The following is a 114,445-nucleotide window of genomic DNA, read 5'->3' on the forward strand; positions in this document are numbered from 1 at the left end:
CCCCTCCGCGGGGCCCGGCCCCCCTCCCTCCGCCGCACCAGGAGAAAGAGAGCACGCCCGCCATGTTCGAGACCGTCCGCCAGGACCTGCGCAACACCCTCGACGAGATCCGCTCCGCCGGCCTGCACAAGCCCGAGCGCGTCATCGGCACCCCGCAGAACGCGTCCGTCGGCGTCACCTCCGGCGGCTCCGCGGGCGAGGTCCTGAACTTCTGCGCCAACAACTACCTCGGCCTCGCCGACCACCCCGAGGTCGTCGCCGCGGCCAAGGACGCCCTGGACCGCTGGGGCTACGGCATGGCCTCCGTCCGCTTCATCTGCGGCACCCAGGAGGTCCACAAGGAGCTGGAGGCGCGCCTGTCCTCCTTCCTGGGCCAGGAGGACACGATCCTCTACTCCTCGTGCTTCGACGCCAACGGCGGCGTCTTCGAGACCCTCCTCGGCGCCGAGGACGCGGTGATCTCCGACGCCCTCAACCACGCCTCGATCATCGACGGCATCCGCCTCTCCAAGGCCCGCCGCTACCGCTACGCGAACCGCGACCTCGCGGAACTGGAGACCCGGCTCAAGGACGCGCAGGACGCCCGCCGCCGTCTGATCGTCACCGACGGCGTGTTCTCCATGGACGGCTACGTCGCCCCGCTCGCGGAGATCTGCGACCTCGCCGAGCGCTACGACGCCATGGTCATGGTCGACGACTCCCACGCCGTCGGCTTCGTCGGCCCCGGCGGCCGCGGCACCCCCGAGCTGCACGGGGTCATGGACCGGGTCGACATCATCACCGGCACCCTGGGCAAGGCCCTCGGCGGCGCCTCCGGCGGCTACGTCGCGGCGCGCGCCGAGATCGTCGAACTGCTGCGCCAGCGCTCGCGTCCGTACCTCTTCTCCAACTCCCTCGCCCCCGTCATCGCGGCGGCCTCGCTCAAGGTCCTCGACCTGCTGGAGTCGGCCGGTGACCTGCGCGAGCAGCTCGCCGCCAACACCGCGCTGTTCCGCGCGAAGATGACCGACGCCGGCTTCGAGGTCCTCCCCGGAGACCACGCCATCGCCCCCGTCATGATCGGGGACGCCGCCGAGGCGGCCCGGATGGCGGAGCTGCTGCTGGAGCGCGGCGTGTACGTGATCGGCTTCTCGTACCCCGTGGTGCCCATGGGCGCGGCGCGGATCCGCGTGCAGCTGTCGGCCGCCCACTCCACGGCCGACGTGGAGCGCGCGGTGGCGGCGTTCATCGAGGCCCGTGCGGCGCTCGGGGCGTCTGTGGCCTGAGACAATGGCGGGGTGATCGACCCCCGCCGGCTGCGCATCCTGCGGGCCGTGGCGGACCACCGTACGGTGACCGCCGCGGCCGCAGCCCTGTACCTCACCCCCTCCGCCGTCTCCCAGCAGCTCGCCGCGCTGGAGCAGGAGACCGGACACGCCCTGCTCACCCGCAGCGGCCGGGGCGTACGGCTCACCGCGGCCGGGGAGATCCTCGTCGGGCACGCCCACGAGGTGCTGGCCCAACTGGAGCGCGCCGAAGCCGAACTCGCGGCGTACGCGGGCGGCTCGGCGGGCGAGGTCACGGTCGCCGCCTTCGCCACCGGCATCGCGGAGGTGCTCGCTCCGGCGCTCGCCCGCCTCGCGGTGGACCATCCCGGCATCCGGCTCCGCGTCCGCGACGCGGAGGGCGACCAGAGCCTGCCGCTGCTGCTGGCCGGGGAGGCGGACCTGGCGCTCGCGGTGGAGTACCGCGGCGCCCCCGGCGCGGACGACGGCCGACTGTCGATCGTCCCCCTCTACGCGGAACCCTTCGACGCGGTCCTCCCGGCCGGCCACCCCCTCGCCGACCTGCCCACCGTGTCGCTCGCCGACCTCTCCGACTCCGACTGGGTGGGCCAGTACCCCGGCAACCCGTGCCACGACGTGACCCTGCTCGCCTGCGAACTGGCGGGCTTCCAACCGCGGTTCGCGCACTCCTCCGACGACTTCCGTGCCGTGACCGCCCTCGTCGGCGCGGGCGGCGGCGTCGCCCTGGTGCCGCGTTCGGCCCTGCGCGGCATGGACCTCAAGGAGGTCCAGGTCCGCCCGGTCGCCGGCCCCGCAGCAACCCGCCGGGTCTTCGCCGCCACCCGCCGGGGCGCCGAGTCCCACCCGCTGATCGCCCCCGTGCTGGCGGCCCTGTCGCGCGAGGCGGAACGCGTCCCGACGCACTGACCCGGCCGGCGCCCTTGGTTCTGCTCGTGTGCTCCGAGGGGCCTCGGCCCGACCCCCGCGTCGAGGTCGACCCGGGCAGATCGCCGCCGTGGATGCTTGAAGTTGCGTGAAACTCCCCGCTACCTTGCGAGAAAACGCACACTCGAAGTCGTCGCGTACCAGGGAGCCCGCATGAGTCACGTCGCGCAGGAGTTGGCCACACAACCCGAATGCTGGGAACGGGCCGCCGAACTGGCCACGACACACCGGACCTTGCTGCCGCGAAGCGGGGAGCGCACCGCGATCGTCGGCTGTGGGACCTCCTTCTACATGGCCCAGGCGGCCGCCGCCCTGCGCGAGGAGTCCGGCCAGGGCGAGACGGACGCCTTTCCCGCCTCCGAGTTCCCGCGCCACCGCCGCTACGACCGCGTCGTGGCGCTGACCCGCTCCGGAACCACCACCGAGGTGCTGGACCTGCTGGCCGGGCTCCGGGACGCCGGAGTGCCGACCACCGCCGTCATCGGGGACCCGGCCACGCCCGTGACGACCCTCGCGGACGACCTCGTCGTCCTGGACTTCGCGGACGAACGATCCGTCGTACAGACCCGCTTCGCCACGACGGCCCTGACCCTGCTGCGGGCCCACGTCGGCGCCCACACCCCGGCCGTCGTCGCCGACGCGCGCACCGCGCTCGCCGAACCGCTGCCCGCCGCACTGGAGACCCTCGACCAGTACACCTTCCTCGGTCGCGGCTGGAGCGTGGGACTGGCCCACGAGGCGGCCCTGAAGATGCGCGAGGCCTCGCTGTCCTGGGCCGAGTCCTACCCGGCCATGGAGTACCGGCACGGCCCCGTCAGCGTCACCGGCCCCGGCACCGCCACCTGGTCCCTGGGCGAGGCCCCCGACGGCATCGCCGACCAGGTCCTCGCCGCCGGCGCCGCATGGGTGGAGGGTCGGCTCGACCCCCTCGCCGAACTGGTCCGTGTCCACCGGCTGGCCCTCGCCGTCGCCGCGCGCCGACGGCTCGACCCGGACGCGCCCCGCAACCTGACCCGCTCCGTCGTCCTCACCACGGGCGAGGAGGCGGTCCGATGACCCTCGTCCCCGCCGGCCACCTGGTGGCGGACGCGGCCAAGGCCGGCCGCGCCGTCGCCGCCTTCAACATCATCACGCTGGAACACGCCGAAGCCGTGATCGCGGGCGCCGAACAGTTGGGCCTGCCGGTGATCCTGCAACTCAGCGAGAACGCGGTGAAGTTCCGGGGCGGACAACTGCTCCCCATCGCCCGCGCCGCCGTCGCCTGCGCGGAGGAGGCCGCCGTCCCCGTCGGGCTGCACCTCGACCACGTCAAGAGCGCCGAACTGCTGCGCCGGGCCGCGGACGCCGGCTTCGGGTCGGTGATGTACGACGCCGCACGGCTGCCGTACGCCGAGAACCTGGAGGCCACCCGCTCCGCCGCCGACTGGGCCCACGCCAACGGGCTCTGGATCGAAGCCGAACTGGGCGAGGTCGGCGGCAAGAACGGGGCCGCGCCGCTGGACCCGCACGCGCCGGGCGCCCGTACCGACCCGGACGAGGCGCGACGGTTCGTCGCCGACTCCGGGGTGGACGCGCTCGCCGTGGCCGTCGGCAGCACCCACGCCATGACCAGCCGGACCGCCGCGCTGGACCACGCGCTGCTCGCCCGCCTGACCAAGGCGGTGGACGTCCCCCTCGTGCTGCACGGTTCCTCCGGACTCCCGGACTCCGAACTCGCGGCGGCCGTCGCGGGGGGCATCCGCAAGGTCAACATCGGCACCGCCCTCAACGTGGCCATGACGGAGGCCATCCGTACCCACCTCACCCCGGCGGACCCGCGTCCCTACCTCACGGCGGCCCGAACGGCGATGGCGGCGACCACCGTCGCCATGCTCACCGCCCTGAACTGAGCGCGGCCGCCGCCCCGCGAGTGCGGCGGTCCGGGAGCGACCCGCCGGGCGGGGTTCGCCGCCGACCGTCCGGCGCGGCCGTCGCGAACCCCGCCACGGGGCCCTTCCGGATTCTTGAAACAGGTTCTAGTGTGCCCTCCGCCAGTGACGACGGACCGCGAGACCTCCGGAGGGCCCGTGCACCTCGAATACACGCCTGAGCAGCAGCGGTTGCGCACCGAACTGCGCGCCTACTTCGCCGAGCTGGTGCCCCGGGACGTCCACGCCCGCTACGAGGACCCCGCCGCGCAGAAGCGCTTCTACCGCGAGACCATCCGCCGGCTCGGAGACGACGGATGGCTCGGGGTCGGCTGGCCCGAGGAGTACGGCGGACGTGGCATGTCCCCCGTGGACCAGTTCATCTTCTTCGACGAGGCCGCACAGGCCGTCGTGCCCCTGCCGCTCATGGCACTGAACACCGTCGGGCCGACCATCATGCAGTTCGGCACCGACGAGCAGAAGGCGTACTTCCTCCCGAAGATCCTCGCCGGCGAGATCGACTTCGCCATCGGCTACAGCGAACCCGACGCCGGCACCGACCTCGCCGCGCTCAAGTGCAAAGCCGTCCGCGAGGGCGACGAGGACACCGGCACCTACGTGGTCAACGGCCAGAAGATCTGGACCACCAACGGCGACACCGCCGACTGGGTCTGGCTCGCCGTCCGCACCGACCCCGACGCCCCCGCGCACAAGGGCATCACCATGCTCCTCGTACCGACCTCCGACCCCGGGTACTCGTGCACCCTCATCAACACCCTCGCCTCGCACGACACCACCGCGAGTCACTACGAGAACATCCGCGTCCCCGCGAGCCGCCGGGTCGGCCGGGAGAACAAGGGCTGGCGCCTGATCACCAACCAGCTCAACCACGAGCGCGTCACCCTCGCCGCCCACGGCACCATGGCCATCCGTGCCCTGCACGACGTCCAGCGCTGGGCCGCGGAGACCAGACTCGCCGACGGCCGCCGCGTGATCGACCTGTCCTGGGTCCGCGGCAGGCTCGCCCGCACGCACACCCGGCTCGACGCGATGAAACTGCTCAACTGGCAGATGGTGAACGCGGTCCAGGCCGGCACCCTCACCCCGCAGGACGCCTCCGCCGTCAAGGTCTACGGCTCCGAGGCACGCCGCGACGCGTACGCCTGGCTCATGGAGGTCGTCGGCGCGGCCGGCTCCCTCAAGGACGGTTCCGTCGGAGCGGTCCTGCACGGTGAGTTGGAGCGCGGCTACCGCAGCGCGGTCATCTTCACCTTCGGCGGCGGCAACAACGAGATCCAGCGCGAGATCATCTCGTGGATCGGCCTCGGCATGCCCCGCGTCCGCCGCTGATCGCGTGTGGACCGCGTGTGTGACGATCCGTTGCTGAACACCCCGATGTGAGTTCTTACTCCGACATGGCCGGGGGCAGTGGTTCACGGGCTGCGTGCCAGGCAAGCGGAAGGGTGGTGACGCCCGTGCGGGCTGCGATGACCGCGCCCGCGATGGCGCAGGTGGTGTCGATGTCGCCGCGGCCGGCCACGGTGGTCCACAGGCCCTCGTGCAGGTCGTCGAGGTGGCCCGCCGCGCACCAGAGGGCGTAGGGGACGGTGTCGGGCCCGGACATGCGGTAGCCGGAGCCCAGGACCTCCGCCGCGTGCCGGACGGAGGTGTGTTCCGGCATTCGGGCCGCGATCCGTACCCCGGAGCGGACGTCGCCGACGGGGAGCCGTTCGGCGACGGACCGGAGGAAGTCCGGCCGCGCCGGGGCGGGGCCGCCGCGGCTGCGGGCGGCCAGCGCCGCGGCCAGGGCGACCGCCACCGCCCCGGAGACGGCCTCCGGGTGGTGGTGCGAGACCGCGCTCTGCCGGGCGGCCTGCTCGGCGACGGCATCGAGGTCGGCGGCGTGCCAGGCGCCGAGCGGGGCGACGCGCATGGCCGCGCCGTTGCCCCAGGAGCCCTGGCCGCCGAACTGTCCGGCGACCACTTCCCGCCAGGGTTCGCCCGCGCCGATCCGGCGGAGCACGTCGTGCATCGAGGCTCCGTAGCCGCGGTGCGTGTCCTCGGCGTAGGCCTCGGCGAGACGCAGGGCGAGGCGGTCTTGGTCGACGGTGCCGCCGCCCTCGGCGAGTTCCCGGACGAGAACGAGCGCCTGAGCGGTGTCGTCGCTCCACCGCCACAGCGGCTCCGGGGGCAGGATCCGTGCCTCCAAGGCTGCGGGGCCTTCGCGGCGCAGGATGCCGAACCAGCGGTCACCGAAGGCATCACCGAAGGCGAGCCCGGACAACGAGTCCAGCGCAGCGGTAGGCAGGGTGATCATCGGAGCAGTATGGCAAGGCGACTGTGCACCCAGCACTCCGATTTCGGTGCGGCCACGCTGCTGACGCCGCCCGACCCCCGCTCTGTCCTGAATGGCTGCGAGCCCCTGCCCGGCAAGCGCAACGATCCCTGGAAACCGCCCTGCGGCGGGGGCCGTTACCCGGCTTGGACGAGGTTGTGGAGGTGGGCGATGCCGGGCATGGCGTCGTGGACGCCGCGCGCATTCGGGGCGCCGTTTCGGGCGCGGGACGCGGGTCAGGGAGCGACGGGCTATTCCGCGCGTGGTTCACGCGGAGCGTTCGGCCGGGTCCGGTCGCGCCGAGGGGGCCGCGGTCGTCGCCTTCGCACCCAGGCCGAGGCCCAGTGCCACCAGGACCGCCGCCGCGATGACGATCGCCGCGTCGACCGCGAGCACCAGACGGACCCCGTCGAAGAGCGAGGAACCCGTGGTGGCGAGGACGCCGAGCAGCGGGATCCCGATGGTGATGCCGACCTGCTGAGTGGTGGTGACCAGGCCGGTGGCCAGGCCCTGTTCCGCGTCGCGCACACCGCTCGTCACGGTCACCCCGTACGAGATGATCGCGCCGAGGTGGCACATGCTGGCCAGCGATACGGCGACGGTCGCCAACAGCGCGCCCGACCCCGTGCCCACGGCGAGCAGTGCCGCGGTGAACAGGCCCTGACCGAAGAGGGAGGCGACCAGCGTGCGGCGGGAGCCGAACCGGCCGATGACCCGGGGCGCGTACGAGCCGGCGACCACCGACGCGATGCCCTGGACCCCGAAGACCAGACCCGTCAGGAACGCCGACAGGCGCAGCGTCTCCTGCAAGTACAGGGTCAGCACGAAGACGACCGTGGACATCATCGAGAAGGTCACCAGGCCGCCGAGGTTGCCCCAGGCCACCGTGCGCCGCTTGAGCATCGGCAGGGAGACGAGCGGGGCGGCGGCCCTGGACTCCACCACGACGAAGGCGACGAGCAGGACCGGGCCGGCGATCAGCGTCACCCAGACGTCGGCGCCGTGGAAACCGCGCTGGGCGGCCGTGGAGAGGGAGTAGATCAACGCGAGCAGCCCGCCGGTGACCGTGACCGCGCCCGGCACGTCCAGGCGCGGCCGCTCGGGGGTGCGGGACTCGGGCAGCAGGCGCGGGGCGACGGCGAGCACGACCACCGACGCGGCGGCGAGGAGCCCCATCGTGGACCGCCAGCCCAGCGTGTCGGTCATGACGCCGCCGAGGACCATGCCGATGGTGAAGCCGAGCGACAGCAGGGTGCCGGAGATGCCGAGCGCCTTGTCGCGCAGCGGGCCCTCGGGGAACGTCGTGGTCAGCAGGGACATGCCCGTCGGCACGATGACCGCCGCGCCGAGGCCCTGGAGCACCCGGCCGGTCAGGAAGGACGCCGGGTCCCAGGCGAGCGTGGTGAGCAGCGAGGCGGCGCCGAAGAGCGCGAGCCCGGTGAGGAAGAGCCTCTTGCGCCCGTGGAGGTCGGCGATCCGGCCGAAGAGCAGCAGGAACCCGCCGGAGGGGAGCGCGAACGCGGTGACCGCCCACTGGAGGGCCGACTGGCTCAGGCCCAGGTCCTTGCCGAGCACCGGCAGCGCGACGTTCAGCACGGAGAAGTCGAGCGCCACCATGAACTGGGCGGCGCACAGGACGAAGAGGACGAGCTTGGCCCGGCCGGTGAGTCGGTCACCCCCCTCGGCCGCCGACCGCGGCCCGGTGAGTGTGGTGTGTGTGTCGATTGCCATGACCACACCCTCGCCGCCCGGGAATGCCCGTGGAGAGTGGGAACTTATCCTGTTGGTGGCACCACCAGGGTGCCGACAGGGGGAGTCCGTGGCCACACCGTTCGACAAGCACCGCCGTTCCGAGCTGCGCGAGTTCCTGATGAGCCGGCGGGCCCGGATCACCCCGGCGGTGGCCGGACTGCCGGACGGCGGGGCCCGCCGCCGCACCCCCGGACTGCGCAGGGAGGAGGTCGCCGTCCTCGCCGGGGTCGGGGTCTCCTGGTACCAGTGGCTGGAGCAGGGCCGTGACATCACGGTCTCGCCCCAGGTCCTCGACGCGGTGGCCCGGGTCCTCAGACTGACCAGCGCCGAACGCCGTCACCTGTACGTGCTGGCCGGGCTGAATCCGCCCGTACTCGAAGTGGCCGCGGCGGACCGCGACATGTGCCACGGGTTGAAGCGGTTGATCGACGCGTGGATGCCGTTCCCCGCGCACATCATGGACGTGTACTGGAACACCGTGATGTACAACGACGCGGCCGCCCTGGTGCTCGGCATGCGTCCGGAGATCGTGCAGAACTGCCTGATCGCCTTCTTCACCGACCCCCTCTACCGGGCCCGTTCCAAGCACTGGGAGGAAGTCGCCTGCCACGTCGTCGCCCAGTTCCGGGCGGCGTGCTCGGAGTGCCCCGACGACGAGGGGTTCCGCTCGGTCGTCGAGGAGGCCAAGGAGGCCAGCCCGGAGTTCACCGCGCTGTGGGAGCGGCGGGACATCCGGCCCGGAGGCCTGCTCCGCAAGGAGATCGAGCACCCCGTCGTGGGCGCCCTCTTCTTCGAGTCGACCCAACTGCGCGTCCCGGCCCGCCCCGACCTGGGCATCGTCCTGCACACCCCGCTGCCGGAGGCGGCGACGGCGGAGAAACTGGACTGGCTGACCTCGCCGGAGGGGCGGCGGGGGGTCCTGTACCCGCTCGCGGGCTGAACCCCGCCGCGGCCCGTGCCCTCCACCGGCCCGCGACCGCGACCGGGCCCGGGCCCGGGCACGCGTCCTATGATGCGGACGGACGTTCCACGAGGAGACTCTCGCGCACGACGAGCGGCGGAGGTGTCGAGATGGCGACGAGCGGCGCACCCGACCCCGGGCTGTACGGCCCCGGGTCCGTCACCTGGCAGTGCCACGGGGACCCGATGATGTGGATCGCCGGGGTCCGCGCGCTGTACCTCCAGGCCCTGCACCCGCTCGCGGTCCGCGGGGTCATGGAGAACAGCGACTTCCGGCGGCACGCGTGGGGTCGGCTGTTGCGCACCGCGGACTTCGTCGGCACCCTCACCTACGGCACCACCGAGGCCGCCGAACTGGCCGGCGCCCGGGTACGCGGGATCCACCGGAAACTGTCCGCCACGGACCCCGCCACCGGCGAGCGGGTCCCCGTGGACGACCCGGGCCTGCTGCTCTGGGTGCACTGCGCGCAGATCGACAGCTTCCTGCACGTCCTGCGCCGCTCGGGCTTCCCCCTCACGGCCGCACAGGCCGACCGGTACGTCGACGAGAACCGCGTCAACGCCCGCCTCGTCGGGTTGGACCCCGCCGAGGTCCCCGCCGACACCAACGCCCTCGCGGCCTACTTCGAGCGGATCCGGCCGGAACTCGCGGCCGGCCCCGACGCACGCGCCGTGGACGACTTCCTGCGGGGCCCGCCCGTCCATCCCCTCCTCGTGCCTGGCCGAAACCTGCTGTGGCGCCCCCTGGCCGGGCTCGCCTACGGATCGCTCCCCGGATACGCGCACCGGCTGTACGGCAGACCCGCCCCGGCCCCACGGGTCGTCACCCGTCACCTGCGTCTCACCGGACGCGTCCTGCGCGGCATTCCCGCAGGTCTGCGTTGGCAACTCCCACCAGGTCACATCTTGAAAGCGATGCGTCGCATGGGCCCCGATAGCCGCCCCTCGGCGTACACACTGCGTACGTCAGCGGCCATACTGGACCGGCCGGGGAGGGCGTAGCACGACACACGGGGGCGGCTTCAAGACATGGCGGAGTCCAGACTGATCCAGGGCCGGTACCGGTCGCTCGACCTGATCGGTCGCGGCGGCATGGGCGAGGTCTGGCGGGCCCGGGACGAGTCGCTGGGGCGGCAGGTCGCGGTCAAGTGCCTCAAGCCCCCGGGGCCCGAGCAGGACGGCCACTTCACCCAGGTGCTGCGCGAGCGCTTCCGCCGCGAGGCACGGGTGGCGGCCTCCCTCCAGCACCGCGGCGTCACGGTCGTCCACGACTTCGGCGACGACAGCGCCGCCGGCGGGCCCCTCTACCTCGTCATGGAACTCCTGGAAGGGCGCAACCTCAGCCAACTGCTGGAGGACAACGAGGCGCGTCCGCTGCCCGTCGACGTGGTCCTCGACGTCGCGGAGCAGGTGGCCGCGGCCCTCGGCTACACCCACGACCAGGGAGTGGTCCACCGCGACCTGAAGCCCGCCAACATCATGCGCCTCACCGACGGCACGGTGAAGATCTGCGACTTCGGCATCGCCCGCCTCGCCCACGACATCGGCTTCACGGCCAAGCTCACCGGCGGCGGCATGGCGATGGGAACCCCCCACTACATGTCCCCCGAGCAGATCGCGGGCGGCGAGGTCGACCACCGCAGCGACCTCTACTCCCTCGGCTGCGTCCTGTACGAGATCGCCACCGGCGCCCCGCCCTTCGACCTCGGCGACTCCTGGTCCGTGCTGGTCGGACACCGCGACACCATCCCCGTCCCGCTGCGCGAGCACCGCCCCGAGCTTCCCGAACACTTCGAGCGGCTGGTCCTCGACCTGCTGGCCAAGCGTCCCGAGGACCGGCCCGGCGACGCCCGCCACCTGCACCGCCGGCTCGTCGAGGCTCGGCTGGGCCCCGGTGGGACGGTGGGCGCCCCCGCCCCGCTGCCCGCGTGGGCGGCGGGCATGACGGCCGGGCGCAAAGCCGGCCTCGACGCCCGCCCCGCCAGCGGGGAGTGGGCCGTGCTCACCGGCTCCTGGACGGCGACCCGCGCCGACGGGGCCCGGCCGATCGTGCGACCCGACGCCGCCGCGGACCCGAGGCTCACCGCCGCCTACGGGCTCCCGCGCGCCCCGTCACCCGGGCCGGGCGACCCCGACCACCCCGACGCGCTGGCCGCCGGGCACACCCGCGCGTTCACCCTCAGCCGCGCCGGCCGGCCCGAGGAGGCGTTGGCCGCGTACGCGGCCGTCGCCCGCGGCCGGGCACGGGCGCTCGGCCCCGACCACCCCGACACCCTCGCCGTCCGCCAGGAGGAGGCGTACGAACTGGGCCGGCTCGGACGCCACCGCGAGGCGTACGAGGTCTACGGCGCGGTGCTCGCCGCCCGCGCCCGCACCATGGGCCCGCGCCACCCCGACACCCTGCGCTGCCGCCACAACCTGGCCTGCGCCATGGGCGCCCTCGGCCGGTACGCGGACGCCCACCGGATCGCCGCCGAGGTCGCCGCCGACCGGGCGGAGGTCCTGGGCGCCGAGCACGCCGACACGCTCCTCACCCGCTACGAGGTCGCCTACGCCCTGGGCCGCCTCGACCGCTGGGAGGACGCGCTGGCCGCGTTCCGGCAGGTCGCCGCGGTACGCGAACGCGTCCTCGGCCGCGACCACCCCGACGCCCTCGCCGCCCGCTACGAGGTCGCCATCGCACTGGGCCGCACCGGACGCCCCGCGGACGCCGTCGAACTGCTGCGGACCCTGGTCCGCGACCGCACCCGCGCCTACGGGGCGGTCGACCCCGAGACCCTGCGCGCCCGGCACGTCCTCGGCGTCAACCTGGGCCGGCTGGAACGCTGGGACGAGGCGGTGGCCGAGGCCCGCGAGGTGGGCACGGCGCGCGCGGAGACCCTCGGCGCCGAGCATCCGGACACCCTGGTCAGCCGGCGCGAACTCGCCGTCGGGCTGGGCCGGCTGGGTCGATGGGACGAGGCGCTGCCCATCTACCGGGAACTCTCCGGCATCCGCGAACGGTCCCTGGGCGACGAACACCCCGACACCGCGCTCGCCCACGCCGACGAGGCACACTGTCTGGAGCGGCTCGGCCAGGTGTGCTACCAAGAACCATGACCACCTCCGCGGGCTTCCGACAGGGCGACGGACCGGGTGACGGACAGGGCATCGGGCAGCGCCCACGACGGGCCCTGTACGACGCGGTGATCGTGGGCGGCGGGCACAACGGCCTGGTGGCCGCGGCCTACCTGGCCCGCGCGGGCAAGTCCGTACTGGTCCTGGAACGCCTCGGACACATCGGCGGGGCCGCCGTCTCCACGCGCCCCTTCGCGGGCGTGGACGCCAGACTCTCGCGCTACTCCTACCTCGTCTCCCTGCTCCCGGCGAAGATCGTGCGCGAGCTGGGGCTGCGCTTCGAGGTCCGACGCCGCACGATCTCCTCGTACACGCCGGTCGAGCGTGCCGGCCGGCCGGGCGGACTGCTCGTCGGCGGCGGCGAGGCCCGTACCCGGGAGTCCTTCGCCCGGTTGACCGGCTCGGACCGGGAGTACGACAACTGGCGCGCCTTCTACGGGACCACGGCGGAGGTCGCCCGCACGGTGTTCCCGACGCTGACCGAGCCGCTGCCCACCCGGGAGGAACTGCGCGCCCGGGTCGGTGACGACGCCGCGTGGCGGACGCTGTTCGAGGAGCCGTTGGGCGTCGCGGTCGAGCGGAACTTCGCCGACGACCTGGTGCGGGGCGTGGTCCTGACCGACGGACTGATCGGTACCTTCGCGGACGCCCACGATCCCTCGCTCGCGCAGAACCGCTGCTTCCTCTACCACGTCATCGGCGGGGGGACCGGCGACTGGGACGTGCCCGTCGGCGGCATGGGCGCGCTCACCGACGCCCTCGCCGAGGCCGCGCTGGCGGCCGGCGCCGAGATCGCCACCGGTCACGAGGCCCTGCGGATCGACACCGACGGCGCCGGGCCGGCCGAGGTGACCTACCGGACCGCGACGGCGGAGGGCGCCGTCGCCGCAGGGACCGTGCTCGTCAACGCCTCACCGCGGGCACTCGCGGAACTGCTCGGGCAGCCACCGGTCGAGCCGCCGGCGGAAGGCGCCCAGCTCAAGGTCAACATGCTGCTGCGCCGACTGCCCCGGCTGCGCGACGCCTCGGTGGACCCGCGCGAGGCCTTCGGGGGAACCTTCCACATCGCCGAGGGGTACGAGCAGCTCGGCCGGGCCCACGCCGAGGCCGCCGGCGGCGAACTGCCCTCCGTGCCGCCCTCGGAGATCTACTGCCACTCGCTGACCGATCCCACGATCCTGGGGCGGGACCTCGTGGAGCAGGGCTACCAGACCCTCACCCTCTTCGGCCTGCACACCCCGGCCCGGCTGTTCGAGAAGGACAACCGGGGCACGCGCGAGGTGCTGCTGGCCGGCACCCTCGCGCAACTCGACGCGCACCTGGCCGAGCCCCTCACCGAATGCCTGGCCCTCGACGAGGACGGCCGGCCCTGCATCGAGGCCAAGACCCCGCTCGACCTGGAACGCGAACTGCGCCTGCCCGGCGGTCACATCTTCCACCGCGACCTGTCCTGGCCGTACGCGGACGGCCGCGAGGCGGGGCGGTGGGGCGTGGAGACCGAGTACGCCAACGTGTTGCTGTGCGGGGCGGGCGCCGTGCGCGGCGGCGGGGTCAGCGGGGTCCCCGGCCACAACGCGGCCATGGCGGTACTGGGACGCTGACCCCCGCTAGGGGGCGACGGGCTCGATGACCACGATCGGGATCTCCCGGTCCGTCTTGGCCTGGTACTCGTCGTACGCGGGCCAGTGCCCGACCATCAGCGGCCAGAACCCGGCGCGTTCCTCGGACGTCGCGGTCCGCGCGACACCCTGGACGATCTTCGGGCCGACCTGGATCCGCACCTCGGGGTGGGCGGTCAGGTTCCGGTACCAGAGCGGGTGCGCGGTGTCGCCGCCTTTGGACGCGACGATGAGGTAACGCCCCGCGTCCTCGCCGTAGATGAGCGGGGTGCGCACCGGATTGCCGGAGACCCGGCCGACGGTGGTGAGCAGGAGGGTCTGGGTGCCGTTCCAGTACTGGCCCTCGGCGCCGCGGGACGCGACGTACTGCTTGACGTGGTCCAGCTGCCAGCCGGGCTTGGGGTCGTGGGGGTGGTCCCAGTCGATGTCGCTCATGTGGCTGCCCTGCCTTCGGTGTCGAACGGTGATCGAACCTCAACAACGACTGCCAACGGCCCGGGGCACGCTTTTATGCCGCGAACGGGGCACGCGCAGGGGCCGGCGGCTCCGGCAGGGTGAACCCGTCGAACAGGTCGTCCAGCGCCCGCCGGGCCACGCGGGCCGGAGTGACGCGCACGGCCAGGTCACGCGCCGCCACCGCGAGGGGGTGGGTGAGCGCCGCGATCCGTCCGGCGCGACGGGCCCGGACCCGAAGGGCGTCGGTACGGGCGCCGCGGGCCGCGTCGTAGGCGGCCAGGGCGGTGGTGACGTCGGGCCCGTCCACCAGGTGGGCGAGCACCACCGCGTCCTCGATCGCCTGGCAGCCGCCCTGGCCGAGGTTGGGCGTCATGGCGTGCGCGGCGTCGCCGATCCAGACCAGGCGGCCCAGGTGGTGGCGGGGGAGCGGGGCGGCCAGGTCGTACAGGTCGTGCCGGAGCACGGTCGCCGGGTCGATCCGCTCCAGCAGCGTCGGGATCGGGTCGTGCCAGGTGCGGAAGCGGCGCAGGAGTTCCGCGCGGACGTCCGCCGGCCGCCGGCCCTCGGGGACCACGGCGGTGGCGTAGACGTAGACCCGCCCGTCGGCGAGCGGGACCGTGCCGAAGCGCTCGCCGCGCCCCCAGGTCTCGGCCGCCACGGCTTCCGCGACGGGTCGCGCGCCGTCCGGCGCCGCCGGCAACACGGTGCGCCACGCGGTCTCACCGCTGTACCGCAGCCCGGGATGGTGCGGGAAGTACCGGCGGCGCAGCGGGCTGTGGATGCCGTCGGCGGCGACGACGAGGTCGGCGGGCAGCTGCGCCCCCTCGGCGGTGCGGACCACCGGGAGGCCGTACCCGCCCCGCGCCGCGTTCCCGTCGGGCTGTTCCACGGAGGTGACGGCGGTCCCGTACCGGATCGTGCCGGCGGGGAGGGCCGCGGCCAGGGCCGCCGTGAGGGACTGGCGGTGCACGGCGAGCGGGGGTCGCCCGTACCGGGCCGCCATCTCGGCGGTGTCGGCGCGACTCAGCCAACTTCCGTCGGGCCGGCGCACGCCCATCGCCGCGGCGACGGTCCGGCCCGCGGCCCGACCCGCGTCGAAGCCGATGACGTCGAGGGCGCGCAGGGCGTTGGGTGCCAGGACGATCCCGGCGCCGACGACGGACGGCTCCAGGACCCGCTCGCAGACCGTCACCCGCCATCCCTTGCGGTGCAGGGCCACCGCCGCGGTCAATCCGCCGATTCCGGCACCCACCACGACCACGTGACGCCCGCTGTCCGTCATGGCACACCTCTTCCACCATCGAGCCCTCTACGCCTGTAGAGGCATGGCCTCACTCTACAGCTGTAGAGTGAGGCCATGTCCACCCCCGAACGCGCGGCCGACCGCAGGACCCTCATCGCCGACACCGCGATCGGCCTCGTGGCCGACGGTGGGCTGCGCGGCCTGACCCACCGCGCCGTCGACGGCGCGGCCGGGCTGCCGGCGGGCAGCACCTCGTACTACTTCCGCACACGGACCGCGCTGATCGGCGCCTGCTACGCGCGCCTCGCCGAGCTGGACCTGGCCGACTTCGACGGCGGGGCCGCCCCCGCCCTCCCCGGCCGCCCGGACCGGGACACCGCGGCTGCGGCGCTCGCCGCACTGCTGCACCGCTGGCTCACCACGGGCCGTGCCCGCCAGCTCGCCCGCTTCGAACTCAGCCTGGAAGCGGCCCGCAACCCCGAGCTGGAGCGCGAGTTCCACAGCGCCGGACTCGGCGCCCGGGCCCGCGCGGCGGGCATCCTCGCCGCGCTCGGGGCGCGCCGGCCCGAGGAGTCCGCGGAACTTCTCGTCGCCTGGACCGACGGTCTGTTGTACGACCGGCTGGTCGGGGCGATGGCCCGCTCCCGACCGGCCCCCGAGCCGGCCGAACTGACCGCGGTGGCACGCCGGATGATCGACGCGGTACTCGCCTGATCCGATCGCTCACGCGTGTGCTCCGGTGCTCCCCGCGTGACGGGCGGACCGCCCGGGCGCGGCGGCGGACCAACCCGGCCCGGCGCCGGCCCGCGCCGGCTCGACCCCGTCAGTCGGTCGAACGCGTCCACCCCGCGGCCTCGATGTGGCCGGCGTCCTCGGGGCGGTCCTCGGCGAAGAGCAGGCGGGACGGTTCGGCGACCCGGACGGCGTCCACGTACACCCCCCGGCCGACGTAGCGGCCGGTCGCCTCATGGCGCACGCGCAGCCGGACCTCGCGGCCGGCCCAGGCGGTCAACGGGGCTTCGAGGCGGTGCCAGACCCGGCCCGACCACCCGCCGGCGGCGCCCCGCGGCCACTGCTCGGGGGCGCCGCCGGTGGACCGTACGGTGCTGAACGCCACCGGCTCCCAGGCCTGCCCGTCGGCCGAGGCCTCCAGATGGAAGGCACCCTCGCCGGGGACGGTGTCCCACCACACCGCGCAGCGCAGCCGGGCGGAGGCCGTGGTCGGGGTGAGCGGGGGCAGGGTGAGCGTGCCCGAGGCACCCGGGGTGTTCCCCGAGAACCAGGCCGCGCCGCCGTTCCGGGTACGGACGGGGACGGCGCGGGCGAACCGGTTGCCGACCGCGACCCGGGGCGCGCTGCCGGCCCGCCAGGTCCGCACCGGGTGGACGGAGTTCCCGAGCAGGATCAGGAAGGAGTCGGTGGACGGGTCCAGCACCAGGGAGGTGCCGGTGAACCCGGTGTGGCCGGCGGAGTGCGGGGTGGCCATGGCCCCCATGTACCAGTGCTGGTAGAGCTCGAAGCCCAAGCCGTGGTCGTGGCCGGGGAACGCGGTGTTGTAGTCGGTGAACAGCAGTTCCACGGAAGCGGGGCGCAGGATGCGCCGACCCGCGTAGGCCCCGCCGTCGAGCAGGGTACGGGCCAGGACGGCCAGGTCCCAGGCGGTCCCGAAGACGCCCGCGTGGCCGGCGACCCCGCCGAGGGCGTACGCGTTCTCGTCGTGGACCTCGCCCCACACCAGACCCCGGTCCAACCCCGACCAGGGCGGCCGCTGGACCTCGGTGGCGGCGGTGACCCGGCGCCACGAGAGCGGTGGGTTGTAACGAGTGCGGTGCATCCCGAGCGGAGCGGTGATCTCGTCGTGGAGCAGGACATCCAGAGTGCGACCGGTGATCCGTTCCAGGAGCAGTTGCAGCGCGATGAGGTTCAGATCGGAGTAGCGGTACACCGTCCCGGGCGTGTCCTGCGGCCGCACCGACCACAGCAGTCGCAGCCGGCCCTCACGCGTGGACTCCTGGTAGAAGGGCGCCCAGGACCGCAGCCCCGAGGTGTGGGTCAGCAACTGACGGACCGTGACCAGTTCCTTGCCGCCGCCGGTGAACTCCGGCAGGTACCGGTCCACCGGGGCCTCCAGCTCCAACCGGCCGCGCTCCATCTGCTGCACGGCCAGCAGCGAGGTGAACAGCTTCGTCAGCGAGGCCAGGTCGAAGACCGTGTCCTCCGCCATCGGGATCCGCTCGGCCGCCGGGTACTCCCTGACCCGGTCGAGACGCCCGTCGTAGTCCGCGTACCGGACCGCGTCGCCCATGGCCCGGTGCAGCGCCACGGTCCGGCCGCGGCCGGCGAGGACCACCGCCCCCGCGTAGTACGGATGTTCGGGTGAGGGGCCCAGGAACCTGCGCGCCTCGTCCGCCACTCCTTCGAGGTGCCTCTCCAACAGTCCGGCCTGACGGGCGGACCCGTAGCGCAGCCGCAGTCCCTGGAGGGCGCGCCGCTCGACCGGGTTCCCGTGGGCCCCCGCGGCCCCGGGCAGCGCCGCCTGGAGGACGAGCACCCCACCGAGGGCGAGGAGCCGGGCCCCGAGGCGCCGCCGACTCAACCCGCCGGTCGCGGCGCCGGAGGTACCGGTCGCGGCGTCGGGGGCACCGGCCGTGGCACGCCCGCCGACCGCGCCGCCGTACTGCGCGTCCGGGGCGTCCGGGGCGTCGTGGGGACCTTCGGCGGGCGGAGTGCCCCCGGCGTGGTGCCGCGCGCCCGGGGCGCCGCGCCGCCCGCCGTCGTCCCCGCCGTCGCGCCGCGCCCCGCCCGCCTCACGCCGCGCCGCGCATCCGTCCCCGTGCCGCGCCGCGTCCCCGTCCCCGTGCCGCGCCACCTCCCCGTCGTCCTCCGCGACGCTCGCGCCGTCACCGCCGACCGCCCCCGTGAGCTGGTTCATGACCGGTCCTCCTGTCCGCCGTCGCACCCTCACGAAGTATCTGCCCGCCCGCCGCGTACCCTCCGCACGGACCGCCCCGCAAAGAATCTGACACAGCATCAGAAAATCTCTTCCCTCGTCCGCCACGCTGCGGCATCCTCACGCCCATGGAGACGGAGCTGAGCAGGAAACTGGGAGCCGAGCACGCCATCTTCGGCTTCACGCCCTTCCCGGCGGTGGCCGCGGCCATCACCCGGGCGGGCGGCTTCGGGGTACTCGGCGCGGTCCGCTACACCGCTCCCGACGACCTCAAGCGCGACCTCGACTGGATGCAGGACCACACCGACGGAAAGCCATACGGCCTCGACGTGGTCATGCCGGCCAGGAAGGCCGTCGACGGCATCAGCGAGGCCGACATCGAGGCGATGATCCCGGCAGGACACCGGGCCTTCGTCCGCGACACCCTCGCCAAGCACCACGTACCCGAACTGGCCGACGGCGAGGCCTCCGGCTGGCGCATCACCGGCTGGATGGAACAGGTCGCCCGCAACCAGCTCGACGTCGCCTTCGACTACCCGATCAAACTCCTCGCGAACGCGCTCGGTTCCCCGCCGGCCGACGTGATCGAGCGCGCCCACGACCACGGCGTCCTCGTCGCCGCCCTCGCCGGCAGCGCCAAACACGCCCGCCGGCACGCCGAGGCGGGCATCGACGTCGTCGTCGCCCAGGGCCACGAGGCCGGCGGCCACACCGGCGACATCGCCACCATGGTCCTGGTGCCCGACATCGTCGACGCCGTCGCGCCGCTCCCCGTCCTCGCCGCCGGAGGCATCGGCAGCGGCGAACAGATCGCCGCCGGCCTCGCCCTCGGCGCCCAGGGCGCCTGGCTGGGCTCCCTCTGGCTCACCACCACCGAGGCCGATCTGCACTCCCGCGCCCTCACCGAGAAGTTGCTGGCCGCCGGCTCCGGCGACACCGTCCGCTCCCGCGCCCTCACGGGCAAGCCCGCCCGCCAACTGCGCACCGAGTGGACCGACGCCTGGGACGACCCGGACGGCCCCGGAGCACTCCCCATGCCCCTCCAGGGACTCCTCGTCGCCGAGGCCGTGTCCCGCATCCAGAAGTACGAGGTCCAGCCGCTGCTCGGCACGCCCGTCGGCCAGATCGTCGGCCGGATGAACTCGGAACGCAGTGTCCAGGCCGTCTTCGACGACCTCACCAGCGGTTTCGAACGCGCCATCGACCGCATCAACCGCATCGCCGGCCGGGCCTGAGGCGCGCGGCACCGAGAGGAGCGAGCAGCAGCATGAGCGACGGACAACCCCCCAACGGCTTCTGGGCCCAGGCGGCCGCCGACCCCGACCGCACCGTCCTGATCACCCCCGAGGGCGAGACGTGGACGGCGGCCCGTCTGCACGCCGACGTCAACCGACTCGTCCACGGCCTGCGCGCGGCCGGCCTGGAGAAGGGCGACGTCTTCGCCGTCGTCCTCCCCAACGGCGTCGAGTTCTTCACCGCCTACCTCGCGGCCTCCCAGGCCGGCTTCTACCTCGTCCCGGTCAACCACCACCTCGTCGGCCCCGAGATCGCCTGGATCGTCTCCGACTCCGGCGCCAAGGTCCTGATCGCCCACGAGCGCTTCGCCGACGCCGCCACCGCCGCGGCCGACGAGGCGGGCCTGCCCGCGAGCGGGCGTTACGCCGTCGGGACCGTCAATGGCTTCCGCCCCTACGCGCACCTCCTCGACGGACAGCCCGGAACACCCCCGTCGGACCGCACCCTCGGCTGGGTGATGAACTACACCTCCGGCACCACCGGTCGCCCGCGCGGCATCCGCCGGCCGCTGCCCGGAAAGCTCCCGGAGGAGACGTACCTCGGCGGCTTCCTCGGCATCTTCGGCATCCGCCCCTTCGACGACAACGTCCACCTCGTCTGCTCGCCGCTCTACCACACGGCGGTCCTGCAGTTCGCCGGAGCCTCCCTGCACATCGGGCACCCGCTCGTCCTCATGGACAAGTGGACCCCGCGGGAGATGCTGCGGCTCATCGACCACCACGCCTGCACCCACACGCACATGGTCCCCACCCAGTTCCACCGGCTCCTCGCGCTGCCCCAGGAAGTCAAGGACGCGTACGACGTGTCCTCCATGCGGCACGCCATCCACGGCGCCGCCCCCTGCCCCGACCACGTCAAACGGGCGATGATCGACTGGTGGGGCCGGTGCGTGGAGGAGTACTACGCGGCCAGCGAGGGCGGCGGCGCCTTCGCGACGGCCGAGGACTGGCTCAAGAGGCCGGGAACGGTCGGCAAGGCCTGGCCGATCAGCGAACTCGCCATCTTCGACGACGACGCGCGGCGGCTGGCACCCGGCGAACTCGGGACCGTCTACATCAAGATGAACACCGGCGGCTTCAGCTACCACAAGGACGAGGGCAAGACGCGCAAGAACCGCATCGGCGACTTCTTCACGGTCGGAGACCTCGGCCTGATGGACGAGGAGGGCTACCTCTTCCTCCGCGACCGCAAGATCGACATGATCATCTCGGGTGGCGTCAACATCTACCCGGCCGAGATCGAGTCCGCCCTGCTCACCCACCCCGCCGTCGCGGACGCCGCAGCCTTCGGCATCCCGCACGCGGACTGGGGCGAGGAGGTCAAGGCCGTCATCGAACCCGCCGAGGGCTTCGAGGCGGGTGACGCGCTGGCCGCCGAGATCCTCCACCACTGCGAGCGGCAACTGGCCGGCTACAAGCGCCCCAAGAGCGTCGACTTCATCGAGACCATGCCGCGCGACCCCAACGGCAAGCTGTACAAGCGCCGGCTGCGCGACCCGTACTGGGAGGGCCACGCGCGCGCGATGTGACGCGAAGCGAACCGGCCCGGACGTCCGCCGGGGCCCCCGGGTCCCGGCGGACCCGCCCCGAGGTGCAGGATGCAGGCGCCCCGGGGCGGGCTCACGGCTGCTCGCCACGCCCGGGGATTTCGTGAGAAATGCCACGTCAAGGCCCTGAGGACGGGGGTTGGGCCGCACCGGGCGGACAGTTCTGGCAACTTGGCTGATATGAGTACGGCAACGCACAGATCGCCCCTGACCGACTGGACCGTCGTGGTCCCCGTGGTGGCCCTGATCGCCCTCGTCTTCAGTTGGGGACGCGATCTGCCCGCACTCGCGGTGGGGCTCGTCTCCCTCTGCCTCGGCGGCGCCGTGCTCGCGGCGGTCCACCACGCCGAGGTCGTGGCCCACCGGGTGGGCGAACCGTTCGGCTCCCTGGTCCTCGCCGTCGCCGTCACCGTCATCGAAGTGGCGCTGATCGTCACGCTGATGGCCGACGGCGGCCCCAAGACCGCCTCCCTGGCCCGGGACACCGTCTTCGCGGCCGTCATGATCACCTGTAACGGCATCGTCGGCCTGTCCCTCCTCGTCGGAGCACTGCGCAACCGCGTCGCCGTCTTCAACGCCGAGGGATCCGGTGCGGCCCTCGCCACCGTCGCCACCCTCGCCACCCTCAGCCTCGTGCTGCCGACCTTCACCACCTCCAAGCCCGGACCGGAGTTCTCCACCGCCCAACTGACCTTCGCGGCCTGCGCCTCACTCGCCCTCTACGGCCTGTTCGTCGCCGTCCAGACGGTCCGTCACCGCGACTACTTCCTGCCCGTGGACACCAAGCGCCGCCGAGCCGAGGCCGCCGAGGCCGCGGCGGCGGCCGCCGCCGGCGAGGAGGACGAGCACGCCGCCCCGCCCACCTCCCGCGCCGCCCTCATCAGCCTCGGTCTGCTCCTCGTCGCCCTCGTCGCCGTGGTCGGCGACGCCAAGGCCGTCTCCCCGACCATCGAGCGCGGGGTCGCCAACGCCGGACTGCCCAACGCCGTCGTCGGTGTGATCATCGCGCTGCTGGTGCTGGCCCCCGAGACCCTGGCCGCCGTCCGTGCCGCCCGCCGCGACCGCGTACAGACCAGCCTCAACCTCGCCTACGGCTCCGCCATCGCCAGCATCGGCCTGACCATCCCGGCCATCGCACTGGCCTCGATCTGGCTCTCCGGTCCGCTGCTGCTCGGCCTCGGCCCGATCCACATGGTGCTGCTCGCCCTCACCGTGGTGGTGAGCGCCCTCACCATCGTGCCCGGCCGGGCCACCCTGCTCCAGGGCGGCGTCCACATCGTGCTGCTCGCCGCGTACCTCTTCCTCGCGGTCAGCCCCTGACCCGTCCGCACGTGCCGCGGCCCCCGGGACGGACGCACCGTCCCGGGGGCCGCGCGGATCTCCGGGTGTCAGCGCCGCTCGCGCGGCCACACCACCCTCAGCCCCGGCGAGGTGAGGATGTCCCGCTCGCAGTACCGCGCCTTCACCCACCGCTCCCGCGAGAACAGCGCGGTCTGATCCGCGTGGTAGGGGGAGTTCGGGTTCGACGACTGGCCGTACGTCAGCAGCGTGCGCGCCACCGGGCAACCACTGCCGTCCCAACCGACCGCTTGCGCCATCGACTCCCAGTCCGCCAAAGCGCCGACACCGCCACCCTGCGCGACGACCCGGGTCGGTCGCCCAGCGCGGCAGCGCGGTCCAAGCCACTGGTCGACCGGGCCAAGGCCGACGAGGTCAAGTTGACGGGCCAGGGCGGTCTGCTGCAGCAGTTGACGAAGACGATTCTCGAGGCGGCTCTGGAAGGCGAGATCATCGACCACCTCGGGCACGAGAAGCATGAGACGCCCGGCTCGGGCAACACCGGGAACGGGACCCGGCGAAGACAGTCGTGACCGACGTCGGCCCGGTCGTGCGCGAGGTCCCGCGAGATCGGGAGGGCTCGTTCGAGCCGCAGATGGTCAAGAAGCAGCAGCGCCGGCCGACCGGGGTCGATGAGATGGTGCTCTCGCTGTCGCCGGCCTTGGCCGGCGACGTCCCGGGCCTCCGTAGGGTTGAAGGAGGGGGAGCCAGAGATGCGTGCCCGCAGCCAGTGTCGGGTCTTCAGCCGCGCTTGGAGTCGAGCCATTCGTCGCTGTTCCACATGACCGGCGTAGCCCCAACGGGTTCGAACCGGATGTCGGGGTCATTGCTGTGGACCAAGGCGAAGAAACGACGTTGGACTACCGCCGCGCGGCGGGCCTGGTCGGCGATGATGTCCAGCACGATCTGGGCTGCTCTGGGAGATGTGGCAGCGAAGTGGTCGTAGTCGGTGAAGGACAGCACGAGACCGGTGCACTCGGCCGCATCGTCGTAGGGGCCATAACAGGCAACGTCGCCGAGGCAGTCGTTGAGCGCGTCCAGGTTGTGGCCGTAGTAGTCGGGGAACTGCAGAGCTGCGGCGATGGTTCGGTGCATGTCCCTTTCCGTTGTCCACCCGTTTGCGGCCAAGTGGACGATGCGGAAGCCGCGGTCCGCAAGTTGTTCCAGGGCATTGGTGAGCAGGCGGCGTCGCCAGAAGAGGGTCACGAAGGTGTTGCTCATGAACTCGATGCCGGGGAGCCGATCCGTCGTCTCCCGTGGCGCAGGCTCCTGGATGGTGTCGCGCCTGAAGTTGTCCAGGAGCCGGAAGAACTCCTTGACCGGAGTGGAATCGGCCGGTGTGTGGCGCTCGATCTCGGCGGCCCAGGTGAGGGAGCTGGATATCCCGTAGTACTCGTGGAGCCAATCGATGAAGTCTTGTTCGGGCCACAAGACGAAGGGCTCGTGGCTGGAGTGTACGGCGAGTGCCACGCGGTAGCCGGTGAGGATGGCGTGCAAGTGCTGAAGTGAGTCGCCCGGCAGCCACATGTCGGGCCGTAGGCGGATCTGCTCCAGGAAGTCATAGACATCAGAGCACTCCTGCCAGTGCTTGACGGTGTTGACGGGGTTGTTCTCGGTCGGCATGCGGGCAGCCTACGGCGGATGTCACACGGGGTTGGGCCCGGATGGCGGTCCGACCCCGAGGTGGGGGCCGAGGATCGCAACGTTGGCCACGGTCGTTCTCGGTGCTCCGCCGGACCTGGAGAACCGCGTCGACCTTGCATCCGACTCCCGGGCCGACGCAGGCTTCGAACTCGCGACAGCGGAACTGCGGCGCGCGCCGGAGGCGGTCGACCACGCTGAGGTGGAGGGGTGCGTGCGCCGGGCTCAGCTGCGGTTCACCAGGGCCGGCGGCGGCCACCCAGCGGAGCAGACCTCAGTGGCCATTCAGGGCTACTGGTTGCCGTATCTGCTTTCCTCGATCGTTTTCGCGCGGGGAACTTCCGGGTTCAGGCCCTTCGCCCATTCGCTCTCGCCGAGCTGTGCGCGCAGGTGCTCGACGGTCTTTTCGACGTGGCTGCGTACCGCCCGCAAGTCGATGCCCTGGAGGCGGTGGCGGTACTTGGCGACGTGGCCGTCGACCAGGACGGTGTGGACGTCGGATCGCTGCGCCTGGAGCACGACGTGCCCGTGCGGGTTCAGGAGCGGGAAGGAGACCGGGGATTCGTCGTTCTTGAGGAGGACCAGGTCGGCCTTCTTTCCGACCTCGATGGTGCCGAGGTCGTGGGAGCGGCCGAGGGCGGCCGCGCCGCCGCGGGTTGCCCAGCTCAGGACGTCGTGGGCGCGCAGTGTCGTGTGGGTGACGGTCTCGCCCCGGGCGTGACTGTCGGCGTGTTCGCGGGAGCGGTCGGCGGCGAGGGTGGCGCGCATCGCGGAGAAGAGGTCCGCGCTCCACCACACGCTGGTGTCCATGGAGAGGGACACGGGGATGCCGTGGGTGCGGGCGGCGTGGGTGGGCGGGTATCCCTGGCCGGCGTGCTGCTCGCTCTCGGCGGAAATCGACAGGTATCCGCCGGTGTCCGCGATGCGACGGTAGGAGTCGGCGCTCAGGGAGGAGCCGTGGACGTAGACGGTGCCGGGGCGCATGAAGCCGTGGTCGTGGAGGGTGGCCAGGTTTCGGTCCCTGCCGGTGCCCCAGACACCGGCATGGGTGGTCACTGCGGCGCCGAGGTCGTGGGCGGCTTCGAAGGCCGGCTTCTCGGGGAAGGTGGGGTCGCCGCCGAGGTCGATGGCCAGTTGCAGGTCCAGCATGCCGTTGCGGGGGACGCGTTGGTCGAGGAAAGCGCGGAAGGCGGGGTCGGTGGCCCACTCGGCGGCGGGCCGGTGGAGGTTGCCGTAGGCGAGGACGAAGCGGCCCGGCACGGCCTGCAGCGCGTCGACCGCGGCGTGGGCGTGGTCGGTGGTGGCCAGCCCGTGGGACCAGTCGACGGTCGTGGTCACGCCGGCGTCGAGGGCTTCGGCGGCGGCGAGCAGGTTGCCGGCGTGGATGTCCTGGGGCCGGAAGTGCTTGCCGTGGTCGATGAAGAACCACACGAAGTACTGGCTCAGGGTCCAGTCCGCGCCGTAGCCGCGCAGCGCGGTCTGCCACATGTGGCGGTGTGTGTCGATCATGCCGGGGATGACGATTCCGCCGGTGGCGTCGATGACGGTGGTGCCCGGCGGGACGTCGAGTCCCGGTCCGATCGCGGTGATCCGGTCGCCGTGGACCAGGACGTCCGTGGTGGGGAGCACCCGCCGGGGGTTGTCCATCGGCAGTACCGTGCCGCCTTGCAGGAGTACCGGGCGTCCCTTGGCGAATGTGTCCGTGGTGGACATGCCGTCACCTCATTCTCGAAGTTGTCGAAGCTGTGCCGGCCCTACGGACGCTGGACGGGATCGGTTCACGCGCCCGGCAGTCCTCCCTGCGCAGGTGGCCGTGATCCGCTTCACAGAACCGGCGGTGCCCTGCCCCCGTAGGGCGTTGAGGGCACCGCCGGAGGTGCCCTGCTTTCCCTGCGAGTTCCGGGGACTCAGGACACGGACGAGGAGATACGGGCATGGCGAGCATCGTGATCATCGGCGGGACCAGCGGCATCGGAAGGGAGCTGGCCGAGCACCTGGCCCGGCAGGGCGACAGCGTGGTGCTGACCGGCCGGGATGCGGAGCGCGCGCGAAGGGTCGCGCGGGAGGTAGGCAAGGGGCGCCACGACGTGCGGGGCATCGCCCTCGACCTCTCTGAGCCGCACGAGATCGCCGGGGCACTGTCGGGGATCGGCCCGATCGACCACCTGGTGATCACGGCCGTGGAACGCGACGTGAACAGTGTGCGGGACTACTCGGTGGACCGGGCGGTGCGCCTGGCCACGCTCAAGGTGGTCGGCTACACCGCCGCGGTCGCAGCCCTGCGGGAGGTGATGGCGCCGACCGGCTCGGTCGTCCTGTTCGGGGGCGTCGCGAAGGACGCGCCCTACCCCGGCTCCACGACCGTCACGGCCGTCAACGGCGCCGTGGTTTCCATGGTGCGGACCCTGTCGGCGGAGCTCGCACCGGTGAGGGTCAATGCCGTGCACCCCGGGATCGTCAGCGACACCCCGTCGTGGAGCGGGCAGGCCGACGTGTTGGAGTCGGTCCGCTCCCGTACGCCCACCGGCCGGCTCGCCACCATGGCCGACATCGTCGGCGCCACGGTCTTCCTGATGTACAACCCGGCCGTGAATCGCGTGAACCTGACCGTGGATGGCGGCATGGTGTAGCCCGCCGGCTCCGGCGGAACCCGTCTGTCCGCAGGCCACGACAGTCTCCGGACAGGCAGGGAAAGCGTGGGGCAAGCGGCCGGCAAGCGATGCCACGAACGCTGGTCGGGTGATGACCACTTCGCCGGCACCGGCCGCCCCACCCGCAGCAGTTCGACGAACCGAAGCCGACGACGAGCGCTTCGCCCGCGCCGTGTATGACAAGCACGCCGCCATGCTCCGGCACCTCGCCGCCCGCTCACTGGGCGGCGACGTGCACCGCGCCGAGGACATCGTCCAGGAGGCCATCCTCCGCGCCTGGCAGCACGCCCCGCTCCTGGATCCGGCCGGCGAGGGCATCCGCGGCTGGCTCGTCACCGTCGTCCGCAACCTCGTCATCGACAGCCACCGGGCCCGCCGGGCCCGCCCGTACGAGAGTGGCGACCTCGACGTGGTGGAACCCGCCTCACCGAGCCACGCGGAGAGCGCGACCGACCGCCACCTGGTCCGCGAGGCCCTGCGCGACCTCAGCGAACCGCACCGCGAGATCCTCCTGCACACCCGCTACCTCGACAAGTCGGTCGCCGAGACCGCCCAGACCCTGGGCATAGCCGCCGGCACCGTGAAATCCCGCACCCACGCCGCGCTGCGCGCCCTCGAAGGCGCCCTGCTCAGACGCGGACACGGTCCGGCCGGTCGGACGCCTGCCGGGCGCCGGAGCCCGTCAGCAGAAGGCCGCACGCACCGACGGCGAGCGGGCGAGACGCTCGTGGAGTGCGTAGCGCCGTCCCGGTTCGGGGCTGCCCCACTCGGTGGCTTCGGCCAACAGCAGGCCGACCGCGTCCCGGGCCAGTGGCTCGATGATCGCGGCGGCCTCGCGGCGCCCATCGGCGAGCCGCTCACCATCGGCCGGGCCGCCCTCGCCGCAGATCGTGAGGGCCAGGGATGCCACGGCCCGGCGGTGGCGCGGGGCGACTTCCGCGCTCGCCACCTCCCTGAGGGCCGCTGCGGCCTCGGTGAACCGGGAGCGGGCGGCCAGGATCACCGCGCGCAGGTTCGCCCCCGCGTAGGCGAGGTCGTAGGAGATGACCTCGGCGGCGATCCGCTCCACCTCGGCGATGCGGCGGTCGGCGCGGTCGAAGTCCCCCTCGCCGATGTCCAGGTAGGCCAGCCGCAGCGCGCGGTAGGCCCAGCGCGAGCGGGCGTCCATGGTCCGCAGGATCTCGCTCGCCTCGCTCCACAGGCTGCGGGCCTCCTGCCGTCGGCCGGCGCTCTCCATCGCGTCGCCGCGGGCGGTGAGACAGATCGCGAGAGCGAAGGGGTCGTCGGCGGCGCGGGCAGCCTCGATGCCGCGCAGCGCGTGTTCGCCCGCCGCGTCCGGGTCTCCGTCGTGCAGGCAGTACGTCGACCAGTTGTACTGCAGCACGGCCCGGTCCCACTGGAACGCGGTGCCGGCGATGCCTGCCTCGGCCCGCGCGAACAGGTCGCCGCGGTCCTCGTCGGCAGTGAGCCGCGCGTACAACGCCTCGTAGACCGGGCCGATCACGGCCACGTCCGGGTTGCGGGCTCGGCGCCACGCGGCCCGGTAGCGCTCCTCGTATCCGAGCGCGCTCTCGTGCCGCCCGGCTACGTGGTTGAGCCAGGCGAGCCAGGCGAACGTGTAGGTGAGCGCCCACTCCTCCCGCGGGCCGGGCCGGCGCGCGGGATCCGAGGCATCCGGTTCGCTGTCGTAGGCGTCCAGGGTCCGGGCGAGCCGGTCGATGCCCTCCTCCTCACGGCCCGAGACATACCAGAAGTAGCCGAGGGAGGATTCGAGGAACAGAGCCTCGGATGCCCGGCCCTGTCGGACCAGCAGTTCGGAGCCGGCCCTGAGGTTGGCCGTCTCCTCGGTGATGTGCAGGCAGTGGGCGGCCTGATCACGTGAATGGAGGGCGGCGGAGTGCTTGGCGGCGAAGTCGAGAGCCCAGGAGGCGAAGCGCTCCTCGGCCTGCTGTAGGCGACCTTCGGTCCGCAGGCGGGCAAGTGCGTACTCGCGCACCGTTTCCAGCATCTGGAAACGGGTGCCGTATCCGCCGGGAACGGTGAACAGCATGGATTTGTCGACCAGTTGCGTCAGAATCGGCAGCAGACCGCCACCGTGGCCGGCGTCGGGTGCACCGGTCATCTCCGGGGCGAGCGTGCCGGTCTGCTCGGCGTCGTCGAGTGCGGTGCCGCCCACCCGCAGGGCGAGTTCGCTCAGGACCTCCTGTTCTGCGCCGCCGAGCAGCGCGTAGCTCCAGTCGAGGACCGCCCGCAGCGTGCGGTGCCGGGCGGGTGCCGTGCGATCTCCCTTCACCAAGAGGGCGAAACGGTCATCGAGCCTGCGGTCGATCTCCGCCACGGAGAGCATCCGGACGTGTGCGGCTGCGAGCTCGACGGCGAGCGGGAGACCGTCGAGACGACGGCACAGGATCAGCACGTCCTGGCGCGTGCCCGGCTCCGCCGCGAACGAAGGGTTGATCTTGGCGGCGCGCAGGGTGAACAGTTCCCCGGCCTCCTCGGCGGTCATCGGCTCCACCGTGAAGTGGGCCTCGTACGCGATACCCAGCGGCTCTCTGCTGGTGGCCACGACGGTGAGTTGCGGGCAGGCGTCGAGAAGAGTGTTGACCAGGGGCGCGACCGCGTCCAGGACGTGCTCGCAGTTGTCGAACGCCACGATCGCCGTGCGGCTCTCCAAGGAGGAGATGACGCGCCGCAGGGAGTCCAGGGGGCGCTGGTCGGTGACCACCGACGCGTCCGACAGGCCGAGCGTGGTGGCCAGGACTGCGAGGACGCCGTCCTCACCGGTGGCTGCCAGGTCGATCCACCACAGGGCCCCGAGGGGGGAGTCGGGCAAGGAGAGTGCCTCCAGTGCGAGCCGGGTCTTGCCGACCCCGCCGGGACCCAGGAGCGTCACCAGGCGCTCGCGGGTGATCGTCTCCCGTAGGGCCCGGAGGGCGCCGCGTCGGCCGACGTATGGGCCCAGGGAACGGCTCAGATTGCCCTCCGTGTGCCCGGAGCCGGAGAGCCCGGAGGACGGGAGGCGCTCCGCTGCGCTTCGGGCGATCGTGGAAGCCATCAGGGCCGGGTCGTGTTCGAGGATCGCGCTCTGCAGGGCGCGCAGCTCGGGTGAGGGCGCCAGGCCGAGCTCGGCGTCCAAGAGGATGCGGCCGCGGTGGAAGAGGTCGAGTGCTTCGGGATGCCGGCCGCTGCGGTAGAGGGCGAGCATCAGCTGGCCGCGCAGCTTCTCCCGGAAGGGATGATCCGCCAGCAGGGCGGTGAGTTCGGCTATCAGCTCCTGGGCCCGGCCCCGTTGGAGTCCCACATGGGCTGCGTCCTCCAGGGCGGTGAGCCGCAGTTCCTCCAGCCGGCGGCGCTCGCCCTCGAACACCCCGTCGGCCAGGTCCTCCAGGGCCCGGCCCCGCCACAGGCCCAGGCCGGTTCGGAGGATCTCCTCGGCGTCTTCGTAGGCTCCGGTCCGCAGACGTTCGCGGCCCTGGCGGACGCTGGTTTCGAAGGCGGTGACATCGACGTGGTCCCTGTCGTCCAGGGCGAGCTGGTAGCCGCCGGCCAGCATCGCCAGACGGCCCGCCTCGCCCCGTTCGGTGAACGCGGTGCGCAGCTTGGTCATTTGTACCTGGAGCGCGTTGACGGGGTTCCTGGCTTCGCGCTCGCTCCACAGCTCGTCGATGAGGACATCGCGTTGGACGGGCCGTCCGCCGGCCAGGGCGAGGCGGGCGACGATTGCCCTGGCGAGGGCACCGGGGAGGGCGATCGAGGATCCGTCGGAGGCAGTCACGTCGAGGCGTCCGAGCAGGCGAAAGTGCATACGTGAGTATCCCGTGACAGGAGGGGTGAGCCGGCCATGCCCGCACCGGCCCCTTGCGTGAGCGGGCGGGGCCGGCGCGCGGAGCACCGGCCCCGCGGAGTCCGCCGGCCGGTGCGGACGGGCGAGTTTGCCGCCCGCCCGCCCGGGAAGTCGAGTCAGCCGAGGAAGCGGATGGACCTCACGGCCGGGAACCCGACGGCGACCAAGTCCCGCACATCACCTTGGACGAGGAGGGACTTGCCGGTGCAGTTCGGACCGTCCCAGATCTTGGCGGTGCCGGTCATCTGGAGCGAGCCGGAGAAGCGGACCGGCTTGCAGTCCGGTCCGGTGATCCCCTCGGCCGGGTCGGCGAAGTTCGCCGAGTCGAAGAAAGTGGCGTTCGTCGCGGGCGCCGCCGACGCAGTCGTGGAGGTGACAGGAGGGGTGCCGGTGGCGCCGGGCCGTCCGGACTTCCTTCCGTCCGGCGTCACTCCGAACCACGTGCCGCCCACGCCCTGCCCGTTGGTGTCGCCGGGCTTGGTGTCCTTGCTGAACAGGTAGACGGGCCGGCCGCCGATCGTCACCTGCAAGGCGCCGTCGCGCGGGATGAAACCGATGGCCGACGGCTGGATCCCGTCGATGAAGACCTTGCCGCCCTTGGCGACCAGGTACGGCGGCCACGTATCGGCGCAGGCACCGGAGCAGTTGAACTTCGACGGGTTCGTGGTGTCCTTGTCGAATCGGTACAGCGTGAACCCGGCCCCGTTGAGTACCACGGGGTCGAGCGCACCGGCCTTGCCGGAGGACAGCTGTACCCACGCGCGGGCCACCGGCTTCTTCGCCGCTGAGGCCACGGCGGGAGCCGCAGCCGGTTCGAGGTCGCCGGCACTCGGGTCGGCGCCGTTCTGGCGGGCGGTGCCGCTCAGGAGGGACAGCCCCGCGGCGCCGGCCGCTGCGGCGCTCGGAGAGGCCGCCGCCCCGGCGTCCTCTCTCGCACTGGCGGCGACCCCACTGGTGCTGCCGGTCCCGTCGCAGGCGGAGACAAGAAGGATTCCGGCGGCCGAGAGGGCGGCGAGTGAAGTGGCACGAAAAGTACGGAACATCAGAACTCCTGCTGAATGCGGTGCGGTTGGCCGCTCCGGCTCGTCCGGGGCGGCAGCACCCTTGCTACGGATCCCACCCCGGAAAGGTTCTGACGCTCTGCCGCCGGGGGCCACAGGCCAGACCCCCGGTGACCGGACAGGGATGGTGGAGAAGCAGACCGCGGGTCCGCCCAGGGAAGCGGGCGACCACGGGTGTTCGTCAGCGTGCGGACAGTGCCGGGAAAGCCCCAGGACAGCAACCGGCCTTTCGATGGTCCAAGGGCCGCACCGCGACGACACCGTCATCGCGGACCGCCCACCCTCACCAGGCACCTCGCCACCGAAGGACGGCACAGCACATGAGCCAGGAATCCAGGCACGCCCTGATCGAGCAAGCCATCGAAGAGCTGGAGCAGTTGAAGGCGAACATCTCGGGGAGGGTCTGCACGCCCGGCGACCCCCACTACGCACGGGAAGTCTCCGCGTTCAACATGCGCTCGCGGATCCGCCCCGCGTTCGTGGTCGCTGCCCAGACGCCCCAGGACGTGCAGATCGCGGTCCGGTTCGCCGCCGCTCACGGGCTCGCGGTGGGCGTTCTGTCGACCGGACATCACGCCTTTCCCCCGCAGACGAGCCACGGAGCCGTCCTGGTCACCACCCGCACCATGCGGACCGTGCGGGTCGACGCGGCAACGGCGAGCGCCCACATCGAGGCCGGCGCGCTGTGGAGTGACGTTGTCGAGCCGGCGCAGCGCTACGGTCTGGCGCCGCTGAACGGCTCCAGCGCCGGTGTGGGTGTCGTCGGATACACACTCGGCGGCGGCCTCAGCCCGGTCCTGGGCCGCACCTACGGCTGGGCCGCCGACCACGTCCGTGCCATCGACGTCGTCACGGCCGACGGCGAACTGCGGCACGTGACCGCGCAGTCGGACCCCGCCCTGTTCTGGGGGTTGCGCGGAGGCGGCAGCAACCTCGGCATCGTGACGTCCCTGGAGCTCGACCTGTTCCCGGTAACCACCTTCTACGGCGGCGGGATCTTCCACCCGGCGGAGCACGCCGAGGCCGTGCTGCATGCCTACCGGCAGGTCGTGGAGAACGCTCCGGACGAGCTGACGGTGTCGGTCGCCCTGCTGAACTTCCCGCCGATCCCAGAGGTCCCGGAGCTGCTGCGCGGCCGGTTCACCGTTCACGTCCGGGTGGCCTACCTCGGCTCGGACACCGAGGCGGAGGAGCTCATCGCACCACTGCGCGCGGTCGGCGCCCCGCTGGCGGACACGGTCGGCCGGCGCGGCTACGACACGTTCGCCGAGGTACACCAGGACCCCACGGACCCAGCTCCGTACGAGGACCGCAGCATGCTGCTGACCAAGCTGACCCCCGAGGTGGCCGCGTCCGTGCTCAAGCAAGTCGGCCCCGCCTCCGGCAGTGTGGTCACCGTGCTGGAGATCCGGCACCTGGCCGGTGCCCTGAGCCGGGAGCCACGCCTGCCCAGCGCCGCAGGCGCCCGGGACGCCGCCTTCCTCGTGTGGGGAGCAACGGTAGGGCCGCCGGAAGTGGTCGACGCCGGAACCGAAGACATGAACGCACTACTCAAGGACCTCACGCCCTGGTCAACAGGCCGCCTCTACCAGAACTTCACGTCCCGGCAGGCCGTCGCGTCCGATGTGTTCGCCCCGGACGTCCTGGCCCGCCTGCAGCGCATCAAACAGCAATACGACCCGCAGAACGTCTTCCGCGCCCACAACCACAACATCGCACCCACACCGGTCCCCGACGCCAAGGCCACGGTCGGCCAAGAATGTGATCGAACGCCGTAACGGCGCCTCGTAACGGGTGCCGTCAGCCACATCATGGTGGCCGGTCGAGGCAAGCGTCTTCGAGAACGTACTCAAGCCGGAGACCGTCCCGAGCTACCCATGGGGACTCAAGAGGTCCAGTCCGCGGCGCGAATGGCTCCACCTTGAGGTGGACAGCTACACCACTGGGGCCTGGATGCTGCGCAGCCTGCTGTCACGCTGGTCGGACGAGTATCTCCACGGCGGGCCCGGCTACTCTTCGTCGCTCCTCGCGCTGCTGCTCCAGCCGGAAGAGGAACGTGCGGATCCGTGGCTCGCGGCGGCCCGGCACCAGTTTCCGTACATCACGAGGGTGGAGAGTTGGGTGTGCACAGAGGCGCCGTTCCCTCGCCAACGCGAACCAGAGGTCAGGGAGGCGGTCTACGAAGCCCCGCGCCCGTTTCCTCGTACTGTGATCACCACGCACGGTAGTGCGCACCTGCTTCAGCAGCAGCCCAGCGTGAGTTCCGTCCTGCCTTGTACACGGCGTTCGGCCGTGATGCTTTGTCGACGTCACGCCGACGCACCTCGCCGCGGCACGAGCCATCTCTTGGCACTCGAACGCCCGGCGCGGGGTGTACAGCTCCAGGCCGGGCGTTGCCTAGCCTGGTCTCGCTGCTCGATACCCGGGCGGCAGTCGACCAAGGCTTGCCCTCGAGATACCGGTGGTGTCCTGTGCCGACGGAAGACCGCGACCACCCAGATGACAGCTCTGAAGGTCAGCCGCCGGGCAACGTACCAGAGCAACACAGGGGGTGGCGGGGCCTCTTCTCCACCCTCCCTGGGAAAATTCTCACCACCTTTGTTGCCGGGTTGGCCACGTGGGCCGTTACCCACTTCACCGGCGTGTTGGATTCCTGGTTCAGGGACGATGGCCCGTGGGTCAAGGTCGCGGTGCAGACGAACCCGTACCGAGTGGGCAGTTTCAACAACGACGCGATCCATGGGGCGATGCCCATCGGTGAGCGCCCCACTACAGGCCCGGGGAAAGGGTGTGACGGCTTCCATGACTGGCTGATCAAGCACGGTGGAACCGACGCCCCGCAGAGCAAGTTTCAGGTCGTGGTCCAGGGCAACGTCGACGGGGACGTGCAGATCTCCAACCTCAGAGTGCTCATTGCGGACAGGCAAGAGCCGTCGCGCGCCGTCGGAGTGGTCTGCCCCTCCGCCGGTGAGACAAATGCCCACCCCATCAGCGTTGACCTCGACAAGGCGTCACCCCGCGCCGTCTACACATCGCCGAGTGGCCGACCCTTTGGCTTCACCGTCAAGAAGGGTGAGTCGGAGACTTTCCCCATCACCGCCACGGCACATCATGGCCGCTACTCCTGGCGGCTGGAGTTCGACATGACCTTGGGTACTGAGGCGTCGACTCAGTTGGTCGACGACAGTGGGAAACCCTTTCGAACGGTTCCTCGGCCTGCGGGGCCTTCGTGGGAGTGGGACTTCCAGGGTGCGTGGGCCGTCCACGACGCTGGTGCCACCTCCACACCGCAGCGGCTCTCTGTCGGCGAAGCGTTCCAGATTCCGCAGACCTCGGGTCAGCGAACCCGATGAGGCACACAGCAGGCCGGGCTCCCCGCACGCGCGGGCACCGGGGCATGGTCGTCGCTTTGCTCGTGGCCGTAGCGATCGGTGTGGGTGTCAGTTGGTGGATGCGGCGAGCTGAACCGCCGCAATCCCCGTCGACTTCAGCCGCCTTCACCCTGACCGAGGTGCCAAGCGTGACTGGGGCAGGGCGTGTGACCGCCGTTGCCGCAGTAGACGAAAAACGGTTCCTCATGGGTACGTCACAAGGAAAAGTGATCACCATCGAAATGAGGCCCGGCCAGTCCCCGGCCTCTACCGTATTGACGTCAGTACCGGCCCAGGTGCGCGACTTGACGCTCTCCGGCGACGGCCGCACAGTCGCCGTCTTTGATGCAACCGGCCTGGTCCGCGTCCAGGGTCTTCGGGGCGGCACGCCGAACGACTTCCGCATCGACCTCACCGAGGGCCCCGTCACCCTGAATCGGTCCGGTACCGAGCTTGCTTACGGCCAATTCACCATCACCCTCATCGACACCCGCACCAGGCAGGCCCGAACCCTGCCACCGAAGGCAGTACCTGACGGTGGGCGATCCGCCTACGACGACCGGGCCATCACCGACGATGGCCGCGTCCTGGCCGCCGGCGCGGAAGGCATCGACATTTGGTACCTCAACGCGCCGGCGAAAGCCTCCAAGCCGATCACCTGCGCGTGCCCGGCCGCCAGCGTGGCGCTCAGCCCCGACGGGCGTTACGCCACCTACGGAACTGTGGACGGGCATGCCGTGGTCGTCGACATTGACAAACGGGCCGTCCTGGAGGACAAGACACTCTCACCGCGGCCCGACGACTTCGTCGGTACCGTGACCGCGTTCGGCTCGGGAAGCTACTTCGCAGCTGGAACCTCGACCCCCGACCGAGTCGTCATCTGGGACGCCGCCAAGCACCGCATCGTCTGGGACCACATGTTCTCTCAACACAAGATCGCTGAAGTATCCGCCGTGCCCGGCAGCGGAGCCCTCCTCGTCCAGACCAACCGCTACCAAGACTTAGGGCACGAACCGTTCAACACGGTGCGCCCTTGGCTCGTCCGGCCTCGAGAATGACGGGTGGTGGACCCAGATCCGGTCGCCCGATGGCTCGGCCACTCCAGCGCCCCATCACTCTCGACCACTACGCCCTCTTCATGCCCGAGCCCGGGCGAGGACGGCGATGGCCTGGACGAGCTCGGAGTCCGCGGGCAGCGGTCGCCGGGCGGCCATGTCGGTTCGGTCTTCCGCGCGCGAAGCGGGCGAACGGTGGGAGTGAAGCCCCGGTGGAGCACGCCGGCCGGCGGTCGGCGTGCTGAGGATCGGAAGGTCTGCACCGCTTCCGTGTCACGCGTGTGCGGTGAACAGGCACCAATGGCTGAGCAGTTCGTTGCCTCCGCTGCGCCTCAACACCTCGGGAAGAACGGTGGCAAGCCAGTCCAGCGCGTCCGATTCGGCCCCCGACGCGCGGAGCCTGGCGGCGAGTTCGCGGATGAGGGCGACCATGTCGTCAATGGGTGTGGTGGCGATCCACCGCTGGGTCCGGGCCAGTGCCTGATGCGGTGGGTGTCCCTCGGCCAGTTCGGCGTAGAGCCGCGCCGCGAGCAGGACGGCGGCGGGCCGGCTGACGGCGTAGGCCGGGGCGATCACGGTTCCGGCGCCGGAGTGCAGGAAGGCCGCCGGGATGCCGAACGTCTGGTCGGGGACGACCCGGTCGGGCGCCGCGATGTCACAACTGGCGAGGACGATCAGCGGGGAGTTGCGAAACCGGCTGCGGGTGATGTCGGCCAGGGTCAGGGCGGCAGTTCCGCCGAGCAGGACCGCGGAGCGCGAGGGGTCGTTCCAGTCGGCCAGGCCGTGGCAGGAGAAGTGGACGATGATGTCGTCCAGTACGGCCGCCATCACCTCCGCCGGGGTGGACGAGGGGCCGTCGATGCGCCGGGGGGTGGTGTGCAGGCCGAGCGCCTGGGCCTCGGCCCGCGCGCTCCGGGCGTTCAGCCCCTCCTCTCCGTCCACGGCGGTGACGGTCCCGGCGCCGCGCGGAACCGGCGGATGGGCCCGGAGGGTACGGGCGTCGGCCGAGAAGAGGAGGGGGCGACCGAGCAACGGGTACACCCGGTCCGAGGCGCCATTGACGCCCTTGACGCCGGGCAACGACGCGGCCAGCAAAGGCAGTTCGGCCAGAGGGCCACAGGGTACGAGGGCGAGCGGCGCACTGTCGGGCACCATGCGGAGCAGCGGGCGGACCAGGGCCGGGCCGGCCCACGCGCCGAGCGTGCGCAGCGCTCGCTCGAATCCGGCCGGGTCCGCCGCACGGGCACGGTACGCCCGGCGGAGGGCTGACAGCCGACGCCGTACGGCTGCCTCGGTCAGCCTCGGCAGGAGACGGGTGACGGCGGTGCGATCCGGGCGGACGAGGACGATGACCCCGCCCAGGTCGCTGCTGACCAGGTACGCGAGGTAGTGCCCCGTCTCCGCCGCGCGGTCGGCGGCGCCCGTGGACGTCGTCAGGGCGCGGAAGTCGGCGGCGGCGAGCGGACCCAGCTCGGCGGCGATCCGGCGTTCGACGGAGTCGTCGCCGGAGGGGCCGCCGTCCTCCCGGAGCCAGGTGTGGAACACCTGGCGGATATCGTCCAGCCGCCGGTCCGCCGCCGGATCGGGGGACGGGGTACCGGGGGCGACACGCGCCAACGTGGCGACCATCGCGGACTCGCGTGACCGGTAGGAGTCGAGCACGTTCGCGGCCTCGTGCGGCCGGCCGGTACGGGCGAACGCCACGGCCGCGCACGCTACCAGCGGGTCGGCGTGCCGCTGCCAGTTCCGCTGGTCGCGGCGCATCGCCTGCCGCCGCAGCAGGCCGTCGAGTCCGGCCAGACCACGGGTGAAGAACCGCAGCGCCTCCTCGTGCCCGCTGTCCGGGAGGGCGCGCCAGGCGAGAGTGCCGCCCGCACGGGCGGTCTCCAGCGGGGTGAGGGCGTTGTCAGAGACCGCCACCTCAAGCGCCTTGTCGTACCCGGCGAGGGCCGCTCGCAGGTCGGACTCGTCGCCGTGCAGTTGCCAGCGCAGTTCGTGCGCCTCGGCCCATCCCCGCAGATGCCCCACGGCCGGCCTCGGGGCCTCACCGGTGCCGCCCAGTGCCCGGTCGAGGCACTCCAGCGCGCGGGCCAGCGCTTCGTCGGCACCGTCGCCGTCACGGCGGCGGCGCACCCGCGCCAGTTCCAGCCAGGTCAGGCCGAGCGACCCCACCCGGCCACCCCACTCGACTTCCTGGCCGCTCAGCAGGTCGACGCCCCGTTGCTGCCAGGCGACCGCCCGCTCGATGCCCTTGGCGGACCTGTGCAACTCGCGCTGCGTCTTGCCGAGGGCGTCCAGCACACGGGGCAGGTCGGCGCCGGGTTCGTCCTCGGACAGCCGCAGCGCCATCCGGTGGACCTTCATCGCGCGGCGAAGACGGCTGACGTCGGCGGTGATGTCGTAGAGCTCCCGGAGGGCCTGGCCGGCGTTGCTCGCGTAGACGACGCGCTGGACAGCGGGTGCCTCAGGGCGGGCGGCGAGCAGTTCGACCGCCGCGACCGCTTCCTCCAGATCGGCGACGGTGCCGGTCTCCTGGTATCGGTCGCGCAGTGCGCTTCCGTGGTTGTTGACCCTGCTGGCCCACAGGCCGTCGGCGGGATCCGTCTCGGCCACGGACGCTGCCGACAGCTCCACGGCCCGGTCGAGGTCGTCGAACCGCGCCGACCCGGTCCGCCAGCGGTCCTTCAGTGCCACGCTGAGGTTGGTGAGGGTGTGCGGCCGGACCGGGTGGCCCGGCTTCAGGGAGTCCACCAGCGATTCCAACTCGGCTATCGAACGGATCAGTTGATCCGTTCGGTCTCTGTCTCCCTGGTACACCCGGAGCCGGTCGGTGCCCCGGTGAAGCCTCACCTGAGCCGCCAGCAGGTCGATGTCCTCCTCCATCGCCGTGTCCCCGACCGCCGCCGGTACGAGCGGCGCGGCGCCGATCGCGTCGGCCGCCTGCTCGGACATCCGGAGCAGAGCGGTCGCGCAGCCCGGTTCCCGCTGGTGGGGAAGGAGCGACTCACGCAGCGCCTCCCAGCGGCGCGCGGCTTGGACGCCCGTCGCGTGCCCGACGAGTTCGCCCAGATCGGGGGCAAGATCTCCGTGGCCGTCGTCGAAAGGAGCCGCGCCGTCCCCGGTACGTTCCCGCGCGCCCATCGCCGCGATGAGCCGGCGAGCAGCCTCGGAGTCCAGTGGCCGACCAGACGCTGAGTTCATGGGGCTCCTTCCTTGTGTACGCTGCTGCGCCACCGCCCGGACCTCACTGCGCGAAGGACCAGTAGACGCCGACAGCGTGCGTTTCGCCCCGCAGCCGGAACCGCTCCTGCGGCGAGTGGGCGTGGTGCACGAGGGCGTGCAGGTCACCGAGGAGCGCGTCCTTGTCGCCGAAGTAGGAGTGGCTCATCAGACCGGTGTCGAGCCTGGACGCGTCCACGGTGTCGACGCCGCTCACGACGACCAGGCCCTGGCCGGACTGGCCGGCTCGGTGATACCCGTGCACCTTCCTTGACGCGATCAGCGCTTTGTCCTTGGAGGAGGCGTAGAGGGTGAACCGGTCCGCCCGCCCGGCGAAGTCCTCAGCCGCCTGTGTGAAGACCCCGGCATCCACGTCCGGCGCGGCGAACACAACCTGCCCCAGCCTCCCCGACCCCACCGGAAGCGCAGTGGTGTCGAGGCGGGTGAGGGTGTCGACGAGGAGACGGTTCCCCATGCTGTGCGCGACCACGTGCACCTGGTCGACACCGGACCGGGTGAGGAGGAGTTCCAGGAAGTCGCGGAAGTGCCGGGCGGACCAGTGAACGTGGCCCTCGTCGGCCACGTAGGCGCTCCTCTTCCCAGCCGAGGGCCAGCTGTAGGCGACACACGCACCGTGGAAGTCAAGGTCGTAGACGAGTTGGGCGGCACGCCGCAGCGCATCGTCGAAGTCGACGTTGTACCCGTGGACGAAGACGAGCGCGCTCCGGCTCCCGTCCACGTCGGACTCCTGGGCCACCTGTCCGAGAAACTGTGTCTCGTACCGGACGGCCGGCGCGCCCGCAGCCCCGGTGGCCGGACCCTTCCCCAGCCGCAACCGCCACTGGCCGGGCTTGGGTAGTTCGCCCATCCGACGGTCGTCACCGATGGACAGGACCGCACGGCCGTATGCGAGATCACCAGTGCCACGCGACCCGCCGAAGGTCAGGCGCTTGGCGTCCCAGGCGCGGTCCGTGACGAAGTTCACCGGGATGTCCAGACGACGCAACGCCGATACGTGGTCATGCGTCCCGGTCAGGGCGTCGGTGCGCTCACCGAGCAGCGCGAGCACGTCCAACTCGGCGTCAACCAGCCGACGGAGGTCCGGGTACGGCGCGAACAGCGCGTCCAGCGACCCCCGGAGGCCATCGCCACGCGCCTCGACGGCGGCTCGCGCGTCCGCCGCGCGCAGTTCCAGAAGCACCGCCGACTCGAACGCTTCGAAACCTTTTCGGTCGAGCCGCCGCTCGACCTCCGGCCACACGGCCGCCAGCGCGGCGTGCAGCAGAGCAGCATCCTCCATACGAGCCGGCCCCCTCCCTCTTCGGCACCCTTGGTGATGGCAGCGTAACGCGCTGGACGCGGCTATTCCGGGAAACGGAGGCCTGCTCCGACCTGGGCTACAACAATGCCTTGTTCATGGCGGCGGAGCTTCTGCTGCTTGGGCAGGGCGACACCACCGCGCCGCTGCTACTGATCGAGGAGTCCGTAAAGCCCTTGTGCATGGGGGCGAGAGCGGAGGAACCGATCAGGGCGATGGTCAGGGGCTCGTCATGCAGAAAGTAGGTGGCTGGCAGCACCGGATGCCCTCCTCGTTTCACGAGTGGACACTCATGAAACGACCTCTGAAGGATGCTGTGTCGGAGCGCCGGACCATCGCTTCGTCCAGGACGACGGGCATCCAGCGGCCCCTCTTCGTCGGGCTGAAGTAGCCGGCTCTCGTCGAAGGCCGTGTAACGAAGGCAATAGGGGCACTGGGCTCCGTATTCAGGGGACGACCGCGGCGGAGGGGAAACCGCCCGAACGCCCTGCTGATTGCGCCGAGCGGCCAGGCGCTCGTATTCGGCGTGGAGAGTATCGAGTTGAACAGGCTCACCCGCATAGGCACGGTTGCGAGCGATCGAGATACGGTGGCCGGCTTCGAGCGTGCTCATGCGCGGCCGCGGCACCTTCTGACCAGCGACCTCACATCATGCCAGGCGAGCGCACAAGGCGTCGTCGATGTGATCCATCGCCAGCATGGGCAAATGCTCTGCCAGGGCCCAAGCTCCTGGTGGGGTGGGATGTTTCTCGGCAGGTCAGCGACGCGCGGTAGTCACGCCTTGATCATGGTCTTGGAGTTCGCGGGCGCGGGCGTGCTCGGAGCGGGGGCAGGCGGGGGTACGGCGCAGCTTCTCCCTGGCCGCGGTGAGCGCGCTCCCCGCCGGCTGGGTCCTTGCGGCGGACGGCAGCGTGCAGGGAGGCGTACGCGAACGACCAGGAGCAGCCTCGTCGTGCAATTCCGCCCGGTCGCCTACATCCTGAGCGTGCGGTCGAGGGTCCCGCAGAGAACGCCTGAGCCGGTCAAAGGTGCCCCGGGCGTCGAGTGGTGCGGCGTGCCTGTTTGCTGACCGCCTTCCACTGGCGGCGTACGTCGGCCATCTCGGCCGGATCCTCACGACGGCGGTGATAGGCGATCTCTGCCCGGAGCTTGCGCCAGGTGGCGAGGCGGTCGACGTCCAAGGCGCCGGTACGGGAGGCCTCCTCGACGGCGCAGCCGCCGTCGCCGTCGTGGCCGCAGTCGCCGTACCGGCAGTGGACGGCCAATGAGGCGATGTCGGTGAAGACATCGTCGACCGATGTCTGCGCCGCCGCTACTTCCAGGGAACGGATGCCCGGGATGTCCAGAAGCCCCCCGCCGCTGGACAACAGGTGGAGGCGACGTGTGGTCGTGGTGTGGCGGCCACCGGCGCGGCCGGGGGCGGCGACCGCCTCGGAGGTTCCTTCAAGGGCGTTGAGCAGGGAGGTCTTGCCCGCGCCGGAAGGGCCGAGCATGACCGCGGTGGTGCCGTGGGTGAGATGGGTGCGTAGGGAGTCGAGTCCGTCGCCGGTGAAGACACTGACGGGGACGACGGGGACACCAGGACTGAGGTGTTCGGCTGTGGCGGTGTTCTCGGCACCGCCGTCCTCGGTGATGTCGCTCTTGGTCAGGACGAGAACGGGCTGGGCGCCGCTGTCCCAGGCCATCACGCTCAGGCGCTCGACCATGGTGGTGTTCAGCCCGCCGTCCAGCGGGACGACGACCAGGACGGTGTCGATGTTGGCCGCGAGGACCTGACGCCCGTGTCCGGAGCCTTGGCCCCGACCGAGCGCGGTGCTGCGGGGGGCGACGGCGTGGATACGTCCGTCGTGGCCGAGTCTGACCCAGTCGCCGGCAACGGGGGTGACCTGCAAAGAGGTTGCCGAGCCGGCGGTGTGCGCGATGAGGGTGCCGTCCTCGGAGGGCCGCAGAACCTCGCATACGGTGCCGTGGTTGACGACCGCTCGTGCCCATCCGTGGCCGCTGGGTGCCCGGCCGAGCCGGGTGACGGTCGGAGTGTCGGTCATGGAGCGTCCTTGGTGGTGATGAATCCGGTCCAGGTGCGGCGCATGCGGTCGCCCGCGGTGGCGTCGACGCGCTGGACGGCGTGCATGGTGTGGGCGCGGAAGACGACCAGGCGGTTGGGGCGCGGCAGGATGAGAGCGGGGTGCTTCGCGCAGTGCAGAAGGGCGGTGCCGTCGGGGGCGTCGACGCGGGAAGCCTCGTCGAACAAGGCGAGGCCGCCGCCCCAGTCGGCGTTCCAGGTGCGGTGGACGAAGTAGACGTAGGCCCCAATACGGTCGGCGCCGGCGTCGTTGTGCCAGCTCAGTCGGGAGCCGGCGGGGTAGCCCCAGGCGCTGAACGTAAGGGAGACGTGGTTGCCTTTGCCGGCGGCGTCGAGCAGGTCCAGATGATCGGCCACCCGCTCCTTGACGGCATGCTGCCAGCGGGGCGCGTCGGGTGCGGTGTCGCCGAGGGGCTGCTTCTCCTCGCCGCCGCGGTAGGCGAAGCCGTCGTACACCGGGTCGATGGTGCTGAGCACGGGTTTGAGGCGAATGCGCTCGATGTCGTCGGCGGCTGCTTCGAAGTCGGCTCGGGGCAGCAGGTCGTCGATGACCACGTATCGGTCGCCGCGGGAGTGGACGCGGATGCCGTGGTCGGGCGTGGCGGGTGTGATGGGTGGGCCGAGATTCATGCGTTGGCCTTCCTCGTCTGTCCGGCGAGGCGCGCGGCGGGGATGCTCAACAGGACGAGGAGAACGCCGACAACGGCGAAGACAGTGTCGTAGTGGGCGGCGAACAGGCCGCCGAGGAGCATGCCGACCGGGACGCCGGCGGAGTTGACGAAGTTGTCCACGGAGCCGAACCGGGAGAGGAACCGTTCGGGTATCTCGCTCTGGTAAGTGGTGTCCCAGACGATGCCGCAGGCGGCGATGGTCAAGGAGGCCAGGGCGAAGGCGGCGCCGATGACAGCGGTGGGCAACTCATCGCGCAGGGTGAGGGCGGCCATCTGCAGGACGACACCGATGGTGACGACGACGGACGCCGCTTTCCACGGATGCCGGTTCATCGCCATGACGGCCAGGGAGCCGACGAGGGAGCCGGCGGCGAGGCAGGTGGCGAGTACGGACCATGCGCCGTTGCCGCCGAGGGACTCCACGGCGATGACCGGACCGGCGACGGCGGCCAGACCGATGCTGAGGGAGATCACGAACCACAGGGCCATGCCGAACGAGAACCACGGATAGCGAGCCATGATGGTGAACGCGGCGCGGAAGCGGGCGTCGCCATTCGCATGCGCCATGTCTGCGGTGGACTCTGCGGGGACGGTGCCGGGCTCGGCCTCCACGTGCGGCGCCGTCCTGTGGCGGGCGGGGGTGTGCAGGCGTGTGAGCCGGATCAGACAGCCGAGGTTGACGGCGAATGAGGCCACGTCGAGCCAGAGCACCCAGGAGAACCCCACCGTGCTCATGAGGACACCGGCCAGTACGGGTCCGAGCAGGAAGCTCACGTCGGCGAGGAGGGACAGCAGGCTGTTGGCCCAATGGAGCTTGTCCTCGGGGACCAGCTCGGGGGTCAGACCTATCTGGGCGGGGTTGTAGAGCGCGGTGCCCGCGCCGTACACGGCGGCGGAAAGGCACAAGTGCCAGGTCTGCAGGGGCAGTGGACTGATCACGACGACGGCGAGCGTGCCCTGGGCCAGGAACCGCAGCAGGTCGGCGCCGATCATCACCTTCACGCGGTCGTACTGGTCGGCGAGCCGGCCACCGGTGGCGACGAGGAGGAAGCGGATCGCCCACAGGGAAAGGAGTACCGCCGTGAGTCCGCCGGCCGATCCCGAGACCTGGTAGGCGGCGAGGGCGAACGCGACGGGGACGGCCGCGTCGCCGAGGCTGGAGATGGCGTGACCCGCGAAGAACGTCGCGAAGCGGCGCTCCCGGAATATCGCGGCCCGGTCCTTGAAGGGGGCGGTGAGCACAGGCGGGTCATCCTTCACAGATCAGGAAGTCGTTGCGGGCGCCGAAGGCGACCAGGGCACGGAGGTCGGCGGCGGGTAGGCCGGCTGCGGCGAGAAGGGTGTCGAAGGTGAAGGCGCCGCCGCTGCCGAGGATTACGACGGGTCGTTCGAGGCGGCGGTCGAGGCGGATGCGCCGGCCCATGGTGGTGACCGTCACGTGCCCGTCGTCCGTGGCGATGTGCGGGGGCCATCGGCTGGCCCAGCGGATCCGTGTGGTGGGGCCGACCTCCCCGGTCAAGGCACTGCGAAGCGAGGCCCCGACGCGGCGGTCGGGGCGTAGGGCCAGGCGGGAGGCGCCTGACTCCTCGCAGAGCTCGGCGAGCGGCTCGTATCCAACGGTCAGGTGGATGGTGAGTTCGCCGGTGCCGCAGACGCGGTGCGCGGTGTGGCGCGGTACGGACAGGCACATGCCGGGGGTCAGGACACGGTCGAGGCTGTCGTCCGCCAGGTCGGGGGAGCGTGCGCCGGTGCGGGAGTCGACCTGCCAGCGCTTTCGCCCCAGGAGTTGCAGGATGAGGGTGTCGTGGCCGTCGCTGTGCAGATCGAAGGCGGAAGACTCACCCGCGGTGATGTAGCAGTTGACCCATGCACGGGCGTACAGGAGGTATTCGAGAGCCTCGCACAGCAGCATGACCCGATCGTCGAGCGCTTCGAGATGGCTGATGACGAGGGTCGCCCCGCGTTCGACGGCGCTGTGCAGATAGGCGGGCACGAGAGTGGTGTGCAGGATCTCCCCGTCGCCGACACGGGAACGCACCCACCGGCTCCGGTCGACATGGCGGCCGGATTCGACGAGGCGGAAGTTGGTCGCGAGTGCGCCCGGTCGGGCCAGCGCGGACCAGACACCGACCAGCAGGGCTTCGTGTGCGGCTTGGTCTTGGCCGGGGTCGGAGGGGGCGTGGAGGCGGACCCCGCCGGACGGCGGCCGCTGGTCTCCCAGGCCCGCGAGCAGTGTGTCGGCATATCGGAGGGCGTCGAACGCGGTCATGCGGCGATCACTGCTCCCAAGGCGTAAAGGGTGCGGGCCAGTTCGCCTCGGCTGTCCGGGGTGAGCCGGGCGGGCAGGAGCGCCGTCAGCTCACGGAAGGAGAAGGGAGCGGTGGACGCAGTCGCCCGCACCAGGGAGTCGAAGTCGGCCCGCTCCCCGACGGGAACCGTGAGGGTGCGGCCACGGACGACAAGGGTGGTGCGACCGGCGTGCGCGGCCACTGCTACGGCACCGGGCCGGGCCCAACGCAACGGGCCGTCGATGACGGGGGCGCCCGAGCGGGGCAGGGCGGCGCGGTGGGGTCGGCTGAGGTGGCCGTTGGTGCGCAGACGGAGCTGGGTGAGTGTCAGCTCGTGGGCGACGCGCTCGGCGAGAGAGAGGTCGGCGGTGTCCTCGGCCAGCAGGGTGCGGGCACGGTCCGCGACGGCACCGGCGGGCGGGTAGTCGGGGAGGGGGTCGACCGGGCCCGCGGCGCGCCACAGTGCCTCGGTGATCAGGGAGTGGGTCCTGACCGGGTACAGGGTGAGCCCGAGAAAAGCGGCGGGGCCGAGGTTTCGGAAAACGTGATAAGTGTCCTGCGGAATCAGCAGGAAATCACCGGGGCGCAGTAGCCGACGTTCGGCGGAGCCGAGATGCTCCTCGATGTCGAAGGTAATTTGTCCGAACGATGGGCTCGGGGTTATACCGGAGGTATCGAACGGGTTCTCATGCCAGATCCAGACTTCTTTGGGGGACGGTCCGAGGTGGAAGATGAGGGAGGGTTCGTCATCCTTGTGGATGCCGAAGGGTGTCCATCCGGAATGGGCGATGAAGGTGTACACATCAGTGCCGGAAGGCAGTTCGTGGAACCCGTCGGTCACAAGTTCCTCGACCATTGCGGAGACTTCGGCGCACAGCCGGAGGTCCCAGGTGGAGATGTCGTTGACGGCCACGCACGCCTCGTCGCCGCCGGCGGTACGGGCCAGCCACTCCACCGCGCTCTCGTCATCCGCGAGGGGTGAATCCACGAAACGCTTGGTGAGCGGATAGTCGAAGGCGCCGGGGCGGAAGGCGCGCAGACGCAGGTCGCCGGGCGCCTGGCGGGTCGCCGTCCGCAGGCTGCAGTCGATCAGCCGACCGAGACGCTGTGGGTCGGTGACCAGGCCGGGGAGGAAGACGGGGCTGGAGAAGCCCGGAGCGTGGGCTGCCGCGAACGCCTTCCAGGTCTTCATGTCGATGCTCATTCAGCTCACCACTCGTTCGGGAGGTACGGCCGGCGCGGCCGGCCGTCCGCGAGGACGACCGGCCGCGCGACGGTGTGGACTCAGTGGCCGACGTCCCGACGCGGGCTGAACTCGGTCTCGAAGTCGTAGTTGTCGTCCTCGAGGATCTCCATGACGAGGTTCTGCTCGTTCTCCATGATGCGGAATTCCCTTCTCAGTGATTCTGTTCCACAATTTTCCGGCAAGAGTGCCGAAAATTCACCGGCCGGGGTGGGGTCGGGCCGCCGGGCGGGCGTTCCGTTCGTTTCCCCGGTCCGTTCTGGAAGCAACTCTGACATTCGTTCGAGGGCGTTGTCATCCATTTGGATTGACACGAAGTTCCCCTGGCACGGTTGTGTCAGATCAGGCCTTGCTGTGCGGCTTGGAGTCCGAGCTGGAATCGGCTGCTGACCTTGAACCGTTCCGTGAGGGCGGTGATCATCCGTCGTTCGCTGCGCAGGGAGATACCGAGCCTGCGGGCCGCCGCCTCGTCGGTCAGCCCTTCGGCCAGGAAGCGCAACAGAGCCCGCTCCTGAGGCGAGCAGGTGGCGGGGGCTTCGCCCTCCGACTCCTCCTCGGCCGCCGTGTCCCACAGGTACGTGAAGAGGGCACGCAGGCCCATGAGGGCGCCGGACTCGGTCAGCAAAACGGCTCCGGTGTCGGGATCCTCCGGGTCCAAGGGCAAGACGGCACGCGCATCGTCGACGATCCGCAGTTGCAGGGGCAGGGAGGGCAGGGTGCGCATCTCGGCGCCGGCCTGCGCCAGGCGCCGCACCGAGCTACGGCGCTGGACGCCGGGCAGGTGAAGGACGCGTACGCGCACGCCCCGCGCGAGCAGGTCGAGGAGGACGGCCACATCGAGGTCCCACGGGCCGCCGCCGGCCGCGGCGGCGGTGGGGGCGAGGGCGAGAAGCTCGCCGCGGGCCTGCGCCGACAGGTCTGACTGGACGCGTTGTACGGCTTCGTTGCCGGTGAAGCGTTCCACACTCGCCGTGCCCGTGCGGCCGTGCGCGACGTAGTCGGCGAGGAGGGCGTCCACGGCGGACCGGCTCGCCTCGATCTCCAACTGGGTGCGGGCCAGTTCGTCCTGACGGCGCTCCAAGAGCGCCCCGAGCCCCGCCCGGGGCGGTACGAGCAGCGGGGTACCCGGGCCCGAGCCGTCTGTGTCCGCCGTGCGCAGCAGGGCGAGGTCGGCGAGCGAGTCCAGCGCCCGCGCGACGGCTGACCGGCCCTGGCCCAGCCCGTGAGCCAGCTGGTCCACATCCCAGGAGGGGTGCTCCAGCATGAGTCGGTAGACCGTCTCGGTGCCGGAGTCGAGTCCGAGCGCGCCCAGTAGCAGGGTCTCTTCGCCGTCATGCGATGCCGGGCACAGATGTGCCACGGCGTTTTCATGGCTCCGCCAGGCTTGGGATGCGTGCATGGTCAAGGCTCAGACTCCGTTGTGGTTCCGGCAGGTTGGCGCAGCATGAGGAGGCCCCGCTAGCGGATCGCTAGGGACGGCTGACATAGGCTCCCGCCATGCATGGTCAGCGAGGCGCGTTGTTCCAGTTCCGGATACTGGGGCCGCTTGAGGTGCGGTACGTCGGGGAGACGGTGGCCGTCACCGCCCCCAAGGAACGTGATCTGCTCGTCCTGCTGCTGCTGAAGGCCGGGCACATCGTCCCGGCGGAGGAGCTGATCGACGGACTCTGGGGGACCACACCGCCGACGACCGCGCGCACGACGCTGCAGAACTACGTCAAGCGGCTGCGTCGAGTCCTCCGGGAACCCGGAGACGGACAACGCGAATTGCTGGCGACCCGGCCGGGAGGCTATCTGCTGGGGCTGGAGGGCGAGTTCTTGGACGTCGGGGAGTTCGAGCGGCTTGTCGGCAGCGCGGCCGCGGCCGCCGCGCGCGGTGACGACGTCACCGTCTCCGCACGGCTCGGCGCCGCGCTGTCCCAATGGCGCGGCCAAGCGCTGGCCGGCAGTCGCTCCGAGTACCTCCGGCAGGTGGAGGGGCCCCGTCTAGAGGAAGCTCGGATGGTCGCCTTCGAGCAGCGGGTCGACGCCGACCTGAGGCTGGGCCGGCACGCCGCCGTGATCGCCGAGCTGCACACCGAGGCCGCCCGGCAACCACTGCGGGAACGGCTCCAGGGGCAACTGGTGCTCGCTCTCTACCGTTCGGGACGGCGCGGCGACGCGCTCGCGGCCTCCCGGCAGGCCCGCTCACACCTCGTTCGGGAACTGGGCCTGGAACCCGGTCCCGAACTCGCCGCGCTCCACACCCGCATCCTCGCCGACGATCCGACCCTGATGGAGATCCGGCCCGCAGCGACGCCCCCACGCAGCGCTCCGTCCACCCGCTCGGATCCGCTCGGCCACACCGAGACCGGCCCTGCCGCCCCCGCCCCATCCGTCCTCCCCTCCCAACTCCCTCCCACCACAATGGTGTTCACCGGCCGCGCGGAGGCCCTGCGACGGCTCGACGAGCTGATGCCCGCCGCAGGGCCACAACCGCCGGGAGCGGCCCGCATCGTCCAGATCACCGGCCAGGGCGGGGTCGGCAAGACGGCCCTCGCGGTCCACTGGGGCCACAGCCGGCGCAACCGGTTTCCCGACGGGCAGCTCTACGTCAACCTGCGTGGTCACGGCGGCGGTCGGCCCCTGCGATCGATCGACGCGCTCAGCGAGTTCCTGGAGGCGCTCGGCGTGCCCCCGCGCGACGTCCCCGTGACGGAGGAACGCGGCGCCGCCCGGTTCCGCTCACTGTGCGCCGACCGGCGGCTGCTGGTGATCCTGGACGACGCGCGGTCGGAGGAGCAGGTCAGGCCACTGCTACCCGGCAGCGCGGACTGCATGGTGATCGTGACCAGTCGCCTCTCCCTGGCCGGCCTCGTGGCCCGCGACGGGGCGCTGCCCGTGCCGCTGCCGGTCTTGGAGCTGCCCGAGGCCGAGCAGATGCTCGTCAACATCCTTGGTCCCGCACGGGTTTCGCGCGAGACCGCGGCGGCCGCCGCGCTGACCGCCGCCTGCGCCCGACTCCCCCTAGCCGTCGGCATCAGCGCGGCCGACCTCGCGCTCCACCCGGACCGGACCCTGGCACAGCAGGTCGAGCTGCTGACCGGGGCCGACACCCTGTCCGCCCTGGAACTGCCCGGGGACGGCCAAAGCGCGGTGCGCACGGTCTTCGCGAGGTCGTACGCCACCCTGGAGCCGGACACCGCCCGCATGTTCCGACTCCTTGGACTCCTGCCGGGTGAGGACATCACGGCCGGGGCCGCGGCGGCGCTGGCCGGCACGCGCCCCGCCCGCGCCAGTGCGCTCCTGGGCAGCCTCACCCGCTCCCACCTCCTGGAGGAAGGGACCGTCGGCCGGTACGCTCTGCACGACCTCTTGCGCGCCTACGCCCGCGAACGGGCCCACGCCGAGGAACCCGACAGCGAGCGCGACGCCACCCTGAGGCGTCTGTATGACTGGTACCTGACGAACGTCGACAAGGCGGCCAGGCTGATCCAGCCCGAAATGGTGCGCCTGCGGATGTACGCGGACGGCGCCGACCTTGCCTTCGACACGCTGGACGACGCCGCCGACTGGCTCGACGCCGAACGGGCCAACGTCGTGGCGATGGTCCAGCGGGCTGCGGATGAGGGCCCTCTGGAAGCCGCGTGGGGTCTGGCCGACGCGTTCCGGCCCTACCTGATGCACTCCTCACACACCGCCGACTGGCTGGCAGTGGGAGAGGCGGGACTGGCGGCGGCGGAGGCGGACGGGCACGTCTTCGGTCAGGCGGCGACGCACCGGATCCTGTCGAGCGCCTATCTCGTCCTGGGCAGGTACGAGGAGAGCACACGGCACGACCTGGCCGCGGCGGAGCTGTACCGGAGCGTGGGAGCCGCGGCCGCCGAGGCGGCGGCGTGCAACAGCCTCGCCCTCGCGGCCTGGTACGCGGGTAGGCTGGATGACGCGGTGGCCCACGGAAGCCGCGGTCTCGCCCAGGCGAAGAGCGCCGGCGAGCTGGTTCCCGAACTCATCATCAGCTCCAACCTGGGCGCCATCCTGCACGAGGCCGGCATGCTCCGCGAGGCCGAGGAACTCTACGAGAGCATGATGGGCGGCAGGGCCGTGGCCCACGCACCGACCACTGAGGGCCACATCCTTCGCAACTTCGCCGCCGTCCTGCACGACCAGGGGCAACCGGTGCGGGCCGCCGAACTCCTCGCGCGGGCCGAGGACGTCCAGCGTAGGGCGGGCCAGGGACCCAGCAACCTGACCTACACCCTCTTTTGGAAGGCGGTCATGGCACTTCAGCGCGGCGACCGGGCCGGCGCCCTCGCACACCTCGACGAGGGATTCTCCCTCGCGGGTGGCGACATCAGGGCCGAGGCGCACCTGCACACCGCACGCGGCATGCTCTCCGAGCGCACGGGGGGCCACGAGGCCGCCCTGCAAAGCTTCGAGCGGGCCAGGGACCTGGCCAGGCAGTGCGCCTCACGCAAACCCGAGCTGGACGCCCTGACCGGGATGGCACGCTGCTCCCTCGAGCTGGGGCGGATCGAACAGGCCCGCTCGCTCGCCGAGGAGCTGCTGGAGGAAGCCACGGTCAACGGATACCGGCTCTTTCGGGGCTACGCATTGACGCTCCTGGCCGAGATCGCCTGCCAGGAGAAGAATTACACCGAGGCAGAGAGTCGGGCCAGGGAAGCGGTGGCGGTCCAGCTGGCGAACGCCCATCCCAGGGGCCGGGCGGATGCCCTCGTCGCCCTCGCGCACGCGCTGCGTGGCGCGGGCGACACCGAGGCCGCGCGTCTTCGGGTGGAAGAGGCGTCGGAGCTCTGGTCCCACTTTGCCCCGCAGCGCGTGGAGGAGCTCCTGCGACGAGCCCACTGACCCGTTCCCGGCGCGGACATCGGCAGCCGGCGCCGAGGCGGAGGCCGGGACGCGGATCGCCGCCGCCTGCCCCGGCCGGCGTCCAGACGCACCGTCCACCAACGTCCCGGCACCCGTTCGTCCAGCTCACCCACTGTGACCTGCGTCATCCCGGTCGCCCTCCCGTCATGCGTCGGCGCTGCTCGCGCCTACCCCTGGCTCTCTTCGGCGGGGATCTGGCGCAGGTGCTACAGGGCGCGGTGCCGGGACTTGACCAGGGCCCGGTAGGCCCCGAAGCGGGAGAGGCTCTCGTCCACGGCGTGGGGAGTCGAGCCAGGCCATGGTGCGTTCGATGGTCCAGTGGTGTCGTCCCAACCGCTGCGAGGACTCGATGCCGCGGCGGGCGATGCGGTGGGTGATACCGCGCCCGCGTAACCATCGGCGCAGGTGGGCGTAGTCGTAGCCTTTGTCCGCGTGGACAGAGCGCCGCCGGACGGGCCGCGCTCGGCGTCGGCCGAGGCCGTGGTCTGGGGCAGCGCGGCCGCGGCGGCGGGCAGGGCGGCGCCGACGAGGGCGACGCGACGACGCAAGGGACGGGTGCGGATGTGCAACGTACCTCCCAAGTGACCTGTGCATGGGCGGGATTGCCCCGCGAAACAGGTGGTGCCTGCGTGCCCCCACACTCATGCAGGCCGCCCGACGCTCTGTCACGTCCCGTTCGGTATCCCGGTTGTTGACCTCGGACGGGGGAGGGGGAAGGATCACGCCATGACGCCACAGGGAGCGCTGACGCCCGATGGAGCCGTGCCGCCCGACGGGCCCGTGACGCCGGGGGACGCCTCGACCGCCGGGCATGACGTGACGGCCGGGGGGTCGGGGCGAGCGGTCCGGGCGAACACGGTCGACGGGCTGCTCCGCGACAGCGCCCTGCGGGTCCCCGACCGGGTGGCGCTGCGCTACCGCGAGCGGACCTGGACGTACGCGGAACTCGACGCGGCCGTCACCACCGGCGCCGCCGTGCTGCGCGACCGGTACGCGCCGGCCGCCGGCGACAGGGTCGCGACCTACGCCCACAACTCCGACGCCTACCTCATCGCCTTCCTCGCCTGCGCCCGCGCCGGGCTCACGCACGTCCCCGTCAACCAGAACCTCACCGGCGAGGACCTCGCGTACATCCTGGGGAACTGCGCGAGCACGCTCGTGCTCGCCGACCCGGACCTGGCCGAACGGATCCCCGCCGGACACACCGTGCGCGCCCTGCGCGACGCCCCGGACTCCTTCCTCTCGGAGCTGGCCGAGCCGCTGCCCTTCACCCCGGACCGGACCGCGGACGCCGTGGTGCAACTGCTCTACACCTCCGGGACCACGGCCCTGCCCAAGGGCGCGATCATGACCCACCGCGCGCTGGCGCACGAGTACGAGAGCGCCATCGCCGCCCTGGACCTGGTCGAGACGGACCGGCCCGCGCACGCGCTGCCGCTCTACCACTCGGCGCAGACGCACGTCTTCCTGCTGCCCTACCTGGCGGTGGGCGCGGAGAACACCGTGCTCGACGCACCGGTGGCGCAAGAGATCCTCGACCTGGTGGAAGCGGGCCGGGTGGACAGCCTCTTCGCCCCGCCGACGGTGTGGATCGCGCTGGCCAACCACCCCGGCTTCGACCGGCGGGAACTCGGCGCGCTGCGCAAGGCCTACTACGGGGCCTCGATCATGCCGGTGCCCGTGCTGGAACGGCTGCGGGCGCGACTGCCCGGGCTCGCGTTCTACAACTGCTTTGGGCAGAGCGAGATCGGCCCGCTGGCCACGGTGCTGGGACCGGCCGAACACGAGGGTCGGATGGACTCGTGCGGTCGACCGGTGCGCCACGTCGAGGCGAAGGTCGTCGACGAGGACGGTGCCGACGTCGCGGACGGGATCGCGGGCGAGGTGGTCTACCGCTCGCCGCAGTTGTGCCTCGGCTACTGGAACGACCCCGAGGCGACCGAGAAGGCCTTCCGGGACGGCTGGTTCCGCTCCGGGGACCTCGCCGTACGCGACGCGGAGGGCTACTTCACCGTCGTCGACCGGCTGAAGGACGTCATCAACTCGGGCGGGGTGCTGGTCGCCTCACGACAGGTGGAGGACGTCCTGTACACCCACCCCGGGGTGATGGAGGCGGCCGTCGTCGGCCTGCCCGACGAGCGGTGGATCGAGGCGGTCACGGCGGTGGTGGTGCCGCGTGGGGAGGTAACGGAGGCGGAGCTGATGGCGTACGCCCGCGACAGGCTCGCCCACTTCAAGGCCCCCAAGCGGGTGCTCTTCGTGGACACGCTGCCCCGCAACGCCGGCGGCAAGATCCTCAAGCGGGAACTCCGGGACCGCTTCGGGGGTCAGGGCGTCTGACGGGTGGCGTGCGGCGGGCCGGGGCGGCGGACGGGGATCCCGGCGCGGCGCGTCGCACGCGATAGGCGGGTGCCGCCCGGGACCCCGCGGCGGCAGGTTCGCGCCGGCAGGCGACGGGGGACGGGGCCCCGCGGGGCGGGCGACACCGGGGGGCGACGCCGATGACGTTCGGTTGCTCGGACGAGTCAGCCGCCGGCGCACTGGGACGACTTCCTCGGCTACCTGCTCGTGTACATCGGGGGCATCACCGTCCTGCCCTGGCTGCTCGGCTACGGCGTCACGCGCCTGCTGTGCTTCGCGCGGGCCCGCCGGGCACGCCCCGGGGAGGGCGCGGGGGAGGGCGCGGAGGGGGGCGCGGCGCGGACGCCGGCTACTCCGGCGGAAGGCCCGAGCGGTGGAGCCGGCGCAGGGTGAGGCGTTCGTGGAGCAGGCGGCCGACGAGGGCGCCGCCGTAGACCACGAAGCCGACCCCGACCAGCCAGGACTGGACGACCAGCAGCGTGCCGAAGGGGCCGTACGTCACCGCGTTCGAGGCGATCAGCGGGGAGAACACCAGCTGCGAGAACACCCGGAGCCCGAGCAGGCCGATGCTGGTCGCCACCGCCCCCGGGAGCAGGGCGCGCCAGCGGACGCGCCCGCCCAGCAGGAGTCGCTGGGATGACCAGAAGAACAGCACGGTGCCCAGCAGGTCGGTGATCGTGCCGACCACGCTGCCGATCACGTCGTGCGGCGGGGAGGGGATTCCGACGAGCATCGCGAGGTAGCAGACCAGCAGGGCGAGCCACACCACGTGCCGCCACATGGTGTGCCAGCGGGCCGTGGGCAGGTCCCACACCTTCTCGTAGCCGGTCTGCACGGCCGAGCCGAAGGTCAGGCCGAACACGGCGAGCGCGGCGAGCCCGAAGGCCGTCGTCCGCTCCAGCGCCAGATCCGCGGATCCGAACAGCACCTCCACCCGGGCCCGCGAGGAAGCCGTCACGCCGAGGGCCTGGCCCAGCCAGCGGCCGAAGCCGTAACCACTGCCGGGGGCGGCGGCCGCGACGACCACCAGCAGCGGCACCAGGGTGAGGAACCCGAGGGCGGCGAAGCCCATCGCCCGGTGCATCAGCTCCATCTGACGACCCCGGCTCCAGGCCAGCCCGGCGAGGGAGGCCTGGAGGCGGTCGTGCAGCAGCCGGGGCTTCAGGGTCACGCCCACTGGCCTACCCGGGAGCACCCGAGGCCCTCCCGCGCGCACCCGCAAGTGGGCCCGAAGGGGTGGTTTCCGGCATCCACGCGGCTGACGGGACCGGGTGGCCGCGTGCGGAGCCGTCCCGGCGGTCCCGTGCGGAGCCGTCCGGGCGGTCCCGTGCGGAGCCGTCCCGGGCGTCACGTCCCGTGTGGAGCCGTCCCGGCGTCTACGGTCTGGCGCGGAGGTCCCGGACCCGCTTGATCTTGCCCACCGAGCGTTCCAGGGTCTCCGGGTCCACCACCTCGACACGGACGGACACCCCGACGCCCTCCTTGACGGCGCGGACCACCTCGGCGGCCGCGGCCTCGCGGCGGTCGTGATCGGTGCCCCGCCGGGCCTCCACCCGCACGGTCAGGGTGTCCAGGCGGCCCTCGTTGGTCAGTCGCAGTTGGAAGTGCGGGGCCAGGCCCGGGACGCGCAGCAGGATCTCCTCCACCGCGGTGGGGTAGAGGTTCACCCCCCGCAGGATGATCATGTCGTCGCTGCGGCCGGTGATCTTCTCCATCCGGCGGAACGCGGGCCGGGCCGTTCCGGGCAACAGCCGCGTCAGGTCCCGGGTCCGGTACCGGATGATCGGCATGGCCTCCTTGGTGAGCGAGGTGAACACCAACTCGCCCGGCTCCCCGTCCGGCAGTACCGCCCCGGTCAAGGGGTCGACCACCTCCGGGTAGAAGTGGTCCTCCCAGATGTGCAGGCCGTCCTTGGTCGAGGCGAACTCCTGGGCCACGCCCGGTCCCATCACCTCGGACAGGCCGTAGATGTCCACGGCGTCCATGTCCAGCCGCTCCTCGATCTCCCGCCGCATCCCCTCCGTCCACGGCTCCGCACCGAAGATCCCCGTGCGGAGCGAGGTGGAGCGGGGGTCGATGCCCTGGCGTTCCATCTCGTCCAGCAGGGTGAGCATGTAGGACGGGGTCACCATGATGACCTCCGGCCGGAAGTCCTGGATCAGGCGGACCTGGCGGTCGGTCATGCCCCCCGAGGCGGGCACGACCGTACAGCCGAGCCGCTCCGCGCCGTAGTGCGCGCCGAGGCCGCCGGTGAAGAGGCCGTAACCGTAGGCGACGTGCACGATCTGACCGGGGCGACCGCCCGCCGCCCGGATGGACCGGGCCACCACGTCGGCCCAGGTGGACAGGTCCCCCTCGGTGTAGCCGACGACCGTGGGCCGTCCGGTGGTCCCGCTGGAGGCGTGGATGCGCCGCACCTCGGAACGCGGCACGGCGAACATCCCGAAGGGGTACTGGTCGCGCAGATCGGACTTGGTGGTGAAGGGGAAGTGGGCGAGGTCGGCCAGGGATCGACAGTCGTCCGGATGCAGGCCGGCCTTGTCGAACGCCTGCCGGTAATGGGGCACGTTGTCGTAGGCGCGATGCAGGGTCGCGCGCAGCCGCCTCAGCTGGAGAGCGGCCAGCTCGTCGCCGCTCAACCGCTCGCTCTCGTCATGGATGTCCGCGTGCGCCCTCATGCCGTCACCTCATCGCCTGCCAACCGACCGATCATTCGGTAGAGTGCCAGGCCCTCGGCGGTTAAATCAATGACTCGAACGAGTGATCGCCTGATTTCCCGCCGCGTGCGACCCCCGCCCCTTGAGCGCCCACGCCGCGCACCCGCCGCACCGACGCGGGCCGGAGTGCCGACGGGGAGCCGCCGTGCCACGCTGAAACAGGGGCTCTCGCCGGTCCTGGCATCCCAGGCCCGACGCTGCGACCTAGGGAGATCGAGATGGCCAGTGACCCCGTCGGACACCGGGCGGGCCACGTGCACACGAGCCCCACGCACGCGCCCGCCTCCGGTACCACCCTTCTGGCAGCAGCCCTGATGCTCGTCGGCGGGGTGATGGCGGTCCTCGAAGGGATCGCCACCGTCGTCAACGACGACCTGTTCGTCGTCACCCGCCACTACGTCTACGAATTCAGCCGGACCGGCTGGGGCTGGGTCCACATCATCCTGGGCGTGGCCCTCGTGATCGCCGGCTGCGCCGTGATCGGCGGAGCCCTGTGGGCACGCTACTTCGGCGTCGCCATCGCCAGTCTCGGGGTGGTGGCCAACTTCCTGTGGCTGCCGTACTACCCCTTGTGGGCCCTCGTGCTGATCGCCGTCAACCTCCTTGTCATCTGGGCCCTGTGCACCGGCATGCACCGCGAAGCGGATGCGGGCCGGGCCGCGGCCGTTTGAGCCGGCCGTCGACGCGCCGCCCGGGATCCGGGCCTGCCCGCCCTCCGCGCGGGCACCCGGCCGGGGGGCGTGAGCGCGCGCGGCGCGCCGGCCCGCGGCGTACGGTCGAATGAGGAGCCCCGGCCGAGGAGGCACGCACCCCGGCCGAGGGAGCACGAAGGGAGGCGACGGCATGTCCGTCATCGACCCCGCGGTATCGGTACGGCTCGGCGCCCCCGGCGCCCGCCGCCTGGTCGGGCTGCTGGCCGAGGTCGCCCACCTGCTGGAGAACCCGGACCGGCTCCGGCTCACCGACGAACAGGCCGCCGTGATCGGACAGGGCACGAACCGCGCCGAGCCGGCGGTCTGGGCCCGCGAACTCGCCGCGGAACTGCGCGCCCAGTTGTAGCCGCCCGAACGGCCTACGGGGCCGACGGCGCGGCGGACCGGGTGGGTGGTTGACTGGCGGCATGCCGCTCGAAGACTACGGAGTGTTGTCCGGAACCCTCCATCGCCATTTCCGCGACCAGCCCGACACCCAGGGACGTTGGTTCCACGTCAATCTGGAGGTCGACACCCCCGAGGGCCGCCACCGGTGCGCGATCGACGTGGACAGCAAGGAATCCGCCACCGGCGTGCGATGGAAGGTCGTCACCCTCGCCGCCTCGGTGGTCGATCCCGCGTCCGGACTGCCGCCCGGCTTCCACCACCTCGCCCGGACCTCGGGCTCGGGCGCCGTCGACTACCTGCGCCACCCCGCCCTGCGCCCCCGGACCGGATGCGGGATCGCCTGGCTCCGGGCGGCCCTGGACCGGCTGAGCCCGCCGCGCCCGTGGGTCGCCGGCGACCATCTGGCGGCCTCGCGGGCGCTGGAGCCGATCCTCGTGCCGGGCAGGTCGATCCTCGTCTTCGGGGAGCCCTTCTCCCACGGCGGCCTCGGCGTGCACAACGTCCACCAGAACCAGGGCGACCCGTACGGCAGCCAGTGGTGGGCGGACAACGGGACCTGGCAGGACGGCGCGACGATGACCCGCCGCGAGGACGGGCAGTACGACGTGTTCCTGTCGAAGTTCTCCACCCAGGCCGACCGGACCGACGGCGACGGCCACCCGGTCGTGTGACCGTGGGCCCGCGACCCGCCGGTCGGGGCGATCCGTCCGGGCCGGCGGGGAACCGCCCGGCCGGCGCGTATCAGGGGGTCGCGTCCGCGCCGTCCGCCTCGGTCGCCACCGTCTTCGCCCAGCGGTAGTCCGCCTTGCCGCTGGGTGAGCGCTGGATCGCGGAGGCGATGACCAGTTGGCGCGGGATCTTGTACCCCGCCAGCCTGGTGCGGCAGTGGTTCTGTATCTCGTCCAGCGTCGGCTCGCCCGCACCCTCGCGGATCTGGATCACCGCCGCCACGTGGCTGCCCCACCTCGGGTCCGCCACGCCGGCGACCAGGGCGTCGTACACGTCCGGGTGCGACTTCAGCGCCTGCTCGACCTCCTCCGGATACACCTTCTCCCCACCGGTGTTGATGCACTGCGAGCCGCGGCCCAGCACCGTGACGATGCCCCGTTCGTCCACGGTGGCCATGTCACCGAGCAGCACCCACCGCTCCTCGCCCTTGCGGAAGAAGGTCTCCGCGGTCTTGGCGGGGTCGTTGTAGTACCCGAGCGGAACGTGCCCCCGCTGTGCCAGTCGCCCCGGCTCGCCCACCGGCACCGGCTCGTGCGTCACCGGATCCACCACCTGCGTACGGTCGTTGACCTCCAGGCGGAAGCCGTTCTCCGGACCGGAGTCGTTCGTGGCCTTCCCGTTCGACCCGGACTCGGACGAGCCGAAGTTGTTCAGCAGCATCACGTGCGGCACGAGCCGCTGGAACTCGGCCCGCACGGTCTCCGACATGATCGCGCCCGACGAGGAGACGCTGAAGAGGGACGACAGGTCGGTGCCCCGCAGCGGGCCGTTCAGGGCGTCGATGAGGGGCCGCAGCATCGCGTCACCCACCAGGGACACACTGGAGACCTTCTCCTTCTCGATGGTCCGCAGCACCTCCTCGGGCGCGTACTTGCGGTGGATCACCACCCGCTGCCCGTAGTTGAAGGCGATGAACGAGGTCAGCGTGGACGTGCCGTGCATCAGCGGGGGAGCGGGGAAGAAGGTGAGCCCGGCGCCGCGCGCGGCCACCCGCTCGGCGAGTTCCTCCGGCCGCTTCACCGGCTCGCCGGAGGGTTCCCCGCCGAACAGCCCGGCGAAGAAGAGGTCTTCGGCCCGCCACATGACGCCCTTGGGCATCCCGGTCGTGCCGCCGGTGTAGATGATGAACAGGTCGTCGGGAGAGCGTGGCGGGAAGCCGCGTTCGCGGGAGCCGGATGCCGCCGCGTCGGCGAACGGGACCGGTGTGAGCGAGGGTTCGGGCGCCCCCTCGGGGGCCGCGCCGACCCGGATCAGGTGCCGGAGCCTCGTCGTCTGCGGCAGCGCGGCCGCCACGCGCCCGGTGAACTCGCCCTCGAAGACGAGCGCGGCGAGGTCGGCGTCGTTGTAGAGGTAGACCAGTTCCTCCTCCACGTAACGGTAGTTGACGTTCACCGGGACCAGTCGGGCCTTGAGGCACGCCAGTACGGTCTGGAGGTACTCGACCCCGTTGTAGAGGTGCAGCCCCAGGTGCTCGCCGGCCCGCAGCCCGCTGTCGAGCAGGTGGTGCGCGATGCGGTTGGCCGCCGCGTCCAACTCCGCGTACGTCAGGCGGTGCTCGGCGCCGGTCCCGGGGTGGTCCACGTACACCAGTGCCTCGCGGTCCGGGACCACGTCCACGACCGACTCGAACAGGTCGGCAAGGTTGTACTCCACCGTTCCTCCTGACCCGAAAGATCCCATGCGTGGGCTGCTCGGCGGTCATTAGAGCGCCGCCCATGCCAACTGGGAAGGGCGCGGGACAAGAAAACTGACTGTGTGTCAGAAAACTATTGAACTGCACTCGCCCCTCCTGCAACCTGTTCTAGGTCTTGAGACGGGAGGACGGCAATGGGTGGGACCGAACACCTGATCGTGGAACGCCGCGGAGCCACGCTGGTGCTCACCATGAACAGACCGGAAGCGAAGAACGCGCTCTCGCTGCCGCTGTTGGTGGGCCTGTACGACGGCTGGCTGGAGGCGGACGCCGACGACGCGATCCGCTCCGTGGTCCTGACGGGCGCGGGCGGCGACTTCTGCGCGGGCATGGACCTGAAGGCGCTGGCCGGGAAGGGCATGGCGGGCGACCAGTACCGGGACCGCCTCAAGGCCGACCCCGACCTGCACTGGAAGGCCATGCTCCGCCACCACCGACCGCGCAAACCGGTGATCGCGGCGGTCGAGGGGTACTGCGTGGCCGGCGGTACCGAGATCCTCCAGGGCACCGACATCCGGGTCGCCGGCGCCGGGGCCACCTTCGGGCTGTTCGAGGTCAAACGCGGTCTCTTCCCGATCGGCGGCTCGACCGTGCGGCTGCCCCGGCAGATCCCCCGCACCCACGCGCTGGAGATGCTGCTCACCGGACGGCCGTACCCGGCCGAGGAGGCCGCGCGGATCGGGCTCATCGGGCGGGTGGTGCCGGACGGCACTGCGTTGGACGCGGCCCTGGAGATCGCCGAGCGGATCAACGCCTGCGGGCCGCTGGCCGTCGAGGCCGTCAAGGCCTCCGTCCACGAGAGCGCCGAACTCACCGAGACGGAGGGACTGGCCGCCGAACTCGCCCGCGGTTGGCCCATCTTCGACACGGCCGACGCGAAGGAAGGGGCCCGGGCCTTCGCCGAGAAGCGGCCTCCGGTCTACAAGCGCGGCTGACCCTCACGCGCCGGACGCCCGACACGTCCACCGTCCCCCACCGCCCCGGAGAAACCGGAGACCCCTCCATGACAGCAGCCGCGTCCCCGCCCGAGGTGCTGCGCGCACCCCTGGTCGTCGAGTTCCCCTTCACCCGCTCCCTCGGGCCCGTTCAGAGCGCCTTCCTCACCGGTCTGCGCGAACGGGTCGTCCTCGGCGTCACGACGTCCGACGGCAGGGTGATGGTCCCGCCCGTCGAATACGACCCCGTCACCGCCGACGAGATCCGCGACCTGGTCGAGGTGTCGGCGACCGGGACCGTCACCACCTGGGCGTGGAACGGCGATCCGCGCCCGCAGCAGCCCCTCGCCACCCCCTTCGCCTGGGTCCTCGTCCGCCTCGACGGCGCCGACACCGCGATCCTGCACGCCCTCGACGCACCCGACCCCGAGTCGGTGAGCACCGGCATGCGGGTCCGGATCCGCTGGGCGGCGGATCGCGTCGGGGCCATCACCGACATCGCCTGCTTCGAACCGGCCGACACCCCCGCCGCACCGCAAGCCCCTCCGCGAGTTTCCCCGCAGGCCGTCCCGCACGACGGGGTCTTCGCGGACGCGGTCACCGGCATCGTCGCCGAGGCCCGCCTGGACTACACGTACAGTCCCGGCCGCGCCCAGACCGCCTACATCAACGCCCTCTCCGAGCGGCGGACCGTCGGCGAGCGCTGCCCCTCCTGCCACAAGGTGTACGTGCCCCCGCGCGGAGCCTGCCCGACCTGCGGGGTGGCCACCACCGACCGGGTCGAGGTCGGCCCCGCCGGAACGGTCACCACGTACTGCATCGTCAACATCAAGGCGCGCAACCTCGACATCGAAGTCCCCTACGTCTACGCCCACATCGCGCTCGACGGCGCGGACCTGGCCCTCCACGGCCGGATCGGCGGCATCCCCTACGACCAGGTCCGCATGGGCCTGCGCGTCGAACCCGTGTGGACCGAGGGCGGTCGCCACCCCGACCACTACCGCCCCACCGGCGAACCGGACGCGGACTACGACGTGTACAAGGAGCTCATCTGATGGCCAGGACGAGCAGGCACGCGCGCGACGTGGCCGTCGTCGCCTTCGCCCAGAGCGACCACCGGCGCGACACCGACGAGCTCAGCGAAGTCGAGATGGTCATGCCGGTCCTGCACCGGGTACTGGCCCGGACCGGACTGAAGGCCGGCGAGATCGGCTTCACCTGCTCCGGCTCCAGCGACTACCTGGCGGGCAGGGCCTTCTCCTTCACCATGACCCTCGACGGGGTCGGCGCCTGGCCGCCGATCTCCGAGTCGCACGTGGAGATGGACGGGGCCTGGGCCCTCTACGAGGCCTGGGTCAAGATCCAGACGGGCGAGGCCGACACCGCGCTCGTCTACGCGTACGGGAAGTCCTCGCCGGGATCGGTGCGCGACGTCATGACCCGACAGCTCGACCCGTACTACCTCGCCCCGCTCTGGCCCGACTCGGTGGCCCTGGCCGCCCTCCAGGCCCGGGCGCTGATCGACGCGGGCGAGACCGACGAGCGCGCCCTGGCCGCCATCGGAGCCCGCAGCCGGGCCTCCGCCGAGACCAACCCGCACGCCCAACTCAGGGGCCCCGTACCCCAGGGCGAGTACCAGGTCGCCCCGCTGCGCACCGGGGACTGCCCCCCTGTCAGCGACGGCGCGGCCGCCGTCATCCTCGCCGCCGGGGACGTGGCCCGGGGGCTGTGCGAGCGGCCCGCCTGGATCACGGGCATCGACCACCGCATCGAGGCACACGGCCTCGGGCTCCGCGACCTCACCGACTCCGTGTCCACCCGGCTCGCCGCCGAGCAGGCCGGCGTCTTCGAGGGGGCCGTGGACACGGCCGAACTGCACGCGCCGTTCTCCTCCCAGGAGGTGGTGCTCCGCAAGGCGCTCCGGCTCGGCGACGAGGTGGACGTCAACCCGTCCGGCGGAGCGCTCGCCGCCCACCCGGTCATGGCCGCCGGCCTGATCCGCATCGGCGAGGCCGCCGCCCGCATCCACCGCGGCGAGTCCGACCGGGCCGTCGCCCACGCCACCTCCGGTCCCTGCCTCCAGCAGAACCTGGTCGCCGTCCTGGAAGGGGACCGAACATGAGCAAGGAGCCCGTGGCCGTCGTCGGCATCGGCCAGACCAAGCACGTCGCCGCCCGACACGACGTGTCCATCGCCGGACTCGTCCGGGAGGCGGCGGTACGCGCCCTGGAGGACGCCGAGTTGACCTGGGCGGACATCGACGCCGTGGTCATCGGCAAGGCCCCCGACTTCTTCGAGGGCGTGATGATGCCGGAGTTGTACCTGGCGGACGCCCTCGGCGCGGTCGGCAAACCCATGCTCCGCGTCCACACGGCCGGCTCGGTGGGCGGCTCCACCGCCCTGGTCGCCATGAACCTGGTGGCGGCCCGCGTCCACCGGACTGTCCTGACCCTGGCGTTCGAGAAGCAGTCCGAGTCCAACGCCATGTGGGGACTCTCCCTTCCGGTGCCCTTCCAGCAGCCGCTGCTGGCCGGAGCCGGCGGGTTCTTCGCGCCGCACGTGCGCGCGTACATGCGGCGCACCGGAGCCCCCGACACGGTGGGCTCGCTCGTCGCCTACAAGGACCGGCGCAACGCACTGAAGAACCCGTACGCACACCTGCACGAGAGCGACATCACCCTGGAGAAGGTCCAGGCCTCGCCCATGCTGTGGGACCCGATCCGCTACTCCGAGACCTGCCCCTCCTCGGACGGGGCCTGCGCGATGATCCTCACCGACCGCGAGGGAGCCGCGCGGTCGCCGAGGCCGCCGGCCTGGGTGCACGGCGGCGCGATGCGCAGCGAGCCGACGCTGTTCGCCGGCAAGGACTTCGTGTCCCCGCAGGCCGGCAAGGACTGCGCGGCCGACGTCTACCGGCAGGCGGGCATCTCCGATCCCCGCCGGGAGATCGACGCGGTGGAGATGTACGTGCCGTTCTCCTGGTACGAGCCGATGTGGTTGGAGAACCTGGGCTTCGCGGCCGAGGGCGAGGGCTGGAAACTCACCGAGGCGGGGGTGACCGAACTCGACGGGGACCTGCCCGTCAACCCGTCGGGCGGTGTCCTGTCCACCAACCCGATCGGCGCCTCCGGAATGATCCGCTTCGCGGAGGCGGCGCTCCAAGTCCGCGGCCAGGCCGGCGAACACCAGATCGCGGACGCCCGGCGGGCCATGGGGCACGCCTACGGCGGCGGGGCACAGTTCTTCGCGATGTGGCTGGTCGGGGCCGAACAGCCCACCGGCTGAACGGAATCCGATGTCCGGGCGGGGCGCCGGGCCGGCCGGCGGTGACCCGTCGCGGCCTGTGCGGCACCCGCCGGCGTGGTTAATCTTGCCCTCGGACGACGTACCGGGAGGTGCACGCACGTGGCCGAGAGCATGACTTCGCAGCCCCTCGCAGGCTGGGGCAAGCCCGACCTCGATCTCAGCGGGGCGGACTGGCGGTCGAGCAGCCGGGGAGCGGGTGACGTTCAGATCGCCTTCGTGGAGGGGTTCATCGCGATGCGCAACAGCGGCCGGCCCGACAGCCCTTCGCTGATCTTCGCGCCGGACGAGTGGCGCAGGTTCGTCCTGGACGCGCGGGGCGGCGAGTTCGATCTGACGTAGGCGGGACCTGACGTTTCGCGGCCGTCGGGGGCGCAGCCGCCGCCCCCGACGGCCCTACGGGGAGCCCGGGGCCGCCGGGGCCCCGGACGGTCGACGCAGCCGCCACACCAGGGGCCACCACAGCGCGAGCACCAGCAGCCACACCAGATGTCCGGCCCTGGCGTCCCGGGCCGTCAGGCCCACCGCCAGGACCAGGGCCAGCGGCGGACCCGTCAACAGCAGCGCCCACGGCACGCTCCGCCCCGAGCGGGCCACCGCCGCGCCCGCGATGACGAGGTACACCGCGAGGCTCCCGCACATCAACCACCGCACCCGCTCCGGCACGGCCGCGTCGGTGTACGCGACCGAGTCGCCGAGGGCCGCCGCCAGCGCCGCCACCGACCCCGCCACGAAACAGTGCAGAGGCAGCGTGAGCCGGACGGGCACGGCGCCCGGGGACAGCAGCGGCACCCCGTCCGAGCCGTGGCGCAGCGACAGCGACCACAGCAGGATCAGCAGCAGGAAAGCGCCGGTCCCCACCGCGTACAGCGCGGAGTCCCACGCCACCTCCGAGGCCTCGGAGACCGTCTGGGCGATCCCCTCGCCCAGGACGATCAACACGAACAGGCCCAGCCGTTCCCCGAGATGGGGAGCGTCGGTGTACGCGGCCCGCAGCTTCCGGGGCGGCCGGTGTCCCGTCCACACCGCCGCGTCCTCGGACGCGTCCCCCTCCCGGCCCTCCGGGGACTTCGTGGACACCGCGAACATCACCACCAGGTCGATGGCCAACCCGAGCGCCCACAGCGCGTACCGGGCCGTGCCGTCGAACCACATCGACACCACCCACGGCGTCAGCCCCAACCCCAGGCGGGTGATCGGCAGGTCCGCCACGTACTCACGGCGTCGCTCCCAGGCCTTCCCGGCCAGCGACCGCACGAGGATGTAGGCGAGCGCGAACGCGGCGGCCTGTTCCCCCTCCCGCACCCCGTGCACCGCGGCCGCCATCACGGCCAGCCCGAACATGCCGGCCAGCACCCTCCACACCCGGACCTGGTCGCGGGTGACGTTGCCGTAGACCGTGAACAGCATCCAGCCCGTCCAGAACGCCAGGAACATCACCGCGTACAGCCCCAGATCGGCCCACGCGGGACCGCCGTGCAGCAAATGCGCCAGCTGCGCGACACCGGCCACCGCCGTGAGGTCGAAGAACAACTCCAGCCATGAGGCGTGACGCTCGCTCTGCTCGTTCTCCGCCGGGGGCGCCGAATCGGTCATATGGGGATGATAGGTAGGGTGGGTCCATGAGTGGAGAGAGCGACCTGCGGAAACTGCTGAGCGGCATGCGACCTGAGCTCAACGAGGGGACCTACGTCTTCTGTACGGTCCCCGGCCCCACCGCACCCGACGGGATCACACCCGTCGCGACCGTCCTGGAACCCGAGGGACTCACCCTCGTCCTGCGCCGCGAGGACGCCGACGCGGCCGGACTCGCCTACGACTACACCGCCGGATGGATCACCCTGCGCGTGCACTCCGCCCTCGACGCGGTCGGCCTCACCGGCGCCTTCGCCGCCGAACTCGCCGCACACGGCCTCAGCTGCAACGTCATCGCCGGATACCACCACGACCACCTGTTCGTGGCCGCCGAGCGGGCGGCCGAGGCCGTCGCCGTACTGGAAGGGCTGGCGGTCCGTTCGGCACACTGAACGGGCGCCTCCCGGAGGGTCGGAAAAGTTTCCGATCTTTCCCGACCATCGACCTGTCACCGCGTGCGCGCGGGCGTACTCTGATGCCCCGAACAGGCCTGGGGGGTACCAGTCATGACGGACCGCCGGACCCGTACACGGCGCACGATGTTCGAACGCGAGGCGGAACTCGCCACCGTGGAAGAGGCGCTGGAGCAGCTCATCGCACGGGGCACGGACGGCCGCGGGGCGACCGGCGCCCTGCTCGCCTTCTCCGGCCCGGCCGGCCTCGGCAAGACCACCCTGCTCACCGAGGTACGCCGCCGCGCCCACGCCCGCTCCTGCACCCTGCTGGCCGCCCGCGGCGGCGAGCAGGAGCAGAGCCAGCCCTTCCACGTCGCCCGCCAGCTCATACAGCCCCGGCTGGCCGCCCACACCGAAGCCGAACTGCGCGAGACCCTCGGCAGTTGGTACGCCATCGTCGGGCCGGCCCTCGGCCTGTGCGCCCCCGAACAGGGCGCCCCGCCCGACCCCCAGGGACTGCGCGACGGCCTCGACTGGGTCCTCACCCACCTCACCGTCCAGCGCGCCCCCGTCGTCCTCGTCCTCGACGACGCGCACTGGGCCGACCCCGAGTCCCTCGGCTGGCTCGCCGCCTTCGCCCCGCGCGCCGAACACCTTCCCCTGCTGCTCGTCGTCGCCTACCGCCCCGACGAACTCCCCTCCCACGCCGAAGCCTTCCGTACGCTGCCCGGCCGGGCCGGACAGCGCCCGCTCTCCCTCGCCCCGCTCAGCGCCGCCGCCGTCTCCACCCTGATCCGCGAGACCGTCGGCGACCACGCCGACGACGCCTTCTGCCACGAGGCCTGGGCCGTCACCACCGGCAACCCCTTCGAGGCCGTCGAGCTCACCGCCAGGGTCCGGGACAAGGGCCTCGCCCCCGTCGAGGCCAGCGCCCCGCTGCTGGCCGACCTGGCCGCCGCGCAGCGCGGCAGCGGGCTCGTCGCCCGCCTGCAGAACCTGGGCCCCTCCACCGTCCGCTTCGCCTGGGCCTGCGCCGTCCTCGGCACCGCGATCCCCCAGGACATCGCCGCCCGCGTCGCCGGCCTCGGCACCGAGGAGGCCGGCGACGCCACCGGACGACTGCGGGACGCCCGCATCCTCTCCGGCGCCGCCGATCCCGTCGGCGGTGAAGCGCCCTTCACCGGGCTGGAGTTCGTCCATCCGTTGATCGCGACCGGCATCTACCGCGCGATCCCGGACGCCCTGCGGGTCGCCCTGCACGGCAAGGCCGCGGCGGCCGTCGTGGACGCCGGCCTCGGCCCCTCCGCCGCCGCCCGCCATCTCCTGGAGACCCACCCCGAAGGCGACCCCTGGGTGGTGCGCACCCTGCGCGAGGCCGCCGGCGAGAACCTCCGCGCCGGCGCCCCCGAGGCCGCGCGCCGCCAACTCGCCCGCGCCCTGCGCGAACCCCCGGACTTCGACGAGCGCGCCGCCGTCCTCTACGAACTCGGCTGCGCCTCCCTGCTCACCGAGCCCGCCAACACCGTCAACCACCTGAGAGCGGCCCTCGCCGAGCCCTTCGACGACCCGGCCCTGCGCCAGGGCATCGTCATCCGGCTCGCCCAGGTGCTCTCGCACAGCGATCGGCTCGCCGAGGCCTCGGACTCCCTCGCCCGGGAGATCCCGCACACCCACGAGGTCCGGGCCCGACTGCGCCTGCAGTCCGAGCAGTTCATGTGGGACGCGTTCAACGCCGCCGAACCCGACTCGCCGGCCCGCTCCCGCCGACTGACCAAGCTCGCCGACCGGCTCACCGGCCGCGACCTCACCGAGCGGTACGTCATCGGCCTGCGCGCCTGGGACGCCTGCCTGCGCGGAGAACCCGTGGACGTGGTCCTGCACCACGCCGGCCGGGCCCTGACCACCCACTTCAGCTGGGCCCACGAGGACCGGGGCTTCGAGGTACCCGTGCTCACCGCCATGGTCCACATGTACGCCGACCGGCCGTGGCGCGCGGAGGAGCTGTTCGAGGCCGGCACCGCCGAGTTCGAGCGCCAGGGCTGGCGCGGCGCCCACCTGTCCTTCGCGTACAGCCTGCGCGCGTACATCCGATACCGGCGCGGACGGCTGGTGGAGGCGGAGGAACTGGCCCGCGCCGGACTGCGGCTCGCCGAACGCGTCGGGCGGCGCACCCCCGTGCACTGGTACGCCATCGCCATCCTCGTCACGACACTGCTCGCCCGCGGGCGGGCCGACGAGGCCTGGAAGCTGGCACGGGAACACGAGTACGCCGAGCCCTTCCCGGCGGCCGTCGTCTTCCCGGACTCCCAGACCGTGTACGCCGAACTCCTGCTGGCCCGCGGCGACACCCGGGAGGCCGTCGCCGAACTGGAGTCCGTCGAACAACGGTTGACTCCGCGCGGCATCCAGAACCCGTCCTGGTGCCCGTGGCAGCTCCTCCTCGCCAGGGCGGTCGCGGCCGAGGACCCGACCAGGGCGCGCACCCTCGCCTCCGACGCGGTCGGGCGCGCCCGCGCCTTCGGCGCCCCCTCCGGCATCGGCCAGGCCCTGCGGGTGGCGGCCGAGGTCGCGGAGCCCGCCGACCGCACCGGGCCGCTCACCGAGGCGGTGTCCGTCCTGTCCGCCTCCCCGGCCGGATACGAGCTGGCCTGCGCGCTGGCCGCCCTGGGCACCCACACCGGGGACGTGGAGACGCTCGGGCGAGCGGTGGTCACGGCCCGGGAGTGCGGGGCCGACGGCCTGGAACGGACCGCGACACGGACCCTGCTCGAACGGGGCGGCCCCGTGCCGCGGGACACGGCCTGGCAGGCCGCGCCGACCGAGGAGGAGCTGAAGGCGGCGCGGGCCGTGGTCGCCGGACACCCGGCCCCGTCGCCCCGGGAGTTGTCCGCCGCGTACCGCAAACTCGGCACCGACCTTCCCGGACTGCCGCAGGCCCTGGAGGCGTACGACCGCGCCACCCGCTGAGCGGGCGGCGGGCCGGACGCGGACGCCCGCGTCGGGCCCCGGCGCTACGTGAGGCCGGCGCCGCCGGCCCGACCGACGCTCGCCGGCTCCGCGTACGACACCTCGCGGGCGCGGAAGGCCGCGACGGCGGGGGAGCGGCGCAGCGCCCGGGAGACCGCCACCAGGTTGGGGACCTCGGTCGCGTCGCCCCCGGGTGCGGCCGGCGCGGGCGACCCGGCGGACCGCCCCGCACCCGCCTTCGAGAAGCTGCGGATCGCGGCGACCACGGCCACGGCCTCGGCGGTCGCGGCGGCCCGCGCCGGACTCTCACTCCGGGCGACGGCCTCCTGGAAGGCGGTGCGCCGCACCTCGGGATCCAGGTACGGCTGGAGCTTGAGCAGTCCGTCGTTGATCCGGGTCCGGCGCTGGACGAGCCGCCGGCTCAGCGAGGAGCGCCGGGGAAGCCTGAGGGCGCTGCCGTCGACGACGGCCAGTTCGTCCGCGAAGGCGCCCAGGGACCGGTACTGCCGGAAGTCCTGCCAGAGCCGCTGGAGCGCCTCGCCGGCGTGCGGCAGGACGAAGCCCGCCGCGACGAACACCGCGCACACCGACGCGACGGGCGGCGCCACGTAGGTACTGAGCCAGTCCAGGTCGTGGCCCGTCCAGCGGGCGATCACCGCCGTCAGCTTCACGGTGTCGTAGCCGATGTTCAGCAGGAACCCGACGACCAGGAGCGTCAGCCCCGCGCGCAGCCACCCCGCCACCTGCCGCAGCCAGGTCCAGGTCACCGAGGCCGTGATCACGCAGGCGACGGTGTGGGCGAGCAGGTAGAGGAGGATGTGCTCACGCATCCAGGGTGTGGTGGCGTAGTAGGTGTCCAGGTCCCGCAACCGCTCGACCGGCACGTCGGCGAGCGCGAAGGTGCCCCACAGCCCGGCGACGGCCGCGCAGTAGACGAGGCCGATGACGTACGTGGTCCGCCGGACCCGGAGCGGATCGCCGCCCCGCCAGTGGATCACCATGACCAGGCACGAGGCGCAGAACAGCGTGAGCACCGTGTAGACGACCGGCGCCGCGAAGTTGCTGATCCCCGAGACACGGTTGATCGTCGCCAGGGTCTCCGGCCGGCCGAAGTAGAACACCCCGGAACCCAGCACGAGCAGGCCGCCGACGTTGCGCACGTTGGGATCGATCCGCCAGAAGCGGATCATGACCGGGAGTCGGATCGCGAAGGCGAGGGTGAGGATCGCCGCCGGGATCAGGTAGGGGATGTAGAAGGCGTCGGACGTCACCGGAACCCGATCGGTCCGCGGCCGCCGAGGGTGTTGCCGATGCGGCCGGCGACGTCGTCGCGCCAGGCGGCGCCGGGAGTCGTGCCCGAGGAGGCCAGCCAACCCCGGCAGCGGTCGCCGAGCAGCAGCCCGAACGTCTCGGCCTCCATCTCGTCCGCGTCCTCGTAGTGGGAACGCGCCGCGACGGTCGCGTACGTCAGGTCGGGGCTGCCCGGCAGCGACCTGGCGGCCGCGGTGGGACCGAGACCGGGCACACTGCCGTGCCCGGCCCGCATGTGCCACAGCTCGTGCCCCAGGATGACGAGCTGGTGGTCGGGCGTCGTGTGCTTCTCCACCACGACGATGTCGTAGTCCTCCATGTTCAGCCACAGCCCCGACGTGGTGAGCTCCGGCGGGAACCGTTCGAAGCGCAGCAGGATCGGACGCCCGCCGCGCGACGCGCTCATCGCGTCGCACAGCGCACGGAAGAGGGCGTGCGGTTCAGCGGTCGACTCCACGTCGAGTGACGTGGTCAGCGCGTTGCACAGCTTGCGCATGGACCGGGCCACGCTCATGCTTCCCCCTCCCCTGCGGACTCCTCGAACACCGCGGACGACGAAGCGCCGGCGGTTCCGGGAAGCAGTGTCCCCCGGGCCGGGGCGAGGGGCTCCCCCCGAGGACGGATGGATACCGGTCCGTGACGCCGCCCCGCCGGCCGGCATCCGGTGCGGGCACGAGCCTGAGCGGGCGTCACGGCGGGAGACGGAACGGACTCGGCCATCTGCCTGCCCTTCCTCGGACCAGCGGCCGATCGTCGATGTGCACGTCGCGGACAAGGGTAAGTCGTTGAAATCGCAAGATCCATACCGGTCAACCCACGAAGTCGCGTCGCACGCCACCGGCGGATGCACGACGGACACCGCGCGCCGGTGCCGTCGACCAAGGGACCGACCGGTCCCACACGGGCGAACCGGAAGGAGCGGGGGAAGCCGGCGGACGGGGCGACGGCTCCGGACGCTCCGGGCGGCGGGCGCGGGGCCGGGTCGGATGAGGGGGCCCGGGGCCGGAAAAGGGTCCCGGCCACGTACCATGGCGGCATGTCCTTCCTCCGCCGCCACCGCGCCGCCACACCCGCCGGCCCGGACTTCGACGTCCTGGCCATGGACCCGGGGGACTGGCCGGGCAACCTCGGGGCCGGGCTGCTCCCCGCCCCCGACGGCAGCTGCCAGGGCGTCTTCCTGCGCTACGACCTGTTCGGCGGTCGCGGCCCCGCGATGATCATCGGCAATCTCCCCGAGGGCTCGCCCGCCCGGGACCTCGCCGACAAGCAGGTCCCCTTCGAGGTGGCCCAGCTCCTCGACGCCCTGGAGAACGACGAGGACGTCGAGGTCACCGGAGTCGAGGACTGCCCCGTCATGCAGGGCGACAACCTCCTCATCGTCCGCAAGGTCAAGCTGTCGGAGTCCCGCATCTCCTGCGTGCAGTTCGACCGCAGCGACAACGTGCTGGTCACCATCGCCAGCTGGGACCGCCCGATCACCGACGACCTCTACGCCCTCCTGAAGCCGCTCCCGGCCGAGCTCTTCCAGCAGGGCTGACCTCCGGCCCCGCCGCGCGACCGGCCGGCAGCGGGCGGGCGGCGCCGGGCCTGCCTCAGGCGTCCGCGATGTCGTTCGCCGCCACGTACCCGAACGTCATCGCGGGGCCGATCGTCGATCCGGCCCCCGCGTAGCTGTGACCCATCACCGCCGCGCTCGCGTTGCCCGCCGCCCACAGGCCGCGGATCACCGAACCGTCGGCCCGCAGGGCCCGCGCCCTCGCGTCGGTGACGATGCCGCCCTTCGTCCCCAGGTCGCCCGGCACGATCTTGAAGGCGTGGAAGGGCGGCGCCCAGATCGGCGCGAGACACGAGTTCGGCTGGACGTTCGGGTCCGTGTAGTAGTGGTCGTACGCCGTGTCGCCCCGGTGGAAGTCGGCGTCGTTCCCGCTCCACGCCTGCGCGTTGAACCGGTTGAGGGTCGAGCGCAGTGCACCGGACGGCACCCCGATCTGGTGGGCGAGCGCGTCCCAGGTCCACGCCTTCTTCGCCGCGCCCGACTGGTACCAGGAGTCGGGGAAGACGAAGGTCGGCAGGATGTCCTTGAACAGGTACTTGTTCCGGTAGTTCTGATCCACGATCAGCCAGGCCGGTATGTGCGAGCCGACCGCTCCCCGATCCTTCTCGTACATCACGTGCACCACGTCGCTGTAGGGCGCCGCCTCGTTGACGAACCGCGTGCCGTTCCCGTTGACGATCAGCCCGCCCGGCAGGGTCCGTTCGGCCAGACAGAAGTACGGCTCACCGGGCAGCGGGATCGACGGCCCCCACCAGGCGTCCTCCATCAGCCCCAGCGCCGCGCCGGCGCGCTGCCCCGCGCGGATCCCGTCACCGGTGTTCTCCTTCGCACCGACCGACCACTCGGTGCCGATGGGCTGTTGCTGGTACTGGGCCCGCATCTGCGCGTTGTGCTCGAAGCCGCCCGAGCCGATGATCACGCCCTTGCGTGCCCGCACGGTCCCCCGTACGCCGTCCTTCTCCACCACCACACCGGTGACGGCCCCGCCGTCCTGGACCAGGTCCACCAGGGGGCTGTTCAACCACACCGGGACCCCCGCCCGCTGGAGGCCGGCCCGCAGTCCGGCGGCGAGGGCCTGGCCCATGGTCAGCGGCTTCTCCCCGCGCAGCGCGGCCTTGGTGCCGCGCGCCAGGCACTCCGCGGACACCGCCAGGCCCTTGGCACTGACGGCCGCGAGGTTGAGCCACCTGTAGTCCTGGCTGAAGACGACCATCCCGGCCGGCACCGGCATGTACGCCGGGTTCAGGCGGGCCAGTTCGGCGCCGAGGACGTTGCCGTCGATCTGATCGGGCTCGATGGAGCGGCCGTTCGGCAGGCCGCCGGGCAGGTCGGGGTAGTAGTCGCTGTAGCCGTCCATGAAGCGGAACCGCAGAGGGCTGTTCGCCATGACGAAGTCCAGCATCCGGGGGCCGTTGGCGAGGAAGGCCTGTTGCCGGTCCACCGGCACCTCGGGCCCCACCACCGCCGAGAGGTACGTGGCGGCCTTCGCCGGCGTGTCGGGCACACCGGCGCCCAGGATCACCGAGTTGTTCGGCAACCAGATGCCGGCCCCCGACCGGGCGGCCGATCCGCCGAAGGTGGGGGCCTTCTCGACCACCAGCACGCTCAGACCCCGCTTGGCGGCGGTGAGCGCGGCGGTCATTCCGGAAGCGCCGGAGCCGACCACGACGACGTCGTACTCGCCGAGCGGGTCGCCGTCGGCGGCCCGGGCGACGGCCCCCGGCAGCACGGTGGCGGCGAGTACGCCGGCTCCGGTCCCGGCGAGGACGGTCCGGCGGGAGGGCAGGGCGGGGCGTGCGCGATCGGGGCTCGCGGACATGGCAGGCTCCAGCGGGTCGGGGAAGCGGGCGTGTCCGGCACTTCTGATGCCGAGTCAGAAAAGGTCTTCGGGGGATCATGTGAAGTCAAGGCATCCGGCGCCGCCGCTTCCCGCAGGACCCGCCACCACCCCGGGTACGACCCGTCACCGCCCTCGGCGCGTCCCGCCGCCGACCCCGGACGCGCGGAGGTCCCACGACGATGACCGCCGTGGGACCTCTTCGCGCAACCGTCCGCTTCAGCGCGTGCCGACCGCCGCGCGCACCGCCCTGCGAGCCATCCCGCAGTCGTCGTGCAACCGGCGCAGCAGCAGCCGCTGCTCCTCGCCCGAGGACAGGGAGCCCGCCGGCGTCGACTGGGCGGGGGCGGGCGCCGCCATCGAGCGCTGAACCGCCGTCTCGGACATCCTGATCTCCCGCGTCAACACGAGCATCAGGTTCACCAGGAAGGCGTCCCGCGCCGCCGGTCCCTGCTGCTGCGCCAGCCTGCTGATCTGACCGCGGGCGGCCGGGGCGTCGCCCAGCACGGTCCACAGGGTCGCCAGGTCGTAGCCCGGCAGGTACCAGCCCGCGTGTTCCCAGTCGAGGAGCACCGGGCCGGCAGGGGACAGCAGCAGGTTGGACAGCAGGGCGTCACCGTGGTTGAACTGCCACGGGGTGCCGGCGAGCTTCAGGCCGTGCAGCAGCTTCTGAAGGTCCCCGAAGTCCCGGTCGGTCAGCAGCCCCAGCTCGTGATCACGGGTGATCCGCCGGGCGTAGTCCATCGGGTGTCCGAACAGTTCGGGCGCCGGACGCCACTGGTTCACCCGACACACCGCCCCGAGGGCCGCCCGGACGTCGGCCCGCGGCGGGGCCTCCACCGGGTGCCGCTGGAGCGCGGCGACCCGGCCCGCCATCCGCTCCACGACCAGTACGCAGTTTTCCGGGTCGGCGGCGATCAGGCGGGGCACCCGGACCGGCGGACGGTTGCGGACGAACGTCCGGTACGCAGCTATTTCGTGCCGGTACCGCTCGCGCCATTCGGGCGAATGGTCCAGTAACACCTTCGCGACGGCCGTCATCCGCCCGGTGGTGCCCACGAGGAGGACCGAACGACCGCTGCGTCGCAGCACCTGCACGGGTGCGAACTCCGGACAGATCCGTTGCACCGAGGCGAGCGCGGTGCGCAACTGCGCTCCCTGCGGCCCCGAGAGGTCGATTCTTCCGCTCGGCGTCTGGGTTCCGGTGCCCGGCATCCGCCGGGTCCGCAGTGCGCCCTGGGGCAGGTTGGCCGGGCGGCCGGGTTCGAGGTAGGGGCCGCCACCGGCCGGGAGCGTACGGTGCGGCCGGACCGGTGCGGACACGGAGGTCGTTGCTGCGTACATGGCGTTTACAGTTCCCTTCGTGCGCCGACGAGTTGCGTACGCCGCCCCGCCGGATCCCGTGCTTCACCCTGGGGAGTTCCGTCGGTGACCGGGTCGGGGAGGCGCATTCCTACCTGACACCCGACCGTGGGTGGCGGACCATCTTGCGTGCCCTGGCGAAGCCTGGCGAATAGTCGCTGGGCATCTGACGGGGGGCTACTGTCAACTCAGCCGAGAACCTGGGGGCTTGACGTGAGCAAAGGTCCAAACACCCGTCTGAACGACCTGTTCGGCCTGGCCGGCTGGTCGAAGGGCGAACTGGCGAGGATGGTCAACCGGCAGGCGGCGGCCATGGGTCACCACCAACTGGCCACCGACACCTCGCGGGTGCGGCGCTGGATCGACATGGGGGAGACCCCGCGCGAACCGGTGCCCACGGTACTGGCAGCACTGTTCACCGAGCGGCTCGGTCGTGTCGTGACCATTGAGGACCTCGGGTTCGTACGGCAGCGGCGCACCTCCAAACGGCAGCCGGACGGGGCGCAGGAGAACCCCGACGGAGTGCCATGGGCGCCCGAACGCACAGCCGCGGTCCTCACCGAATTCACGGGAATGGACCTCATGCTCAACCGTCGCGGCCTGATGGGCGCGGGAGTCGCGCTCACCGCAGGAACAGCCCTCAGCAACGCCATGTACGAATGGCTGCACACCGATCCCGCCGCCGCCAAGGACGCGCAGCGTTTCGGAGACAACGCCTACCAGGCGGATCAGGCGGGTTACGACCGCTACGAGGCCGCCCCCATCGGCTCCCAGGAGATCGAGGCACTGGAGCGTTCCGTCGAGGTCTTCCGCGCCTGGGACGCCTCCAGAGGTGGCGGACTCCAGCGCAAGGCCGTCGTGGGCCAGCTCAACGAGGTGGGCGGCATGCTCGCGTACCGCCACCCCGACCACCTCCAGCGCAGGCTGTGGGGGGTGGCGGCCAACCTGGCGGTCCTGGCGGGCTGGATGTCACACGACGTCGGTCTCGAACCCACCGCGCAGAAGTACTTCGTGATCGCCGCCCACGCGGCGCGCGAGGGTGGCGACCGGCCGCGCGCCGGCGAGGCCCTGTCCCGGGCCGCCCGACAGATGGTCCACCTCGGGCGGCCGAACGAGGCCCTCGACCTGATGAAGCTGGCGCAGTCCGGCTCCGGGGAGCAGACCCTGCCGCGCACGCGCGCCATGCTCCACACCATCGAGGCCTGGGCCCAGGCCGCCATGGGCAAGGGGCAGGCCATGCGGCGGACCCTGGGCGAGGCCGAGGACCTGTTCGTCTCCGACAAGGGCGACGTGCCGCCTCCGTCGTGGATGCAGCACTTCGACGAGGCCGATCTGCACGGCATGCAGGCCCTGGCCTTCCGCACCCTCGCCGATCACGACCCCTCGGTCGCGCCGATCGCCCAGCGGCACGCCCACGAGGCGCTGCGGCTGCGTGCGCAGGGGCACCAGCGGTCCCAGATCTTCGACTACATCTCCATGGCCTCGGCCTGCTTCATCGCCGACGACCCCGAACAGGCCGACCGCTACGCCCGGCTGGCCCTGGTGTCGATGAACGAGACCTCCTCGCACCGGACATGGGACCGACTGCGCGAGATGTACCGCCTCACCGGCCAGTACGCCGGGTACGCGCGCATCGAGGACCTGCGCCAGGAGATCGAGTCGGCCCTGCCGAACAGCCCTGTGGCGCCCAGGCCGGTGTGAGGTCCGCGCCGCCGGCGTCGGGCCCGGCGCACGAGGCCTCACCCACTTCCGCGGGCACGTGGGAAGGGCCGCGCCCGGGGCGCGGCCCTGAAGGAAACGAGGGAGAACCTGTCCGGACGCCCCTACGCTCCGACCCGGGCGACCAGCACGCCGGCGTCGCCGTCGCGCTCGTGCTCGCCGAACTCCTCGGTGACCATCCGCAGGCAGTCCTGCGCCGACCGGGCCGTGGCGAACCCCGGCGCGAGCGCCAACAACCTCTCGGTGCCGTCCGTTTCGGTGAGTCCGAAGCCGCTCGGGGTCAGCCCGTCCGTGCGCAGGAGCAGTACATCGCCGCTCTCCAGCTGCTCCTCGGCCTGCCCGTACACGGCACCGGGGGTCGCCCCCAGCAGCGCGCCCTCCGGCGGTCGCAGGGAGCGGCCGCGACCGCGACGGAACAGCAGGGGGGCCGGGTGTCCGGCCTGGGCCCAGGACAGCAGCCGGCGGGCGGGATCGTAGCGGCAGCAGACGGCCGAGCCGAGCACCGGTTGCACGGAGGTGTCCAGGAGCTGGTTGAGCCAGCCCATCAGGGGGCCCGGCTCGATCCCGGCCATGGCCATCCCCCGCAGGGCACCGAGGAGCATCGCCATTCCGGAGGTGGCGGTCACCCCGTGTCCCGTGAGGTCGCCGACCGTCAACAGTGAACGGCCGTCGGGCAGTTCCAGCGCGTCGTACCAGTCCCCGCCGATCGGCGCGCCCGTCGTGGCGGGCAGGTGGCGTGCGGCGACGTCCAGCGCGCCGGTGCTGTCGTGCGGGAACCGCAGGGAGCCGCGCCACGGGGGGAGCACGGCTTCCTGCAGCTCGACCGCCAGCCGGTGCTCGGTCTGCGCGATGTCCCGGCGGCGTTGCAACGAGTCCTGTGACTCGCGCACCGCGCGCTGGCTTCGGCGCAGCTCACTCACGTCCCGCAGCACGGCCCACATGGAGGCCGTGCAACCGTCGGAGTCGAGTACCGGCTCGCCCCTCATGTGCAACGTCCGGACGCGGCCGTCGGCCCGGACGATGCGGAACTCGCCGTCGATCGGTTTGCCGTCCACCAGGCAGTCGGTGACCATCGCGGTCAGCGCCGGCTGGTCCTCGGAGAACAGGGTCGAGCCCAGTTCGTCGAGGGGCAGCGGGCCCGCCTCGGGGGACCGGCCGAAGATCTGGAAGAGTTCCTCGGACCAGGTCACCGCGTCGGTGAGCAGGTTCCACTCGGCGCTCCCGACCCGGGTCGGTGGTTCTTCGGGCAGGTCGTCGGACGCCCCTCGCGGGAGCTCGACGAGCTCCTCGGGGGCGGGCGGCAGCCCTTCCTTGAGTTGGCCGAGGTGCCGGCCGAGGTCGTCGAGGTGGTGCACGGCGAGGTCGCACAGCGCCCGTTGCCACCGGCCCTGCGCGTCGTCGTCCGCGACCGCGTCGCGGCGCACCGCGTTCACCTCGCCCCGCAGCCGTCGGGTCTGTGAGATCAGGGCGTCCACCGGTCCCGGCTCGGGAGGCTGCGCGGGACGGTCCGCGTAGAGATGGGACGGCATGAGGACTCCGATACAGGCGCGGCACGGCCAGGTCTGAAAGAAGGACCGGCATCGACTGTGGCACAGCCCGCGGAGGGTCGTAAGCGGTTTGGCAACATCTGTTAGAGCCTTGCCCGGGGCATATGCTCGCGGCCTCCCGGATGCTGCGCGGCTGTACGAACGAATCCGGTCACCCCGTCCGGCGCCCCTGAGGTGGAGCCGCACCGGAGGAGCCGTGCCTCCGTGGCGGGACCCGGCCGGAAACCGGCCCCCGGGGCGGCCCCGGTCGAGCGTGCGGCCGAAGTGTGCGAGTGGACAAGGCCGTTGTGTCCCCGCCGGCCTCCCGCCGCCGTGACGCGCGAGGTACCCCCGAACGAAGGACCCCTCGCCGCCGGCGGGCGGCGCGTCCGCTCGCCCCGGAGCGGGTTCCCCCCGCACTCGGTGATCGCTACGCTACGTGTCGGTAATGAGTCGGGGAGGTCCGTTCAGCGGGCCGCGCGGGACAGGGGCCACGGGGACATGAGCGGTCAGGGCGGCGACACCGGGCAACGCCGCGACACGGGGCAACGCCGCGACGCGGGACGGAGCCGGCGCTCGTTCCTCACCCACCTCGTGGCCGCGCCGACCCTCGCCCTCGTCACCCGCGTCGGCGCCGACTCCCTCGCCCCGCAGCCCGCCCACGCGGTGATCCCGAGCCTGCCCGCCATCGCCGACCTGGTGGACCTCGGCGACCTGTTCATCCTGGCCGGGGCGCCCACGTCCGCCCTGCTGGCCCTCGCCGTCGAATCGGACGGCACCATCCGCTTCCGACTGCCCCGGGAGGAGGTCGGCCAAGGCCTCACCACCGCCGTGGCCATGCTCGTAGCCGAGGAACTCGACGCCCCGCTGGCCCACGTCCGGGTGGAACTGGACGACGCCCGGCCCGAGTTGCTGTTCAACCAGCTCACCGGGTCCTCCAATGCGATCCGCTCCCTCTACGGGCCCGTCCGGCAGACCGCCGCCACCGCCCGGGCCCGCCTCGTCGCCGCTGCCGCCGCCCGCTGGAACCTCTCCGCCGCCGCCCTGACCACGGCGAACGGCGTCGTCCGGGCCCCCGACGGGCGCACCGCCGACTACGGCGGCCTCGCCTCGGCCGCCGCCGCGCCCGGCCTGATCGTCATCGGAGCCACCCCGAAACCACCGGCCCGACACACCCTCGTCGGGCAGCCGACCAGCCGCGTCGACGCCCGCGCCATGGTCACCGGAGCCCTGCGCTACACCCTCGACCTCGACGTGCCCGGCGCCAAACCCTGTGTGCTGCGCCGACCGCCCACCCTCGGCGGCAGCGTCCGGAGCGTCGCCAACCTCGCCGCCGTCCAGGCCATGCCCGGAGTCCTGCACGTGGTCACGATCCCCACCGGGGTCGCCGTCGTCGCCGAGACCTTCGGGCAGGCACTCGACGCCAAGGCCGCCCTCCGGGTCGAATGGGGCCCCGGCCCCGCCGACCGGCTCTCCGACGCGCAGGTACGGACGAAGCTGCGCGCCGCCACCCCGCCGCCGCTGGTGCCGCCGCTGCTCACCCCGTACGTGGACGCCGAATTCGACTTCGCGTTCGTCAGCCACGCCCCGATGGAGACCAACTCCGCGGTGGCCGACGTACGGGACGGGCGGGCCGAGATCTGGTCCGGGCTCAAGTCCCCGATCGTGGCCCGCCAGACCATCGCCGCCGATCTCGGACTGCCGCTCGACAAAGTCACCGTGCACGTGGTCCAAGCCGGCGGCTCCTTCGGGCGGCGCCTCTTCTTCGACGCCGCCCTGGAGGCCGCCCGGGTGTCCAAGGCCTGCCGCCGCCCCGTGCGCCTGATGTGGACGCGCGTCGACGACACCCGCCACGGTCGGATGCGGCCGGCCACCCACCACAGGATCCGCGCCACCCACGCCCTGGGCGAAGTGCTCACCTTCGAACACCGGGTGGCCGCCGCCGAGACGGACTTCCGGCACGGCCTCGGCGAGATCATCACCGCCACCGCGGCGAACCTGCCGCTCGGCCTCGGCAACGCCACCCTCGCCCAGACCCTGTTCCACACCACGATCAAGTCCCCGTACCACTTCGGGCTCACCACCCAGGCGCTCACCGAGGTGCCGACGGGAGTCCCCACCGGCTCGTGGCGCTCGGTGTACTCCGCCAACACCCGGGGCGCCGAGGAGATCGTCGTCGACGAACTGGCCGCGCGGATGGGGAAGGACCCGTACGACTTCCGCCGCGCCTTCCTGAAGACCGACGCCCAGCGGGCGGTCCTCGACAAGGCCGCGCGGGAGGGGGAATGGGGGCGGGCGATGCCGGCCGGGTGCGCGCAGGGCATCGCCTTCCACGAGGAGTACAAGTCGCGCACCGCCTGCCTGGTCGAGATCGACACCCGCGACCCGGAGCACGTCCGCGTCACCAAGGCCGTCATCGCGGTGGACGTGGGCCTGCCCGTCAACCCGCGCGGGCTGGAGGCCCAGATGATCGGCGGTCTCACCGACGCCCTCTCCACCACCCTGCGCGCCGGACTGCACCTCGACAACGGGCTTCCTCTGGAGGGCAGTTACAGCCAGTTCCACTGGGCGAGGCAGCGCGACACCCCCAAGGACGTAAGGGTCTTCGTACTTCCGGCGACCGGCACCGAACCGGGCGGCGCCGGCGAACTCGGGGTGCCCGCCGCCGTCGGGGCCATCGCCAACGCCTGGGCCCGGGCCACCGGCAAGAAGCCGCGGGTTTTCCCGCTCGACTTCGACGTGGACTTCACCCCCTACCCCCGCTAGGCCCCCCGTTCCGTTTCCATCTCCCGCCATCGTTCTCGCCACCACCCCAGGAGCGCCGCGCCGTGCCCTCGCACACCTTCACCGTCAACGGGCGGAGCGTCACCGTCGACGCGCCCGACGATCTGCCCCTGCTGTGGGTGCTCCGCGACATGCTGGGTGTACGCGGCCCCAAGTACGGCTGCGGCGTGGACGTCTGCAAAGCGTGCACCAGCCACCTCGACGGCACGGACATCCGCCCCTGCGTGGTGCCCGTGTCCGCCTGCGCCGGCAAGGCGGTGACCACCATCGAGGGCCTGGCCGACGGGGACGACCTGCACCCGGTGCAGGAGGCCTGGATCGAACAGGATGTCGCCCAATGCGGGTTCTGTCAGCCCGGCCAGATCATGGCCGCGGTGGCGCTCCTGCGGCGGACGGCCGACCCCACCGACGAGGACATCGACGCCATCGCCAACATCTGCCGCTGCGGAACCTACTTCCGCATCCGCGAGGCCATTCGCAGTGCGGCCGCGAAGATGTGAGCACGGCAGGCGACACAGCCCACAGAGCGGGTGAACCGGACAAAGGTTGACCGATCATGCCTGAATGAGGCGTATCAATGCGAAACGCGTGCTGGTCGGTGAGCCGCTCGACACCGCGCGCCTGGGCGAGACCCTGCTTCCCAAGCGGCTCGCGCTGCCCATCTTCTGCAGCGACCCGCTCTCCTCGGTGGCGTACGCCACCGAGGAGATCCTGCTCATCCTCGCCCTCGGCGGCGTGACGCTGCTCCACCTCACCTGGTACGCGGCAGCCGCCATCGTCTTCCTGATGATCGTGGTCGTCGCCTCCTACCGGCAGACCTGCCACGCCTACCCCGGCGGCGGAGGCGCCTACATCGTCAGCTCCGAGAACCTCGGCCCGACGGCGGCGCTGACCGCCGCCAGCGCGCTCCTCGTCGACTACGTGCTGACCGTCGCCGTCTCGGTGGTCTCCGGCGTCGCCGCCATCACCTCCGCCATCCCCTCGCTCAGTGACCACGAAGTCGTGCTGTCGGTCGGCTTCGTGGTGCTGCTGACCCTGATGAACCTGCGTGGCGTGCGGGAATCGGGCCGGATCTTCGCCATCCCCACCTATGGCTTCGTGCTCGTCATCTACGTCATGTTCGCGGTCGCCGCCGTACGGATCGCGACCGGCGCGACCATCCGCGCCGAGTCCGCCTCCCTGCCCATCATCGAGACCGAGACGTTCACGGGCCTGGCGCTGGTGTTGCTCGTGATGCGCGCCTTCGCCTCGGGCTGCACCGCGCTGACCGGCGTCGAGGCCATCAGCAACGGGGTCCCCGCCTTCCGCAAGCCCAAGAGCCGCAATGCCGCGAACACGCTGGCGATCATGGGCGTCCTGTCCGTGACCATGTTCCTCGGGATCACCATCCTCGCCATGGCGTACCAGGTGCACGTCGCGGCCGACCCGACGGAACTGGGCCTCGCCCCCGGGACGCCGACCTCGACCGCGCTCGCGCAGATCGGCCGGGCCACCTTCGGCAGCTGGCACTTCCTCTTCTACCTGCTCCAGGCCGTCACCGCCGGGGTGCTGATCCTCGCCGCGAACACCGCCTTCAACGGATTCCCGATGCTCGCATCGATCCTCGCCAAGGACCGCTACGCGCCGCGCCAGCTCTTCAACCGCGGCGACCGGCTCGTGTACTCCAACGGCGTCGTGCTGCTCGCGCTGGCCGCCATCGCCCTGATCGTCGCCTTCGACGCCGAGCTGACGCGCCTCATCCAGCTCTACATCATCGGAGTGTTCGTCTCCTTCACCCTGTCCCAGTCGGGCATGGTCCGGCACTGGAGGCGCGTACTGGCCTTGCCCGACACGGCGAAGGGGGAGCGGGTGCACATCCACCGCCGACTCGCCATCAACGCGGTCGGCGCGGCCATGACCGCCCTGGTGCTGGTCATCGTCCTCATCACCAAGTTCACCCACGGCGCCTGGTTGGTCGTCATCGCCATGCCGCTGCTGTTCGTCGGCATGAAGGGGGTCCGGCGTCACTACGACACCGTCGCCGACCAGGTGGCCGTCGCACCCGGGGTCAGGCCGCGCAAACCCTCCCGCCACCACGTCGTGGTGCTGGTCTCCTCCGTGCACGCCCCGACCCTGAAGGCGCTCGGCTACGCGCAGGCCCTTCGGCCCGACAGTCTCACGGCGGTGAGCGTCGCGGCCGACGCCGAGGACGCGCACCGGCTGCGCGAGGCCTGGGCCGGGCACGACCCGGGGGTCGCGCTCAAGGTGCTGCACTCGCCGTACCGCGATGTGGTCGGGCCGGTCCTGGAGTACGTGCAGGAGCTGGCGGCCGCGGAGGGGACGGACATGCTCTCGGTGGTCATTCCCGAGTACGTGGTGGGGCACTGGTGGGAGCAGCCCCTGCACAACCAGAACGCGCTCCGGCTGAAGGCCCGGTTGCTGTTCACGCCGGGTGTCGCGGTGATCGACGTCCCGTACCTGCTGGAGTCGGCGAAGCCGGCCGAGACGGCCGACCCCACCGAGGCGAGGCGTTAGCTCAGGCCCGCGGCCCGGCGCCGCGCAGCAGCTCCAGTTCGCCGCGGAGCGCGAGCACCCGGTCGTGCTCCAGTTCCGCCGCGTAGAACTCGTGGGCCGCCCGGAGCCGTGTCTCGCGGTCCTGGGCGGCGGTCAGCTCGGCGGCCGCCCGGGCGGCTTCGGGGGTGTGGGACGCGGGGTCGGCGGGGGTGTGCGCCATGGTCTCTCCCGGTGGTGCGTGGGGGGTCGGAACACGACCGAGCCTTGTACACGGCCGGTGGCCGCCGGGCATCCCGTGAGGTCGAGCCGGCTGAAAATCGCCCCCTGGTTACCGGCTGGTAAGTCGCTGTTGGTCAGCCAGTTGGCCCTTTCGGGCCGAAAGGGCGCTCCTGCGGCTTTGGCCGGGATGCGACCTGTTCCGTCGAGGCGTGCCGGACCACCGCCGCGTGCGCCAGGGCCAGCTCCACCACATGGGCGGGATCGGAGAGCGAGCGGCCGGTCAGCTGCTCCAGACGGCGCAGCCGGTTGGAGACCGTGTTGCGGTGGCAGTACAGCCGCTGGGCGGCGTACGAGGTCGAGCCCTGGCAGGTCAACCACGTGCCCAGGGTGGTCAACAGCACCCGGCGGTCCTCCGGGGGCAGGGCCAGGACCGGCCCCAGCACCACCTGCCGCAGCCGGCCCGCGAGTTCGGGCTGCCCCGCCACCAGCGCCGCCGGGAGTCGTTCGTCCAGCAGCACGGTGAGCGGACCGGTGGAGGCGGGGGAGGCGCGCAGCGCGAGGGCCGCCAGCCGGCGGGCGCGGGCCAGGTCGGCGGCCTCCGCCACGACGGGGCTGACCCCGGCCCGTACGCCCGACGGGGCGAGCAACTCCCGTACGGACTCCAGCGGGTGGTGGCCCAGTTCCACGAGGCCCGTCTCCCCGTCGGCGCGGTTGCGCCACAGCACGCGCGGAGCGACGGGATCCGGGCCGGCCTCCGGGAGGCCGGGCGGTGCCAGCACGATCACCGCGAACCTGCCCCGCGCGGGCAGCCCCAACCGGGCCGCCGCCTCGGCGGCCTCCCCGGTGCCGTCGAGCAGCGCGTCCAGCAGGGACGCCCTGAGTTCCCGGTCGCGCTCGGCTCGGGGGGACTCGGCCAGGCGGTAGGCGTCGGACGCGGCGTCCGTCATCTGCTCCAGTACGTCCCACAGCGCGGCCGCGCCCGGCAACAGTCGGGGCAGCGCTGCCCGGTCGTGCGCGGCCACCGCCTCGGTGAGGGTCTGCCACAGCAATCGGCCGCCGTGCCGTCGGACGCGGAGCAGGGAGGCGAGCGGCAGTCCCTGTTCGGCCCGCAGGGTGCCGGTGGCCCGGGCCTCGGAGAGGTCCACCGGGAGACCTCGGGACTCGCGGACCATGCCGTCGACGGCCTGACGGAGGTGACGGTGGATCCGTTCGCGCAATTCGGTCCGCCCCAGCAGGGCGGCGTACGCGGGGTCCTCGGCCAGTGTGCGGTCGGCGAGCCGGTCCGCCGCCACGGCGATCCGGCGGTCCAGGTCCTCGCGTATCTCCTCGATGATCCGCTCCATGACCGGCAGGGTGACACGGGGGAGGGGCCGGTGGGGAGGGCCCGGAGCCCGCCGTGTCCGCTAGCGTGTCCTGAGCACTGCGCCTGAAGTACTCAGGGAGCCCGTTCCCGTACCCACCCCAGGAATCCGACCATGCGCCAGAATCCGGAACGTCGCGTCGCGCTGCTCGACGCCGCCATCGAAGTCCTGGCGCACGAGGGCTCGCGTGGGTTGACCCTGCGGGCCGTGGACGCCGAGGCGGGCGTCCCCACCGGTACCGCATCGAACTACTTCGCCAACCGGGGTCAGCTCCTGGTCCAGATCCTGCACCGGTCCCGCGAGCGGCTCGCCCCCGACCCGGCGGACCTGGTCGGCCCGCTCGACACCAAGGTGCTGCTCGGCCGGCTCCTCGATCGGATGAGGCACGAGCGGAGCGTGCACATCGCGGCGCTGGAGCTGCGCCTGGAGGCCACCCGGCGTCCGGAGCTCCAGGCGGAACTCGCCGGCTTCCAGGGCGCGGAACTGGAGGCGAACGTCGCCTGGCACCTGGAGTCGGGGCTCCCCGGGGACCGGCAGGGCGTGGTGCTGCTGTACTTCGCGATGCTGGGCCTGATCGTGGACGACCTGACGGTTCCGAGCCTGTTGGACCCGTACCCGGTCGACGAGCTCCTGGAGGCGATGGTGGAGCGTCTGCTCCCGGAGCGGCCGACGGACTGACCGAGGCGTGCGGGCGGTGCGAGGATGGCGTCGTGCGACGTATTGACGTTCTCTTGTTCGCTTCTTGATCAGAATGCGACGCGTTCCGGCCAGGCTGTCACGAGCTATCGCGCATGTTCCAGCGGAAAATGCCAGAACCCCCTTTCGTCGTGTGGAACTTGAGTAAGTTCCCTCCTGTCGCGCCGTACGACCGTGCACCCAGCACGTCTGGCCGGGAGGGGAGCCCGCGTGCCCGGGATCGACGAATGTCTGCTCGAAGCCATGGCCCTGCCTGGTGCACGGGGGGCCTCCCTCGTGGACTGGAGCAGTGGACTGGCCCTCGGCACCGCAGGGGATTCGCCGGTCGGAGACCACGAGACCACCGCCGCCGAGACCGCCGAACTGGCCCGGGCGGCAGCCGAGTACGAATCCTTCGCCCCCGAGACCGGGGGAGCCGGCCAGTCGGACCTCGCCGGCCCGCCGGTCGAGGACCTGATCGTCACCACCCGCAGCGGCTACCACGTGCTGCGCTTCGTCGAGACGAGCTTCGACAGCAGCGTGTTCCTGCACCTCTGGCTCGACCGCGCCGACGGCAACCTCGCCCTCGCCCGACACAGACTCCGCGCACTGGCCGAAGGGCTGGTGCTCAGATGAACACCCCGACCCTCCCCGCCAACCCCGTGGAAGTGTCCCCCCTGTTGACCCGCCTCGCCGCCGAACGCGCCACCGGCGCCCTGCTCCGCGACCGGGGCACCCTGTTCCTGGAGGACGGCCGCGTCGTGCACGCCGAGAGCCCCTCCACCCCCGGACTCGACGTACTGCTCACCACCGGTGGCGGCCTCGCCCCCGAGCGCTGGAACGACGCCGTGAACCAGGCCGGAGCCCGCCGCCAGGTCGCCCGCTACCTCGTGGACAGCGGCGGCCTGGCGGGCGGCGAGCTGGAGATATGCCACCTCGCCGCGATCTTCGACGCCGCGTTCTTCGCACTGTCGCCGGGCAGCGGCCCGTCCCGGTTCCGCCGCGGCGCCACCCACTGGATCGGTTCCGTGCGCTCGGTACCCGCGGCCGCCGTCGAGCGGGAGACCCGCCGCCGCCGGGAACTGCTGGACGCCGTCTGGCCCTACCCGCTCCTGGACACCGCCCCCGTGATACCCCGTCAAGCCGCACCCGGGCAGACGATCACCGCCAGGCAACGCCTCCTGCTCCATCAGGCGGACGGCAGACGGACCCCCGCCGACCTCGCGTGGGTGCTCGGCCGACCGGCCTTCCACACCCTGCTCGACGTTCGCAGACTCGCGGCGGCCGGTCTCGTCGAGACCCCGCACGCACCGGCCCCGATACCCATGGCCGAGACACCCCTGCCCGACTGGATGACCCAGGCCCAATCCCCGGACGTGGCCCTGCTCCGCCGGTTACGCGACGCACTGGAGGCAAGCCTGTGAGGCTCCCGCTGCGACCGGTTCTGCGCACCGACCGCTCCGAGCGGAGACAGCCCGAAAGGAGGAAGGCCGACATGAGCACGGCGATGGTGAACGCCGAGGCCGAGGCCGAGATACTCGCCGAACTCCGGCGGCTGAGGGCCCGCCTCCCCCAACTCACCGGTGCCCTCGCGGCGAGCGTGGACGGTCTGGTGCTCGCCCACGACAGCGCCGCCACCGAGGCCGAGTCCGTCGCGGCCCTGACCGCCGCCGCACTCGGTGTCGCCCGGCGACTGAGCGACAGCACCGGCCAAGGCGGATTCCGCGAACTGCTGGTGCGCGGCGAATCCGGCTACATCGCCACCTACGCCGCGGGCGAGGCGGCCGTCCTCACGCTGATCGCCGAACCGCGCGTCAATGTCGGCCGACTCCACCTGGAGGCCCGCCGATCCAGCCTGCGCATCACCGAGCTCATCGAGCACAGCCTCGGCCGACGAGGCCCGGTGGCACCGCCGATGCCCACGCAGGCTCCGTCGACCTGAGCCGCACACCCCCACCGACCACTGACACGAACAGCAGAACCCCGGACAGTCACCGAAGAAAGAGGAACCTCTCATGGCCACTGTGGAAACCGCCCTCAAGGAAGCCACCACCGTCATCGACGGCGCGCTCGGAGCGGCGCTGGTCGACTACGGAAGCGGCATGGCGCTCGGCACCATCGGCGGGGGCAAGGACCTCGACCTGGCCGTCGCCGCGGCGGGCAACACCGACGTGGTGCGCGCCAAGGTGCGCACGATGGAGATGCTCGGACTCCAGGACGAGATCGAGGACATCCTCATCACCCTCGGCGGGCAGTACCACCTGATCCGACTCATGAAGGCGAGGGGTTCCAGCGGATTCTTCCTCTATCTCGCGCTCGACCGGGGTCGGGCGAACCTCGCCATGGCCCGGCACCAACTGAAGAAGATCGAAGCCGATCTGGAGATCTGACGGTCCCCGGGCAGGCCGCGACGGCGCGGTGGCGGACGGCGCGATGTGCTGCCGTCCGCCCCGGCGGCGCCTGGCCCACAGGGGTGAGATCCGGAGCGACGTGAACCCGTCCTGCGCCCACCGATGAGTTTCGGGCGCGGGGTCGGTCTGTATGTGCGGGACCGTGTCCCTCACCGCACGACTCTGGAGGCAGTCATGACCAGCAACCCGTTCACCACGTGCCTGTGGTTCGACGGCCGGGCCGAAGAGGCCGCCGACTTCTACCTGTCCGTCTTCAAGGACGGCCGGATCGGCCGGATCGGCCGCTACACCGAGGCCGGCCCCGGGCCGGTCGGCGAGGTGATGGTGGTCGAGTTCGAGATCAACGGCCAGAGGTTCATCGGCCTCAACGGCGGCCCCCAGTTCCCCTTCACCGAGGCCGTCTCCTTCCAGATCCCCTGCGCCGACGACGCGGAGGCGGACTACTACTACGAGGCCCTGACCAGGGACGGCGGCCAGGAGTCGGCCTGCGGGTGGGTCAAGGACAAGTTCGGCCTGTCCTGGCAGGTCACCCCCACCGAGGCCATCGACCTGATCAGCGACCCGGACCCGGGCCGAGCCGCCCGGGCCAGTGCCGCCATGCTCCGGATGAAGAAGCTCGACGTCGCGGAGATGCGGCGGGCGGCCGACGCCGGGTAGCGGAAGTGGGCTACCGGGCGGCGATCCGCGCCAAGAGTTCCGGGAGGGCGGTCCCGATCGGTTCGCGGATCACCTCGTCGGCGAGGGAGTCGTACGGCGTCTCCTGCGCGTTCACGATGATCAGGCGGGCCCCCGCCTCCGCGGCCATCGCGGCCAGCGAGGCGGCGGGCTGCACCTGGAGCGTCGAGCCGACCGCGATGAACACGTCACACCCCTTCGCCACGGCCATCGCCTGCCCCAGCACCTCGGGGTCCAGCCGCTGGCCGAACATCACCGTGGCGGGCTTCTGGATCCCACCGCAGAGCGGACAGGCGGGATCCGGGTCCCCTCCGGCGACCCGGGCCAGCGCCTCCTCCATGGTGGAACGGGCCCGGCACCCGGTGCAGAGCACCGATCGGGCCGTTCCGTGCAGCTCGAACACCTTGCGTTCCGGCAGTCCGGCGAGCTGGTGCAGTCCGTCCACGTTCTGGGTGAGGACGCGCACCGGTGTACCACCGCGCTCCAAGGCGGCCACGGCCAGGTGCGCGGCGTTGGGGCGCGCGTCGAGCGCCCCCATCTCGGCGCGCATCAGCCAGGAGCGACGTCGGATCTCCGGATCGGCCATGTAGTGCGAGTAGGTCACGAGTTTCTCGGCGTCGGGTTCCCGCCGCCACAGGCCCTGCGGTCCCCGGTAGTCCGGAATCCCGGAGTCGGTGGACATTCCTGCCCCGCTGAACACGGCGACGAGTGATTTCCCCATGCCGCGACCCTACGTACGGTCCACCGCCCGACGCGACCGGATTCCGCGCCGTCGCCCACCACCCCGTGACGGGGGCGGTGGTACGGCCTGCGGCCGAAAGGGGCGGTTCTCGGCCGAATCCGGCCCCCACTGGGGTGAGGCCCGGCCGCGTCCCTCCGCTTGGGCACGGGCGGGCGGCTACAAACCGGACATGACGCTCACCCCCCGCCTCACCGGCGCCCTCCTGCTCTCCCTGCTCGCGCTGCCGGCCCCGGCCCTCGCGGCCCCCGCGCCGGCTCCGGCCCCCGGCCCCGCCGTCGCCGCCGGGCCGCACCGGCACTCGGCCGCGGAGATCAGCCGCTTCCTCACCGTCTTCTACGGCAAGCACGGTCCCTCCCGGTACGGCCGGGAGCATCGCGTCTCGCAGGTGCTGAAGGACAAGCAGCGGGACAACCCAGAGAGCGACGTGCTGCTCTGCGCACAGGGGCAGCCCCGCACCATCGGCGTCGGCGCGGTCACGGTCGCCGCGTCCGCGGGCGTCGGCTGGGCGACCGTCACCACCGGCTGGGACTCCGAGCACACCGACACCTTCACCGCGTACGTACGGCTCGACTCCCAGCCGATCCGGCTCGACGACGTGATCTGCGCGGGCTGACCCCCGCGCGCGTCTGGTACAACACCGGGCATGACGGGATTCGAGATCGGCGGCGCGAGCGCCGCCGACATGGAAATGATCCGCGCCTGGGCCGACGAGGAGGGCTGGAATCCGGGTGACACCGACCGCTTCGCCTTCGCGGTCGCCGATCCCGACGGCTTCCTCGTCGGCCGGCTCGACGGTGAACCGGTGGCCTGCGTCTCCGCCGTGCGTTACGGCACGGGCTTCGGCTTCATCGGCTTCTACATCGCCCGTCCACGGGTCCGCGGCCAGGGCTACGGCATCCGACTGTGGAAGGCCGCCATGAGTCGACTCGACGGCCGCCTCGTGGGGCTGGACGGAGTGGTCGAGCAGCAGGACAACTACCGCAGGTCCGGGTTCCGTCCGGCCTGGAACAACGTCCGCCACGAGGGCGTGCCGCAGGCCGGGGACGACGGCGGGGTGCGCGTCGTGGACGCCGCCACCCTCCCCTTCTCCCGACTCGCCGCCTACGACCGGAAGTTCTTCCCCGAACCGCGCGACGCCTTCCTGTCCGCGTGGACGGGGCTGCCGGGCCGCACGGCCCTCGCCGCCGTCCGGGACGGGCAGGTCGAGGGACTCGGCGTGGTCCGGCCGTGCAGCGGGGCCTCCCGCGTCGGACCCCTGTACGCGGCCACGCCGGAGGTGGCCGCCGCCCTGCTGCGGCGGCTCGCCGAGCACGCCCCCGGCGGGGAGATCGCCGTGGACGTGCCCGACGCGAACCCGACGGCCACCGCCCTGCTGGCCGCGCTGGGACTGGTCCCGACCTTCGAGGCCGCACGGATGTACACGGGGCCGGCGCCCACGGTCGACCTGCCGGGACTGTACGGTGTCGCGAGTCTCGAACTGGGCTGACAGCGAAGGGGAGTTCGCCTAGTCTGCGCGGGTCCGCAGAGATCGGTCCGAGGGAGACACCGTGTCGTTCCTGCTCCTGCTCGTTGCCGCCGTACTGAGCATCCTCGGATGGATCAACGACAACGACGGCCTGAGCGAAGCCGGTTGGGTGGTCTGGGCGATCGGCATCCTCCTGCTCATCCTGCGATGGCGTCGCAACCGCCGGAAGTTCGCGTCCGTGGAACATGCGCGGGCCGCCGCCGAGGCGGGAGACCCCCGGGCGATGCGGGCCCTCGCCTCGATCCACAAACTGGGCGAGGACTACACCGAGGCGGAGCGGCTGCTCCGCTCGGCGATCACGCTGGGCGACGTGGAGGCCATGTGGGACATGGGGCGGCTCGTCGACCTCCGGGACGGACTCCCGGAGGCCGAACCGTGGTTCAGGATGGCCGCCGAGCACGGCCACTTCTTCGCGAAGCGGATGTTCCGTCCTGGACACGCCTTCAACATGGACGGCCAGAGCCCCTTGTGAACCGGGCGGCGGTCGCACGACGCCGCCCGGACCGGGCGTCGGACTCAGATGCCGAACAGGACGCCCGTGCTGTTGCGCAGGCCGCACGGGTTGCCGAACGTGTACGTGTAACTGAGCCGGCGCCCCTCCCAGACCCCGTCGGCGGTGACCGTCATCGGGTTCCACTCCCTGGTACACGCGGCGTCCGCGCGCGGTTCGGCGAGTGCGTCCAGCGCACGCCCGTTCGCCCGTAACTCGGCGCAGGCGGCGACCGGGTCCGGGTGCGTGCCGCTCGGCCGCGGCGCGCACACCAGCGTCACCGCGCGCAGCACCGTACCCCGGTCGGCGTCCGCGCCGGCCGTGACGCTGACCACGAGCGCGGAGGGCGCGTACATGCTCTCCGTGCCGGCGGGTGCGGCGTCGGCGGCTCCTGAGCCGACCAGCGCGGTGAGGGCGGTGAGCGCCATGGCGCCGGTGGCCAGTCCCAGATTCCTGGTGATGGACCGCATTTCGAACACTCCTCGGGTGGTTGCTTCGGATAGCGGACGTGAGTCTTGCCCATGTGAGACGGGCACGCCCGTTCGTACCGCAGTTTCGCGTCACTGATCGTGATCGCATGAGTGCAGTCCGCAGCGATGCCGAGGTGTTGACCTGTGGGGGAGCGAACCGCCGAATCGGCCGAAGACGCCCCTGAAACAACCCTGAAACACGCGGAACGAGGCCTCAAGGAGGGCTGGCGCCACCCTCGGACCCGCCTCTGCCCCGCTGTTCAGTGCCGGAACCGACGCCCGCGCCGAAGGGCGCCCGCGCGCGACCGGAGTCGCGGGCGGGCGCCCCTGGGGCGGGCCGGTTCAGCAGGCGTCGACCCAGTCGTGCGAGGCCACGTTGTCGTTGACCGGGAGGCCCTGCCCCTTGCCGGGGGCGGTGAACACGGTCCCGGCGGCGTTCAGGTCCGGGATCGACTGGCCCTGCTGGAGACACACCCAGGACCCGTGCATGTCGAGGTTGAAGAACAGCCGGACATCCTCCTGGCGGCCGGGGTAGCCGTTGTTCCACACGTCGGACACCTCGTTCCGGCAACCTGCCCAGTTGGCGTTCTTCTTGTCCCAGCGGCAGTGCCGGCCACCCGCGTGGTGGTGCTGCCAGGCGTACAGGAAACCGGTGGGCTCGGCCGCCCGGGCGGCGCTCGCGGTGGAGGCGGGTGCGACCGGCTCGGCCGCCCCCGACCCCGCCGACACCAGGGTCATCGTGGCCGCGAAGATCAGGCCGACGGGCAGGACGCGCAACGTTCGCATGAGGGTTCACACTTTCTGTCGGTTCACGCCGCCTCGTGCGGCGTGGGGTCGGTCACGGCGCCGGCGGCGCCGGTCAGTGCTCCGTCCGGCCGCCGAGGACGGCCCGGGCCCGCGGCAGCGCCGCCGCCTCCAGCCGGTCCTTCTCGGCGACGGCACGGTGGTGTTCCGCCCGCAGCGCCGCCGCGTGCAACTCGTCCAGCCGCCCGGCCGTGGCGGACAACCCGGACCGCTCCGCGCACCGCACCTCGGCACGTGCCAGGGCCCGTTCGCGGCCCGGTGACATCGCCGTGGCGGGCGACAGGGCCGCCGCCCGGGTACGGGCGGGGTCCGGGTACCGGTACCCCGACTCCCGCATGCACCGGGCCCACGCCCGGACGCCGTCGGCGTACCGGGGATCGGCCAGGACCCGCCCCCTGCGGATCGCGTCGAGGGCGTGGACGGTCGTCGAGGCCTGGAACCAGGCCCGGAGATCGCCGTAGAGCTCCCGCTGCGCCCCGGACACGCACCCCCGGTCACTGCGCCGGACCACCCCGCCCGTCGGGAGGGCGGCCCGGACCCCGTCGGGGCCGGGACCGTTCGCGGCGAGGAGGGCGAGCGCCTTGCGCCCCGCGGGCAGGGACGCGAAGTAGCCCCGATTGGGATCCCGCACCGCCAGATCGCGCCGGCGACGCTCCAGGTCGCTCCCGTAGCCGTGGGCGCCGGCCCAGGCCGGCTCGGTCAGGACGTAGGGGAACGCCCGCTCGACGGACGGCGGATCGTCGTCGGGGACCGGGTGGTAGTCGAACCCCGCCCGGCGCATGCACGCGCGCAGCAGCCACTGCTCCGCGTCGTGCAACAGGCGGGCGGTCTCGGTGGTGGTCCGGGCGGGTCCGATGCCGTGAGGAACACGCGGGCCGTTCTCGGCGGCCGGGGAACAGCCGGTGAGCGCGGCGGACGCCACCACCACGACGAGCGCGCCGGCCGTCAGGGCGGCCCGGGTGCGGGCACGCGAGGGCACGAAGGGCATGTCGGCTCCGGAACTGCGTGATCGGACCGGTGGGAGGCAGGTCGGGACGGGCCCCGGCGCCGGTCGCCGGGGCCCGTGCGGCGGATCAGCCGGTGATGTTGACGGGCCGGTGCGCGTGGTAGCCGTCGCGCCCGTTCACCCCGTACGAGTGCTGCTTGAACCGGGTTCCGACGCCGCCCGCCTGCTCGTAGGACTTGTAGGCGGTGTGCCCGCTGTTGCTCCAGCCGGCGAAGATGACCACGTGCCGAAGGTCGGCACTGTTGCTGTTCGCCTTCAGGACCAGGTCACCGGGGGCCAGGTCCTTCATGGCGATCCGCCGGGTGAAGCCGTTGTTCTTGAGTCCCACCGTGTTGGGACCCGGCGCCGGCAGCCGCAGGGTCATGGAGACGTATCCCGAGCAGTCTTGGCGGAAGCCGTCCTTCCAACGCTTGACCTGGCTGTACGGGACCGGTCGGCCGTTGTTCGCCGTCAGCCAGGTCTTCGCCCGGGCCAGTACCTGCGCCCGGCTCACGCCGGGCGCACGGACCGCCGCGCTCCCGGCCTGTTCGACCTGCCCGGCGGCGGACCGCGCCGTGACCGCGGCCGAGGCGGGCGGCTGGGCCGCCGGCGCGGCCGGGGCGGTCAAGGCGACCGATCCGGCACAGACCAGCGCGGTCAGCGCAGCCATGCCCCAACGGCCGGTCATGTTCTTGGACATCGTTACTCCCAGTTCGTACAAGGGGTGATGGGCCGGTCCGCGTGGCGGGGCACTGTGCCCCGCTCGTCCGGGTGGCTTGGAGCCGCCCGTCGAGGGCGCCACACATCGGTGCCGGGGAAGCGCGAACGCTTCCACCCGGACCGCGGAGCCGATGCGTCAGAGTCTGTGGCGGCCCGTCAGGCCTCCGCAAGGTTGTCCCGTTTGCTTCGGGGATGTCGGGATCTCTAAGGTTCTGACCTGCTGGGACATGAATGTCCCGGGACAGGGGGACGGCCTCTTGGGGAAGCGTGTGCCGTCCGTGCGGAGAAGGGGGCCTTCATGGCCGACGACGGCCGTCCTGGAGCCGGCCCGGCGCAGCGGCTGGGCGACGCCTTACGCGCGTTGCAGCAGCGTTCGGGACGCACGTTGCGCTCGTTGGAGACCGAGGTGTCGATCAGTGACTCGTCACTGTCGCGGTACTTCCGCGGGAGCACCGTCCCGCCCTGGACCACGGTGCGTGACCTGTGTGTGGTGCTGAAAGCCGACCCGACGGAGTACCGGCTCCTGTGGGAGGAGGCCGAACGCGCCCAACCCAGGCCGCCCGTGCCGACGGAGGCCGCGCCGGTCACCGGCGACCCTCCGGACGAGAACGGGGAGAGCGGCGAGGGCGCCGCCGCGTCGCCGCGTACCCGCCGCGCGGCCTGGACCCGTGCCGTACGCACCCGGATGGGCAGCCGACGGGTCTGCGCCACCACGGGCGCGTTGGCCGGGGCGCTGGTCGGCGCCCTCCTCGCGGTGCTCGTGCTGCGTACCGTCGTCGACGCCGGGCACACCTCCGGTGACACCCGGGCGGCCGCGGCCCCGAACGGCGGCCCGACCGGGGCCGGTTCCACGAGCAAGGGCCCGGGATCAGGGCCGGGCACCGCCGAGAACGACCGGATCTTCGTCAACCGGAACACGGGCGACTGCCTGGACGACAGCCTGGAGAAGGGCCTGCGTTCCTTCGACTGCAACGGGATGAGCTACCAGCGGTGGACCGTGGAGAGCGCGCCCGACGGCACCCGGCAGCTGCGCAACCACGCCACCGGGGCCTGTCTCGACGCCGGCGGCGCGGGGCTGCGCACCTCCGGCTGCGCCGCGGCCGCGTCCCAGAAATGGGTGCTCACGGCCTGGGGCGACGCGTCCGTCGAGGTCCGCAGCAAGGCCACCGGGGCCTGCCTGGACGACGGCCCGGCCGGGTTGCGTGACCTCGACTGTGACCGGACGAACCATCAGAGGTGGGGCTGACACCCGCGCGAGGGGGTCGGGCCGCCCGTCACCGGACCGGGTTGCCGCGCACGACCGGGCGGCCGTCCTCGAACACGAGGTCGGCCAGGTACATCACCCGCCCCCGACCGTCGGGGCTCCAGCCGTGGAAGAGGATCCGGTCCCGGCCGCCCGGGCCCGTCACCACGTCCTGGCCGCCGGGGCCGTGCACGGCGCCGGCGAGCGACTCGGTGGTCACCAGCGGACCGGGTGCCTTCGTGTAGGGGCCGGTGAGGGCGTCCGCCACCGCGTAGCCGATCTTGTACCCGTCGCCCCCGTAGGCGTCGGCCGAGTAGAAGAGCACGTACCGGTCGCCGCGTTTGACGAGCGTGGGCGCCTCGACCAGCGCGCCCTCCCAGTCGCGGTCCTGGCGGATCAGCCGGACGGGGTCGCCGGTGGTGCGGGTCCCGTCCCATGTCGTGGGCTGGAGGTGGATCCACGTGTCCGCCCGGCAGCAGTTGCCGTCGCCCTTCCACAGCAGGTAGCGGCGGCCGTTCTCCGTGTGACTGGCCGCGTCGATGGCGCCTCCCGCCGCGACCGGGCAGACCAGCGGGGCGTCACCGGCCGGCCGGAACGGCCCGGCGGGGGACGAGGCGAGGGCGGCTCCGACGCACTGCCGGCCGCTCGCCCGGTCGCGCGCGGTGTACTGCATCGTGAACCCGCGCCCGTTGGCGTACACCTCGGGAGCCCACACCTGGCCGGGCAGTTCCTCGGCCCAGGCGCCGAGGACGGGCAGCACGCTGCCGGGGTCCACCGACCAGTGGGTCAGGTCGCGCGAGGTGGCGTGCTGGATGTTCTTGCCGCCGGTGTTGGTGGCGTACGCGTGATACGTGCCGCCGACCTTGACGACGTCCGGGTCGGGGAAGTCCTGGTTCAGGACGGGTTCGCCCACGGAGGCACGGGCGGGGGCCGCCACGGGCGTCGCCGCGGGGGCCGCCCGGCGGTGGCCGGCGTCGGCCCGGGCCCCGACGGGGGCCGCGGCGAGCCACAGCGACCCGAGGACGGCGGCGAGCGCGGCACCGACCACCGCGCGCAGGCGCCGTGAGGGCCGCGAGGGGGCGCGTCGCGGGTTTCGTCGGGGGTCCCGGTGGGGGCTTCGGCGCGGGATGCGTCGGGGATGTCGCGCGGCAGGGGGTGGGGGCACGTGTTCCGCTCCTCGGGTGTCCGGTACCGACACCCTCGTCGAGCGGTGTCGGTGTCTCCTTCGACCCTGTGGAACGAGGCACCGGATCCCGGGTTGCGCGGACCCCGGGGCGCGGGGATCCCGGCCGGCGCGAGGGGGCCCCGCCTCCTCAGCGCGTGGCGCCCGTGCGCGGGGCGTACAGGTCGATGAGCCGGGTGCGGGTCTGTTGCAACCGGACGGCGAGGACCCGCCCGACCCAGTGCCCGACCGCGGACCCGAACGCGGGATCGGCGTCCATCAGCATGCGGATGGTCGTCCCGTCGAACTCGTACGCCCGTACCGGGGTCATCGCCTCGGCGCTGAGCTGCCAGGTGTACGGGGGGAACAGCCAGGACCAGCCGACCAACTCACCGGGACCGAGGCTCTGGACTGGTGTGGGCCTGCGGCCGGGTACGGGGATCTCCAGCGTCACCGTGCCGGAGCGCACGATCCAGAAGGAGTCCGCCCGGGTGCCCTCGTCGAAGATCGGCGCGTTCTCGGGGAAATTGACCTCGCGGGCGTGCGACATCAGTCGTCCACGCTGCTCGGTGGACAGGACGGCGGCGATCCGGATGGGGGAAGGTGTGCTCACGACGGCCTCCGATCACGACCCCCCACTGCGCTCTGCTCCCCCCAGTGTCGCCGACTTCCGCCGATCCAGGGTGTGACCGTCGCGCGCGGCGGATCCGGGGCCCGGTGAGCCCGCCCAGGGGCCGCCGGAGCGATCCGTCGCACGGCGATCACCGAGGGTGACCGCGCTCTCCTCTCGTCGCGCGGCGCCGGGATCGGCGTGCTGTTGGCAGCCTCGGCCGATCCGTGGCGGAAGAAACCATTCCGGTGGCTCCGATCCTCATGCCCCGTCGCGCGACTCACTCCTCGGCATTGGCCTCCAGGCAGGCCAGCTCCATCGCGTCCAGCACCGCCTCGTGGCTGCGCTCGCTCAGCTCCGCGACGTTCTCGATCTGCGCCGTGGCCCAGGCGGCGAGGGTCATCACCAGCACCCGTAAGCCGTCCGTGCCGTGCTCGGCGAGGATCGCGTCCGCGACGAGCATGGCGTCCTCCGGAACCTGTTCCGGTGGCTCCAGCCCGGCGAGCCCGCGCAGCATCGCGAGGGTGCGGCGGGAGATCTCCGGGGTCATCCTCGCCAGCCGCATGTCTTCTTCGTCGTCCATCCGCGCCCCACCCTCCGGTGTCGTGCCCAACCCCTCAGGGCACGGTAGAGGCGCGAGACCCTACGCGGGGCGGTTTCGCGGGGGTGGGGGTGCGTAAACGAGTGGCGCCGGGCGCCGTCGGTTGACAGGAACCGGACATGACCGAACGAAACGAACCGGCGACCGTGCGTACCGAGCCCGCCCGGCCTCCCCGGGAGCCCGCCGCCACCGCCCGTGCGTCCCGACCACTCCCGCCGAACGGCTTCCCCCCACCGCGACCCACGGGTAACTTGACCGCGTCAACCGCCCGGCCCCGGGCGGCCGATCCGGCGGGAGCGACATGAACAGCCTTCTACGGGTGGCCCGTCACCTGCTCCCCGGCCTCCTCCTGCTCGCGGTCGCCGCTCCGCCGGCGCACGCCGCCCGGCCCGCACCGGTACCGGGGGTCGCCGCGGCGGCGCCGGAGGCCGGTGCGTGGACCGCACCGCTCTCCACCCGGGGCCGGTACATCGTCGACGCCGAAGGCAACCGCTTCCGCCTGCGCTCCGGGAACTGGGACGGCGCCCAGGGTTCCTGGACCGGCTCCGGGGATCGCGGCGATCCCGCCACCCACCACAGCCGCCAGGACTCCCACGGCATACCGCTGGGGCTCGACCGGGTGCCCCTGACCACCCTCACCGCCGATTTCCGGGCCCTCGGCCTCAACAGCATCCGGCTCCCCTTCTCCAACGAGATGCTCCACGAGACCGCCCCCGTCCCGGACGCGGCCGTCGCCGCCAATCCGGCCCTTCGCGGCCGCACGCCGCTCCAGGTGTACGACGCCGTGGTGGCCGCGCTCACCGACGCGGGATTCGCCGTCATCCTCAACAACCACACCGGCACCACGCGTTGGTGCTGCGGTCTCGACGGCAACGAGCGCTGGAACAGCGGTCGCTCCACCGCCCGGTGGGCGGACGACTGGGTGTTCATCGCCCGCCGCTACCGCGACAACCCGCGCGTGGTGGGCGCCGACCTCTACAACGAGGTGCGCCGCGACGTCTTCGACGACCCCAACTGGGGCCTGGGGGACGGCCACGACTGGCACGCCGCCGCCCAGGAGGCCGCCGACCGCATCCTCACCGAGGCGAACCCGAACCTGCTCATCGTCATCGAGGGCATCAACTGGACCGGCATCCCCCTCGACGGCCTCGCACACGGACGCCCTGCCCTGACACCCGTCCGCACCCTCTCGCACACCCTCGCCGTGTCCGGGAAGCTGGTCTACTCCGCCCACTTCTACGGATACACCGGCCCGCACCACAGCGGCGCCACCGGAATGGGGGAGACCCACGACCCCCGCTACCAGGACATGACCCGCGCCGAGCTGGAACGGACCCTGTACGACCAGGCGTTCTTCGTCTCCGCCGAAACGGGGAAGCACTTCACCGCCCCCGTCTGGATCAGCGAGTTCGGCATCGGCGCCGACGAGAGCGGCGCCGCCCCGCGCACCTGGTTCGAGAACCTCACCTCCCACCTGACCGCCACCGACGCCGACTTCGCGTACTGGCCGTTGGTCGGCTGGAGCACCACGGCCCAGGGCGCCCCGGGCGGCGACAGCTGGGCGATGCTCCGCTACGACCACACGGGCCGACGCGGCGGAGTGCTCGACGCGGGCGACTGGCGCACCGGCCCCTGGTCCGCACTCCTCGGCGCCCCGGGGCGCACGGGACCGGTTCCCGCCACACCCGCCTGGTACCAACTCACCACCGACCACGGGGACCACAACGCCTCGCTGCTCACCAGGGCCGCCGGCGACTGGGACGTCGGGGCCCGCAAGGCCGTGTGCCCCGACGGCTCCCGGCTCACCGGCCTGAGCCACACCGGGGGCCGGGGCCTGTGCGCCACCTCCGACCTGCGCGCCGAGACGGGCGGCCACACCGTCGTCCGGGACGAACGACACGTCCCGCCCGGCGGTGACTGGGCCTCCGGGTACACGAAGTTCCAGTGCCCGGGCGGACAGTTCCTCATCGGGTACGCGCTGCGCGGGGCCCGGGTCTCGGCCGGCCTGTGCGCGCCCGCCCGTACGGCCCTCCCCGCCGGGGCCGGCCGTACGGTCTGGTTCGACCGGGGCGACGCCCGGCCTTCGGGCGACCCGGGCGGCGACTACGCCCTCGGTCACCTCAAGGGCCAGTGCCTGTCGACCGAGTACGCGGCGGGCATCGCCTTCACCACCCGCGCCGCGGCCCGCCAGGGCCCGGCGGCCCTGCTCTGCCGCCCCCTGGCCGGATAGGTCCGGCGCGGCCGGCGCTCGGCCGCGCCAGCGCCCCGGGCGCCCGATCGCCGTGCGCGTTCGGGACCGTACCGTCGAGTCCTGTCCGGCGGCCTCGACCGGCTGCCGGGGAAGGCGTCTGCCCGTACGTCTGTTCATGCGCCCCATCGCCCTACGGGCCTCGGCTTCGAGCCGGGCGCGCGTCCCGCTCCGGGGCGCGGCTGCGAAGAGCGGTGAGCTCGCCGAAGGCAGGCCTGCGACCTGCGGGGACGGTCGTACGGCGGGCCGGCGGCCCGCACCCCGGACTCCTCCGGGGCGTCGAATCCGGCCGGCCGCGATCCGCGGGCTCCTCCGGCCAATGTGGCATCAAATAAGTCAAGTGTGATGACCGGCCCGGTGAATCGCCCTAGGGTGCGCCCATACGCCCGGCCGAGGACGGCTCGACGGCTGTTTTCGGCCACATCGCACACCGCACACCGAACTGGGGGGTTCATGCGTAGATCCAGAGGGACGGCGATCGCTCTCGCCCTGTCCCTGGCCGGCACCGGCGCCGCCATCGGCCTCGGCCTCGTCCCACAGGCAGCGGCCGTCACCCCGCCCGTGGCCTTCACCGCCGACGCGCTGTCGACCTGGCAGCCCAACGGCGTCGTCTGGGCCCTCGCCGAGACCGGCGGTCAGGTCTTCGTCGGCGGCACCTTCTCGACCGTACGTCCCCCCTCGGGCGGCGGCGGCAGCGAGCAGTCGGCGGTGAACTTCGTGGCGCTCGACGCCGCGACCGGCGCCCCGACCTCCTGTGAGCTGGACTTCACCGTCGGCGGCGGCACCGCGACCGTCCGCGCGCTCACCCTCTCCCCGGACAAGAAGACCCTGTACGCGGGCGGCTACTTCGGAGCCGTCAACGGCACACCGGTCTCCAGCGTCGCCGCCATCGACGTGGCCACCTGCACGGTCAAGACCTCCTTCCGTCCGGCCTTCGCCGCCACCGTGCGCGCCCTCGCCGTCACCGGCGACACCGTCTACGCGGGCGGCGACTTCCTCACCGTCGCGGGACAGCCGCGCCAACGGTTCGCCGCCGTGGCCACGGCCGACGGCGCACTGCGCCCCTTCACCGCGAACGCGGACGATCCGGGCCGCGCCGTCGAGGTGACCCCCGACGGGGAGAACGTGCTCCTCGGCGGGGACTTCTTCACCGTCAACGGCACGAACAGCCACGCCCTCGCGGTCGTCGACGCCACGAGCGGCGCGCTCACCAGGTCCTACCCGGGTTTCATCGAGAACAACTCGGTCGTCAAGGACATCGCGACCGACGCCACCGGCTTCTACACCGCCAACGAGGGCACGGGCGGCGGCGTCTTCGACGGCCGCATCGCCCTCGATCTGAGCGATCTGAACCAGCGGTGGCGCGACACCTGCCTCGGTGCCACGCAGGCCGTGCTGCCCTACCAGAGCGTCCTGTACAGCGCCTCGCACGCGCACGACTGCTCCAGCGTCGGGGAGTTCCCCGACGGCCGGCGCCACCACCTCCTCGCCCAGCCGACGGCGAGCGTGGGCAAGCTGGGCTGGGCCCCCGACACCAACGACGGCATCGGCGAGGGCATCGGCCCGCGGGTGATGACGATCGGCTCGAAGGGCGGTACCCCGTACCTGTGGGTCGGCGGTGAGTTCACCACCGTCAACGAGGCCGCGCAGCAGAGCCTGACGCGGTTCTCCTCCACCGGGGACACCGGGGCGCCCACCGTCCCCGTCGCGAGCGCCGTCAGTTTCAAGCCGGGCGAGGTCCAGGTGCGCTGGCGCACCAGCCTCGACCTCGACGACAGCGCCCTGACCTACAAGATCTACCGAAACGGCGCCGCCGGCCCGATCGGCACCGTCACCGCGGACTCGCTGTTCTTCAGGCGCCCGCAGGCCTCCTGGACGGACACCACGGCCTCGCCCGGCCAGTCGTACACCTACCGGGTGACGGCGACGGACGCCGCCGGCAACACCAGCGCCCTGTCGGGGACCTCGACCGTGACGGTGCCGACGTCCGTCGACGCGTACCCGAACGCGGTCCGTACCGACGGCGCCCAGCAGTACTGGCGCTACGACGAATCGGCCGCGCCGTTCGTCGCGGACTCCTCCGACGGGGGGAACCAGAGCGGCATCCACCTGAACGGCCCCGCCCTGCGCCAGACGCCCGGCGCGGTCACCGGCGCGAGTACGGCCATCGGATTCAACGGAACCGACCAGCAGGTCTACGGCGACAAGCGGCAGAGCATCGGCGGCAGCTACTCGATCGAGACCTGGTTCAAGACGAACACCACCCGCGGCGGCAAGCTCCTCGGCTTCGGGAACAACCAGGACCGCAACAGCAGTCAGTACGACAAGCACATCTACATGACCAATGACGGCCGGCTCGTCTACGGCGTCTACACCGGGGCCACCCGCACCATCACGACCCCGGGCAGCTACAACGACAACCAGTGGCACCACGTCGTCGGCACCCAGGGCCCCGGCGGCATGACCCTGTACGTGGACGGCGTCCAGAGGGGAACCCTCAACGTCACCACCCACGAGAACTACACCGGTTTCTGGCACGTCGGAGCGGACAACCTGGGCGGCTGGCCCGACCGTCCCACGAGCGACTTCTGGGCCGGTCAACTCGACGAGAGCGCCGTCTACCCGACCGTGCTCAGCGCGGCGCAGGTACAGAACCACCACACCCTCGCCTCCGCGCCCGCCGACTCCGTCGTCGAGGTCACGGCAGCCGAGGACACCTACGCCAACGCGGGCGCCCCGGGCACCAACTACGGCACCTCGGGCTCCCTCGCCGTGCGCGGCACCGCCCTGTACGCGAGTTACCTGCGCTTCAACCTGCCCGCCGCTCCCGCGGGCACGGTGCTCAAGTCGGCCACGCTCGGCATCAAGACCAGCACGATGAGCGGAGCCGGCACCACCGACACCGTCTCGGTGGTCCCGATCACCGGCGCGTGGACCGAGGGCGGGACCACGTACACCAACCGCCCCGCCCTCGGCACCCCGGCGCTCGGCAGCTTCGGCGGCATCCCGGACGGCTCGGCGGCGCACAGCACCGGGTTGGACACGGCCGGCGTCGCGGGAGCCCTCGGCGGCTCCTACGGCCTGGCCCTGACGAGCGCGGGCACGGACGCGTTGTGGCTGTGGTCCTCGGAGGCCGCCGCGGGCGAGGGGACACCGCGCCTGACGCTGACCTTCGGCGCCCCGTGATCCGGTAGCGGACCCGAGGAGGGGCGCGGACCGATCGGTCCGCGCCCCTTCGCGTGGCGGCCCCGAGCCGCCGGGAGCGTCCCTAGCCCAGGTCGTACGTGAACGCGTACGCGACGGAGGGCTCGCCGTGGCGGGCGGTGAAGGACCCGGAGCCCGAGAGGCCCGCCAACTCCCCCGTGGCGCTGCCCGGGACCACCGAGAACGTACAGCGCGTGGTGCCGTCGGCCTCGAAGGTGCCACGCTCCTCCCACACGAACGTGCCCGCGCGCCCGTCCACCCGGCCCGCCACCAGCTCCATGCCGGCGAAGCCCCCCGTGGTCGGCGACGCGTACGCCACCGTGTAGTCGCAGGTCGTCGCGGCGGCCTCGACCCCACCCGAGAAGGCGTTGGTGACGGTGGCGTGGGCCAGGCGCGGCGTCGCGTCGGCCGGGCCGATCGGGAGTTCCTTCCAGTCGCAGAAGGTGAAGGTGCCGGTCGTGGACGTGGGCATGCGGGTGCTCCCTGCTCTCTGCGGTCGGGCAGGACCTCCGCCCGACGTCTGAGCAGCATCGACGGCATACCTGACACCCTCTGTCAGGTATGCCGCGACAATGGGGCCATGCGCGCCGATCGCCTGCTGTCACTCCTGCTCCTGCTCCAGAACCGCGGCCGGATGACCGCGCCCGAACTCGCCGCGGAACTGGAGGTCTCGGTCCGCACCGTCTACCGGGACGTCGAGGCCCTCGGCGCCTCCGGAGTGCCCGTGCACGCCGACCGGGGGCCCGCCGGGGGATATCGGCTGATGGACGGCTACCGCACCCGGCTGACCGGACTCACCGACGCCCAGGCCGGCTCGCTCTTCCTCGCCGGCGCCCCGGGACCCGCCGAGGAACTGGGCCTCGGCGCCGACCTGGCCGCCGCACAGCTCAAACTGCGAGCCGCACTGCCCGTCGAACTCGCCGCCCGCGCCGAGCGGATCCGGGCCCGCTTCCACCTCGACGCCCCGGCCTGGTTCCGCGACGCGGACCCCGTCCCGCACCTCGGGCGCATCGCCGGGGCCGTGTGGGACCAGAACGTCCTGCACGCCCACTACCGCCGACCTGCCGGCCCGGTGCGGCGCGAACTGCATCCGCTCGGCCTCGTCCTCAAAGGCGGCATCTGGTACCTCGTCGCACGGTCCGGTGAAGCCCTGCGGACCTACCGCGTGGGCCGGTTCCTCGCCGTGGACGTCCTCGCCGACACCTTCGAGCGGCCCGACGACTTCGTGCTCGCCGCCCACTGGGCCGAGTCCTCCGGCCGCCTCCAGGCGGCGCTGAACCCGCGGACCGCCCGGCTGCGCGTCTCGCCGCGCGGCCGAACACTGCTGCCCATGCGGTTCGGGGCGGCGGGGACGCGGGCCCTCGCCGCCGCCGAGGCGGCGGGGGAGGAAACCGACGCGGACGGCTGGATCCGGGTGGACCTCACGGTCGAGACCACCTCCGTCGCGGTCGGCGACCTGCTGGGCCTCGGGGCCGAGGTCGAGGTCCTCGGCCCGCCCGAACTGCGCCGGGCCCTCGCCGAGACGGCCGCCGCGCTGGCGGACATGTACGCGTGAACCCGCGCCGGCGTGCCGCCCGGCGGCCCGCCACTCCGGCCCGGCCCGGTCCGACCGGGACCGATCCCGCTCCGACCTGATCCGCTCCGACCTGATGCGGCCCGACCTGATGCGGCCCGGCCTGACCGGGACCGCTCCGGCCGCGACCGAACCGCTCCGTCAGGTCCGGCGCGGTGGTTCCACCTCCAGGAAGCGGCGCCGGCGAGGCCCCCGGTACAGCAGGCACACCCACCCGAGCGCCTCCAGCACCGCCGCGCACGCCGTCAGCCGCTCCTGCTCCTCCTCCGCCGCCCCGCCGCCGGCCGGGCCCGGCCAGGTGACCTCCACCCGCCCCGCCTCGGCGCCGGCCGCCACCCGGTAGCCCGTGCGGATCCGACGTCCCAGCTCGTCCACCGCCGACGCCGCGATGCCCGCCGCCTCCAGGGCCAGGGCCACCGCGCGACGCATGCCGCGCACCTCCCAAGGCGCGGGAACCGACGCGTCGCCCGAGCCGTTCACCAACCGGCGGATCTGCAGCATTCCCTCGTAGGCCGTGCGCAACTCGGCGTCCCGGGCGGCGCGGGCCGACTCCCCGAGCCCGCCGGCCGCCGACTCCGCCCGGGTCTCGTCGCCGGTCGCGGGCTCGAAGCCCTGCCCGCCCGGTCCTTCCGCCACCGCACACCATCCCGTCTGAGTACCTCGTGCCCAACGGCCTGAGTATCCGCCCCGATTCCCCGGCGCGCTCCCGCTGGTCGAATGGGGACATGACTTCAGAGGCCGAGCAGAGCGCGCACCACCCGCGCATGCGGCACGTGACCACCGCCGGTTCGGCGCTGGCCGTGGCGCTCGTACCCCTCGTGGTCGGGGTGCTGCTCGCCAAGGCGATGGCAGCCGACCCCTACACCCCGGTCAACGCCCTGATCGCGGGCGGCGGCCGGCGCGCGGGTCTGCCCCGCGCCGAGTGGAGCCGCCGCCGGCACGACGCGATGAACCGATTGCGGTCCGCCCGCCACGGCACGGCGCACACGGCCCGGCGCTGCGCGCAGGCCTGCGGACGACGGCTGCCCGACCGGGGCTGACCGGGCGGGCCTGACCGACCGCCACCGAGACGCGCTAGTCGGCCCGTCGCGTCCGGAGCCAGGCGTCGGCGTCCGCGGGCGTGTGCAGGCGGACCACGCGCAGCGGGGCGAAGCGGGGATCGGCGGCCCGGCCGCCGATCTCGGCCCGCCGGTCGGCGTATCGGGACCAGGCCCACCACGCGGGATGGTCGGCCCGCAACCACTCCCGCCAGGCCTCCCGATTCCCGTTGAACAGCCGTTCCCGCGAAAGACTGCGGCGCAACGACCGCGTCAGCACCCTCCGCATGACCACGGACCGCCGGTGGTCCAGCCAGACCACCGTGTCGGCGCGCGCCCAGAGCAGGTCCCGGACCGCGGTCGGACCGGAGGAGTCGAGCACCCACCGCCCGGTGGCGGCGATCCGCTCCATGTCGGCGACGTACGTCTCGCTGACCGCCCACCCCGGTCCGCCGAAATGGAGCGCGTCCACCTCGTGGTACGGCAGCCCGAGGCGCCGGCCCAACGCCCGGGCCAGGGTGGACTTGCCGGCTCCGCTGATGCCGACGACGAGTACGCGCTGCACCAGCGGAGCGTATGCCGCCGGAGGCCGGTGGGCCAGGGACCAGCCGGTCGGAGGTCAGCCGGTCAGGGGTGAACCGGTCAGGGGTGACCGGCCGGGGGTCAGTCGGCCAAGGGCTCCTGGAGTTCGGTGACCCACTGCTCGCGGTCCTCGGGACAGTCCAGGTTCAGCTCGCGCGCGTACCCGGCCGAGCGGTGGCCGTGCGCGTCGATCCAGCGCGCCAACGCCTGGGCGGCCGGCAACACGTCGTCCATGGCGCCCCGGTGCACGACGGTCGCCGCGCGTTCCACACCGGGCAGTTCGACGATCCGTACGGCGCCCCCGAGATCCTCGGCGCGCACGGCGGCCGGGACGGGGAGCCCCGCGTGCACCAGCACCGATCCGGGTCCGCCGTCGGGAGCGGCCTCGTAGTAGGCGAGACCGGGGCCGGTCGGGACCACCCCGGCCGTCCCGATCCGGTGACACAGGTCGTCGTACAACGGACCGATGACCGGACCGATGTCCTGCGGGGCGTAGCTCGCCGCGACGCCGGTCAGTTCGGCGAGCCGGACGGGCGGAAGACTCTTCACGACGATCTCGTCGGTGGGCATGGTTCCCTCGCTCTCGATGGTCCGGAGCCTCGTCTCGACCTGGTGCAGCCGGGCCGCCGCGGCGGCCATGGCGCTCTCCAGTTCGGCCTGCCGCAACCGCAGCATGCCGCGCAGCTCGTCCGCGCCCAACCGCTCGTTCAGGATCGCCCCGACCTGTTCCAGGCTGAAGCCGAGATCCTTGAGCGCGATGACACGGTTGAGGCGGGCGAGTTGCTCGGCCTCGTAGAAGCGGTAGCCGGTCGTGGGGTCGACACGCGCGGGGCGCAGCAGCCCGAGCGCGTCGTAGTGACGCAACATGCGGACCGACACCCGGCCGTGTTTGGCGAAGTCTCCGATGGTGAACATGACGCCTCCCAGTGCAGGCCCTGACACGGGGGGAGAGTCAAGCACGGCCGGGTGGGGCCGACGCGGTCGGGCGCGGAAAGGGGGAGATCCGGGCCGGTCAACCGCCGTACTGGCCTACGCAGAGGTCCACGATGGACGGTGGCACGGTGCCCTCCGCGGCCGCGCACAGCTCGTCGCCGCGCGGAACCCGGGGCGCGGACCGGCGCGCGACGTGCGGCGAGGCGGCCTTGGGCGGCCCTGCGCGCCGGGGCGTGGCGGGTCGCGCGTGCGGCGCCGCCGCGGGTGGGCGGGCCGCGCGGGCCGGCGCATTGCCCGGGTCCGCGTCCGGTGCTGTGTCCGCATCCCTGGCCGGTTCGTCGTCGGTACGGTCCGGCAGCGGGCCCAGGGGCAGGGCGGGGGAGAGCGGCGGAGCCGGAGGGGTGTCGGGCGCGCCCCGGTCGGCCGCGGCGTCCGGGGCGTCGGCGGGCGGTACGGAGCCCCGCCCCGGGCCCGGGGGAGAGGACTCCGGGCCGACGGAGACACAGCCGGCGGTCGCGAGGAGCGCCAGAACGGAGAGGGGCAGGGCGGCCCGGCGTAACTGCATGCGTCCACCATGCCGCACCCAGGGAGGGCCGGGTCACGCCGCTCACGCGTCCGGGTGACGGGGCGGCGGCCGGGCCGCTCCCACGAACGGACGCTCCCATTGCCGAATCGATTCGTCATAGGGAAGCGACCCGGAACGCCCGAGCCGGTCGCGGAGGAGCCCGCGGTACGGACGACGGGGAGACGAGACGCCCACGGCCCGGCCCGCGCCCCGAAACCCCGGGCCGGGACCAACGGCCCCTCCTCCGCGGACAGGTCGGGGCGGATCAGACATCAGGCGGCGGCGGCTCTGGCCCTGCTCGGGCTCGCCGTGGCGGGAGGCCTGGTGTACCTGACGGCCGGGCCCGAGCCCGAGTCCCCGCGGGTCGCACCACCCTCCGGGCTGTCCGTACCGGTGCTCCCGGCCCGCGGCCCGGACGCCGGGCCCGACGTGGACGGGGCCGAGCCGTCCGTGCGCCCCGGCGTGCCGTCGTCCTCCGCCTCGGTGTCGAGTACGGCCGGGCGGGGAGCGGAGGGGCCCTCCACCTCGCCCGGCCGGGGGTCGCCGCCCACCGCCACCCCGTCGCCGAGCCGACCGCCGGCCGTGGCACCCGGAGACGACGCCTCCGCGACCCTGCGGCCGGGAGATCGCGGGCACGAGGTCCGCGCCCTGCAGGAGCGGCTCCACGGCCAAGGGTTCACGTACGTCTCCATGACGGGCGTGTACGACGAACAGACCCGGCGCGGTGTCGTCCAACTCCAGAGCGACCGGAGCATCACGGGCGACCCCCGGGGCGTCTACGGCCCCGCGACCCGGGCGGCCTTCGACTGAGCGTTCCGGGCGGCCCCGACGACCCGACGCCCCGACGACCCGACGGCCCCGACGACCCGACGGCCCCGACGACCCGACGGCCCCGTGGGCCCGTCGGTCCCGGGGTCGACATCCTGCGGGTTCGACGGCAGACGGGTTCGACGGCCGACGGGGTCGGCCCGGGCGCGGGGTCAGCGCCCGCCGGACACCCGCAGGACGGCCCCCGTCGTGTACGAGGCCTCGGGGGAGAGCAGCCACGCGATGGCCCCGGCCACCTCTTCGGGCAGTCCGGCCCGGCCCAGGGGGATCGTGGCCGCGGCCCGGCCCGGCCGGTCGGGGTCGCCCATGGCCGCGTGCATGTCCGTCTCGATGATGCCGGGGGCCACGGCGTTGACCCGGATCCCGTCCGGCCCCAACTCCTTGGCCAGGCCCAGGGTGAGCGCGTCGGTGGCGGCCTTGGTCGCCGCGTAGTGGACGTAGTCCCCGGGGCTGCCGAGGGTGGCCGCCGCCGAGGACACGTTCACGATCGCCCCTCCGGTCTCCGCCATGTCCCGGGCCGCCCTGCGGCAACAGAGCAGGTAGCCGAGGAGGTTCACCTCGACGACGCGCCGCAGGTCCTCGGTCCGGGCGTCGGCGAGCCGGCCCAACGGTCCGGTCACCCCCGCGTTGTTGACGAGCCCGGTGACGACGCCCAGTTCCGCCCCGGCGATGTCGAAGAGCCGCTCCACGGCGCACTCGGTCGAGGTGTCGCCGCGTACGGTCACGCAGCGCGCCCCGGTCGCCCGCACGAGGTCCGCGGTGGCATCGGCGGCCGCGTCGTCCCGGGCATAGCCGAGAGCGATGTCGTGGCCGTCGGCCGCGAGCCGTACGCAGGTGGCCGCGCCGATGCCCCTGCCGCCTCCCGTCACGACGGTGACCGGACGAAGTGACATGCGAGCCTCCTGTGTGGCGTGGTGCGCGAGCCGCGCCCTCGACCGACGGACGATCGGTGCCGACGGATCCTCGCCGGCGCGGCAGGCTAACACCGCGATATCCGCTGGACCAGCGTAAATGGCGCGGCGGAGAGTAGCCGTGGAGGTCCGGGGGCCGACGCCGTCACGCCCGGCGACATCCACGACCACCGACCGCATTCCGAGGAGGCAGCCATGTCCACCCTGCGCGTGAGCGCCGAACAACTGACCGTCCACGAGCATCCGAACGCCGACGCCCTGGAGTTGGCCCAAGTCGGCCTCTACCGGGCCGTCGTCGCGAAGGGTGCCTACCGCACCGGGGACTTCGCCGTGTACATCCCCGAACAGGCCGTCCTGTCCGACGCGTTGATCGCGGAGTTGGGACTCACCGGACGGCTGGCCGGCGGCGCGGCGAACCGGGTCAAGGCCGTCCGGCTGCGGGGCGAACTGTCGCAGGGCCTGGTCTGCCGGCCCGCCGCGCTCGCCGGCGTGGACCTGGAGGTGGCGTCGAAGGAGGGCGCCGACTTCGCCGAGGTCCTCGGGATCACCAAGTGGGCCCCTCCCATCCCGACGACGATGAGCGGCGACGTGGAATCCGCCCCCGACCTGCTGCCCTGGGTGGACATCGAGAACCTCCAGCGCTACCCGCAGATCTTCGAGCCCGGCGAACCCGTCGTCCTGACGGAGAAACTCCACGGCACGGCCTGCCTGTTGACGTACGTCGCGCGAGAGGAACGCGTCCTGGTCTCCTCCAAGGGCTTCGGTGCGAAGGGACTGGCGCTGAAGGAGGACGAGCGCAACCTGTACTGGCGGGCCGTCCGCGGCCACCGGGTCGCGCAGGTCGCGGCGCGGCTGGCCGAGCAGCTCGGCGCGAGCAGGATCGGCGTCTTCGGCGAGGTGTACGGCTCGGGCGTACAGGACCTGTCCTACGGGACGGACGCGCGCACGGCCGACGGCCCGCCCGGGTACGCGGTCTTCGACCTGTCCGCCGAGATCGACGGACAGGTGCGTTGGCTGGATCCGGCGGACCTGATCGCGGACGAACTCCCGCTGGTTCCACGGCTGTACGAGGGACCGTACGGCCTCGACACCGTCCTGGAGGTGGCCACCGGCCGGGAGAGCGTGTCCGGCCGGGCCGTCCATCTGCGCGAGGGCGTCGTCATCCGTCCGGTGGTGGAGCGGTACAGCCCGGTCGTCGGAGGCCGGGCCATCGCGAAGGCCGTCAGCCCGGCGTACCTGACCCGCAAGGGAGGCACCGAGTACGAGTGAGCGCGCGGCGCAGGCCGTTGACAGCCGGTCGGGGGCGCCCGGATCATCTGGGAGAGCGCTCTCCCCGAGCCTCGTTCGGCAGTCGGAACGAAAGGGACGCCATGGGCGACGGAGACGGCGGCGACGTGGAACGGCTCGTCGACAAGCTCGACCCGCACCGGCGGGTACGCCTGCTCACGGGTGCCGACACCTGGCGGACACCCGCCGAACCAGGCATCGGGCTGGGTGAGTTGGTGCTCTCCGACGGGCCGGCCGGAGTGCGCGGACCTGGTTGGGACGAGCGTTCCACCGCGGCCCTTCTGCCCTGCGCCGGCGCCCTCGGCGCGCTCTGGGACGAGGATCGGGTCCGGCTGCTCGGGGAACTGCTCGGGGAGGAGGCGCGCCGCAAGGGGGTCCACGTCCTCCTCGCGCCCAACCTCAACCTGCACCGCAGTCCCCTCGCCGGCCGCCACTTCGAGTGCTTCGCCGAGGACCCCGCGCTGGCCGGTCGCACGGGGGCGGCCCTCGTGCGGGGCATCCAGTCCCGGGGTGTCGCCGCCACCGCGAAGCACTACGTGGCCAACGACTCCGAGACGCAGCGGCTGACCGTCGACGTCCGCGTCGACGAGCGGGTGCTGCGCGAGCTGTACCTGGCGCCCTTCGAGGCGGCCGTGCGCGCCGGGGTCTGGCTGGTGATGTCGGCCTACAACAGCGTCAACGGGACCACCATGAGCGAGAGTCCACTGCTCACGGAGCCGCTCAAGGGGGAGTGGGGGTTCGACGGCGTGGTCGTCTCGGACTGGGGCGCCGTCCGCGCGAACGTCGCCGCGGCGCGGGCGGCACAGGACCTGGTGATGCCGGGCCCGGGCGGGCCCTGGGGCGGGGCGCTGGTCGAGGCGATGGACGAGGGCCGGGTACCGCCGGAGGTGGTGGAGGACAAGGTGCGTCGCCTGCTCCGCCTGGCGTCCCGGGTCGGAGCCCTCGGCCTACCGGGCCCGTCGGACCGGTCGAACCCGTCGGATCGGCCCGAACCGTCCGGCCGGCCCGGCCCTTCGGGTGCGCGGTCCCGGTCGGCGGCACCCGACGAAGGGCGTGCCCCGGCGCGACCGTGGCCCGCGGACCGGGTGCGGGCGGTCGTGCGGGAGGCCGCCGCCGCCGGGTTCGTGCTGCTGGAGAACCGGGGGGTACTGCCCCTGGACGTCGCGGCGTTGGGGAGCGTCGCCGTGATCGGGGCGCACGGCGACGAACCCCGGGTGCAGGGCGGCGGCAGTTCCGAGGTGTTCCCGGACCGGGTGGTCACCCCGCTGGACGGGTTGCGGGCGGCCCTGCCCGAACGGGTCCGGGTGGTGTACGCGCCGGGCCCGAGACCCGCCGCCGGCGCGGGACCCGCCCCGCTGGGGCCCCGGCACGCCCGGGACCCGGAGAGCGGGGCCCCCGGGGTGCGGCTGCGTGTGCTCGACGCCGACGGAGCCGTACTGCACCATTCGCTCCAGCCCTCCGGCAGGGTCCTGGAACCGGCGCTGCCTCCCGGCGCGCACACCGTCGAGCTGGCCGCGGACCTGCACCCCGACACGACCGGGCCGTGGACCCTGGGGCTCGCCGGCTTCGGGCACCTCGGCGTCACCGCCGACGGAACCCCCTTGCTCGACGGGGAGTTCCCGCCCGAGACCGACGACCCGGCCGTCGTCCACGTGCGACCGCCCCAGCACACCGCCCGCGTCCACCTCACGGCCGGCCGTCCCGCCCGGATCGTGGCCCGCCGCACCCTGGCCCCCGGCACCGGCCGGGCCACCGTGCTGACCGCGGCCGGGCCCGAGCCCGACCCCCGACGCGCCCGCGTCGAGGCGGTGGCGGCCGCCCGGGCCGCCGATGTCGCCGTCGTGGTCATCGGCACCACGGAGGGCGACGAATGCGAGGGGGTGGACCGCACCACCCTCCAACTGAGCGCCAACCAACAGGAGTTCGTACACGAGATCGTCCGCGCCAACGCCCGTACGGTCGTCGTGGTGAACTGCGGCGCGCCCGTCGAGCTTCCCTGGCGGGGGGACCCCGGCGCGGTCCTCCTCACCTGGTTCCCCGGGCAGGAAGGGGGGCACGCCCTGGCCGACGTGCTGCTCGGCCGGGTCGAGCCGGGCGGCCGGCTCCCCACCACCTGGCC

Annotated in this window: 94 protein-coding genes and 4 pseudogenes (1 of these 98 cut by a window edge); 53 read left to right on the plus strand and 45 right to left on the minus strand. The window is 72.4% G+C overall.

The genetic code is table 11. From position 1 onward, the window contains the following. The first annotated feature begins 62 nt into the window (after nucleotides 1-62). The 5 genes from ADK55_RS24825 to ADK55_RS24845 all read left to right on the plus strand — a co-directional run bounded on the left by ADK55_RS24825 (nucleotide 63) and on the right by ADK55_RS24845 (nucleotide 5,467). Nucleotides 63-1,265 carry a glycine C-acetyltransferase gene (locus tag ADK55_RS24825; protein ID WP_053682006.1) on the plus strand — a complete coding sequence of 401 codons (1,203 nt, stop codon included), beginning with the start codon at nucleotides 63-65 and terminating at the stop codon, nucleotides 1,263-1,265. Nucleotides 1,266-1,277: 12 nt separating this feature from the next. Beyond that, entirely contained in the window at nucleotides 1,278-2,192 is a 915-nt protein-coding gene (locus ADK55_RS24830; protein ID WP_053682007.1) for a LysR family transcriptional regulator, read from the plus strand. Between the two features lie 171 nt (nucleotides 2,193-2,363). After that, nucleotides 2,364-3,266 carry an SIS domain-containing protein gene (locus ADK55_RS24835; RefSeq protein ID WP_053682008.1) on the plus strand — a complete coding sequence of 301 codons (903 nt, stop codon included), beginning with the start codon at nucleotides 2,364-2,366 and terminating at the stop codon, nucleotides 3,264-3,266. Next, complete coding sequence (locus ADK55_RS24840; RefSeq protein ID WP_053682009.1) at nucleotides 3,263-4,099, plus strand: class II fructose-bisphosphate aldolase; 837 nt, start codon at nucleotides 3,263-3,265, stop codon at nucleotides 4,097-4,099. The genes ADK55_RS24835 and ADK55_RS24840 overlap by 4 nt, the downstream gene beginning before the upstream one ends. Before the next feature lie 177 nt (nucleotides 4,100-4,276). Continuing rightward, nucleotides 4,277-5,467: an acyl-CoA dehydrogenase family protein gene (locus tag ADK55_RS24845; RefSeq protein WP_053682124.1), complete on the plus strand. Its 1,191-nt coding sequence runs from the start codon at nucleotides 4,277-4,279 to the stop codon at nucleotides 5,465-5,467. 55 nt (nucleotides 5,468-5,522) lie between these two features. Here ADK55_RS24845 and ADK55_RS24850 read toward each other — a convergent pair whose 3' ends face one another. Then, nucleotides 5,523-6,434 (minus strand): ADP-ribosylglycohydrolase family protein, encoded by a 912-nt coding sequence (locus ADK55_RS24850; protein WP_053682010.1) that lies wholly within the window; start codon nucleotides 6,432-6,434, stop codon nucleotides 5,523-5,525. A 285-nt stretch (nucleotides 6,435-6,719) separates the two neighbouring features. Then, nucleotides 6,720-8,183 (minus strand): MFS transporter, encoded by a 1,464-nt coding sequence (locus tag ADK55_RS24855; protein WP_053682011.1) that lies wholly within the window; start codon nucleotides 8,181-8,183, stop codon nucleotides 6,720-6,722. Nucleotides 8,184-8,322: 139 nt separating this feature from the next. On the opposite strand from ADK55_RS24855, the gene ADK55_RS24860 reads away from it, so the two are divergent. From ADK55_RS24860 to ADK55_RS24875, 4 genes are all read left to right on the plus strand, one after another. Continuing rightward, complete coding sequence (locus ADK55_RS24860; protein WP_234350230.1) at nucleotides 8,323-9,144, plus strand: helix-turn-helix transcriptional regulator; 822 nt, start codon at nucleotides 8,323-8,325, stop codon at nucleotides 9,142-9,144. Between the two features lie 131 nt (nucleotides 9,145-9,275). After that, nucleotides 9,276-10,166, plus strand: a complete 891-nt coding sequence (locus ADK55_RS24865) for an oxygenase MpaB family protein (protein ID WP_053682012.1) — start codon at nucleotides 9,276-9,278, stop codon at nucleotides 10,164-10,166. A 27-nt stretch (nucleotides 10,167-10,193) separates the two neighbouring features. Then, nucleotides 10,194-12,263 (plus strand): serine/threonine-protein kinase, encoded by a 2,070-nt coding sequence (locus tag ADK55_RS24870; RefSeq protein WP_053682013.1) that lies wholly within the window; start codon nucleotides 10,194-10,196, stop codon nucleotides 12,261-12,263. Beyond that, nucleotides 12,260-13,882: a phytoene desaturase family protein gene (locus ADK55_RS24875; RefSeq protein WP_078999374.1), complete on the plus strand. Its 1,623-nt coding sequence runs from the start codon at nucleotides 12,260-12,262 to the stop codon at nucleotides 13,880-13,882. Before ADK55_RS24870 ends, ADK55_RS24875 begins: the two co-directional genes overlap by 4 nt. A 6-nt stretch (nucleotides 13,883-13,888) precedes the next feature. Here the strand turns inward: ADK55_RS24875 and ADK55_RS24880 are convergent, their stop codons facing one another. After that, nucleotides 13,889-14,335 (minus strand): nitroreductase family deazaflavin-dependent oxidoreductase, encoded by a 447-nt coding sequence (locus tag ADK55_RS24880; protein ID WP_053682014.1) that lies wholly within the window; start codon nucleotides 14,333-14,335, stop codon nucleotides 13,889-13,891. A 73-nt stretch (nucleotides 14,336-14,408) separates the two neighbouring features. Next, entirely contained in the window at nucleotides 14,409-15,638 is a 1,230-nt protein-coding gene (locus tag ADK55_RS24885) for an FAD-dependent monooxygenase (RefSeq protein ID WP_053682015.1), read from the minus strand. Between the two features lie 75 nt (nucleotides 15,639-15,713). On the opposite strand from ADK55_RS24885, the gene ADK55_RS24890 reads away from it, so the two are divergent. Continuing rightward, nucleotides 15,714-16,313: a TetR/AcrR family transcriptional regulator gene (locus tag ADK55_RS24890; RefSeq protein WP_053682016.1), complete on the plus strand. Its 600-nt coding sequence runs from the start codon at nucleotides 15,714-15,716 to the stop codon at nucleotides 16,311-16,313. Nucleotides 16,314-16,422: 109 nt separating this feature from the next. Here the strand turns inward: ADK55_RS24890 and ADK55_RS24895 are convergent, their stop codons facing one another. Beyond that, complete coding sequence (locus ADK55_RS24895; RefSeq protein WP_078999375.1) at nucleotides 16,423-18,531, minus strand: serine hydrolase domain-containing protein; 2,109 nt, start codon at nucleotides 18,529-18,531, stop codon at nucleotides 16,423-16,425. Nucleotides 18,532-18,677: 146 nt separating this feature from the next. Here ADK55_RS24895 and ADK55_RS24900 point away from each other — a divergent pair, with 146 nt between their 5' ends. From ADK55_RS24900 to ADK55_RS24910, 3 genes are all read left to right on the plus strand, one after another. Next, nucleotides 18,678-19,784, plus strand: a complete 1,107-nt coding sequence (locus tag ADK55_RS24900) for a nitronate monooxygenase (protein ID WP_053682017.1) — start codon at nucleotides 18,678-18,680, stop codon at nucleotides 19,782-19,784. Between the two features lie 32 nt (nucleotides 19,785-19,816). After that, nucleotides 19,817-21,373, plus strand: a complete 1,557-nt coding sequence (locus ADK55_RS24905; RefSeq protein ID WP_053682018.1) for an acyl-CoA synthetase — start codon at nucleotides 19,817-19,819, stop codon at nucleotides 21,371-21,373. A 198-nt stretch (nucleotides 21,374-21,571) separates the two neighbouring features. Beyond that, the gene (locus tag ADK55_RS24910; protein WP_053682019.1) at nucleotides 21,572-22,711 is read left to right on the plus strand and encodes a calcium:proton antiporter; all 1,140 of its coding nucleotides are present in this window, start codon (nucleotides 21,572-21,574) and stop codon (nucleotides 22,709-22,711) included. 68 nt (nucleotides 22,712-22,779) lie between these two features. Here ADK55_RS24910 and ADK55_RS41040 read toward each other — a convergent pair. Then, a pseudogene (locus ADK55_RS41040) lies at nucleotides 22,780-22,992 on the minus strand (penicillin acylase family protein); the annotation flags it as partial. 33 nt (nucleotides 22,993-23,025) lie between these two features. Between ADK55_RS41040 and ADK55_RS36770 the strand changes: the two are divergent. Beyond that, nucleotides 23,026-23,384: pseudogene (locus ADK55_RS36770) on the plus strand (transposase); the annotation flags it as partial. A gap of 86 nt (nucleotides 23,385-23,470) precedes the next feature. Here the strand turns inward: ADK55_RS36770 and ADK55_RS36775 are convergent. Both ADK55_RS36775 and ADK55_RS24925 read right to left on the minus strand, forming a co-directional pair. Next, on the minus strand, nucleotides 23,471-24,352 hold the full coding sequence (locus ADK55_RS36775; RefSeq protein WP_078999377.1) for a barstar family protein: 882 nt from the start codon (nucleotides 24,350-24,352) through the stop codon (nucleotides 23,471-23,473). 309 nt (nucleotides 24,353-24,661) lie between these two features. After that, the gene (locus ADK55_RS24925) at nucleotides 24,662-26,083 is read right to left on the minus strand and encodes an amidohydrolase family protein (RefSeq protein WP_053682021.1); all 1,422 of its coding nucleotides are present in this window, start codon (nucleotides 26,081-26,083) and stop codon (nucleotides 24,662-24,664) included. Nucleotides 26,084-26,304: 221 nt separating this feature from the next. On the opposite strand from ADK55_RS24925, the gene ADK55_RS24930 reads away from it, so the two are divergent. Further along, complete coding sequence (locus ADK55_RS24930; protein WP_053682022.1) at nucleotides 26,305-27,000, plus strand: SDR family oxidoreductase; 696 nt, start codon at nucleotides 26,305-26,307, stop codon at nucleotides 26,998-27,000. A gap of 214 nt (nucleotides 27,001-27,214) precedes the next feature. Further along, nucleotides 27,215-27,625 (plus strand): annotated as a pseudogene (locus ADK55_RS36780) (sigma-70 family RNA polymerase sigma factor); the annotation flags it as partial. A gap of 78 nt (nucleotides 27,626-27,703) precedes the next feature. Here the strand turns inward: ADK55_RS36780 and ADK55_RS24940 are convergent. Further along, complete coding sequence (locus ADK55_RS24940; RefSeq protein ID WP_053682024.1) at nucleotides 27,704-30,826, minus strand: AfsR/SARP family transcriptional regulator; 3,123 nt, start codon at nucleotides 30,824-30,826, stop codon at nucleotides 27,704-27,706. Between the two features lie 155 nt (nucleotides 30,827-30,981). Continuing rightward, nucleotides 30,982-31,908, minus strand: coding sequence for a hypothetical protein (locus ADK55_RS24945; protein WP_053682025.1), 927 nt, complete (start codon nucleotides 31,906-31,908; stop codon nucleotides 30,982-30,984). 338 nt (nucleotides 31,909-32,246) lie between these two features. Here ADK55_RS24945 and ADK55_RS24950 point away from each other — a divergent pair, with 338 nt between their 5' ends. From ADK55_RS24950 to ADK55_RS24960, 3 genes are all read left to right on the plus strand, one after another. Then, nucleotides 32,247-33,704 carry an FAD-binding oxidoreductase gene (locus ADK55_RS24950; RefSeq protein WP_053682026.1) on the plus strand — a complete coding sequence of 486 codons (1,458 nt, stop codon included), beginning with the start codon at nucleotides 32,247-32,249 and terminating at the stop codon, nucleotides 33,702-33,704. 693 nt (nucleotides 33,705-34,397) lie between these two features. After that, nucleotides 34,398-35,279, plus strand: a complete 882-nt coding sequence (locus ADK55_RS24955; protein WP_159041542.1) for a hypothetical protein — start codon at nucleotides 34,398-34,400, stop codon at nucleotides 35,277-35,279. Between the two features lie 62 nt (nucleotides 35,280-35,341). Further along, nucleotides 35,342-36,355 (plus strand): WD40 repeat domain-containing protein, encoded by a 1,014-nt coding sequence (locus tag ADK55_RS24960; protein WP_159041543.1) that lies wholly within the window; start codon nucleotides 35,342-35,344, stop codon nucleotides 36,353-36,355. A 270-nt stretch (nucleotides 36,356-36,625) separates the two neighbouring features. Here the strand turns inward: ADK55_RS24960 and ADK55_RS24965 are convergent, their stop codons facing one another. The 9 genes from ADK55_RS24965 to ADK55_RS25000 form a co-directional block, all read right to left on the minus strand. Beyond that, nucleotides 36,626-39,553: a CHAT domain-containing protein gene (locus ADK55_RS24965; RefSeq protein WP_107089298.1), complete on the minus strand. Its 2,928-nt coding sequence runs from the start codon at nucleotides 39,551-39,553 to the stop codon at nucleotides 36,626-36,628. A gap of 43 nt (nucleotides 39,554-39,596) precedes the next feature. Further along, nucleotides 39,597-40,871 carry an alpha/beta hydrolase gene (locus ADK55_RS24970; RefSeq protein ID WP_053682030.1) on the minus strand — a complete coding sequence of 425 codons (1,275 nt, stop codon included), beginning with the start codon at nucleotides 40,869-40,871 and terminating at the stop codon, nucleotides 39,597-39,599. Between the two features lie 97 nt (nucleotides 40,872-40,968). Then, complete coding sequence (locus tag ADK55_RS38765; RefSeq protein WP_159041544.1) at nucleotides 40,969-41,502, minus strand: hypothetical protein; 534 nt, start codon at nucleotides 41,500-41,502, stop codon at nucleotides 40,969-40,971. Between the two features lie 409 nt (nucleotides 41,503-41,911). Further along, entirely contained in the window at nucleotides 41,912-42,934 is a 1,023-nt protein-coding gene (rsgA, locus tag ADK55_RS24975) for a ribosome small subunit-dependent GTPase A (RefSeq protein ID WP_053682031.1), read from the minus strand. Then, complete coding sequence (locus ADK55_RS24980; RefSeq protein ID WP_053682032.1) at nucleotides 42,931-43,602, minus strand: 2OG-Fe(II) oxygenase; 672 nt, start codon at nucleotides 43,600-43,602, stop codon at nucleotides 42,931-42,933. The genes rsgA and ADK55_RS24980 overlap by 4 nt, the downstream gene beginning before the upstream one ends. Then, on the minus strand, nucleotides 43,599-44,885 hold the full coding sequence (locus ADK55_RS24985) for an MFS transporter (protein WP_053682033.1): 1,287 nt from the start codon (nucleotides 44,883-44,885) through the stop codon (nucleotides 43,599-43,601). The genes ADK55_RS24980 and ADK55_RS24985 overlap by 4 nt, the downstream gene beginning before the upstream one ends. Nucleotides 44,886-44,892: 7 nt before the next feature. After that, nucleotides 44,893-45,912 carry a JmjC domain-containing protein gene (locus tag ADK55_RS24990; protein ID WP_053682034.1) on the minus strand — a complete coding sequence of 340 codons (1,020 nt, stop codon included), beginning with the start codon at nucleotides 45,910-45,912 and terminating at the stop codon, nucleotides 44,893-44,895. Continuing rightward, the gene (locus tag ADK55_RS24995; RefSeq protein ID WP_053682035.1) at nucleotides 45,909-47,135 is read right to left on the minus strand and encodes a cupin domain-containing protein; all 1,227 of its coding nucleotides are present in this window, start codon (nucleotides 47,133-47,135) and stop codon (nucleotides 45,909-45,911) included. Before ADK55_RS24995 ends, ADK55_RS24990 begins: the two co-directional genes overlap by 4 nt. 376 nt (nucleotides 47,136-47,511) lie before the next feature. Further along, nucleotides 47,512-48,534, minus strand: coding sequence for a helix-turn-helix domain-containing protein (locus tag ADK55_RS25000; protein WP_053682036.1), 1,023 nt, complete (start codon nucleotides 48,532-48,534; stop codon nucleotides 47,512-47,514). Nucleotides 48,535-48,671: 137 nt separating this feature from the next. Here ADK55_RS25000 and ADK55_RS25005 point away from each other — a divergent pair, with 137 nt between their 5' ends. Next, nucleotides 48,672-52,022, plus strand: coding sequence for an AfsR/SARP family transcriptional regulator (locus ADK55_RS25005; RefSeq protein WP_078999382.1), 3,351 nt, complete (start codon nucleotides 48,672-48,674; stop codon nucleotides 52,020-52,022). Nucleotides 52,023-52,316: 294 nt separating this feature from the next. Here ADK55_RS25005 and ADK55_RS40090 read toward each other — a convergent pair. Beyond that, nucleotides 52,317-52,517: pseudogene (locus ADK55_RS40090) on the minus strand (transposase); the annotation flags it as partial. Nucleotides 52,518-52,769: 252 nt separating this feature from the next. Here ADK55_RS40090 and ADK55_RS25010 point away from each other — a divergent pair. Next, the gene (locus ADK55_RS25010) at nucleotides 52,770-54,383 is read left to right on the plus strand and encodes a fatty acyl-CoA synthetase (protein ID WP_078999383.1); all 1,614 of its coding nucleotides are present in this window, start codon (nucleotides 52,770-52,772) and stop codon (nucleotides 54,381-54,383) included. A 370-nt stretch (nucleotides 54,384-54,753) separates the two neighbouring features. Here ADK55_RS25010 and ADK55_RS25015 read toward each other — a convergent pair whose 3' ends face one another. Further along, the gene (locus ADK55_RS25015; protein ID WP_234350226.1) at nucleotides 54,754-55,575 is read right to left on the minus strand and encodes a YhjD/YihY/BrkB family envelope integrity protein; all 822 of its coding nucleotides are present in this window, start codon (nucleotides 55,573-55,575) and stop codon (nucleotides 54,754-54,756) included. A gap of 205 nt (nucleotides 55,576-55,780) precedes the next feature. Continuing rightward, on the minus strand, nucleotides 55,781-57,082 hold the full coding sequence (gene paaK, locus ADK55_RS25020; protein ID WP_053682039.1) for a phenylacetate--CoA ligase PaaK: 1,302 nt from the start codon (nucleotides 57,080-57,082) through the stop codon (nucleotides 55,781-55,783). Nucleotides 57,083-57,339: 257 nt separating this feature from the next. On the opposite strand from paaK, the gene ADK55_RS25025 reads away from it, so the two are divergent. From ADK55_RS25025 to ADK55_RS25035, 3 genes are all read left to right on the plus strand, one after another. Then, nucleotides 57,340-57,792: a DUF7144 family membrane protein gene (locus ADK55_RS25025; RefSeq protein WP_053682040.1), complete on the plus strand. Its 453-nt coding sequence runs from the start codon at nucleotides 57,340-57,342 to the stop codon at nucleotides 57,790-57,792. A gap of 172 nt (nucleotides 57,793-57,964) precedes the next feature. After that, nucleotides 57,965-58,180, plus strand: a complete 216-nt coding sequence (locus ADK55_RS25030) for a hypothetical protein (RefSeq protein ID WP_053682041.1) — start codon at nucleotides 57,965-57,967, stop codon at nucleotides 58,178-58,180. A 61-nt stretch (nucleotides 58,181-58,241) separates the two neighbouring features. Continuing rightward, nucleotides 58,242-58,892, plus strand: coding sequence for a DUF2278 family protein (locus ADK55_RS25035; RefSeq protein ID WP_053682042.1), 651 nt, complete (start codon nucleotides 58,242-58,244; stop codon nucleotides 58,890-58,892). A 70-nt stretch (nucleotides 58,893-58,962) separates the two neighbouring features. On the opposite strand, the gene ADK55_RS25040 is transcribed toward ADK55_RS25035, so the two are convergent. After that, complete coding sequence (locus ADK55_RS25040) at nucleotides 58,963-60,603, minus strand: acyl-CoA synthetase (RefSeq protein WP_053682043.1); 1,641 nt, start codon at nucleotides 60,601-60,603, stop codon at nucleotides 58,963-58,965. Nucleotides 60,604-60,777: 174 nt separating this feature from the next. Here ADK55_RS25040 and ADK55_RS25045 point away from each other — a divergent pair, with 174 nt between their 5' ends. The 5 genes from ADK55_RS25045 (at nucleotide 60,778) to ADK55_RS25065 (ending at nucleotide 65,223) form a co-directional block, all read left to right on the plus strand. Then, nucleotides 60,778-61,578, plus strand: coding sequence for a crotonase/enoyl-CoA hydratase family protein (locus ADK55_RS25045; RefSeq protein WP_053682044.1), 801 nt, complete (start codon nucleotides 60,778-60,780; stop codon nucleotides 61,576-61,578). 68 nt (nucleotides 61,579-61,646) lie between these two features. Next, nucleotides 61,647-62,633: a Zn-ribbon domain-containing OB-fold protein gene (locus ADK55_RS25050; protein ID WP_053682045.1), complete on the plus strand. Its 987-nt coding sequence runs from the start codon at nucleotides 61,647-61,649 to the stop codon at nucleotides 62,631-62,633. Continuing rightward, on the plus strand, nucleotides 62,633-63,700 hold the full coding sequence (locus ADK55_RS25055) for a thiolase domain-containing protein (protein ID WP_053682046.1): 1,068 nt from the start codon (nucleotides 62,633-62,635) through the stop codon (nucleotides 63,698-63,700). The genes ADK55_RS25050 and ADK55_RS25055 overlap by 1 nt, the downstream gene beginning before the upstream one ends. After that, a complete protein-coding gene (locus ADK55_RS25060; RefSeq protein ID WP_053682047.1) occupies nucleotides 63,697-64,863 on the plus strand; it encodes a thiolase domain-containing protein in 1,167 nt (388 codons plus the stop codon). Before ADK55_RS25055 ends, ADK55_RS25060 begins: the two co-directional genes overlap by 4 nt. Nucleotides 64,864-64,983: 120 nt before the next feature. Next, entirely contained in the window at nucleotides 64,984-65,223 is a 240-nt protein-coding gene (locus tag ADK55_RS25065) for a DUF397 domain-containing protein (RefSeq protein WP_053682048.1), read from the plus strand. 54 nt (nucleotides 65,224-65,277) lie between these two features. Here the strand turns inward: ADK55_RS25065 and ADK55_RS25070 are convergent, their stop codons facing one another. Then, nucleotides 65,278-66,477, minus strand: coding sequence for a low temperature requirement protein A (locus tag ADK55_RS25070; RefSeq protein WP_053682049.1), 1,200 nt, complete (start codon nucleotides 66,475-66,477; stop codon nucleotides 65,278-65,280). Nucleotides 66,478-66,503: 26 nt separating this feature from the next. On the opposite strand from ADK55_RS25070, the gene ADK55_RS25075 reads away from it, so the two are divergent. After that, nucleotides 66,504-66,908 carry an ACT domain-containing protein gene (locus ADK55_RS25075; RefSeq protein ID WP_053682050.1) on the plus strand — a complete coding sequence of 135 codons (405 nt, stop codon included), beginning with the start codon at nucleotides 66,504-66,506 and terminating at the stop codon, nucleotides 66,906-66,908. Nucleotides 66,909-67,055: 147 nt separating this feature from the next. Further along, complete coding sequence (locus ADK55_RS25080; RefSeq protein ID WP_234350227.1) at nucleotides 67,056-69,878, plus strand: ATP-binding protein; 2,823 nt, start codon at nucleotides 67,056-67,058, stop codon at nucleotides 69,876-69,878. A 44-nt stretch (nucleotides 69,879-69,922) separates the two neighbouring features. Here ADK55_RS25080 and ADK55_RS25085 read toward each other — a convergent pair whose 3' ends face one another. Both ADK55_RS25085 and ADK55_RS25090 read right to left on the minus strand, forming a co-directional pair. After that, nucleotides 69,923-71,149 (minus strand): MAB_1171c family putative transporter, encoded by a 1,227-nt coding sequence (locus ADK55_RS25085; protein WP_053682052.1) that lies wholly within the window; start codon nucleotides 71,147-71,149, stop codon nucleotides 69,923-69,925. Further along, the gene (locus ADK55_RS25090) at nucleotides 71,146-71,703 is read right to left on the minus strand and encodes a toxin-antitoxin system, toxin component (RefSeq protein WP_234350228.1); all 558 of its coding nucleotides are present in this window, start codon (nucleotides 71,701-71,703) and stop codon (nucleotides 71,146-71,148) included. Before ADK55_RS25090 ends, ADK55_RS25085 begins: the two co-directional genes overlap by 4 nt. A 522-nt stretch (nucleotides 71,704-72,225) precedes the next feature. Here ADK55_RS25090 and ADK55_RS25095 point away from each other — a divergent pair. Continuing rightward, complete coding sequence (locus tag ADK55_RS25095) at nucleotides 72,226-72,726, plus strand: hypothetical protein (protein WP_053682053.1); 501 nt, start codon at nucleotides 72,226-72,228, stop codon at nucleotides 72,724-72,726. 55 nt (nucleotides 72,727-72,781) lie between these two features. On the opposite strand, the gene kstD is transcribed toward ADK55_RS25095, so the two are convergent. Together kstD and ADK55_RS25105 are read right to left on the minus strand one after the other, a co-directional pair. Then, nucleotides 72,782-74,563: a 3-oxosteroid 1-dehydrogenase gene (gene kstD / locus ADK55_RS25100; protein WP_053682054.1), complete on the minus strand. Its 1,782-nt coding sequence runs from the start codon at nucleotides 74,561-74,563 to the stop codon at nucleotides 72,782-72,784. Between the two features lie 237 nt (nucleotides 74,564-74,800). Continuing rightward, a complete protein-coding gene (locus ADK55_RS25105; protein ID WP_053682055.1) occupies nucleotides 74,801-75,925 on the minus strand; it encodes an aminoglycoside phosphotransferase family protein in 1,125 nt (374 codons plus the stop codon). A 231-nt stretch (nucleotides 75,926-76,156) separates the two neighbouring features. Here ADK55_RS25105 and ADK55_RS25110 point away from each other — a divergent pair, with 231 nt between their 5' ends. Next, nucleotides 76,157-77,644, plus strand: a complete 1,488-nt coding sequence (locus ADK55_RS25110; RefSeq protein WP_053682056.1) for a hypothetical protein — start codon at nucleotides 76,157-76,159, stop codon at nucleotides 77,642-77,644. Between the two features lie 122 nt (nucleotides 77,645-77,766). On the opposite strand, the gene ADK55_RS25115 is transcribed toward ADK55_RS25110, so the two are convergent. After that, a complete protein-coding gene (locus ADK55_RS25115) occupies nucleotides 77,767-79,191 on the minus strand; it encodes a PP2C family protein-serine/threonine phosphatase (RefSeq protein ID WP_053682057.1) in 1,425 nt (474 codons plus the stop codon). Nucleotides 79,192-79,689: 498 nt separating this feature from the next. Between ADK55_RS25115 and ADK55_RS25120 the strand changes: the two genes are divergently transcribed. From ADK55_RS25120 to ADK55_RS25130, 3 genes are all read left to right on the plus strand, one after another. Then, on the plus strand, nucleotides 79,690-81,954 hold the full coding sequence (locus tag ADK55_RS25120) for a xanthine dehydrogenase family protein molybdopterin-binding subunit (protein ID WP_053682058.1): 2,265 nt from the start codon (nucleotides 79,690-79,692) through the stop codon (nucleotides 81,952-81,954). Nucleotides 81,955-82,016: 62 nt separating this feature from the next. Further along, nucleotides 82,017-82,472, plus strand: coding sequence for a (2Fe-2S)-binding protein (locus ADK55_RS25125; RefSeq protein WP_053682059.1), 456 nt, complete (start codon nucleotides 82,017-82,019; stop codon nucleotides 82,470-82,472). Nucleotides 82,473-82,536: 64 nt separating this feature from the next. After that, nucleotides 82,537-84,486, plus strand: coding sequence for an APC family permease (locus ADK55_RS25130; protein ID WP_053682060.1), 1,950 nt, complete (start codon nucleotides 82,537-82,539; stop codon nucleotides 84,484-84,486). A gap of 1 nt (nucleotide 84,487) precedes the next feature. Here the strand turns inward: ADK55_RS25130 and ADK55_RS25135 are convergent, their stop codons facing one another. After that, nucleotides 84,488-84,685 (minus strand): hypothetical protein, encoded by a 198-nt coding sequence (locus tag ADK55_RS25135; protein WP_053682061.1) that lies wholly within the window; start codon nucleotides 84,683-84,685, stop codon nucleotides 84,488-84,490. Nucleotides 84,686-84,818: 133 nt separating this feature from the next. Beyond that, on the minus strand, nucleotides 84,819-86,027 hold the full coding sequence (locus ADK55_RS25140; RefSeq protein ID WP_053682062.1) for a helix-turn-helix domain-containing protein: 1,209 nt from the start codon (nucleotides 86,025-86,027) through the stop codon (nucleotides 84,819-84,821). A gap of 132 nt (nucleotides 86,028-86,159) precedes the next feature. Here ADK55_RS25140 and ADK55_RS25145 point away from each other — a divergent pair, with 132 nt between their 5' ends. The 6 genes from ADK55_RS25145 to ADK55_RS25170 all read left to right on the plus strand — a co-directional run bounded on the left by ADK55_RS25145 (nucleotide 86,160) and on the right by ADK55_RS25170 (nucleotide 89,788). After that, nucleotides 86,160-86,723, plus strand: a complete 564-nt coding sequence (locus ADK55_RS25145) for a TetR/AcrR family transcriptional regulator (protein ID WP_053682063.1) — start codon at nucleotides 86,160-86,162, stop codon at nucleotides 86,721-86,723. Between the two features lie 228 nt (nucleotides 86,724-86,951). After that, entirely contained in the window at nucleotides 86,952-87,356 is a 405-nt protein-coding gene (locus ADK55_RS25150) for a hypothetical protein (protein WP_053682064.1), read from the plus strand. Beyond that, nucleotides 87,353-88,144: a hypothetical protein gene (locus ADK55_RS25155; protein WP_078999389.1), complete on the plus strand. Its 792-nt coding sequence runs from the start codon at nucleotides 87,353-87,355 to the stop codon at nucleotides 88,142-88,144. Before ADK55_RS25150 ends, ADK55_RS25155 begins: the two co-directional genes overlap by 4 nt. A 71-nt stretch (nucleotides 88,145-88,215) precedes the next feature. Beyond that, complete coding sequence (locus ADK55_RS25160) at nucleotides 88,216-88,662, plus strand: roadblock/LC7 domain-containing protein (RefSeq protein ID WP_323181926.1); 447 nt, start codon at nucleotides 88,216-88,218, stop codon at nucleotides 88,660-88,662. Nucleotides 88,663-88,735: 73 nt separating this feature from the next. Beyond that, a complete protein-coding gene (locus ADK55_RS25165; protein ID WP_053682065.1) occupies nucleotides 88,736-89,110 on the plus strand; it encodes a hypothetical protein in 375 nt (124 codons plus the stop codon). Between the two features lie 195 nt (nucleotides 89,111-89,305). Next, nucleotides 89,306-89,788 (plus strand): VOC family protein, encoded by a 483-nt coding sequence (locus ADK55_RS25170; RefSeq protein WP_053682066.1) that lies wholly within the window; start codon nucleotides 89,306-89,308, stop codon nucleotides 89,786-89,788. A gap of 10 nt (nucleotides 89,789-89,798) precedes the next feature. Here the strand turns inward: ADK55_RS25170 and ADK55_RS25175 are convergent, their stop codons facing one another. After that, on the minus strand, nucleotides 89,799-90,527 hold the full coding sequence (locus ADK55_RS25175; protein WP_053682067.1) for an SIR2 family NAD-dependent protein deacylase: 729 nt from the start codon (nucleotides 90,525-90,527) through the stop codon (nucleotides 89,799-89,801). A 190-nt stretch (nucleotides 90,528-90,717) separates the two neighbouring features. On the opposite strand from ADK55_RS25175, the gene ADK55_RS25180 reads away from it, so the two are divergent. The 3 genes from ADK55_RS25180 to ADK55_RS25190 all read left to right on the plus strand — a co-directional run bounded on the left by ADK55_RS25180 (nucleotide 90,718) and on the right by ADK55_RS25190 (nucleotide 92,545). Beyond that, nucleotides 90,718-91,161, plus strand: a complete 444-nt coding sequence (locus ADK55_RS25180; protein WP_053682068.1) for a hypothetical protein — start codon at nucleotides 90,718-90,720, stop codon at nucleotides 91,159-91,161. 30 nt (nucleotides 91,162-91,191) lie between these two features. Beyond that, complete coding sequence (locus ADK55_RS25185; protein WP_053682069.1) at nucleotides 91,192-92,034, plus strand: GNAT family N-acetyltransferase; 843 nt, start codon at nucleotides 91,192-91,194, stop codon at nucleotides 92,032-92,034. Between the two features lie 61 nt (nucleotides 92,035-92,095). Beyond that, entirely contained in the window at nucleotides 92,096-92,545 is a 450-nt protein-coding gene (locus ADK55_RS25190; RefSeq protein WP_053682070.1) for a tetratricopeptide repeat protein, read from the plus strand. A gap of 44 nt (nucleotides 92,546-92,589) precedes the next feature. Here ADK55_RS25190 and ADK55_RS25195 read toward each other — a convergent pair whose 3' ends face one another. From ADK55_RS25195 to ADK55_RS25210, 4 genes are all read right to left on the minus strand, one after another. Beyond that, nucleotides 92,590-93,033, minus strand: a complete 444-nt coding sequence (locus ADK55_RS25195) for a subtilase-type protease inhibitor (RefSeq protein ID WP_053682071.1) — start codon at nucleotides 93,031-93,033, stop codon at nucleotides 92,590-92,592. A gap of 342 nt (nucleotides 93,034-93,375) precedes the next feature. Beyond that, entirely contained in the window at nucleotides 93,376-93,819 is a 444-nt protein-coding gene (locus ADK55_RS25200) for a hypothetical protein (protein WP_053682072.1), read from the minus strand. 73 nt (nucleotides 93,820-93,892) lie between these two features. Continuing rightward, on the minus strand, nucleotides 93,893-94,825 hold the full coding sequence (locus ADK55_RS25205; RefSeq protein ID WP_053682073.1) for a hypothetical protein: 933 nt from the start codon (nucleotides 94,823-94,825) through the stop codon (nucleotides 93,893-93,895). Between the two features lie 85 nt (nucleotides 94,826-94,910). Then, nucleotides 94,911-95,522 carry a hypothetical protein gene (locus tag ADK55_RS25210; protein ID WP_053682074.1) on the minus strand — a complete coding sequence of 204 codons (612 nt, stop codon included), beginning with the start codon at nucleotides 95,520-95,522 and terminating at the stop codon, nucleotides 94,911-94,913. A 318-nt stretch (nucleotides 95,523-95,840) separates the two neighbouring features. Here ADK55_RS25210 and ADK55_RS25215 point away from each other — a divergent pair, with 318 nt between their 5' ends. Continuing rightward, nucleotides 95,841-96,788, plus strand: a complete 948-nt coding sequence (locus tag ADK55_RS25215; RefSeq protein ID WP_053682075.1) for an RICIN domain-containing protein — start codon at nucleotides 95,841-95,843, stop codon at nucleotides 96,786-96,788. Nucleotides 96,789-96,816: 28 nt separating this feature from the next. Here ADK55_RS25215 and ADK55_RS25220 read toward each other — a convergent pair whose 3' ends face one another. The 3 genes from ADK55_RS25220 to ADK55_RS25230 form a co-directional block, all read right to left on the minus strand. Then, entirely contained in the window at nucleotides 96,817-97,833 is a 1,017-nt protein-coding gene (locus tag ADK55_RS25220) for a glycoside hydrolase family 43 protein (RefSeq protein WP_234350229.1), read from the minus strand. A gap of 265 nt (nucleotides 97,834-98,098) precedes the next feature. After that, nucleotides 98,099-98,560 (minus strand): Crp/Fnr family transcriptional regulator, encoded by a 462-nt coding sequence (locus ADK55_RS25225; protein ID WP_199826620.1) that lies wholly within the window; start codon nucleotides 98,558-98,560, stop codon nucleotides 98,099-98,101. Nucleotides 98,561-98,837: 277 nt separating this feature from the next. Then, entirely contained in the window at nucleotides 98,838-99,140 is a 303-nt protein-coding gene (locus ADK55_RS25230) for a hypothetical protein (protein ID WP_053682076.1), read from the minus strand. A gap of 319 nt (nucleotides 99,141-99,459) precedes the next feature. Here ADK55_RS25230 and ADK55_RS25235 point away from each other — a divergent pair, with 319 nt between their 5' ends. Both ADK55_RS25235 and ADK55_RS25240 read left to right on the plus strand, forming a co-directional pair. After that, nucleotides 99,460-101,388, plus strand: a complete 1,929-nt coding sequence (locus tag ADK55_RS25235) for a glycoside hydrolase family 5 protein (RefSeq protein WP_053682077.1) — start codon at nucleotides 99,460-99,462, stop codon at nucleotides 101,386-101,388. Nucleotides 101,389-101,859: 471 nt separating this feature from the next. Next, complete coding sequence (locus ADK55_RS25240) at nucleotides 101,860-104,592, plus strand: DNRLRE domain-containing protein (protein WP_199826621.1); 2,733 nt, start codon at nucleotides 101,860-101,862, stop codon at nucleotides 104,590-104,592. Nucleotides 104,593-104,674: 82 nt separating this feature from the next. Here the strand turns inward: ADK55_RS25240 and ADK55_RS25245 are convergent, their stop codons facing one another. Then, the gene (locus tag ADK55_RS25245) at nucleotides 104,675-105,082 is read right to left on the minus strand and encodes a DUF3224 domain-containing protein (protein ID WP_053682078.1); all 408 of its coding nucleotides are present in this window, start codon (nucleotides 105,080-105,082) and stop codon (nucleotides 104,675-104,677) included. A gap of 108 nt (nucleotides 105,083-105,190) precedes the next feature. On the opposite strand from ADK55_RS25245, the gene ADK55_RS25250 reads away from it, so the two are divergent. Continuing rightward, nucleotides 105,191-106,165, plus strand: a complete 975-nt coding sequence (locus ADK55_RS25250; protein ID WP_053682079.1) for a helix-turn-helix transcriptional regulator — start codon at nucleotides 105,191-105,193, stop codon at nucleotides 106,163-106,165. 159 nt (nucleotides 106,166-106,324) lie between these two features. Here ADK55_RS25250 and ADK55_RS25255 read toward each other — a convergent pair whose 3' ends face one another. Then, on the minus strand, nucleotides 106,325-106,819 hold the full coding sequence (locus ADK55_RS25255; protein WP_053682080.1) for a hypothetical protein: 495 nt from the start codon (nucleotides 106,817-106,819) through the stop codon (nucleotides 106,325-106,327). An 89-nt stretch (nucleotides 106,820-106,908) separates the two neighbouring features. Between ADK55_RS25255 and ADK55_RS25260 the strand changes: the two genes are divergently transcribed. Next, the gene (locus ADK55_RS25260; protein WP_053682081.1) at nucleotides 106,909-107,223 is read left to right on the plus strand and encodes a hypothetical protein; all 315 of its coding nucleotides are present in this window, start codon (nucleotides 106,909-106,911) and stop codon (nucleotides 107,221-107,223) included. Between the two features lie 34 nt (nucleotides 107,224-107,257). Here ADK55_RS25260 and ADK55_RS25265 read toward each other — a convergent pair whose 3' ends face one another. The 3 genes from ADK55_RS25265 to ADK55_RS25275 all read right to left on the minus strand — a co-directional run bounded on the left by ADK55_RS25265 (nucleotide 107,258) and on the right by ADK55_RS25275 (nucleotide 109,300). Beyond that, on the minus strand, nucleotides 107,258-107,785 hold the full coding sequence (locus ADK55_RS25265) for an AAA family ATPase (protein WP_053682082.1): 528 nt from the start codon (nucleotides 107,783-107,785) through the stop codon (nucleotides 107,258-107,260). 98 nt (nucleotides 107,786-107,883) lie between these two features. Next, complete coding sequence (locus ADK55_RS25270) at nucleotides 107,884-108,717, minus strand: MerR family transcriptional regulator (RefSeq protein WP_053682083.1); 834 nt, start codon at nucleotides 108,715-108,717, stop codon at nucleotides 107,884-107,886. A gap of 97 nt (nucleotides 108,718-108,814) precedes the next feature. After that, entirely contained in the window at nucleotides 108,815-109,300 is a 486-nt protein-coding gene (locus ADK55_RS25275; protein WP_053682084.1) for a hypothetical protein, read from the minus strand. Nucleotides 109,301-109,399: 99 nt separating this feature from the next. Between ADK55_RS25275 and ADK55_RS25280 the strand changes: the two genes are divergently transcribed. After that, on the plus strand, nucleotides 109,400-110,110 hold the full coding sequence (locus ADK55_RS25280) for a peptidoglycan-binding domain-containing protein (RefSeq protein WP_159041545.1): 711 nt from the start codon (nucleotides 109,400-109,402) through the stop codon (nucleotides 110,108-110,110). Between the two features lie 170 nt (nucleotides 110,111-110,280). Here ADK55_RS25280 and ADK55_RS25285 read toward each other — a convergent pair whose 3' ends face one another. Further along, nucleotides 110,281-111,021 carry an SDR family oxidoreductase gene (locus tag ADK55_RS25285; protein WP_053682086.1) on the minus strand — a complete coding sequence of 247 codons (741 nt, stop codon included), beginning with the start codon at nucleotides 111,019-111,021 and terminating at the stop codon, nucleotides 110,281-110,283. A gap of 213 nt (nucleotides 111,022-111,234) precedes the next feature. On the opposite strand from ADK55_RS25285, the gene ADK55_RS25290 reads away from it, so the two are divergent. Both ADK55_RS25290 and ADK55_RS25295 read left to right on the plus strand, forming a co-directional pair. Continuing rightward, nucleotides 111,235-112,308: an RNA ligase (ATP) gene (locus ADK55_RS25290; RefSeq protein ID WP_053682087.1), complete on the plus strand. Its 1,074-nt coding sequence runs from the start codon at nucleotides 111,235-111,237 to the stop codon at nucleotides 112,306-112,308. 101 nt (nucleotides 112,309-112,409) lie between these two features. Continuing rightward, on the plus strand, nucleotides 112,410-114,445 hold the 5' portion of the coding sequence (locus ADK55_RS25295; protein WP_053682088.1) for a glycoside hydrolase family 3 C-terminal domain-containing protein. It continues 493 nt past the right edge of the window; only the first 2,036 of its 2,529 coding nucleotides appear in the window; it begins with the start codon at nucleotides 112,410-112,412; the stop codon falls past the right edge of the window.

This window comes from Streptomyces sp. WM4235 (assembly GCF_001279725.1).
In the GTDB taxonomy this organism is placed as follows: domain Bacteria; phylum Actinomycetota; class Actinomycetes; order Streptomycetales; family Streptomycetaceae; genus Streptomyces.

Bases quoted from the DNA above. Each gene is read 5' to 3' on its own strand.
- ADK55_RS25135 (WP_053682061.1), bottom strand. From the start codon at position 84,685: ATGGCGCACACCCCCGCCGACCCCGCGTCCCACACCCCCGAAGCCGCC.
- ADK55_RS24860 (WP_234350230.1), top strand. From the start codon at position 8,323: ATGAGCCGGCGGGCCCGGATCACCCCGGCGGTGGCCGGACTGCCGGAC.
- ADK55_RS24940 (WP_053682024.1), bottom strand. From the start codon at position 30,826: ATGCACTTTCGCCTGCTCGGACGCCTCGACGTGACTGCCTCCGACGGA.
- ADK55_RS24855 (WP_053682011.1), bottom strand. From the start codon at position 8,183: ATGGCAATCGACACACACACCACACTCACCGGGCCGCGGTCGGCGGCC.
- ADK55_RS25030 (WP_053682041.1), top strand. From the start codon at position 57,965: ATGTCCGTCATCGACCCCGCGGTATCGGTACGGCTCGGCGCCCCCGGC.
- ADK55_RS25185 (WP_053682069.1), top strand. From the start codon at position 91,192: ATGACGGGATTCGAGATCGGCGGCGCGAGCGCCGCCGACATGGAAATG.
- ADK55_RS25170 (WP_053682066.1), top strand. From the start codon at position 89,306: ATGACCAGCAACCCGTTCACCACGTGCCTGTGGTTCGACGGCCGGGCC.
- ADK55_RS25075 (WP_053682050.1), top strand. From the start codon at position 66,504: ATGAGTGGAGAGAGCGACCTGCGGAAACTGCTGAGCGGCATGCGACCT.
- ADK55_RS36775 (WP_078999377.1), bottom strand. From the start codon at position 24,352: ATGCCGACCGAGAACAACCCCGTCAACACCGTCAAGCACTGGCAGGAG.
- ADK55_RS24970 (WP_053682030.1), bottom strand. From the start codon at position 40,871: ATGGAGGATGCTGCTCTGCTGCACGCCGCGCTGGCGGCCGTGTGGCCG.
- ADK55_RS24945 (WP_053682025.1), bottom strand. From the start codon at position 31,908: ATGTTCCGTACTTTTCGTGCCACTTCACTCGCCGCCCTCTCGGCCGCC.
- ADK55_RS24900 (WP_053682017.1), top strand. From the start codon at position 18,678: ATGGAGACGGAGCTGAGCAGGAAACTGGGAGCCGAGCACGCCATCTTC.
- ADK55_RS25175 (WP_053682067.1), bottom strand. From the start codon at position 90,527: ATGGGGAAATCACTCGTCGCCGTGTTCAGCGGGGCAGGAATGTCCACC.
- ADK55_RS24865 (WP_053682012.1), top strand. From the start codon at position 9,276: ATGGCGACGAGCGGCGCACCCGACCCCGGGCTGTACGGCCCCGGGTCC.
- rsgA (WP_053682031.1), bottom strand. From the start codon at position 42,934: ATGACCGACACTCCGACCGTCACCCGGCTCGGCCGGGCACCCAGCGGC.
- ADK55_RS25115 (WP_053682057.1), bottom strand. From the start codon at position 79,191: ATGCCGTCCCATCTCTACGCGGACCGTCCCGCGCAGCCTCCCGAGCCG.
- ADK55_RS24835 (WP_053682008.1), top strand. From the start codon at position 2,364: ATGAGTCACGTCGCGCAGGAGTTGGCCACACAACCCGAATGCTGGGAA.
- ADK55_RS25215 (WP_053682075.1), top strand. From the start codon at position 95,841: ATGGCCGACGACGGCCGTCCTGGAGCCGGCCCGGCGCAGCGGCTGGGC.
- ADK55_RS25235 (WP_053682077.1), top strand. From the start codon at position 99,460: ATGAACAGCCTTCTACGGGTGGCCCGTCACCTGCTCCCCGGCCTCCTC.
- ADK55_RS25230 (WP_053682076.1), bottom strand. From the start codon at position 99,140: ATGGACGACGAAGAAGACATGCGGCTGGCGAGGATGACCCCGGAGATC.
- ADK55_RS25165 (WP_053682065.1), top strand. From the start codon at position 88,736: ATGGCCACTGTGGAAACCGCCCTCAAGGAAGCCACCACCGTCATCGAC.
- ADK55_RS24840 (WP_053682009.1), top strand. From the start codon at position 3,263: ATGACCCTCGTCCCCGCCGGCCACCTGGTGGCGGACGCGGCCAAGGCC.
- ADK55_RS25205 (WP_053682073.1), bottom strand. From the start codon at position 94,825: ATGCCCTTCGTGCCCTCGCGTGCCCGCACCCGGGCCGCCCTGACGGCC.
- ADK55_RS25010 (WP_078999383.1), top strand. From the start codon at position 52,770: ATGACGCCACAGGGAGCGCTGACGCCCGATGGAGCCGTGCCGCCCGAC.
- ADK55_RS25160 (WP_323181926.1), top strand. From the start codon at position 88,216: ATGAGCACGGCGATGGTGAACGCCGAGGCCGAGGCCGAGATACTCGCC.
- ADK55_RS25045 (WP_053682044.1), top strand. From the start codon at position 60,778: ATGGGTGGGACCGAACACCTGATCGTGGAACGCCGCGGAGCCACGCTG.
- ADK55_RS24880 (WP_053682014.1), bottom strand. From the start codon at position 14,335: ATGAGCGACATCGACTGGGACCACCCCCACGACCCCAAGCCCGGCTGG.
- ADK55_RS24890 (WP_053682016.1), top strand. From the start codon at position 15,714: ATGTCCACCCCCGAACGCGCGGCCGACCGCAGGACCCTCATCGCCGAC.
- ADK55_RS25275 (WP_053682084.1), bottom strand. From the start codon at position 109,300: ATGCAGTTACGCCGGGCCGCCCTGCCCCTCTCCGTTCTGGCGCTCCTC.
- ADK55_RS25285 (WP_053682086.1), bottom strand. From the start codon at position 111,021: ATGTCACTTCGTCCGGTCACCGTCGTGACGGGAGGCGGCAGGGGCATC.
- ADK55_RS38765 (WP_159041544.1), bottom strand. From the start codon at position 41,502: ATGAGCACGCTCGAAGCCGGCCACCGTATCTCGATCGCTCGCAACCGT.
- ADK55_RS25080 (WP_234350227.1), top strand. From the start codon at position 67,056: ATGTTCGAACGCGAGGCGGAACTCGCCACCGTGGAAGAGGCGCTGGAG.
- ADK55_RS25210 (WP_053682074.1), bottom strand. From the start codon at position 95,522: ATGTCCAAGAACATGACCGGCCGTTGGGGCATGGCTGCGCTGACCGCG.
- ADK55_RS24925 (WP_053682021.1), bottom strand. From the start codon at position 26,083: ATGTCCACCACGGACACATTCGCCAAGGGACGCCCGGTACTCCTGCAA.
- ADK55_RS25240 (WP_199826621.1), top strand. From the start codon at position 101,860: ATGCGTAGATCCAGAGGGACGGCGATCGCTCTCGCCCTGTCCCTGGCC.
- ADK55_RS24850 (WP_053682010.1), bottom strand. From the start codon at position 6,434: ATGATCACCCTGCCTACCGCTGCGCTGGACTCGTTGTCCGGGCTCGCC.
- ADK55_RS25140 (WP_053682062.1), bottom strand. From the start codon at position 86,027: ATGGAGCGGATCATCGAGGAGATACGCGAGGACCTGGACCGCCGGATC.
- ADK55_RS25035 (WP_053682042.1), top strand. From the start codon at position 58,242: ATGCCGCTCGAAGACTACGGAGTGTTGTCCGGAACCCTCCATCGCCAT.
- ADK55_RS25025 (WP_053682040.1), top strand. From the start codon at position 57,340: ATGGCCAGTGACCCCGTCGGACACCGGGCGGGCCACGTGCACACGAGC.
- ADK55_RS24910 (WP_053682019.1), top strand. From the start codon at position 21,572: ATGAGTACGGCAACGCACAGATCGCCCCTGACCGACTGGACCGTCGTG.
- ADK55_RS25250 (WP_053682079.1), top strand. From the start codon at position 105,191: ATGCGCGCCGATCGCCTGCTGTCACTCCTGCTCCTGCTCCAGAACCGC.
- ADK55_RS24885 (WP_053682015.1), bottom strand. From the start codon at position 15,638: ATGACGGACAGCGGGCGTCACGTGGTCGTGGTGGGTGCCGGAATCGGC.
- ADK55_RS24995 (WP_053682035.1), bottom strand. From the start codon at position 47,135: ATGAGCATCGACATGAAGACCTGGAAGGCGTTCGCGGCAGCCCACGCT.
- ADK55_RS25155 (WP_078999389.1), top strand. From the start codon at position 87,353: ATGAACACCCCGACCCTCCCCGCCAACCCCGTGGAAGTGTCCCCCCTG.
- ADK55_RS24980 (WP_053682032.1), bottom strand. From the start codon at position 43,602: ATGAATCTCGGCCCACCCATCACACCCGCCACGCCCGACCACGGCATC.
- ADK55_RS24870 (WP_053682013.1), top strand. From the start codon at position 10,194: ATGGCGGAGTCCAGACTGATCCAGGGCCGGTACCGGTCGCTCGACCTG.
- ADK55_RS25095 (WP_053682053.1), top strand. From the start codon at position 72,226: ATGTCCTTCCTCCGCCGCCACCGCGCCGCCACACCCGCCGGCCCGGAC.
- ADK55_RS24950 (WP_053682026.1), top strand. From the start codon at position 32,247: ATGAGCCAGGAATCCAGGCACGCCCTGATCGAGCAAGCCATCGAAGAG.
- ADK55_RS24875 (WP_078999374.1), top strand. From the start codon at position 12,260: ATGACCACCTCCGCGGGCTTCCGACAGGGCGACGGACCGGGTGACGGA.
- ADK55_RS25180 (WP_053682068.1), top strand. From the start codon at position 90,718: ATGACGCTCACCCCCCGCCTCACCGGCGCCCTCCTGCTCTCCCTGCTC.
- ADK55_RS25055 (WP_053682046.1), top strand. From the start codon at position 62,633: ATGGCCAGGACGAGCAGGCACGCGCGCGACGTGGCCGTCGTCGCCTTC.
- ADK55_RS24895 (WP_078999375.1), bottom strand. From the start codon at position 18,531: ATGAACCAGCTCACGGGGGCGGTCGGCGGTGACGGCGCGAGCGTCGCG.
- ADK55_RS25145 (WP_053682063.1), top strand. From the start codon at position 86,160: ATGCGCCAGAATCCGGAACGTCGCGTCGCGCTGCTCGACGCCGCCATC.
- ADK55_RS25120 (WP_053682058.1), top strand. From the start codon at position 79,690: ATGAGCGGTCAGGGCGGCGACACCGGGCAACGCCGCGACACGGGGCAA.
- kstD (WP_053682054.1), bottom strand. From the start codon at position 74,563: ATGTCCGCGAGCCCCGATCGCGCACGCCCCGCCCTGCCCTCCCGCCGG.
- ADK55_RS25050 (WP_053682045.1), top strand. From the start codon at position 61,647: ATGACAGCAGCCGCGTCCCCGCCCGAGGTGCTGCGCGCACCCCTGGTC.
- ADK55_RS25260 (WP_053682081.1), top strand. From the start codon at position 106,909: ATGACTTCAGAGGCCGAGCAGAGCGCGCACCACCCGCGCATGCGGCAC.
- ADK55_RS24990 (WP_053682034.1), bottom strand. From the start codon at position 45,912: ATGACCGCGTTCGACGCCCTCCGATATGCCGACACACTGCTCGCGGGC.
- ADK55_RS25195 (WP_053682071.1), bottom strand. From the start codon at position 93,033: ATGCGGTCCATCACCAGGAATCTGGGACTGGCCACCGGCGCCATGGCG.
- ADK55_RS25090 (WP_234350228.1), bottom strand. From the start codon at position 71,703: ATGAGCGTGGCCCGGTCCATGCGCAAGCTGTGCAACGCGCTGACCACG.
- ADK55_RS25105 (WP_053682055.1), bottom strand. From the start codon at position 75,925: ATGTACGCAGCAACGACCTCCGTGTCCGCACCGGTCCGGCCGCACCGT.
- ADK55_RS24825 (WP_053682006.1), top strand. From the start codon at position 63: ATGTTCGAGACCGTCCGCCAGGACCTGCGCAACACCCTCGACGAGATC.
- paaK (WP_053682039.1), bottom strand. From the start codon at position 57,082: ATGAGGGCGCACGCGGACATCCATGACGAGAGCGAGCGGTTGAGCGGC.
- ADK55_RS25290 (WP_053682087.1), top strand. From the start codon at position 111,235: ATGTCCACCCTGCGCGTGAGCGCCGAACAACTGACCGTCCACGAGCAT.
- ADK55_RS25005 (WP_078999382.1), top strand. From the start codon at position 48,672: ATGCATGGTCAGCGAGGCGCGTTGTTCCAGTTCCGGATACTGGGGCCG.
- ADK55_RS25270 (WP_053682083.1), bottom strand. From the start codon at position 108,717: ATGTTCACCATCGGAGACTTCGCCAAACACGGCCGGGTGTCGGTCCGC.
- ADK55_RS25070 (WP_053682049.1), bottom strand. From the start codon at position 66,477: ATGACCGATTCGGCGCCCCCGGCGGAGAACGAGCAGAGCGAGCGTCAC.
- ADK55_RS25245 (WP_053682078.1), bottom strand. From the start codon at position 105,082: ATGCCCACGTCCACGACCGGCACCTTCACCTTCTGCGACTGGAAGGAA.
- ADK55_RS25060 (WP_053682047.1), top strand. From the start codon at position 63,697: ATGAGCAAGGAGCCCGTGGCCGTCGTCGGCATCGGCCAGACCAAGCAC.
- ADK55_RS24965 (WP_107089298.1), bottom strand. From the start codon at position 39,553: ATGAACTCAGCGTCTGGTCGGCCACTGGACTCCGAGGCTGCTCGCCGG.
- ADK55_RS24930 (WP_053682022.1), top strand. From the start codon at position 26,305: ATGGCGAGCATCGTGATCATCGGCGGGACCAGCGGCATCGGAAGGGAG.
- ADK55_RS24905 (WP_053682018.1), top strand. From the start codon at position 19,817: ATGAGCGACGGACAACCCCCCAACGGCTTCTGGGCCCAGGCGGCCGCC.
- ADK55_RS25200 (WP_053682072.1), bottom strand. From the start codon at position 93,819: ATGCGAACGTTGCGCGTCCTGCCCGTCGGCCTGATCTTCGCGGCCACG.
- ADK55_RS25130 (WP_053682060.1), top strand. From the start codon at position 82,537: ATGAGGCGTATCAATGCGAAACGCGTGCTGGTCGGTGAGCCGCTCGAC.